Here is a 111758-nt window from a genome sequence, read left to right as displayed (position 1 = left end):
GGATCGGTCATCTCTGCTCGCGCCCTCGGAAGCAGGTGGACATGTAGTCGAATGTCCGGTTTGTCCTGCTTAAAATCCTGCGCCCGTACCTTCACGACGGCGTCCGTCGACTGTCACAGGCGCGTCACAGGGGCCGTCTTCCCGTACGTTCGCGCACGCGCCGCACCGCCAGGAGCAGTGCTCGGCGGTCTCAGAACCCCAGAAGGGACTGCTCGGCCCAGATGGTCTTGCCGACCGGGGCGTGCCGGGTGCCCCAGCGCTGGGCGAGCTGGGCGACCAGCAGCAGGCCGCGCCCTCCTTCGTCGAAGGTCCGGGCCCGCCGCATGTGCGGGGCCGTACTGCTCGTGTCGGAGACCTCGCAGATCAGGGTGCTGTCCTCGTGGATCAGCCGCAGCTGGATGGGCGGTTCGCCGTAGCGGATGGCATTGGTGACCAGCTCGCTGACCAGGAGCTCGGTGACGAAGGAGGCCTCCTCGAGCCCCCAGGCCGTCAGCTGGTCGGTGGTGCTCCGACGGGCCTGGGCGACGACGGCCGGGTCGGGGTTCAGGTCCCAGACGACGACCTTGTCCGAATGCAGGGCCCGGGTCCTGGCGACGAGCAGGGCGACGTCGTCATCGGGACGGTGGGTCAGCATGGCCGTCAGTACGCGGTCGCACACCGTCTCCAGCGTGGTGGCGGGACGGGTGAGAGCCGCGAACATGCTGTCCAGGGCCTCGTCGATGTCGTGCTCGCGGGCCTGCAGCAGGCCGTCGGTGTACAGGGCGAGGACGCTGCCCTCGGGAAGCTCGACCTCGACGGTCTCGAAGGGCAGGCCTCCCAGGCCCAGTGGCGGGCCGGCCGGGACGTCGAGGAGGTACACGGAGCCCTCCGGGGAGACCACGGCGGGCGGCGGGTGGCCGGCCCGGGCGACGGTGCATCGGCAGGTGACCGGGTCGTAGACCACGTACAGGCAGGTGGTGCCGATGCCCCCCGCGGTTTCCCCGACGCCGCCCCCGTCGGCCTCGTCGGCGGACAGGTGGATGATGAGGTCGTCGAGGTGGGTGAGCAGCTCGTCGGGCGGCAGGTCGACGTCGGCCAGGGTGCGGACCGCGGTGCGCAGCCGGCCCATGGTGGCGGCGGCGCGGATGCCGTGGCCGACGACATCGCCCACGACCAGGGCCACCCGTGCACCCGACAGCTGGATCACGTCGAACCAGTCGCCGCCCAGGCCGGCCGCGGTACCCGCGGGCAGATAGCGGGAGGCGATCTCCAGTGCGGCCTGGGTGGGCAGCGTGTGCGGCAGCAGGCTGCGCTGCAGCGTCATCGTCGAGGTGTGCTCCCGCGAGGATCCGCGCGCGTCGTGGATGCTGACGGCCGCCCTGGTCGCCAGCTCCTCGGCCAGCTGCAGGTCCTCCGGCAGGAACGGCTCACTGCGCCGGTGACGGCCGAAGACGGCCACGCCGAGGATGACACCGCCGGCCTGCAGCGGCACCACCATCACGGAGTGGGTCCCGTACTGGCTGATCCACGCGGCGGCCCTCTCGTCCTCGGCCACCCACTGGGCGAGTGCCGGGTCGGTCGGCCCGTGCACGGTGCCGCGCCCTGTGGCCAGACACTCGGCGGGCGGCGACAGCGCCGGATAGCTGGTCGTCCCGCCGACCGCGACCTGGGACTCCGGGTTTCCCTCGAGGACCGACCGCACAGCGGTACGGCACACGGTGACCGGCCCCGAGGCGGGGCCGGCGGACGGCTCGTCACCGCGCGGCGGAGGGTCCAGCAGGTCGATGAACGCGAAATCGGCCAGCCGGGGGACGGCGACGTCGGCCACCTCCTGCGCGGTGTGGGCGGTGTCCTGCGCGGTGCCGATGCGGGCGTCCGCGACGTCCGGCACGAGGATCCGCTGCCGGTCACCCTCGCCCGCCGTCCTCTCGTGCGCGGCCAAGGACACGGCGCGCACCCGGCCGTCCGGGTCACACAACGGGGCCAGCGAGGTCGCCCAGCCGTGCGGGGTGCCCGCGCGCGGGGAACGGACGAAGGAATCCACGTACTGCGCCTCACCGGTCTCCAGGACCAGGCGCATCCTCCCCTCCGTCTCGTCGCTCACGGGATCGGGCGCGATTTCCGGCAGCCGCAGCCCGCGCATCTCGTCTTCCGTGAGCGAGAGCGTGCGCTCCATGCCGGCGTTCGCCCGCACCAGCCGCAGGTCCGCATCGAAGATCGCCAGGAAGCAGGGGGACTGGGTGAACGCCCATTCCTTCAGCGGTTCGCCCCAGGGCGGGCCGGGCGCCCTCGTGACGGCGGACACCACGAGCCACCGGGCGGTCCCGTCGGTGGACGCCAGGCGGTGCGCGAGCAGTCCCACTTGCATCCGCCGGCCGTCGCGGTGCCGCAGCGCCACGGTGCCGCTCCACCGCTCCTGGCCGGCCGGGATCCGCGCCGAACCCTCTCCGAGGCCGTCGGCGAGGAGTTCGGCGGCGGGCACCCCCACGATCTCGGACGGCGTGTAGCCCAGCAGCCGACGGGCATCGTCACTCCACTCCGTCACGATGCCCTGCTCGCTGATGGTGGCCGTGGCCGTGTAGGCCGACTCGAGGGAGGCGTTCGTTTCCTCCGGCCGCTCACCAGGAAAGCTGGGAAGTTGCTCCATCGCCGCTCATCTCGCCCTCGCTAGTTCCTCTGCCGCTGTCCCACGGCAACCCCTGCACGGCCAGGCGCTCCACTGACAAGCATCATCCGGCAGGGCAAGGAGCACCAACGCAGTGCTGCCAAGGGGGGCGCTCAGCAGGCCGGCCCCGAGGGGAGGGCCGCAGCGACGCCCGGTGACGGGGCGGGGTGCGCGAGGACGAGGGCGAGGACCGCGTCTCCCGCCCGCCACAGCATCGCGCGGCGCCGTCCGCTGAGTGCGGGAGGTTCCAGGCCGGTGATCCGGACGCGGCGCGGAGCGTCACCGAAGATGCCGCTGCGGTCGGCCTTGACCGCGGCTTCCTTGAGCGCCCAGGCGCCGGCCAGGACATCGGGCCGGTCCGTGCCGATGAGGGAGAGTTCCGCCGGGGAGAAGGCGTGGTCCCCGACACGGCGGACCGTGGCCGCCGATTGCGTCTCGCACAGGTCCACTCCGACCGGTTCCGGTGCGAGGGCCGCGGCGACGTGCCCGGCGGTGTGGCTGATGGAGACGTTCACGGCCGGCAACGGATTGCCGCCCACGACGACGTACGGACTGCCGTCGGCACGAGGGAGGATCTCCACGTCGTCCGCGGGCGCGCCGAAGGCTTCGCCCACCAGGTGCTTGGCGAGCACACGGCCGGCCACCCATTCGGCCTGCCGCCAAGCCGGCAGCGCGTGGACCACGCGCCGCTCGGCCGGCGAGAGGTGCGGCGGGAGAACCCGTGAGGCGGGCGCCGTCTGCCACAGGCCGGAGCGGTGGGCCACGACGAGGCCGGCTCCGCACCATCGGTGGACGTGGCCCGGCGTGATCGGCGGGAAGGTGGTGTCCATGGCGGCGGGATCAGGCGGCCATGGCCCGGTCGAGGTGCCGCAGCTCGTGCTCCAGCGCGGTCACGGCGTGACGGATCTGGTCGGAGGTGTGGTCACAGGTGATGAAGAAGCGCAGCCGGGCCATCTCCTCGGGTACGGCCGGGTAGAGGATGGGATTGACGCTGATGCCCTGCTGGAACAGGGCCTCGGCGAGTCGCAGGGTCTTCAGGGAGTCCCCGACGATGCACGGGACGACCGGGGTGTCCTGACTGTCCCCGACGTCGATGCCCGCATCGCGCGCCAGGCGGACGAACAGCGCTGCGTTCTCCGCAAGGCGCGCCACGCGCTGCGGCTCGGCGCGCAGCAGTCGCAGCGCGGTCAGCGAGGCGGCGGTGTCGGCCGGGGTCATGCCGGCGCTGTAGACGAAGCCCGGAACGGTGTAGCGCAGGTACTCGACGACCGAGCGGCTCCCGGCGACGTAACCGCCGCAGCTCGCCAGCGCCTTGGACAGCGTGCCCGACCACAGGTCGACGGCCGTGCGGTCGGTGCCGCAGTACTCGCCGATGCCCCGCCCGGTCGCGCCGATCGTCCCGATGCTGTGCGCCTCGTCGATCATCAGCAGCGCACCGTGCCGGCGCTTGACCTCGACGAGGGCGGGCAGGTCGGCGATGTCGCCGTCCATGCTGTACACGCCCTCGACGACGACGAGGACCCGTCGGTACTCGTGGCGGACCTGGCCGAGGATCGCGTCGAGCGCGGCTGCGTCGTTGTGGGGGAACGGCCGCCGGGTCGCGCCGGAGAGCTTGCAGCCCTGCAGGATGCTGTCGTGGGCGAGGGAGTCGTGGACGACGAGGTCCCCGGGTCCGACGAGGTGTCCGATCACGGTCACGTTGGTGGCGTGCCCATTGGCCAGGGTGAGGGCTCCTTCGCATCCGAGCAGGTCGGCGAGTTCCGTCTCGAGCTCCAGGTGGAGCGGACGGCTCCCGGACAGCAGCCGGCTGGCGGACACCGACGTGCCGCAGCGTGCGATCGCCTCCTGGGCCGCCGCGGTCATCCGGGGGTGCGTGGCCATGCCCAGGTAGTTGTAGCTGGAGAACGATACGAGTTCCCGGCCATCGATGACGGTCGTGTCGGTGATGCCGCCCTCGTGGACGAGGAAGTACGGATTGCGCAGCCCCGTCCCGGCGAGCGCGGCGAGACGCTCGTCGTGGGCCGCGACCTCCGGGAAGCACTCGATCCGCGTCTGCTCCTGCGGCAGCGGGGCGGGGGCCGGGGCTGCCGAGGGCAGGCCGGCGGGCGGCAGGGGCCGGGCTTGGTGGTCCTGGTCGGCGCGCTGTACGGGGACGGCAGCCGGTGCGGCGTCGGCGGGGCCGCCCGCGATCAGCGCGGCGATCCTCCCGGCGGTCGGCCGGTCGGCAGCCCGCTCGTCGAACGTCCACCGCGGCCACTGCCGCTGGAGGGAGGCGAACAGATCGGTCAGCATGAGCGAGTCGAAGCCGAGATCGTCGATCAGCAGCTGGTCGCCCCGCAGATTGCTCACGGGGAACGCACTGATGCGGGCCACGTGCGCGAGCACGGCGTCGGTGACCTCGTCGATGCCACGGATCGGCGACGGTTCCTTGTCGGCCGGCGCGCGAACGGCGGGCGGGTCGGCGGGGGCCGGAACGGCCGGGTCGGGAACGGCCGGGGCAGCGGGCACGGGTGCGCGTACGGGAACTGCCGTGGCCGGGCCGGTGACCTGGGCGGCGGGGTGCTGCACGGGCAGCGGCCCGGTGAGGCGGCCGAGCAGCGTCACCTGCTGGCGGACCAGCTGGAGCAGTTCGTTCACCGGGTCGTGCACCGAGTCGCTCACCCGGTCGTTCGTCGTGGCATGCGTCGGGGCGTTCATCGAGCTCTCCTGGGGCGGTGCGGGCTGGGGCGGGAGGGTGGCGGCGGGGGTGTCCTGCGGCGCAGGGCGCATGCTCCGCACCCAGTACGACTGGGTGTCGAGCCTGGCCACCGGCAGGTCCAGCAGACGGCGGGCTTCCCCGGGAACCAGAGCGCGCGGGTCGACCGGGGCACCCAGGACCGAGAGCCGGGCGAGGGCCCGGACGAAGCCGCGTCCGCCGTCCGGTACGGCCTCTGCGGCGGGGACGGCGTGGACGTCGTCGTGGCCGCTGAGGTTGCGGCGGACCGAGGCGAGCAGCGAGTTCCCGCCGGTCACCTGGAGGAAGACGCGGGCCCCCTGCTCGTAGGCGGTCCGGACGGCATCGCCGAAGCGGACCGGCGCGGACGCGTGCCGGGACCACAGCTCGCGCAGCCGGTCGGCGTCGGTGCAGACCGCAGCGTCCACGGACGACACGAACGGCAGGGCGGGGCTGGCGAGGGGCCGGTCGGCGAGGTACGCGCCCAAGGCCTCGTCGGCGGCGGCGAACAGCGGCGAGTGGAAGGCGCCCGACACCTCGAGGGGCAGCGTGACGACCCCGGCCTCGGCACACGCGCGCCGCAGGACGGCGAGCCCCCGCAGGGAGCCGCTGACCACGAGCTGCCGCGGCTGGTTGAAGCAGGCGAGCCAGAGGTCGTCGATGCCGGCCATGAGCCGACGGCAGGTCGCCTCGTCGCCCTGCACGGCGAGCATCCCGCCCCGGGAGCCGGTCTCGGCCCGGCGGAGGGCTGCGCCCCGGTGGCCCAGCAGCCGGACGGTGGCCTCGTCGGTGAGGGCTCCGGCCGCTGCGGCCGCGGCGAATTCTCCGACACTGTGGCCCAGGGTGAGGTCGGGTGTGAGGCCGCAGTCGGCGAGGAGGTGAGTGGCGGCGATCTGGACGGTACCGAGCAGCGGCTGGCACACGTCGGTGGCCGCGAGCCGCTGCCTCAGCTCCTGGTCGTCGCCCCCGGCCTGGGCCTCGCCGTACAGCAGATCGGTGAGGTCGAAGTCGAGGTTCCGCCGGGCCACGGCGCCGAGGGCGTCGACGGTTGCCCGGAAGCCGGTGAACCTCTCGTAGAGGTCCTGCATCATGCCCGGCCGCTGACTTCCCTGCCCGGGGAAGAGGAAGGCGATACGGCGCTGCGCGGGCGGCAGGGGGGCGTCGGCGGCGAAGGCGCCGTCGCCGAGGTCGCCCCGGGCGCCGTCGGCGAGCTGGCGGCGGGCCTCGCGCAGCCGCCGGACGAGTTCGTCCGTGTCGGCGGCGACGATCGCGAGCCGGGCGGTCAGCGGCTCACGCGCACCCAGGGTGTGGGCCACGGCGGCCACCGGCGGGCCGTCCGCCGTGTCGAGTGCGTCGAGAACGTCGCCGATGTGCTCGTCCAGCAGCTCGGGGTTGCCGGCCGAGAGCAGGACGAGCTGGGGGCCGCCGGCTCCGGTCCGTTCGGCGGGGCGGTCGACGGCAGGGGCGGGCGCCTCCTCCAGGACCACGTGGACGTTCGTGCCGCCGAAACCGAACGAGCTGACGGCGGCACGCCGCGGGGTGCCCGTGGCCCGAAAGGGCCGTACGGTGTCGGCGAAGCGCAGGCCCGCCGAGGCGATGCCCAGCTCCGGATGGGGCGCGGTCTCCGGCTGCGGCACGATCGTGCGGTGGTGGACGACCAGGGCCGTCTTGATCAGCCCCGCAATGCCTGCCGCGGACAGCGAGTGCCCGATGAGGGCCTTGCCCGCCCCGAGGTAGCACAGTGCCGGGTCGTCGTCGGGGAACTCGGTGCGCAGTCGGCGCAGCGCCTCCACCTCGGCACGGTCTCCGACGGTGGTGCCGGTGCCGTGGGCCTCGATGAAGCCCACGGACGAGGGGGTTACCCCCGCGTCGTCGTAGGCCCGGTGCATGGCGCGCAGCTGGCCTTGGGGGGTGGGAGTCAGCGGTCCGGGGGACGCGCCGTCGTTGGCCGAGCCGATGCCCCTGATCACCGCGTAGACGCGGTCGCCGTCGGCGAGGGCGTCCGCGAGCGGCCGTATGACGACGGTGCCGGCGCCTTCGCCGAGGACGAAGCCGTCGGCCGCCTCGTCGAACGGGCGGCACACCCCGGTCGCGGACAGCGCGCGGAGCTTGGAGAAGCCGACCAGGCTGTCGGGGGTGAGGTTGAGGTACACGCCGCCGACGACGGCGATGCGGCAGGTGCCCCGGCCCAGGTGGGCGATCGCCTGGTCGAGGGCGACCAGTGAGCCCGAGCAGGCGGCGTCGACGGCGAAACTGGGGCCTCCGAGGTCGAACTGCCGGCTGACCGTGCCCGCCGCCATGTTGAGCAGGCTCCCGGGCAGCGTGAAGCTCTGGACGGTGCCGAGCCGGGCTGCCTCTTCCCTGGCGCCGTCGAGGCCGCCGGGGTGGTCCGCCGCGGGCGACTCGTCGGCCAGGGCGATGACCCGGAGGGGAGCCGCCATGAGGTCCTTGTAGTCGGACACCGATATGCCGAGGAAGACCCCGGTGTTCTCGCGGTCGAAGTCGCCACGGCCCAGCCCCGCGTCGTCGAGGGCCTCGCGGGTGACGTCGAGCATCAGCCGGTGCTGCGGGTCCATGGCCCGGGCGCGGGCGGGGGGCACCCCGTAGTGCGGGGCGGCGAAACGGTCCACGGCATCCAGGAAGGCGACCTGGTCGGTGTACGCGGCGTGGGGGGCCGACGGGTTGTCGGGGTCGTGGAAGGTGCCGTGGTTCCAGCGTTCCGCCGGGACGGCGGAGAACTGGCGTTCCCCGCTCAGCAGGAGCTTCCAGTAGGCGCGGATGTCGGGGGCGCCGGGGTAGCGGCAGCCGAGTCCGGTGATGGCGATGTCGGTCATGACGGGTCTTCTTCCTTTGCGTGGTGCCCCGGGCGGACGGCGACCAAGGCGGTGGGGACGGGCTCTGCACCGGGGGAGTCGGCGGTGCGAGGGGGTGGGGGCAGGTGAGGCCGCGAGGACGGCGGGGCACCCCTGCCGGCCGGGCGGGGAACGGACGCCGGATGCGGCACCTTGCGTCCGATCGGCCAGGGCGCCCACCAGTTCAGGCCTCCCGCCAGGCGCATGAGCGCCGGTACGAGGACGCCCCGCACGAGGGTGGCGTCGAGGAGGACGCCGAGGCCTGCGCCGATCCCGAAGAACTGCAGCAGCGAGACCTGGGAGGTGCCGAAGCTCAGGAGCGTGAACGCGAGGAGCGAACCGGCGGTCGTGACGATGCCGCCCGTGTGGGCTATGCCCGAGACGATGGAATCAGCGTTGTCCTGCCCGGCCTCGTGCGCCTCCTTGATGCGCGCGAGGACGAACACCTCGTAGTCCACCGAGAGCCCGAAGACGATGCAGAACAGCAGCACCGGCATGGTCGTACTGAGGGGGCCGGGCGTGAAATGGAGCAGGTGCCGGAGATGGCCGGTCTGGAAGACCCACACCATCGCCCCGAGGACGGCCGCGAGGCTCAGGGCGTTCAGCGCGATGGCCTTCAGCGGCAGCAGCAGGCTTCGCGTGAAGCCGAGCAGCAGGACGAACGTGGTGACGGTGATCAGGGAGAGCGCCAGCGGAAGCCGGCCTCCCACGGTGGCCTTGGCGTCGACCAGGACCGCGCTCGGTCCGCCGACGAGGACGTCGGTGCCCGCCGGGGCGGGAGTCGCGCGGACGGCGTGCACGAGCTGCTGGGCGGCGCGCGACTGCGGGTCCGCCTGCGGCACCACGGAGAGCCGGGCCGGACCGTCGCCGACGGGCTTGGCCACGGTTCCGGCGGAGCCGGGGGCCGCTGCCTTCTCTCCCTGCCGGAAACTGCCCTCGGGCCCCATGACGCGGGCGACCTGCGGGAGCGCGGACAGCCGGCGGGCGTAGTCCTCCCGGGCCGGCGAGGACGCCTTGCCCGTCATGACGACCGTGAGCGCGCTCGGGCCGTTCATGTCGAACGCACCGCGCACCAGGTCCCCGGTCTGACGGCTGGACGAGCTCACGGGCAGCGCCCGCTCGTCAGGGGTGGCGAAACCGGCGTGCGCGAACGGCCCGGCGAGCACCACGAGCAGCCCGATCACCGGCAGCGCCGCGATCAGCGGCCTGCGTACGACGATCTGCGCCAGCCCGCGCCAGAAGCGCGACTCCGAGCCGGCGTGGGCCCGGCGGCGCCACGGCACGGCCCAGGCGTTCACCCGCCTCCCGAGCAGCGCGAGCAGGGCCGGCAGCACCGTGACGGCGCTCACCGCAGCGATCGCCACCACGGCGATGCCCGCATACGCGAAGGAGCGCAGGAAGTACGGCGGGAACACCAGCAGCGTCGCGAGCGCGGCGGACACCGTGGCGGCACTGAAGAGGATCGTGTGGCCCGCGGTGCGCACGGTCCGTATGGCGGCGCTGCGCGAGCCGTGTCCGTCGGCGAGCTCCTCGCGGAACCGGGAGACGATCAGCAGTCCGTAGTCGATGCCCAGCCCGAGGCCGAGCGCGGTGGTGAGGTTCAGCGCGAACACGGACACGTCGGTGACGGCTCCGAGCAGGCTCAGGACCAGCAGCGTCCCGGCGATGGCCAGAACCCCGATCAGCAGGGGCAGCGCCGCGGCCACCACACTGCCGAACACCAGGACCAGCAGGATCAGGGTTCCCGGCAGCACGACGGACTCGGCCCGCTTCAGGTCGGACTCCGAGAGGTCCTGGAGCTCGGCGTCGATGAGCGCCGGTCCACCGACGTGCACCGTGAGGGGCGTCGTGGCAGCCGTCGGGGTGGTCAGCTCCTTGCTCAGCTGCCTGACCCGCGTTCCGAGCTGTTCGCCCTCGCCGTCCACGTGCGCGACGAGCATGGCCGCGTGGCCGTCCCGGCTGCGCAGCTCCGCCGCGTTGCCGGTCCAGTACGAGGTCACGGCGCTCACGTGCGGTTCGGCGCGGAGGCGTCCGGTCAGGGCCTCGCCGGCGCTCCGGGCTGCCGGGGCGTCGACGGAACCGGCGCGGGCCTGCGCGACGACGACCAGGTTGGGGGGCGCCCCCAGGTGCTCGGCCGCCACGCGGGCGGCGCGGCTGGACTCCGATCGCGGATCGTCGTACCCCTGCGTCTTCAGCCGGCCGGTCGCCTCTGCGCCGAACACGGCGGACAGCAGGAGAAACACGAGCGCGGCGAAGAGGACGAGCCGTGGGCGGCGGGTCACGAAGACCCCTGCGCGACGGGACATGAATGCCTCCGGTCGGTTGGTGTTTCGCTCCTGCTCTTGAGCAGGACGGTCGATTTCCACCGTGCCGGGAGGAGGGAGGGGGCCATAGCCCCGGCTATTCGTTACTTGACAGGCCGCTTCGTACGGGGCAGAAGAGTTCACCCCGGCACGGCGGCCGGCTTCTATCAAGACCGGTTCTGGGCGTCAAGTCACGTGTTCGAGTGGCGTGACGCGGGTTCTGCCTTCGGGTTTATTTGGAGTACGCCCTCACCGGGGAACTCCCGGAGACGGTTTACCCGCCTTTTCTTATCCCGAATGGAGAATCCTCATGTCTGAGCGTTTTTGGACCCGTCGTATCGTCCTGGCCGGAGCTTCCGTCGCGCTGGTCGGTGGTGGCATCGCACTGCCGGCGACCGCCATGGCCGCACCCGTCGCCGCTCCGCAGCAGGCCGTCACCCTCCTTCCCCAGGACAGCGCCGACGGAATCGGTACCGGCGGCGACGCCAACGCCGAGAACACCACGGTCGGCGGCGAGGCCAAGGGTGGCAACGCCAGCACCGGCGTCGGCAACTGCGAGGGCGGGTGCGAGGTCACCACCGGCAACGCCACCGGCGGTGACGCCAGCGCCGACGCCATCAACACCGGTGACGCCACCGCCGTCGGCGGCGACGGCACCGGCACGGGCGGCCAGGTGAACAAGCAGGACATCAAGCTGCAGCTGAAGGAAAACCTGAAGCAGAAGCTCGGCAAGTGAGGGCGGAGCACCGCCCCCGCACGACGGACGCCGGAGAGGCCCACAGCCTCTCCGGCGTCCGTTCCGTGCTGGTCCGGCTCGTCAGCCGTTGCCGCCCGTGGCCGTCGCGTCACCGGTCACGGCCGTTGCGTTGCCGGTGTTGAGGGCGTCGGCGCTGGCGTCACCGCCCGTCGCGGCACCCGTGGTGATGGTGCACCTGCCGATGCAGGTGCCGACACCGGAGTTGGCGTTGCCGCCGGTGGCGGTACCGCCCACCGTGGTGTTCGCGGCAGTGGCATCGCCGCTGACGGCGCTGGCGTCACCCCCCGTGCCCGTGTCGCTGTCACCCATGGCCCGCGTGCCCTGCCCGGCCGAGTTCACGGTCTCGGACGTGCCGCGCAGGACGTCACCGCTCACGGCGGTGTTGACGCTGTCCTGGCACAGGCCGCTGCACACGTTGAAGGCGCCGTCGCCCACGGCGGTGTTCGTGCTGGTGCCGCAGAGGCCCACGCACTCGTTGAACGCGCCGACCCCCACGGTCGTGTTGGTGCTGCCGTCGCAGAGCCCCCGGCACACGCCGGAGGAACCGTCGCCCACGGCCGTGTTGGCGCTGTCGTGGCAGATGCCCTCGCACACGCCGGAGGTGCCGTTGCCTGCGGCGGTGTTGGTGCTGTCGTGGCAGATCCCCCTGCACACGGACGGTGCGCCGTCCGTTGCGGCAGTGGTGATGCTGGCGTAGCCGTACTGGGGGAATGCCGGTGCGGCCATCGCGGTCGCCGGCAGGGCCACGACGCCGGTCAGTGCCACGGAAGCCGCGGCCAGCACGATACGACGGGTCCAGGAACGCTCATTCATCGGAATTCTCCGGGATTCTTGTGCGAGGTCTTCGCCTGGGGCCAAGCAGGCGGGCGCTGAGGCTGCCGGTCGGATACGCCCGGTGCTCTGCAGACGCCGGGGATCCCTGGGCTTATGCGAGGTTGACGTTAGCGTGTGGATCATGCTGCGAGCAGGATCTGGCGGGGCGCGGCGTGTTCCCGCCGCATCCCGGTATCAAGATCGCATTCCGGCGTCAAGTCACGTGTTCGAGTGGCGTGACGCGGGCTCTCCGACAGGGTTTATTTGAAGTGCGCCCTCACCGGGGAACGCCCCGGAGAGCGTGAAGCCGGAACGAATCTCCGGACTTTTCCGCGGGGCGGAATGCGACCCTTTTCATACCGAATGGAGAATTGCCATGTCTGAGCGTTTCTGGACCCGTCGTATCGTCCTGGCCGGAGCTTCCGTGGCGCTGATCGGCGGCGGTGTCGCGCTGCCGGCGACCGCGATGGCCGCGCCGACCGCAGCCCCGCAGCAGGCCGTCACGCTCCCCCAGGACAGCGCCGACGGCATCGGCGTCGGCGGCAACGCCAATGCCGGGAACACGACCGTCGGCGGTACCGCCCGCGGCGGCAACGCCGGCACCGGCGTCGTCGACTGTGCGGGCGGGTGCACGGTCACCACCGGTGCCGCCCGCGGTGGCAACGCCAGCGCAGACGCCGTCAACACCGGCGACGCCACCGCAGTGGGCGGCAACGGCACCGGCAACGGCGGGACCGTCACCACGCAGGACATCAAGCAGGAGGTCCTGCAGAACCTGAAGGCGAAGCTCGCCCGCTGAGGGCCGACACCCCACAGCCCCCCACACGGACGCCGGAGAGGTCCACAGCCTCTCCGACGTCCGCACGTCCGGTGGCTCAGCCGCCGTCCTGCATGGTCTCCAGTGCCTCTTTGGCCCGCTTCTCCATCTCCTCCCGGGGGACGTCCGCCACGTGCGTGGCGATGTTCCAGCGGTGGCCGAAGGGGTCTTCGAGCTGCCCGGTGCGGTCGCCGTAGAACTCGTCCTTGACCGGGGACACCTCCGTGGCGCCGCGGGAGAGGGCCTCCGCGAAGACGGCGTCGACGTCCTCGACGTACACGTGCAGGGTGATGGGCGTGCCGCCCACCGACTTCGGCGAGCGGAATCCGATCTCCGGGTACTCGTCGGCGAGCATGATGACCGAGTTGCCCAGCTCCAGCTCGGCGTGGCCGATCCTGCCGTCGGGGGCCGGCATCCTCATCCGCTCGGTCGCGCCGAGCACGGACACGTAGAAGTCGATCGCGGCTGCGGCCCCATCGGTACAGAGGTACGGCGTGACCCGCGGATACCCCTCGGGAATGGGTTTGACGGCCACCGGGCTCCCGCCCTTCCGAACCGTGGCGATCACGCCGACCGCCGTCTGCGCCCACTGATATCCCGATCCCGCAGGGCACGCTCCGGCGCCGCGCTGCACCTCCGCACCGGTTGCCCCGAAGGGCCCACGGCCGCGTCGCGTGGCACGCCGGCGGCGGGGAGCCGTGGAACGGGGTCAGCGGACCGCGACCACCACGTGGCTGTTGCCGAACTGCCAGACCGTTCCGACGTGCTCGAAGCCCGCCTCGCGCAGCAGTGCGAGGTGGTCGGTGAGGGTCAGGTCGTTGCCCTCGCACCGCGGGTGGGCGCGGCGGTCGCGGGCAGCGAGGAGGGGCGTCAGCTCGGGGTCGGTCCGCACTGCCGACCACCACGACTCCCAGTCCTCGTGCGCCAGGGCCTGCTGGCGCTCGGCGCGTCGCCGGCCGATGTCGACGGCGAGCTCGTGGACCTTGGGGGAGTCCGGTTCCAGGTGGTCGCCGTTGACGAGGACTCCGCCGGGCCGGATGCACCCGGCCAGCTCCTCGTACGTCCGCCGCAGGGTGCCCTCGCCGAGGTAGTGCAGGGCCGTCGTCGAGACGGCGGCGTCCACCGGGCGCTCCAGCGCGAGCCCGTCGAGCCAGCCCGGCTCCCCGATCGAGGCCTCGGCGAAGCGCAGGGCCGCTCCGTGGTGCGCCCGCCCGAGTTCCAGCAGCAGCGGATCGGCGTCGACGCCCACGACCTCGGCCGCGGGCATGCGCTCCGCCAGACGCGCCGCCAGCGACCCCGGTCCGCATCCCAGGTCGACGAGGAGGGGAGCCGCGCAGCCCGCCGTCACGCGCTCGACCACGTCGGAGATGACGGTGAACCGCTCCTCGCGGTCGACCGCGTAGCGCTGTTGCTGCCGTTCCCAGCGTTCCACCCATCGGCCGGCCGCCACCGTGTGCAGGTTCATGTTTCTGTCCGCTCGTGCCTCTGCCGTTCTCACGGCCCTGAACTCCACATGAAAATCATTGCAGATTGGCGAGGGTGGCGAGCAACGCCTCGATCTCCTCCACCGTGTTGTACAGGTGCAGGCTCACCCGCACGGATCCGTCCTTCACCCGGGCGCCCGCCTGGCAGTGTCCGTCGGACCGGACCATGAACCCGTGGCTGTAGAGGATGAACCCGAGATCGCGGGATTCGATCTCGCGGTGCCGGAACGCCACGATGCTCCGGCGCTTCTGGACCTCGGAGCCGGCCGCCAGGCTGGAGCGGCAGCCGAGCACCTCGTACGCGTCCAGCCGGCTCAGGCCGTCCGTCAGCCGCGCCGCCAGCGCCACCGTCCAGGCCTCGATCCGGTCCGTGCCGGCCGCGTCGAGCCAGTCGAGCGCGGCCGTCAGGCTTGCGATGCCGACGGTGTTCGGCGTGCCGGCCCAGCCGCCCGGCCGGAACTCCGGACCCCGTCGGCCACGGGCCCAGACCGCACCGGTGCCCGGCAGCGCCAGGGCCTTGTGGCCGGAGAACACCACGAAGTCCACGTCGAGTCCGGAGACGGAGAACGGCAGGTGGCCGATGCTCTGCGCGGCGTCGAGACAGATCGGGACGTCCGGCCCGACCACCCGGCGGATCCGGTGCACGTTCATGTCGGCGCCGTAGACGTGGTGCACATGGGTGGCCGCGACGAAACGGGTGCGGGGACCGGCCGAGGCGGCGAGCGCCGCCGGGTCGTAGTCGCCGGAGCCGTCCTGGTACGGCAGCTCCCGGACCCGGATCCGTACGCCCTGCCGGGCCAGCAGCTCCCGTACCTCCAGCCACGGCGCCAGGTTCGCCTCGTGGTCGGCGAACGGGACGACGATCTCGTCCCCGTCGGTGAGCCGGGCCGCCAGCCAGTCCCGGGCGACGGTCCGCAGCCCCTCGGAGGCGCCGCTCGTGAAGTGCACCGACGACCCGTCCGGCTCGGGGTCTCCCAGGAACTCCTTGACCCGGCCGCGGGCCCGCTCCACCGTGGCCGTCGTCGCATTGGCCCAGGGGTACGAGCCGCGGCCCGCGTTGGCGTTCGAGGTGGTGAGGTAGTGCTGCGCGGCGTCCAGTACGGCCTGCGGCTTCTGCGCGGTCGCCGCGCTGTCCAGGTAGGCCAGTCCCGGGTTCGCCACGATGATCGGGAACTGGGCGCGCAACGGACGCTGCCAGGAACGCAGTTCCTCGAGGGTGTCGGTGCCGGCATCGGCCATGTCAGTCACGCACCAGCGGCGCGCCCGCGTCACGCCACGCGATGATCCCTCCCGCGAGGCTGCGTACGTCGGGATGGCCCATCCGGGTCAGGAGGGCTGCATAGCGCGCCGACTGCTCGCCGACCGGGCACGCCAGGAGGACGGGCTGCCGCTTGCTGAACGGCATTCCGCCCCGTACGAGTTCGTCGAAGAGCTCGTCGACGATGTTGACAGATCCGTCGATGTGCAGCGCGGCGTAGGCGAAGGAGCTGCGCAGGTCGATCACCAGCGGGCGCTCGGCCGCGAGCCACTTCTGGGCGTCGGCCACCTCGATGACCTGCGCCGCCCGTACCTCGGTGTCCGTCAGAGCGGTCACGGAGTTCCGCGCGGGCGGGCGGCCCAGCAGCTCGGGGCGGCGCTGCTTGACGTAGCCGAGATAGCTCTCCACCCGGTCGCAGACGATGAACACCGCGCTCCGGCGGTCCGGGCCCGTCAACTCCGCGTCGACCGGCCCCAGATGGCGGACCGTTCCCTGGTAGGCGGCGCCGCCGGTGGGCCCGGCGAGGATCCCGCAGCGCCGGACCAGGGTGAGCATGCCGTCGATGGCGTCGTCGGCGCTGACCGACTCGATCGTGTCGTACGTGGCCGGGTCGAAGAGGCCGACCTCGTGGACCTCGTCGATGTTGCGGATGCCGGGGATGAAATCCGACTTCTCGCCCACCAGCCCGATCACCCGTACGGCCGGATCGTGGGCGCGCAGGGCCCGGGCCACGCCCGTGGAGGAACCCGCCGTGCCGACGCAGGCGAGGAACCAGTCCGGGGCCCGGCCGTCCAGGTCCGCCACGATCTCCGGCCCCGTACCCGTCTCGTGCGCCTCGGTGTTCAGCGCGTTGAAGTACTGATCGGTGTGCAGGTGGGCACTGCCGGACTGGTTCAGCCTCTGGTGGAAGAGGGTCAGCGGGTCCTCGGTGTCCGTCGGGTCCAGGCATTCGCTGCGGCCCGGCAGCTCCTCGATCTCGGCGCCCAGCAGCAGGAGCAGGTCCTTGACCTCGGGGATGCGCATCCGGTTGGTGACGCTCTTGAACGACAGCCCGTGCATGGCGGCGATGACGGCCAGCGCCTTGGCCGTGTTGCCGCTGGACAGCTCGACGACCGTCTCGCCGCGCTCCCGGGCTCCGGGCAGACCGGCTCGGGCCATGTTCCAGGCAGCGCGGTCCTTGACGGAGCCGAAGGGGTTGAGCATCTCGAGCTTCGCGTAGAGGTCGATGCGGCGCAGGCCGTGTACCGCCGGATCGATGCGGACCAGCGGGGTGTTGCCGATCGTCTCGGTGATGCTGTCGTACCTCATGCCCGTCCCCCCGAATCGGTGATCGGCCGGTACTCCTCGATCGGCCAGTACTCCTCGTCCAGACACCAGCGCCAAGCGGTTCCTTCCGGTCCCTCCCGGACGGCCACCTTGCGGCCCACCGGCTGCTGTTGTGCGCGGGTGGCGCTGAAGTCCATGCAGTAACCGGCCGTGTTGGCGAAGCCGAGCAGGTCGCCCGGCCTCGGCAGGCGCGGCAGGAACACCGTTCTGCGGGTGACCAGATCGGCTTCCAGGCAGAGGTTGCCCATGAGGTGGACGCCGACCGGCTCCTGCGGGCCGGCGGGTTCGCCGTCGCGGGGCACGAGCACGGGGTCCATGAGGATGCCGTGGTCCTCCAGGCTGACGTCGTTCGCGTTCATGGCGAGGCGTACGAACGCAGGGCCCGCGTCCCGGTGCCGTACCTCCAGGACCCGGGCCAGCGACAGCCCGCACTGGTCGGTGAGGGCCCGGCCCGGCTCCGTGTACAGGTCGTAGAGGCTCTCCAGCAGCAGGGTGCCCAGCGGGCGGCCCAGCGTGGGGGCGGGCTGGGACAGGAGCGCGTCGAGGTAGCCGGCCCCGGCGACCGGGCGGTGGGCGGGGTACAGGCTCAGCGCGCCGCGGAGCGTACCGCCCTCGGCGTGCAGACCGTACCCGTGGCCGCCCCAGGTGAGCGGCGGGCGCCGGCCCATCACGGCGGCGGCGAGCTCGCTCGTGTAGCGGTCCCACTGGGCGGCGTGGGCGAGGTAGCCGACGCCGAAGCCGCCGCCGATGTCGACGGCTCGCGGCTGGAACCCCCGTAATCGCAGGTCGTCCATGGCGCGCAGGCAGCCTTCGAGGGCGATGGCCTTCTCGTCCGGGCTCGTGGTGTCGAGGTGGTACGCGACGCCGACCGGATCGAGGGAGTCCCGGTGGCGTTCGAGGAGGTCCAGCAGCGGGCCCAGTGCCTTCACGGACGTACCGAACCGGCTCCTGCGCGACAGCATCCTGGGTCCCGAGGTCTCGAACTCGCAGAGGCGCAGCAGGACCTTCGGGCGGGGCAGGCCGTGGCGCCGGACGAGGCCCGCCAAGGCCTCCAGCTCACCGGGGCCGTCGGCGTTCACGGTGACCCCGGACCGCGCGGCCAGCCAGAGGAACGCCGGATCCTTGGGGCCGGTCGCCATGATGCGGTCCGCGGTGAAGCCGTCGCCGAGGGCGTGCCGGAGCTCGCCGAGGGAGGCCACGTCCACGGCGGCGTCCGCGGTGGTGAGCCGCCGGACGAGGGACCGGGACCGGTTGGCCTTGTGGGCGAAGAAGACCTGCCCGCCGAGGCGGTGGCGGCGGTAGACGGAGTGGAAGCCCTCGGCGTTCTCCGCGATCTGGTCGGGCAGGAGGACGCCCAGGGGCGAACCGAGGGCGTCCACGAGCATGTGCAGGAACGGGGCCGAGCCGAGCAGCGTGCCGAGCCGTGGTGCCAACCGCGGTTCCAGGTACAGGGGGCCGGTGTCCATCGCAGCTGCTCCTCCCGCGCTCCGATCGTACGGCGATTTGCCTTGCGGCCCTGTTCCTGCCCTTCTGATCGGGTTCGGACGCGTGATGGAGGGAGATGACCGAAACGCGACGGGCGTGCCGGTGCACTGCGTTGGCTCAGGTGGCACACGCGCCTCACGCAGCTCACGAGCCTCTGCGGGTTTCAGAGGGCGAGGTACATGAGGATCTCGTCGCGGTCGTCGCCCGGTGCGACCCGCAGACCGCCGGGCCAGCGCCCGATCTCGCGCCAGCCCAGACGGCCGTAGAACTCCTCGAGCCCCAGCCCGGCGCGGACGGCGATGTGCAACTGCTCCAGCCCCATCTCCTGCCGGGCGAGATCGCTGACCCGGTGCATCAGCGCCGTGCCGATGCCACGGCCGCGGAAGTCGGGGTGGGTCATGACGTGGTTGACGGCGCCGCAGTGCGCGACGAGGGGATGCGGGTCACGGCGCAGAACCAGCCACCCGGCGAGCCTCCCGCCGGCCGTGGCGATCAGCATCCGGGCGCGGCGCGGATCGAGCCCGCCGACGAGCAGGCCCAGGGCCGGGTCGGCCTGGCCGGTGCTCACCGGGGGCATGGGGAGCCCCCGGGGGATGACGGCGCCCCCGGCGTTGATCACCCGTACCCAGCAGTCGACGAGCTGGTCCCGGAGTTCGGCGGTCAGCTCCAGGGGGCGGGTGATCTGGGCGAAGTCGAGTGGTTGCTGCGCGGCCATGGAGCGCAGCTTGCCAGACACGGCCGTCGACGGGTGCCCCCGGCCGGGTGAGGGCGAACCGGCCGGGGCGGGGCGCGCCGTGGGCGCCGGCGGTCGGTCCGTCGCGGCCGGGGCCGTACGCCCGAAGCGGCGGGCGGTGGGTACCAGCGCCGCCGCGGCCGGGTGCACGGGCAGCATCAGGCCCCGGGCGCCGGAAACGGGCCTGTCGGCTGCACGGTGTGCGCATCCCTGGTTTTCCACTCAAGCGATCTGACGCAAATGTCCTTATTTATCACATCTTCGTCAGTGAAGCAGAACACTCTCCGCAACGTTTTGCGCATGGATCTCGGGTACCCGGGCAAGCGGCCGGACTGCCGGTGCAACCGGCAGGGGGATTCGAAAGAAGCGAAAGGCCATACGCAACGTGACCGGAGCACAACAGAGCATTCATGTGGGCGGAGAGTGGCGCGCAGCCCTGTCCGGCGCCACCCGCGAGATCATCGACCCCGCCGACGCGACCCCGTTCGCGGTCGTGGCGGAGGGCGGTGTCCAGGACACCGACGACGCCGTGGCCGCGGCACGAGCCGCGTTCGACGACGGTGCCTGGCCGCGCACGCCGGTCGGTGAGCGGGCCGCTCTGCTGCGGCGGGTCGCCACCCTGCTGGAGCGCGACCGCGAGCGGATCGGCGCGCTGGAGAGCCAGGACGCCGGCAAGACGCTGGAGGAGGGGCGCGTCGACGTCGACTGCGTCCGCGACGCCTTCCTCTACTTCGCCGACCTCGTGGCGAACGAGGACGGCGGACGGGTCGTCGACGCCGGTTCCGACGAGATCCGCAGTGTCGTCGTCCACGAGCCGGTCGGCGTCTGCGCCCTGATCACGCCGTGGAACTACCCGCTGCTCCAGGCCAGCTGGAAGATCGCGCCCGCGCTCGCCGCCGGCAACACGTTCGTGATCAAGCCCAGTGAGATCACCCCGCTGACCACGGTCGTGCTGATCGAACTGCTCCTGGAGGCCGGACTTCCGCTCGGCGCGGCCAACATCGTCACCGGCCCCGGCGGCACCGTCGGCGCCCGGCTCGCCGAGCACCCCGACGTCGACCTCGTCTCGTTCACGGGCGGTCTCGTCAGCGGTACGAAGGTCGCCAGGGCGGCCGCCGACAGCGTGAAGAAGGTCGCCCTCGAACTGGGCGGCAAGAACCCCAACGTCGTGTTCGCCGACGCGTGCTCGACGTCCGAGGGGTTCGACACCGCCGTGGACCAGGCGCTCAACGCCGCCTTCATCCACAGCGGCCAGGTCTGCTCGGCCGGCTCCCGCCTCATCGTCGAGGAGTCGCTGCGCGAGCGTTTCGTCGCCGAGCTCGCCCGCCGGGCCGAGCTGATCCGGCTGGGACGCGGCACCGATGCGGGCGTCGAGTGCGGTCCGCTCGTTTCCGCGGCCCAGTTGGCGAGGACAGAGGAATACGTGGCCTCCGCTCTCGCCGAGGGCGCGGTCCTGCGTGCGGGCGGCGTGCAGCCGGCCGGTCCCGGCTACTTCTTCCGGCCCACGGTCCTGGACCGGTGCCACCGCGGCATGCGGGTCGTGCGCGAAGAGGTCTTCGGCCCCGTCCTCACCGTCGAGACCTTCCGCACCGAGGAAGAGGCCGTCGCCCTCGCCAACGACACCGAGTACGGCCTCGCCGGAGCGGTGTGGAGCTCCGACGAACAGCGCGCCCGGCGGGTCGCCGCACGCCTGCGCCACGGCACCGTCTGGATCAACGACTTCCACCCCTACCTGCCCCAGGCGGAATGGGGCGGCTTCGGCAAGTCCGGCATCGGCCGCGAACTGGGCCCCGGCGGCTTTGCCGAGTACCGCGAGGCCAAGCACATCTACCAGAACCTCGCCCCGCGCCCCGTGCGCTGGTTCGCGGGCGCGACGGCGAAGGGCTGAGCATGAACGACCACCACGTGTACGACTACGTCGTCGTCGGCGGCGGCACCGCGGGTTCCGTGATCGCCTCCCGGCTGACCGAGGACCCCGACGTCAGCGTCGCCGTCATCGAGGGCGGCCCCAGCGACGTCGGCCGCGACGACGTCCTCACCCTGCGCCGCTGGATGGGCCTGCTCGGCGGCGAGCTGGACTACGACTACCCCACCACCGAGCAGCCCCGGGGCAACTCGCACATCCGCCACAGCCGTGCGCGGGTGCTGGGCGGCTGTTCCTCGCACAACACCCTCATCGCGTTCAAACCCCTTCCCTCCGACTGGGACGAGTGGGCGGAGGCAGGCGCCGAGGGCTGGGACGCGGCAGCCATGGATCCCTACTTCGCCCGGCTGCGCAACAACATCGTCCCCGTCGGGGAGGCGGACAGGAACGCGATCGCCCGGGACTTCGTCGACGCGGCGCAGACCGCGCTCGGTGTGCCGCGCGTCGAGGGCTTCAACAAGCGGCCCTTCCACGAGGGCGCCGGCTTCTTCGACCTCGCCTACCACCCGGAGAACAACAAGCGCTCGTCCGCCTCGGTCGCCTACCTGCACCCGTTCCTCGACCGGCCGAACCTGCACCTCGCCCTGGAGACCTGGGCGTTCCGGCTGGAGCTCGAGGGCAGCCGCGCCACCGGCGTGCACATCCGTACCAAGGAGGGCGCGGAACACGTCGTACGCGCCCGGCGCGAGGTCCTGGTGTGCGCCGGGGCCGTGGACACCCCGCGCCTGCTGCTGCACTCCGGCATCGGGCCGCGCGCCGACCTGGAAAAGCTCGGCATCCCCGTCGTGCACGACCTGCCGGGCGTCGGGGAGAACCTGCTCGACCACCCCGAGTCGGTCATCGTCTGGGAGACGCACGGCCCGATCCCGGAGAACTCCGCGATGGACTCCGACGCCGGCCTGTTCGTCCGCCGGGACCCGCAGTCCGAAGGCCCGGACCTGATGTTCCACTTCTACCAGATCCCCTTCACCGACAATCCGGAGCGCCTGGGCTACGAACGGCCCGCGCACGGCGTGTCGATGACCCCGAACATTCCCAAGCCGCGCAGCCGCGGCCGGCTCTACCTGACGAGCGCCGACCCCGAGGACAAGCCCGCGCTCGACTTCCGGTACTTCACCGACGAGGACGACTACGACGGCCGGACCCTCGTCGACGGGATCCGCATCGCCCGGCAGATCGCGGCGAGCGAACCGCTGGCCGGATGGCTCAAGCGCGAGGTGTGCCCGGGGCCCGAGGTGACCTCCGACGAGGAACTCAGCGCGTACGCACGCCACGTCGCGCACACCGTCTACCACCCGGCGGGCACCTGCCGGATGGGCGCCGTGGACGACGAACTCGCCGTCGTCGGGCCCGACCTGAGGATCCGGGGCCTCGACGGCATCCGGATCGCCGACGCGTCCGTATTCCCCACCATGACCGCCGTCAACCCGATGATCGGCGTGCTCATGGTCGGCGAGAAATGCGCCGACCTGCTGGGAGGAACCACCCGATGACAACGCAGCACACTCCGCACACCGCCCCGCCGCAGCCCGTCTTCTCCGTACGCGACCTGTGGAAGGTCTTCGGTCCGAAGGCCGGCCGTGTCCCCGCCGACAAGGAACTCGGGGCCCTCGACGCCGCCGGGCTGCGCGAGCGCACCGGCTGCACCGCCGCCGTCCGCGACGTCTCCTTCGACGTCCGCAAGGGCGAGGTCTTCGTCGTCATGGGCCTGTCGGGCTCGGGCAAGTCGACGCTCGTACGCTGCCTCACCCGGCTGATCGAGCCGACCTCGGGCACCATCTCCATCGACGGCGAGGACGTGCTCTCCATGGACACCGGCCGGCTCCGCGAGCTGCGCCGGCACCGGGCGGCGATGGTCTTCCAGCACTTCGGGCTGCTGCCCCACCGGACGGTGCTCGACAACATCGCCTACGGGCTGGAGATCCAGGGCGTGGGACGCGCCGAACGGCGTGAGCGGGCGGCGCAGTTTGTCACCAAGGTCGGCCTGGAGGGCATGGAGCAGCGCAGGCCGGGCCAGCTGTCCGGCGGCCAGCAGCAGCGCGTGGGCCTTGCCCGGGCGCTCGCCGTGGACCCCGAAGTCCTGCTGTTCGACGAGCCGTTCAGCGCGCTGGACCCGCTCATCCGCCGCGACATGCAGGAAGAGGTCGTCCGCCTGCACCGGGAGGAGGGCCGCACGATGGTCTTCATCACGCACGACCTGAGCGAGGCGCTGAAGCTCGGGGACCGCATCGCGCTGATGCGCGACGGCCGGATCGTGCAGCTCGGCACGCCGGAGGAGATCGTGGGCGCCCCCGCCGACGACTACGTCAGGGACTTCGTCCGGGACGTGCCGCGCGAGCAGGTGCTGACCGTCCGCTCGGCGATGCGCCCCGCCCTCGCCGCCGAGGCCGAATCCGGCCCCGCGCTCGCCCCGGGTGCCACCGTCCACGAGGCCATCGAGGCCGTCGTCCGTACGGGCGTGAACGCGCGGGTCGTCGAGGATGGCAGGTGCCTCGGTGTGGTCGACCACGTGGGACTCCTGGGTGTCGTTGCCGGGGTACCGGCCGCGACGGGGAAGGCGGTGGCCTGATGTATTCCCATACGACCTGGCCGCCGCCGTGCGGCACGACCGGCGCCGGCGCCGTGCCGGCCGACGCCGGGCGGTGGGGCCGATGACCGCCACCGTCACCCCCGCTGCTGCGAGCTCCACGACCACCGCCACCGACGCCGGGCCCGGTGTGCTGCGTGCGCTCGCGCGCCACCGCGGCCGGCTGGTCGGCGCCGGCGCGGCCCTCGCGCTCGTCCTCGGTTCCCTGCTCCTGGGCGCCGGGAACTGGCCGGCCTCGCTCTCGGTCGACCTGTCGGGACCGCTCGAGCGCACCAGCGACTGGATCATCGACAACCGGGACGGACACCCCCTCTTCCTCTACTTCCTCGGGCACGTCAGCAACGTCGTGGTCGTCTCCGTCCGCGCGGTGTACCTGCTGCTGCTCGCCCTCGGCTGGGCCGGCGTCACCGCCGCCGCCGGGCTGCTGGCCTGGCGCGTCGCGGGCGTCCGGCTCGCGCTGGCCTCCGTCGCCGCCTTCGCCGTGTGCGGACTGCTCGGCATGTGGGTGCCCGCCATGCAGACGCTCGCGCTCATGGTGGTCGCCGTCGCCGCGTCCGTGCTGCTCGGTGGCCTCCTCGGACTGGCCGGCGGCCTGTCGGACCGTATGCACCGGATCCTGCGGCCGGTGCTGGACACCATGCAGGTGCTGCCGGCCTTCGCGTACCTCCTGCCGGTCGTCCTGGTCTTCGGTATCGGCGTGCCCGCCGCCGTCCTCGCGACCGTCGTCTACGCGGCCCCGCCCATGGCCCGCCTCACCGCGCTGGGACTGCGCGGCGCGGACGCCGGGGTCGTGGAGGCCGCCACCTCCCTCGGCGCCACCGGCAGGCAGCGGCTGCTGACGGCCCGGCTGCCGCTGGCGCGCAAGGAGCTGCTGCTCGGCGTCAACCAGTCGATCATGATGGCGCTGGGCATGGCCGTGATCGCGTCCGTCATCGGCGCGGGCGGTCTCGGCGACCGCGTCTACCAGGCGCTGGCCTCCGTCGACGTCGGCGCCGCGCTCGCCGCCGGCGTGCCGATCGTGCTGCTCGCCATCGTCCTGGACCGGGTCACCGCCGCGGCGGGGGAGCGGATCGGCGCGGCTCCGGCCCGCCGGGCCGGGCTCGGCTGGGCCGTCGCCCTGGTGGCGACCGTCGCCGTCGCCGTCGCGGGGCGCCTGTCCGACCGGCTCTCCTGGCCCGACGCGTGGACGGTGGACATCGCCGAGCCCGTCAACGGGGCGGTCGACTGGATGACCGCCCACCTCTACTCCGGCGTGCCCGTCGTCGGCGGCACCGCCGACTGGGCGGGGCACTTCACCACGTGGGTGCTGAACCCCCTGCGCGACGGACTGCAGTGGCTGCCCTGGTGGGCGGTCCTGCTGGCCGTCGGCGCCCTCGCCCTGCTGATCGGCACCTGGCGCACCGCCGCGACCGCCGTCCTGGCGATGGCCGCGATCGGCGTGCTGGGCGTCTGGGACCCGGCGCTCGACACGCTGTCCCAGGTCCTGGCCGCCGTCGCCCTGACGCTGCTGCTCGGCTTCGCCCTGGGGGTCGCCGCGGCCCGCAGCACCCGTCTGGGGCGCGCGCTGCGTCCGGTGCTCGACGTCTTCCAGACGATGCCGCAGTTCGTGTACCTGATCCCCGTGGTCGCCCTGTTCGGTGTGGGCCGGGCCCCGGCGGTCGCGGCCGCCGTGGTCTACGCGCTGCCCGCGGTGGTGCGGATCACGACCCAGGGCGTGCGCGCGGTGGACCCGGCGGCTCTGGAGTCCTCGCGCTCGCTGGGCGCGACCGGGCGCCAGCAGCTGTTCCAGGTCCAGCTGCCGCTGGCCCGGCCCGCGCTGCTGCTGGCCGTCAACCAGGGCGTGGTGCTGGTCCTCGCGGTCGTCGTCATCGGCGGCCTCGTGGGCGGCGGGGCGCTCGGGTACGACGCGGTGTTCGGTCTCGCACAGGGCGACCTGGCGACCGGTCTGGTCGCCGGTGCGGCGATCGTCTGCCTCGGCCTGATGCTCGACCGCGTCACCCAGCCGACACAGCGCCGCGACCCCGCCGGAAAGGGGGCCTGACATGGCTCGCACACGCTTCGCACTCGGCGGCTGCGCACTCGCCGCCGCACTCGCCCTGACGGCCCTCACCGGCTGCGGCGCCGCCGACATGACCCGCCAGGCCTCCCCGTACGCCGACGCGAAGGGCTCGCGCACGGTGACGCTCTCCGTGCAGTCGTGGGTGGGCGCGCAGGCCAACGTCGCCGTCGCCCAGTACCTGCTGGAACACGAGCTCGGCTACCGGGTGGACACCGTCCAGATCGACGAGGTACCCGCCTGGGACGCGCTCAGCCAGGGCCGGGTGGACGCCATCCTGGAGGACTGGGGCCACCCGGAGCAGGAGAAGCGGTACGTCGACGACAAGGGGACGATCGAACCCGGCGGCGACCTCGGGGTCACCGGCCACATCGGCTGGTTCGTGCCGACGTACTTCGCCGAGGAACACCCGGACGTCACCGACTGGAAGAACCTCAACAAGTACGCCGACCAGTTCCGTACGGCGGAGAGCGGCGGCAAGGGCCAGCTGCTGGACGGCTCCCCGTCCTACGTGACGAACGACAAGGCCCTCGTGAACAACCTGGGCCTCGACTACCAGGTCGTCTTCGCGGGCTCGGAGGCGGCGCAGATCACCCAGATCAGGCAGTTCGCCAAGGAGAAGAAGCCGTTCCTGAGCTACTGGTACAAGCCGCAGTGGCTCTTCGAGAAGGTCCCGATGACGGAGGTGGAGCTGCCCGCCTACCAGGAGGGCTGTGACGCCGAGCCGGAGAAGGTGGCCTGCGCGTACCCGCACACGCCGCTGCAGAAGTTCCTCAACGCCCGCTTCGCCGATGGCGGAGGCGACGCCGCCGCCTTCCTGAAGAAGTTCCGGTGGACGACGCAGATGCAGAACGACGTCGCCCTGATGATCGCGGACCAGAAGCTGTCGCCGCAGGAGGCGGCGGGCCGCTGGGTGAAGGAGAACGAGGCCACCTGGCGGGCCTGGCTCCCGTCCTGACGCAGGTGCGCCCGGAGGGGGATCTCCGCGATTCCCCTCCGGGCACCCGACCTCCCTCCCGGGCTCAGCTGCGGACCGGGGTGAGTACCACGAAGTCCGCGTTCGCGGGGTCGAGGCAGACGGCGAGCCGGCCGACGCCCTCGGCATCGTCCGGCCCCATCTGCACGCTGCCGCCGTTCTCGATGACCCTGGCGACCGCTGCGTCGCAGTCGGCGACGGCGAAGACGGGGTGCCAGTACGGCCGTCCGCTCGTGAGGGTCAGGTTCTGCGCGGGCAGCTGCATGAGGCCGCCGTGCATGCGCTCCGCGGGAAGTCCGGCGGGAGTGATGAGGGTGTACGTGCCCCCGCCGCCGCCGGGCATGTCCATGTCGCTGAACTGCCAGCCGAAGACGCCGCCGTAGAACTCCTTGGCGGCCGCGGCGTCGCTCGTGTACAGCTCGGTCCAGCAGAGTGAGCCCGGCTCGTCCACGAGCTCGGCGCCCTTGTCCGTTCCGGGCTCCCAGACCGCGAACTGTCCCCCCAGCGGGTCGCTGTACTGCGCCATCCGGCCCCAGTCGTCGAGACCCCTCGGAGCCACCCGGACCGTGCCGCCCGCGCGCTCCACCGCCTGGGTGGCGGCATCCGCATCGGCGACGCGGTAGTAGATCATCCAGGCCGGGCGTGCGCCCTCCTCGGTGAGCCGGCCGAGCCCGGCGACGACCTTGCCGTCCTTCCGGAACATCCCGCCTTCCATGTCCTCCGCCTCGCCCATGGACTCGTAGTCCCACCCGAGGACGGCGCCGTAGAAGGCCGCGGCCGTCCGGACGTCGGGGGCGCCGAGGTCGAGCCAACAGGGGGAACCGGGCGCAAAGTCAGTGGTGATCATGCCCATGCCTTTCAGGGGTCCTGTACGACCTCAGGGTGGCACCGGACACCGGCCGTCGCCCGTCGGCCGGAGTGGCACGGCGTCCCGTCCGAGGCTCGGTGCAGGACGTGCTGGAGGCAGACACCCCGGACGCCCCGCGGTTTCTCGGGGCGGCACTCCTCCACGACCTCGCACTGCTCCCCTCGTACGCGGTGACCGACCGGGCCGTGCAGGTGCCGTTCAGGGGCAGGGCGGGCGCCGGGGACGGGCCGCCGGGCCGGTGGGCGCTGATCCTGCGCCGGGTCGGCCACTGCTCGGCGGCCACGGGGCTCCCGGCCGACGTGTTCCCGGGGCCCCGGCAACGAGCGGCGCGCCCCGGCGCCCATTCATGCATATCGCCTTGAATTCGCCTCGAGCCGCTCTCGGAATCAAATCCAGAGATACATCAGCAGCGTGATCGTCCGGCAACTGTCCTGCTAAATTGCCGGATTCATGAACTGTTGTTCGTGATAGGTATGAACGAATAGGCGAGGCAAAGGAACTGACTCGGCCTCATGCTCCCGTGACCTCATCGACCGTAAGGGAATTACCGTGCCGGCACACCAGAAGCTCTACCTTCGCCCGTCCGTGGTTCCTCAACCCCTGCTGCACCGCTGGTACGCGTGGCCCTATCTCCTGGCGCCCCACACCGGAGCCCTCAATCTGCGGGACCGTCTGCTGCCCATCGTGGACAGCTACTTGAAGGCACCTCACCTCCACGACGCGGTCATCGCGGACCCGCACCGCTACGGCGCGCCCTTCCTCGACCCCGACGGCGCCACCCTCGAGGAAGTCCGGGCGGCGCGCGAGAGCATGGTCAAGGAAGGCGGGGCCAAGCTCCAGCTCGCCGACGACATAGCCGAGCTCCGTGCCCTGCTGCGGGAGAAGGCCCTCGGCGGGCCGATGGAGCCTCTCTATCCCCTGGTCCCCGCCTCCCTGCGCGGGCGGGTCGAGCTGGTGTACGACACGGCCCATCGGCCCACCTTCCGCTTCTTCGAAGCGCTGATGTACAGCTCGCCCGCGCAGGAGCGCCACGGTCAGTGCGTCTCTCTCACCGCCGCCGCACCGAGCGCCCAGCCCTTCGTCTACAGCAGTCCCGTCCTGCCGCGCCCCGACCGCCTGGACATCGATCTGCCCTTCGACTCCCCGGTGTGGGACGAACTGTTCGCGGCGCGCCTCGACCCCGTCGACGTCCCGCAGCTCGCGCAACGCCTCGGGGTCTGCGACGCCGACCTCCCGGCGTTCACCGCGCTGTTCCACGACACGCCGCCGCCGCAGCACACCCCGCCCGCGCCCGGAGACGTCCGGGTGCGGTACTTCAACCACGCAACCGTGCTGATCGAGACCGGCACCACGTCCGTCCTCCTCGACCCCCTCATCGGCTACACCGGCGACGGTTACGAGCACTACACCCTCGAAGACCTCCCCCGGCACATCGACGCGGTCGTCATCAGCCACTTCCACTCCGACCACTTCTCGCTGGAGACCCTGCTCCAACTCCGCACCCGCATCGGCACGATCGTCGTTCCCCGCGCCTCCGGCGGATCGCTGCCCGATCCCAGCCTCAAGTCCATGCTCCAGGCCCTCGGCTTCTCCAACGTCCAGGAGCTGGCCGAACTCGAGACCCACCGCGTGGCCGACCAGGTCGACGTCACCGCCCTGCCCTTCGTGGGCGAGCACGCCGACCTCGACATCCGCACCAAGATGGTGCCCCTCGTCCGGGCCGGCGGCCGCAGGTTCCTCTTCGCTACCGACATCACGCCGCTCGAGCCCGCGCTGTTCGACAACATCCCCGGCCTCACCGAGACTCCCCTCGACGCGCTCTTCATCGGCCTCGAGTGCGTCGGAGCCCCTCTGAAGTGGCTGTACGGGCCGATGCTCGAAGGAAAGCTCTCCCGTGAGCACAACAACGGGCGCCGGCTCAAGGGCAGCAACGCGGCCCAGGCCGACGAGCTCGCCCAGCAGCTGGGCGCCCGTCACGTCTACGCCTACGCGATGGGCCTCGAGCCCTGGCTCAAGCACCTCACCGGCTCCGAATACGACCCCGAGGCCGAACAGGTGCAGCAGGCCGGCGTCCTCACCCGGCTGAGCGCCGAACGCGGCATCACGGCCGAGCTCCTGCGCGACCGGGCCGAGCGCATCTGGCCGGCCGTCGGCCCGGCGAAGCCGTAGGCCCGGGCGGCCGCCGTGGCGACCGGCGCACCGTCTTTCCACTCGAGTGTGAATAGAGGGCGCTTCGATCGGCGGCGGCTACGCTTTTCTAATCGAGAATTTACAGTAATTCGGCAGGGGGCGTTTGTTGATGAAGCATGGCGATCCGAAGACTCTGACTCTCCTTTTTGAGGAATGTGCCAGAAGGTTGCCGGATCATACGGCTCTGGAATTCGAAGGTGAATTTTTGAGCTACGGCGAGCTGAATCGCCGGGCAAACAGGCTGGCACACCACCTGCGGGACACCGGCGGTGTCCGCCCCGACGACCGGGTGGCGATCCTGGTCCGGCATCCCCCGGACGTGATCATCGCCATGCTGGCCGCCCTCAAGGCCGGCGGTGCCTACGTCCCCCTGGACCCCGACAACCCGCCCGCTGTGACCCAGCGGATCGTCGAGGCCGTGGCACCCAGGGCCATGGTGATCGAGTCGTCCGCGGCCGCCGGCGCGATGTTCTTCAACGGCGAGCTCTTCGTCCTGGACGTCATGGGCGGCGCCCTCGACACACCGGACTCCGACCCCGAGCCGGTGGCCACGCCGTCCGATCTCGCGTACGTGGTGTACACCTCGGGCACGACCGGGAACCCCAAGGGCGTGGCCGTCGAGCACCGCGCGATCGTCAACACCTTGGCGTGGCGCAATGCCTATTACGGGTTCGGTCCGGAAGACGTGACGCTGGCCATTCCGCGGCCGTCTTTCGACAGTGCGGTGGTGGACACCTTCTCGGCCCTCACCTCCGGTGTGCGTCTGCTCCTGCCGCGCCGGGACCGCATCACCGACCGGCATTACCTGACCGGTCTGATGGAGCACCGGGGCGTCACCCACTTCCTGATCACCCCCATGCTCTACAAGCGCCTCCTGGAAGGCATGGAAGCCCAGCGGGTGAAATCCCTGCGGTGCGTCACGATCGCCGGTGAACGGTTCACGACGAGTCTGACCCAGGAACATTTCGAGCGCGTTCCGCAGGTGCAGCTGTTCAACGAGTACGGACCCTCCGAGAACGCCGTCTGCTCCACGGTCCACCGCCTCGCGGCCTCCGACCAGCGCGTGCTCATGGGCAAGCCGATCGAGCACACCGAGGCGTTCGTCCTCGACGAGGACGGCGCGCCCGTGCCACCGGGCGGCATCGGGGAGCTCCACCTGGCCGGGGCGGGCCTGGCCCGGGGCTACCTGGGCGATCCCGAGCTGACCGCGGAGCGGTTCTTCACGCCGGCCTCGTCCGCCGCCGCCGGGAAGCGCGTCTACCGCACCGGGGACATCGTCCGGCTGCACGGCAACGGTGACCTCGAATTCATCGAGCGCCGGGACGGCCAGGTGAAGATCCGGGGCCGCCGGGTCGAGTTGGGCCACGTGGCCCAGGTCCTCTCGCAGGACGCCGCGGTCGGCCACGTCCACCTGCTGCGCCACGCCACCGACTCCGATACGCCCCTCCTGATCGCCTTCGTCCAGGGGCCCGGCGCCGACGAGATCGACCGGCTGCGCGCGATGGCGCAGGAGAACCTGCCGGAGTACATGGTCCCGTCGGCGATCATCCCGGTCGACACCGTGCCGCTCACCCGCCACGGCAAGGTCGACGACAAGGCCCTGGTGGCCCTGTACGCGGGCGCCGTCGGCCAGGGCGTGGACGGTCCGGAGCCGGCGACGGAGGTCGAGGCCGCGCTCCTCGAGATCTGGCAGGAGCTGTTCGCGCCCCTGCACATCGGCCTGGACGACGACTTCGTGGACCTCGGCGGCGACTCCCTCAGCGTGATGGACCTGCTCTCCCGCGTGGAGACGCAGATCGGGGTCCAGCTCGACGTCTCGGACCCCTACACGGACCGGACGGTCCGGAGCCTGGCCCTCAACATCGAGAACCGACAGAACGACAAGGTGGGTACAAAGTGAGCAGGCAAATCGGTACTGACTCCGTGTTCGGCGGTGTCGACTACGACGTGGTCATCGCGGGCGGCGGCCTGGCCGGGCTCTGCCTGGCCAAGCAGCTCAAGGACGCGCAGCCCGAGCTCTCCGTCCTCGTCTGCGAGCGCGAGCGCTCACCGATCCCGCTGTCCGCGCACAAGGTCGGCGAGTCCTCGGTCGAGGTGGGCGCGTACTACTTCCACCACGTCCTCGGTCTGTACGACTATCTGGAGGAGCAGCACCTCGAGAAGCTGGGGCTCCGGTACTTCTACGGCGGCGGCTCGGGCCTCCACGAGGAAGCCGAGTTCGGCGTCAACCGCTTCCTCCCGGCGAAGTCCTACCAGCTCAACCGCGGCTCCTTCGAGGAGCACCTGCGCGTGGTGGCGGCGGCTGCCGGGGCCGAGCTGACGCAGGGCGTCAAGGTGCTCGACATCGAGCTCGGCGAGCAGGACGCCCCGCACCGGGTGACGTACCAGGCCGTCGACGAAGAGGGCGCCCAGCCGGCCAGCGTCACCTGCCGATGGGTCGTCGACGCCACGGGCCGCCACCGGCTGCTGCAGCGCAAGCTCGACCTCACCAAGCGGTACCCCAAGCCCCACAACTCGGTCTGGTTCCGGCTCGAGGGCCGGCTCGACACCGACGAGGCGGTCGGCGCCGAGCACTCCGTCTGGCACGACCGCATCACCGAACCGCGCTGGCAGTCCACCAACCACTTCATGTTCGAGGGCGGCTGGGTGTGGGCCATCCCGCTGGCACCCAACCACACCAGCGTCGGCATCGTCGTGTCCGACGACCTCCACCCGGTCACCAAGTTCAACCGGATCGAGAAGGCCATCGACTTCGTCGCCGAGCGTGTTCCGGGCTTCGACCCCGCCATCCGCGAACTGCCGGTCCTCGACTTCCGCGTACTGAAGAACTACAGCCACTCCTCGCAGCAGGTCTTCTCGCAGGACCGCTGGGCGTGCGTCGGTGACGCCGCGGTGTTCGCCGACCCCTACTACTCCGTGGGGTCGAACCTGATCGGCTACGCCAACAGCTTCGTGACCGAGATGGTCGGCCGCGACGTGGAGGAGTCCTTCGACGAGGGCTTCGTGCGGTACGCCAACCGCTGGTTCCTCTCGCTCGCCGAGGGGCTCACCCTGAACATCCAGGGCTCCTACGCCTTCCACGACAACGCCGTGATCATGTCGCTGAAGACGATCTGGGACTACTACGTCGGATGGTCCTTCTCCGACCCGCAGTTCTACGGGAAGACCTTCCTGGACGAGTCGGCGAGCACGACGCTCAGCGCACTCGGCGCGCACGCGGTGGCGACCCAGGGCACCATCATGAACCTCTTCCAGGCCTGGGCGCGCAGCTACCGCGGCGTCTTCGCCTTCGACTACATCGACTACTACGACGACGTTCCCACGCTCGCCCGGCTCTTCGAGCAGAACCTGCCGGGTGACGAGGTACCCGCCTTCGGCACGGTGCTCACGAGCGTGCGCGACGGTCTGGACCGCATCGAGGAGCTGGCCCACGTCATCTTCTACCTCGCCCTCGAGGACGCTCTTCCCGAGCGCCTGGAAGAGATCCGCTCCCGGGGCTGGCTCAACGTGTCGGCGCTGAGCCTGGACCCGGAACGCTGGGAGCAGGACGGGCTGTTCGCGCCCAAGAGCCGGCCGCGGCTGGACGAGGTCAAGGTCCTGGAAGAGGAGATGCGGGCCCTGTACCGCACCTCGGCGCCCGCCGAACGGTAGACGGCAGACCACTCACCCGGGCGCGCGCACGGGTGAGTGGTCGAGCTCTGCCAGAGGCCCGCTGGAGTCTCAACTCAGCGGCGCTTGAAGGGTGTTGCGGGGCGTTCCCCGCTGTCGTAGCGTCGAGTGCATTGAATGCCTGGTACGTCGGAGTCAGCCGAGGTGGGCGACCTTCATGTCACCACCGCCGTAGCGGGGCCCGAAGAGCCGCCCACCCCCCCTCCGCCCCTTGTCCAGCAGCCGGTGCAACCGACTTGCGTGCGCCGGCCGGAAACCTCCCGAAGGGCTCATCGCGTTGCGTCACTCATCGACATCGGCCGATTCGATCTACCCGCGGCCCCTGGAGGCCTACGGATGGTCCCCTGAGCTCGACGACCACTTCTCCTCAGTTGCCGACGCCTCCTGGGTGCCCGGCCGGGTCATCCGGGTCGACCGGGGCCGTTGCGACGTCGTGATCGCCGACGGCGAGTCCGAGGTGACCGTCGTCCATGCCGACACCGGTCCGGTCGCGGACCCCGACCCGATGAAGATGCCCTGTACGGGCGACTGGGTGGCGGTCCAGGCCGGCGCGGCCGGCACGTACGTCCAGGCGGTCCTGCCGCGTCGTACGGCGATGGTCCGCTCCAGCGCCTCCCAGCGCTCCGAGGGCCAGGTGCTCGCCGCCAACGTCGACACCATCGGCGTCGTCGTGGCCCTGGACACGGAGCCGGACCTCGGCCGGATCGAGCGGTTCCTCGCCCTTGCCTGGGAGAGCGGAGCGCAGCCGGTGATGGTCCTCACCAAGTCCGACCTCGCGCAGGACGCGGACAGCGTCCGTGAGACGGTCGAGCAGGCCGCGCCCGGGGTGGACGTCCTGGTCGTCAGCGCCACCACCGACGACGGCATGGACGTCCTCGCGGCCGTTCTGACGGGGACGAGCGTCCTGGTCGGACAGTCGGGCGCGGGCAAGTCCACCATCGCCAACGTGCTGATGGGACGCTCGGTGATGGAGACCCAGCAGACCCGGAGCGACGGCAAGGGCCGCCACACCACGACCACCCGGGAGCTGATGCCCCTGCCGGGCGGCGGGGTGCTGATCGACACGCCCGGTATTCGCGGCGTGGGCCTGTACGACGCCTCCGACGGCCTGCAGCAGACGTTCTCCGAGATCGAGCAGCTCGCCGAGGAATGCCGGTTCCGGGACTGTGACCACGTCGCGGAACCCGGCTGTGCGGTACGCGAGGCCATCGAGGACGGCATGCTGCAGCAGCGCCGCCTCGACAGCTACCACAAGCTGCTCCGCGAGAACCAGTGGATCGCCTCGCGGAGCGATGCCCGCCTGCGCCAGGACCGCCTCAAGGCGCTGAAGACGCAGGGCAAGGAAGGCATGGCCAACATGATCGCGAAGCGCGGCTGACGCGAGGCGACGGCCTGGTCGGAACACCGGGCGGCCGCAGCTCGGCCGCCCGGTGTTCCGATCCGACAAGTGCATGGGCACCCTGTGGTGTCAGCGGTGACCCGCGTACCGGCTCGGCCACGGCCCTGCGGTGCGCGGTCCGTTCGCGTCCCACCTCGGTGACGGTGTGCCCGCACGTGCCCGATGCGGTGTTCGAACCCCATGGCGGCCCCGTCGCCTGTGGTGAACACCGCTTGGCCGACGGGCAGTTGTCTTCATTCGTCCCCCGAGCAAGGGAATGTGCCCATGACGTCCGACCCTGTGGTGCCCGCCACCACGATCCGCCCCCGACGCACGGGCGCCGCGCCGTCAGCGCGCGCCCACGCCAGGCTCGCGCTGACCGCGGCCGCCGTCGAGGGCCTGGCCAAGATCTCCGGCGGCCGCGCCCTGGAGGAACTGGTCGCCCTCACCGCGGCGTCGGCATTGGTGGTCGGCGCTGCGGAGCACACCGACGAGCCGGTGGTCGCCGTGTCCGGCCCGGCCGGGCCGGTGCTGGCCGGCATCGGGCGCGCCGCCGGGGCCACCGTCGGCGATCTGGTCCGGGCCGCCGACGCGGCACTGCGGTCGGCGCCCGTGGTCGCCGACGAGGAGGCGGCGCTCACCGGCGCGCTGCTGGTCGGCTCGGAGCGGGTCGGTGCCGGCCCCGCTGCCCGTGAGTCCCGGCCGGACGTCATCGAGCTGGGCCTGACCGAGCCCGGTGCGGACGGCATACGCGAACTCGTGGCCGAGGCCGGACCGGATCGCGCCGAGGCGTGGTTCCTGGACGTCCTGCTGCGGTCGGTGTCCCGTGTCCTGGCCGGATTCGTCGATCCGCACGGCCCGGCCGCGGCGCTGCCGTCGGCCGCTGCCGAGGATACGGCGGCGGCCCTCGTGCTCGGCCGACGCGGCTTCGAACCGCAGGGCGTCATCACGACGCTGACGGCGCCGATCGAGGAGGCGGTCCGCGCACACCCGGACCGTACGGCCGTCGTAGCCGGTGCCGAGACCCTCACGTACGGCGAGTTCTGGCAGGCCGCGCAGGCCGTGGCGGCTCGTCTGCACGCAACGGGCATCGGACGGGGACACCGGGTGGGTGTGCTCACCGGGAAGACGATCCACGCCGTGCCGGCGATCACCGGCACCCTGCTCGCGGGCGCGGCCTACGTGCCGCTCGACCCCAGGTCCCCGGCCTCGAGGCTGGCCGAGATCCTCGACGACGCCGCGTGCGCAGCCGTCCTGGCCGCGCCCGACCTGCTCACCGGGCTGCCCGTCGGGCTGACCGCCCCGGTGATCGACATCCAGGCCGCGGTCGCCGGCCCCGCCGCCGAGCCCGGGACCCTGCCCGGGCCGCTCCCGGACGACCTCGCGTACGTGGTGTACACCTCGGGGTCGACCGGCAGGCCCAAGGGCGTGGAGATCCGGCACCGTGCGATCGCGAGCTACGTGCACTGGAAGCGGCGCAACCACGGGCTGGACCTCGACACCAGGCTGCTGCAGCTGCCCTCGCTGGCCTTCGACAGCTCGATCGCCGACCTGTTCCCGGCGCTGGCCTCCGGCGGGCGCCTCGTCCTCGCGGACACGCACCAGCTGCTGCCCCGTCAGCTGGCCGAGCTGGCGCAGCAGCACCGCATCACCCACCTCACGAACGTCCCGAGCCTCTACCGGGTCCTGCTGGGCGAACTCCCGCGTGCCGCGGCCTCACTGCGCGCCGTGACGGTCGCCGGCGAGGCCACGACGCCCGATCTGGTGCGCCGCCACCACGAACTGCTGCCCGGAGTCCGGCTGATCAACGAGTACGGCCCGACGGAGAGCTCGGTGGGCGCGACCGCGTTCGACCACGGCACGGACGCCGGCCCCGGCCTCCCGATCGGGTGGCCCATCGCCAACACCGTCGCGACCGTCACCGGCGCCGACGGCCGGGCCCTGCCGATCGGATTCGTCGGAGAGCTCAGGCTGGCGGGACACGGCCTCGCGGACGGATACCGCAACCGGCCGGAGCTGACGGCGGGGGCCTTCGTGGCCGACACCGAGGCGCCCGGGGGACGCAGCTACCGTACGGGGGACCTCGTCTGGTGGCGTCCGGACGGAATGCTGGAGTTCACCGGGCGGGCCGACGACCAGGTGAAGATACGCGGCCACCGGGTGGAGCCCGGTGAGGTGGAGAGCGTGCTGGGCCTGCTGCCGGGAGTCCGCCAGGCGGCGGTCGCCGTGGTGAGCGGCCCCGACGGCGCCCCGGCGCTGGCGGCCTGGCTGGAAGCCGTGGACACCACGGTGGAGGAGATCAGGGCGCGGGCCAATGCCGCACTGCCGCCCGCGATGGTGCCGACCTCCCTCACGCTGATCGACGCGCTGCCGCGGATGGTGAGCGGCAAGATCGACCGGGGTGCCCTGGTGCGTCTCGCCGCGGCCGGCGCCGCCCCGGCACCGGCGTCCGCCCCGACGCGGACGGGAGCGGGAGGCGACGGGGTCGAGGCGAAGGTCGGAGCCGTCTTCGAGGAGGTCCTCGCCTCCGGCCCGGTCGATCTCGACGCGGACTTCTTCGACGAGGGCGGGCACAGCCTGCTCGCGATCTCCGTCATCGACGCCATCGAGAAGCAGCTGGGCGTGAGCGTCGACATGGGTGACTTCTTCCTCACCCCCACGGTCCGCGAGGTCTCCGCACTGGTACGGAGGGCCATGCAGGACCAGGAGGCGTAGCCGCGCCGCCACCACGCACTGTGCCCGGGGCTGGGGAGCCCCGGGCACAGTGCGTGGTGTTCCGGCTGTGCGGGTCGCCGGCTAGCCGATCAGGCGGGAGCCGACGGACCGGCGCATGGCACGGGACTTGCGCAGGTCGTGGGTGACGTTGACGCGCTTGAGCCAGCGGTCGGTGCCGTCGTAGCGCGCCTGGAAGGCGCTGCGGCTGTGCACCACCCGGTGGTTGTTCATGAAGACACAGCTGCCCGCCTCGAGGGGGCAGTCGGTCAGGCCGGCGTCGAGCAGCTTCGCCGCCGCCTCGAAGGCCCGTACGGCCTCGGGGTCCTCCTCGGGAGCCGACATGTGCGTCGCGTCGAAGCACAGCAGAGGGTGGGACCGGGAGCCGGTCAGCATGGGCACCAGGCCGAGCCCGTCGATGAGGCGCGCGATGTTCTCGAACACCAGCCGGTCCTCGTCGGTGCGCACCGTGTTGTTCTCCGGCAGGTGCGACTTGTCGGGAACGATGCGGAACCGGTTCTCGAACAGGACGTCGAGGACGTCCTGGGGCAGTACCGAGAAGTCCGCCTCCGCCACGGTCACCGGCACGGCGTCCGGATTGCGCAGCGCCGACAGGATGATGTAGTCGGCGCGGTAGGGGTGGAAGGCGTCCTCGGTGTGCAGGGTCAGCGGTGTCTTGCTGCCCGTGCCGAGCAGCTCGCGCTCGTACTGGCGGATCGGGAACACGTCGTTGACCAGGTGCCCGTCCTGCTGGGTGGCCCAGCCGAACGGTTCGCCGAGCAGCGAACCGTAGAGGAGGACGAGGATCTCCTCGGGCAGTTCGCGGTGGATCCGGGTCTCGTCCTTCCAGTGCGCGGGCGTGGGCCCGATGCGCTCGTCGTCCACGAGATGCCCGTTGACCGAGCAGAAACCGCGTGCCTGGTCGAGGGAGAAGGCACGCAGAAAGCGGCGGATCCGCACGGGCAGCCCGGCCGTGAGCAACGGGAGCTCCTGGAGCAGCCGTTCGTCGTCGGCCGCGCGGTACTGCTCGGCCAGACGCAGTGTCAGTTCGGACACCTGGCGGGCCTCGGCCGCGGTGAGCCGCAGCTCCGCCCCGGTCCGGGGCCTGATGGACGTCGTCATGGTTCATCTCCTCATGGGAAGGGCAACAGGTCGGGTCAGTCGTCGAACCGGAAGCCGCCGAAGGCCCGGTGTGCCGGGGCCGCTTCGGGGCCGGACTCCGCCGGGTCCCCGAGGAGGCGCGCCACTTCGTCACCGAGCCGCCGGACCATCCGCTCGGCGGTGTCCGCGGCGTAGCGCGCGGTGTCGTACTGGAGCAGCAGGCGCATGCCGTCCACGTGCTCGACGAACTGGAAGGACAGCTCGAACATGCCGACGCGCAGGGGTATCGGCCCGCCACGCAGGGCGATCCCGCCCGGCGCGCACGGCCCCGTGTCGATGCGGGGATACAGGGCCACCCACACGTCGAAGAAGGGCATCCGTCCGGGGGAGCGCGGGGGAGCGAGCGCCGCGACGAGCGTGTCGAAGGCGACCTCGCTGTGGTCCACCGCGTCCATCGTGCGCTGCGCGACCTGCCGGACGAAGTCGTCCGCCGAAGTCCCGTCCCGGACCTCCAACCGCAGGGGGACGGTGGCGATGTGGAAGCCGACCGCGTCGTCCGCACCGAGCCGGGCCCGCCGGTCCACGGGGGTCCCCAGACAGATGTCCGAGCTGCCCGTGATCGCGGCGAGGGTACGGGCGACGGCGGCGGCCAGCGGCACGAACGGGCCCGCGTGGTGCCGCCGGCCCAGCTGCGTGAGCTGTCGCAGCACATCCGGACCGATCTCCTGCACGGCGATGCCGGTGGCGCTGCCGGCCTGCTCCGTCCGCAGGCCGCGCACCGGGAGGGGCAGCGGCGCCGGAGGGGGCAGGAGCACGCGGCGCCAGTGGTCGAGCGCGGCCTCCTGACCGCTCGAGCGGTGAACGGGCCGGTCCCGGGGCGGCAGGGCGGCAGCCGGATCCGCGTAGGCCGCCACGAGTTGCGCGGCGAGGATCTCCAGGCTGCGTCCGTCGCACACGAGATGGTCCGCGAGCAGCAGGAGCGACCACCGGGCGTCGTCGCGCAGGAACAGCGTGGTCCGGGTGAGCGGGCCGGTCGACGGGGCGAACGGCATGGCGAGGCGCTCGTCGACCAAGGCGTCGAACCGGGTGTCGCCCCCGTCGGGCCCGCGCAGGTCGACGACCTCCAACGGCGGGACGTCGTCGGTGACCACCGCCCGCGGTTCGCCCTGGGCCTCGACGAAGACGGTCCGCAGCGCCGGGTGGTGCCGGGCCAGGCCGGCGAGCGCGGCCGCCAGCCTGTCGGCGTCCACGGCACCCTCGCCGTCCAGCAGACAGGGCACGGTGTAGGCCCCGGAGTCGCCGTCCCCCCGCTGCCGTTCAAGCCACAGCCAGCGGGTGGCTTCGGCGACTTCGGCCCCGGGCAGCTCGGTGTCGGGCCGGTGGCGCGCGGGGGCCGGCTCAGCGGGTTCCACGGCACCGGGGACGGGGCCGGCCAGCCGGGACGCGAGCAGCTCGGGCGTGGCGGCGTCGAAGACGTCCCGTACGCGGACCCGCACGCCGAAGGCCTCTTCCACGGCCACGGCGAGGGTCAGCGCGGACAGGCTGTGTCCGCCGGCGAGGAAGAAGTCGGTGTCCGGAGTGACGTCGTCCAGTTCGAGTGCCGTGGCGAACAGCTCGCACAGCCGCTGCGTCGGGTCGGGCTCGGTCGGGGCCGCCCCGTCCCTGAGCCTGAGGGCGGTGTCAGAAGTCATAGTGGCTGTCGCTCCAATCAGAGCCGGGTGTTGCGGACGGGCCGGGGGCCGGGGGCACGGCCGGTGACGGGGCGCCGGCGGGCGGTGCGTACTGGCCGGTGGCCAGGCCGCGCAGGACCGCGGCGACGTGATCGGCGTAGCCGCCGGCCTCCGACTCGTCGAGCAGGTTGTCGTCGTAGGTGAGGTCGAGGTGCAGGACGTCGCCCTTGACCCGTGCGTAGAGCCAGAGGTCACTGGTGGCGGGCAGATCGTCCACCAGCAGGTCCTCGACCACGTGGCTCTCGGGGCGCAGGCCTGCGTTCTCCCAGCTCACGCCCAGGTCGAGCAGCAGGCTGCGGCCCGGTGCCGCGCGCAGCGCCAGCCGCTGCGCAAGCACGTCGAACGGCAGCCGGGAGTGTTCGTACGCCTCGACGAGCCCGCTCTGGACCCGGGGCAGCAGCTCGCCCCCGGTCATCGCGTCGTCCAGAGTGACCCGGAGGGGAACCGCGTTGACCAGGTAGCCGATCAGCGCGTCGGCCTCGGGCCGGTGGCGGAGTCCCGCGGCGAAGCCGACGACGAGGTCGGTGGCCCGGGTGCGCTGGTGCACGGTGAGGGCGAACGCGGTGACCACCTGCGCGAACGGGGTCCCGGGGGCATCGCGGAGCACGGCCGCGGGAAGGGACCGGCGGACCAGTCCGGTCCGGCCCCGGCGGCTACGGCGGCGGGCCGGGTCCACGGGATCGGGCCCTTCCGCGACGCCGCGCAAGCGCTCCCGCCAGAACTCCACCTCGAGCTCCGCCTCGGGCCCGGCCAGCCACTCCTGCTCCTCGCGGACCCACTCCTGGTAGGTGTAGGGGAGCCGGGGAAGCCGGGGCGGCCGGCCCGCGACGGCCTGCTCGTACGCGGTGAACAGGTCGCGCAGCAGCACGTCGACGCTCGCGCCGTCGTAGATCAGATGGTGTGCGGTGACGGTGAGCAGATCACCGCCGACGGGCCCTGCGAGCAGCCGCACTTCGAACAGCGGCGCCTTCTCGAGGGCGAAGCCGACCCGTCGGGCGTCGTGCAGCGCGGCCGCAACCTCCGGACCCGAGGGGTCCGCACCGGGCAGGTCCACGACGACCAGCGGTGCGCCGTCCGGCAACCGGTCCAGCACGGTCAGCTCCGCGTCCGTTCCCCGGGGCAGGACCTGCGCGCGCAGCATGTCCTGGCGCTCGACGACGGCTTCGAGGGCGCTGCGGAGCGCTCCGGCATCGAGCCGGCGGCCCAGCCGTACGAGGTCGGAGATGATGAACGTGTCGGAGCCCGCCCACCGTGAGGTCAGCCAGACGCGGCGCTGTGCCCGGGAGAGCGGGAGGAACCCGCTCTCCGAGGACGCCCCCGCGGCCGGGCCCAGCTCCGCTGCGGCCTTCGCCGACTGCCCTTCCAGTGCCGTGGTGAGCGCGGCGACGGTCGGGAAGTCGAAGACGGTGCGCACCTTGACGTGCAGGGCGTGCGCGATGCGCGCGGCGGCCAGACTGTGGCCGCCCATCTCGAACAGGTTGGCGTCCGGGTCCGTGACGGGACGCTCCAGAACCTGCGTCCACACGTCGGCGACGTGCTGCTCGGCCGGGGTGAACGGCCGGGCGGCAGCAGGGGATTCCGCGGTGGCCAGGGCCTCGTCGGGCGCGGGCAGCGCCCGGCGGTCCAGCTTGCCGCCCGCGGCCACCGGCAGGGCGGGCAGGTACACGAAGGCGGCGGGCATCATGTAGGCGGGCAGCCGCTCCGCGAGGTGCCGGCGCAGCGCCGCCGGCTCCGCCTCCCCGACCACGTAGGCGACCAGCCGTGGTTCGGCGCCGGTCGTCGGGAGCACGGCGGCGTTGCGCAGGCCGGGGGCTTCGGCGAGGACCGCGGCCACCTCGTTCGGCTCGACCCGGTTGCCCCGGATCTTGAGCTGGTCGTCGACCCGGCCCAGGTACTCCAGGCGTCCGTCGGGCAGCCGGCGGGCCAGGTCGCCGGTGCGGTACATGCGTTCTCCCGGGCGTACCCGGCTGGTCACGAACCGGGCCGCGGTCAGCTCCGCGTCGCCGAGGTAGCCGCGGGCCAGGCCTGCTCCGCCGATGCAGATCTCGCCAGGAGCCCCCAGCGGCACGAGCATGCCCCGCTCGTCGAGCAGATCCACCCACTTGCCGGGCAGCGGGCGGCCGATCGAGGCGTCGCCGGAAGCGGTCCCGGACCATGTGCCGGGCGTGTCGGCGGCCCCTGTCGTGACCACTGGGTCCAATGTGGTGACCACACTGTCCTCGGCCGGGCCGTACTCGTTGAACAGCTCGGCGCCGGGAAGGACTTCGGCATGCCGGGCGGCGAGCGCCCGGGTGACCCGCTCCCCGCCGAGCACGACCTTGCGCACCTCGCGGAACGCCGGGCCGACCTCGTCGAGCAGCATCCGGTAGAGGCTCGGCACGAGCATCACGTGCCGGACCGGGTGCTGCTGCATGATCGCGGCCACATCCTCCGGCGTGAGCAGCTGCTCCCGGGTGACGATCACCATGGGCGCGCCCGAACCGAGCGCGCCGAACACGTCGGCGATGCCGGCGTCGGCGTGGATCGGATCGACCTGGAGGATCGCCCCGCCGGCGCCGAGGCCGTAGTGGTCGATCTGGAACCGGACGGAGTTGACTATGCCGCGGTGCTCCACCATGACGCCCTTGGGTGTTCCGGTGGAGCCGGAGGTGTACACGACGTACGCGAGGTCGGCGGGGCCGGCGGGCCGGAGCGGCCGTGGCTCGTCCCGGACCGCAGCGGCCTCGGTCGCGTCGCCGACGGTCACCGTGGGCAGGCCTTCGGCGACCGTGGTCCGCGTGAAGTCCGCCGAGGTGACGGCGGCGACCGCGCCGCTGTCGCGCAGCACTCGCGCGATCCGGGCCGGCGACTGCTGCGGATCGAGGGGAAGGAACGCCGAACCGGTCTTGAGGACGGCGAGCAACGCGACCGGCATCCACTCGGAGCGCTCGCACAGCACCGCGACCACGCGGTCGGGGCCGGTCGGCGCCAGCGCGGCGATCCGGGCGGCCAGTACATCGGCCCGGCGGTCCAGCTCGCGGTAGGTCAGGACACGGTCGCCGCAGGCGACGGCCGGGTCCTCGGGTGCGCGCTGCACCTGCGCGAGGACGAGGTCCAGGAGGGTGCCGGTGGACTGCGCGGCGGAGGGGATCTCCCCGGTACCGGCCGCGATGAGCGCGGCGCGCTGTGCCTCGGGCAGCAGGGGGGCCGTGCCGACGGGGGCCCCGGGGGCCTCGGCCAGAGCGGTCAGGAGGTGGTCCAACTGGCCGGCGAGCCGGTGCGCCGTCCCCGCGTCGAGTACGTCCTCGCGGTAGGTGATCGCCACCTCGATCGGACGGTCCGGGCCGGGTTCGCCGAAGCTGAAGGCGAGGTCGAACCCCTCCGCGCCGTTGTCCAGGCGGATGTGTTCGGCTGCCGGGCCCTCCTCGGTGCCCAGCGGGTCCGTACCGGAGACGGCGGCCTCGACCAGCACGTCGAAGAGCGGATTGCGTCCCGCGATGCGTTCGCGCCCCAGGGCCTCCACGAGGTCCTCGAAGGGGTACTCCTCATGGGCGCGGGCCTCCCGCGCGTGCGCCGCGACCGCCGCGACCACATCGGTGAAACCGAGCTCCGGACCGATCGGGGTGCGCAGGGCGACGGTGTTGACGAACAGCCCCACCGAGTCGGCGAGTTCGGGACGGTCCCGGCCCGAGACGACCGTGCCGAGCACGATGTCGTCCGCCCCGCTCCAGCGCATCAGAAGGACTCGGACGGCGGCCACCAACGCCGTGAACGAGGTGGTGCCGAGCTGCCGGCACAAGTCCTGCACGGACCGGGTCGTGCCTTCGCCGAGCGTCAGCCGGACCGTGCCCGCCGCCGAACTGCGCTCCGCCGGACGGTTGCGGTCGAGCGGCAGGTCGACGCGCGGCGCGCCGTCCAGGACGCGCCGCCAGAACGCGCTGCTCTGCGCGTCGTCCCCGCGGGCGTGCTGATCGAGCGCGTAGGCACCGTACTGCGTGGGATCCGGTACCTGGGCCGTGCCGTTCAGGAACCGCTGGAGGTCGCGCAGGATCACCGCGAACGACCAGCCGTCGCAGACGCTGTGGTGGACGGACAGCAGGAGCGTGCCGCCGGGGCGCCCGTCCTCGACGAGCCAGTGGGCACGCAGCAGGGGGCCCTCCGCCGGGTCGAACACGTGGCGCTGCTCCGCATCGGCGATGCGCCGCAGCAGGCCAGCGGTGCCCCCGGCGTCCGACCGGTGGACCTGCAGTGCGGGCCGGGCCCGCTCGGGAGCCAGGACGATCTGGCGCAGGCCGTCGGGGTCGGTGCGGAACACGGTGCGCAGGGCCTGGTGCCGGCGCACCGTCCGCTCCAGGGCGTCCGCCACGTCGGCCGCCTCGGGGGAGCCGGGCAGCCGGAAGGCCTCCACCATGTTGTACGGGCGCAGTTCCCCGCCCTCGTACTGCTCGAGGAACCACATCCGGCGCTGGGCGTTGCTCGCGGGGACGGGTTCCGGGGTCTCGGGCCACGGTGTCCGGGCGGCGGGGGCCGCGGGCCCGTCGGCCGCGGCGCGGCGCAGCAGCGCGCCGAGGCCTTCGGGCGTGCGGGCGGTGAACACGTCGCGGACGGTGATCGCGCCGCCGCCGGCAGCCGCGCCGAGCCGGCCCGCCAGGACGGCGGCGGTGAGGCTGTGGCCGCCCGCCGCGAAGAGGTCCTCGTCCGCGGCGCGCGGCGCGGTGCCGAGCACGTCGGCCCAGATCCGGGCGGCGGTGCGGTCGGCTTCGTCGTCGGGCTGCCAGACCTGTCCGTCCAGGCCGGCCACATGGGCCAGGATGGCCACGCGGTCGATCTTTCCGTGCAGGGTGACGGGCAGCTCGTCGAGCCGCAGGATGCGGCCGGGGACCATGTAGCCGGGCAGGCGCAGCTCCAGCCGGCTGCGCACGTCGGCCGGTTCGAGTCCCTGGTCCGAGGTGTAGACGGCCACGACGGTGGGCGGTCCCGAGGGAGCGGTGAAGGGAAGGACCGTGGCGGTGACGATGCCCGCGACGGAGCTGAGGGACGCCTCCACCTCGCCGAGCTCGACCCGGTTGCCGTGGATCTGGATCTGGTTGTCCCGGCGGCCCAGGAAGACCAGCTCGCCCCGGTGGTTCCAGCGGCCGAAGTCGCCGGTCCGGAACACCCGGACGCCGGGGTGCGCGGGGAGCTCGCAGAACCGCCCCGGGCCGGTCGGTTCGTCATCGGCGTAGCCACGGGCCACGCCGGGGCCGAGCACGTGGATCTCGCCGGGGACGCCGGGCGGTGCGTGGTCCCCGTGGGGGGTGAGCACCAGCACGCCGAAGCCCTCGGAGGGCCTGCCGACCGGGACGGTGGTCAACTCGGGGAAGGCCGAGCCGGGGCAGGTGAAGGTGGTGGCCTCGATGGTGGCCTCGGTGGGCCCGTAGAGGTTGCCGAAGGTGCCCACGCGCAGCCGGTCCGCCAGCCGGGGCAGGAGCCCCGCCGGGATCTCGTCGCCGCCCAGCAGACAGATGCGGACGTCTTCTGCGGCTCCTGCCGGCAGACCTTCGGCCATCACGGCGAGCAGGGAGGGGACGCAGTTGATGACGTTGACGCGCAGGCGTCGCGTCGCCGCCCAGAACTCAGCGGGCGAGAGCGTCTGGGGTGAGCCCATGACCACCACGCAGCCGCCCGCGGCGAGCGTCGTGAAGATCTGGTACGTCAGGGCGTCAGAGGTCACCGCGGACAGCAGGGCGCACCGGATCTCCTCGTCGAAACCGAGGAGCTGCCCCGAGGTGAGGGTCTTGTGGGCGAGCTGACGGTGGGTGAGCGCCACCGGGCGGGGCAGGCCGGTCGATCCGGACGTGAAGAAGAGGATGGCTTCGTCGTCGGGACCCGGTGCGGCTGCCGCCCCCGGACCGTCGGCGGTGGCGAGGGCCTTCGGGGACACCACCGGGATGGCCACCTGGCCGGGCAGTTCGTCCTCGGCGGAGATGGCGCAGACCGCTCCGCTCAGGCGCAGCTGACGGGCGACCCGCTCCGGCGGGTGCGAGGGGTCGAGGGGCACCATCGAGGCGCCGGCCCGCAGTACCGCCAGCACCGCGAGCACGAGTTCGGGGCTCTTCGGCAGCAGCAGTGCGACCCGGTCACCCGGCTTCACCCCGTGGTCGACGGTGAGCGACCGCGCGGCCCGCGACGACCGCAGCGCCAGCTCCCGGTGGCTCCACACCCCGTCGTGGTCGGACACCGCCTCGCGGTCCGGGAAGCGGTTCGCGGCGTCGTCGACGATGCCGGTGAGGGTCGCGTCGGCGAAGTCCGCCACGACGGGCAGGCCCGACCACCGCTCCAGTTCGGCGCGCTGTGCGGGACCGAGGACGTCCAGCTCCGTGACCGGCCGCCGAGGTGAGCGGCCGAGTTCCGCGAGAGCGGCCGCCGTGCAACGCAGCAGGGCTGCCGCGGCCACCGGCAGCTCGCCGTCCGCCTCGGCGGTCAGGGTCAGCCGGCCGTCGGCCCGACGCAGGGTCAGACACAGGCCGACCGGCTGCAGCAGCTTGCCGCCCGCCTCCTCGCACACGACGCCCAGCCGGCCGAGCGCACGGCCCACGGGCACACCGGCGAGCTCCAGACGGGAGGCGACCGCCTCCCGGTCGGGCCAGGCGAGGGGCAGGGCGGATTCGAGTTCGGCGTGCAGCGCCATCAGGAAGGCCGAGGCCGGTGCCTCGCGGTCGAGGGGTGCGCAGAGCGCGAGCTCGCGCGGCACCGCGTCCGTGCCGGTCCCTGCGCCCGCCCCGGGCGGCGAGGTGGGCACGGGCACGAGGATCACGTGCCCGGGTTCCTCGTCGAGCGCGGCCAGCGCGAGCCGGGTGGCCGCGACGGTCAGCAGCAGGAGGCCGGTCGCGTCGCCGCCCGTCAGGGCGTCCAGCCGCTCGGTGACTGCGGGTTCCAGGACGCATTCCGGCGTGTCTCCGTCCGGGGACACGACATCCAGGAAGGGAACTCCGCGGCCGGCCACCAGCCGGGCGAGCCAGGATTCACTCAGGGCATTGTCACTCAGCATTTTGTACGCTCACCCAATACCTTCGATGGTTCCGACGAACATGGTGTCCCCTTAAGATCCTGCGCAAGGTAAATAACCCTTGTCAATCACGAATCCGATGCCCGCGGTCGGCCATTGCCCTCTCTTCCGCCAATCGTTATGATTGCCGATCATCGGAGTCCGGCGCCACGGTGCGCTCATCAACCGACGGGATCTCGCATGCTCAAATCACAAAGGCTCGCCACGCTTCCGATCGATTCCTACGACTTGACCGAGGAACTTTCGGTCATCGATTCCAACGATGCCGGTGGCGAGTACGACGCATTTTCCTTCGGTCACTGGTCCGCGCATGTCCTCGCGAACTCCGGGGGAAGTGCCAAGGACACGGCCTTCCGGCCCTACGAGGGGCAGCTCGCCCTGACTGAGCTGGGCAGGAAGCTTCCCAACATCATGTCGCTCGTCACCGACAACTTCCCCCTCGAGAGGCTGCAGTGGGTCCGTATATTCGGCCTCAGTGACGGAATTCTCGCGCCCCATGTCGATTTTCTAGAATTCTCCGAGCCAGGTACGAGGCTTCAGATACCCCTGCGCACGGACGAGGATTCCCTGCATTCCGAGAACGACATCGTCTATCACCTCCGCCGTGGTGAGGTATGGAAAATCCACACCACGGTTCCGCACTCGGCCCGGAGCGTCTCACGACTCCCCAGGCTGTCTCTCTGCCTTGATTTCTCGGACGCCGAAGCCCCCATTGAAATCAAGAACACCATCCAGTCCGAGCTGCCCGTCCGAATCATTTCGCGTCCGCCGGTCACGGACGCCGACGTGGCCGAGCTGATGTCCTCCGCGGCCGATATGAACGCCACCGGCCTGCGCGCCTCCTTCCGGAAGTTCGCTGCGGTCCACTTCACCCGCCAGGCCGATGCGACGGCGGCGTTCGACTGGTTCGTCGAAGCCGCCGTGCGCACCGGGGACGACGCACTGGTCGAGAAGGCCGAGGCGTTCCGGACGTACTGCATCGAGAAGCGCGGCTACCGCGAGGCGTTCGAATGGTGAGGCACCAGGGACAGGGGCTGCGCCCCGTCGCCGGGCAGGGCCTTGCGGTCCAGCTTGCCGTTGGGTGAGACGGGCAGGCCGTCCACCAGCCACCAGCGAACCGGCACCATGTAGTCGGGCAGGACCGCGAGCAGCGCCCGGCGCAGTTCCGAGGCCGGCGGCGGAGCACCGGTGAGAGCAGCGTGCAGCTCCACCGCCCCGCCGGCCCGCACCACCGGGAACGCCGCGGCGTCCTTGACCCCGGAGAAGTCCGTGAGGCGCGCCTCCACCTCCCGCGGTTCCACGGCATTGCCCCGGATCTTGATCAGGTCGTCCATCCGGCCCAGCAACTGGAGCGTCTGGTCGGCCCGCCACACCCCCCGGTCCCGGGTGCGGTACAGCCGCTTGCCCGGGCGGAACGGATCCGGCACGAACGCGGTGCCGCTCAGCTCGGGATCGGTGTACCCCAGGGCTACCCCCGCACCGCCGATGTACACCTCCCCGACCTGCCCGTCGGGCACCGGCACACCGTGCTCGTCCAGCAGGTAGACGTAGGTGTTCCACACCAGTGACCCGACGGGCGGCCTCGGTTCGAGATTGCCGGCCGCCGCGTTCATCGAGTGGCTGGCCACCATGTGGTTCTCGGCCGGCCCGTAGTGGTTGTGCAGGGTGATCTCCGGCCGGCGCGTCAGCAGCCCCTCCAGGGCCTCCGTGCACCGGACCGTCTCGCCCGCGCTGATGATGTGGCGCAGGTCCGCGGCGTGCTCGAAGTTCGTCGGCAGCGCCATGACCACGTCGATGAGCGACTGCGGGAAGTCCACGACCTCGATGCGTTCGTCGATGACGTAGTCGATCAGATCCCGTGGATCGCGCCGCACATGGGGCTCCGGCACATGGAGGCAGCCGCCCGAGGCGAGCGTGTAGAACATCTCCTGGACCGACACATCGAAGGTCAGCGGGGCCACCTGCAGGACCCGCCGTCCGCGCCCGAGCCCGGAGCCGTCCACCTGCCAGGAGATGAAGTTCGCCAGGCAGCGGTGGGTCTGGACGATGCCCTTGGGGTTGCCGGTGGATCCGGAGGAGAAGATGACGTAAGCGGGATCCTCCGGCGCCGGCCGCCGGCGGACCGCCGCCGGCGCCGCGCCGCCCGCCGGGTCCGGTGCCACCAGACCCGCCAGGGCGGTCGCCCGCGTCCCCGAGGCACCGGTGTCCAGCGCCCCTGGATCGGCCAGGACCAGCAGTGCCGCGCTGCTCGCGCGCAGGATCTGCTCGATGCGCTCCGGCGGGTACGTCGTGTCCACCGGCAGATAGGCGGCTCCGGCCCGCAGCGTGCCCAGGACCGCCGCGGTGAAGTCGGCACCCGCCCGCCCGGCGATGAGCACCGTGTCACCGCGCGCTATGCCGAAGTCCCGCCCGAGCCGGTCCGCGACGGTGTCCGCGAGACGGTCGAGTTCCGCGTACGACACCTCCCGGCCCGGTTCGCGCACCGCGGGCGCCCCCGGGTGCGCGCCGACCTCGCGGTCGATGAGCTCCAGGACCGAGGACACGCCGATGTCCACCACCGGTCCGGCGTGCCCCGGGGGAGGGGACGCCGCGGTCATCGCCGTGCCCCCGGCCGCCCCTCCCAGGACCGGGTGACCGGCCCCGGCAGGAACGAGTAGGGGTCCTGCGGGTCGTCGGCGGTCGCCTCGATGGCGAGGTGGTGACCGACACCGAGGTCCCGTGCGAGCTCCTCGAACACCTCGACCATGACGAGGTCCTGCAGCGCCAGGCCCGTCGAGTCGTACACGGTGGTGACCGGGGACAGCTTCCGGTGGGCCTCCGGGTCCAGGAGGATCTCGGCGAGCGAGGGCCCGATCTCCTCGGGAGCGAGCTGCTGGCAGTCGCCCTCGGCCCGCGCCTGCGCCACGTGATCGGGGCAGACGACCGCCCTGCGCAGCAGCTCCAGCGGCAGCTCGGTCTTCCCCGGCATGTCGGAGCCGATGGCGTTGATGTGTACCCAGGGCTTGAGGTTGGTTCCCTGGATGACCGGGCCCGCGTACGGCGCGACCGAGGTGGCGGTGCACAGCACATCGGCCCGCTCCTCCACCTCCGCCAGCGGCGCGACCCGTACGGCCCCGGCAGGCAGCCGGGACCGGGCCGCGAAGGAGTTCTCCGCGCGCACGTCCTCGTCGCACACCAGGATCTCGGAGAAGGAGAAGACCCGGGACAGGGCGTGCAGTTGGGTCACGGCCTGCGCGCCGCAGCCCACGAGACCGAGGACCGCGGAGTCCGGGCGCGCCAGCACCCGGCTGGCCAGGGCGGACGCTGCGCCCGTACGGATGGCGGTGGCGAAGGTCCCGTCGATGACCGTCCGCAGGTGGCCGCTGTCGGCATCGAAGGCGCACAGGGTGGACAAAATGGTGGGCAGCTGGTTCTTGACCGGATTGTGCGGGTTGTAGCCGACCATCTTCATGGACACCGTGGCGCCGTGCCGGAGCGCGGGCATCCACTCCAGCAGCCCCAGATGGGGTGTCTCGATGAGGAATCCGTCCCGCTGCTTCATTTCCACCGGTGCGTCGCGGCCGGTGGCGAGAACGGTTTCCAGACGGGCGATCGTCAGATCGTAGAGTTGCCCCAGCCCCACCTTCGTGACGATGGTGGCGATGGCTTCGGCGTCGAGTATGCGTGTGCGGTCAGCTTGCAACGGTCTCTCCTGGCGCTCAGTGTTCGGACTGGTCCAAAGAAGGTGAAGGAACAGGGGATTTCGACGAGGCCGAGGGGCCGCGCCCGTGCCAGGACTCCCACAGTCCGGCGTACGCGCCCCCCGCCGAGACGAGCTCGTCATGAGCCCCCTGCTCGGTGATGCGGCCGGCCTCCATCACGACGACACGGTCCGCGTCGTGGGCGGTGTGCAGCCGGTGGGCGATGGCGATGACGGTCCGCCCGCGCAGTACGCCGGCGAGCGAACGCTCGAGGTCGCGGGCGGCTCGCGGGTCGAGCAGCGAGGTGGCCTCGTCGAGCACCAGGGTGTGCGGATCGGCCAGGACGAGCCGGGCCAGGGCCAGTTGCTGTGCCTGGCCGGGCGATACGGGGTTCTCGTCGGTGCCCAGCTCGGTGTCGAGGCCGTTCGGAAGGGCCTGGACCCACTCCTCGGCGGCCACCGCCGCCAGGGCCGCCGTCACCTGCTCGTCCGTGGCGTCCGGCGCGGCCAGTGCGACGTTCTCGCGCACGGTCCCGAGGAATACGTGGTGTTCCTGCGTGACCAGCGCGACGTTGCGGCGCAGCTCTTCCAACGGCAGTTCGTGGACCGGTACTCCGCCCAGCGTGACCGATCCGGTACGCGGCTCGTGGATCCCCGCGAGGATACGGCCGAGGGTCGACTTGCCGGCCCCCGAAGGGCCGACGATGGCGATGCGCTCACCGGATCCGACGCTGAGACTGACGTCCTCGATCACGTCGTGACCGGCCCGGTAGGCATAGGCGACGCCTTCCGCGGCCAGCCGGTCACCCTCGGGCCGCCGACCGGAGTCGCCCTCCGGTCCGGCCCCGGCCTCGATGCCGATCAGGCGGGCCAGCGAGGCGTCGCCGACCTGCAGCTCCTCGAGCCAGCCGAGGAGTTCGTCCAGCGGGTCGATCACGGCCCGGGTGTACAGCGTCGCGGCGGTCACCTCGCCGAGGCTCACCCAGCCCTCGATGTAGAAGAGCCCGCCGAACAGCAGCGTGGCGGCGACCGGCAGCACGTAGCCGAAGTCCATCAGCGGGAACCAGACGCTGCGCAGGAACAGCGTGCGCCGCTCCGCGCCATTCGCCCGCTCGACGTCCTCGTCCGTACGGCGGATGCGCGGGCCGGACCGGTCCAGCGCCTCCACGGTGCGGGCGCCGGTGACCGTCTCGGAGAGGCCCTGGGCGAGGTCGGAGTAGCCGGCCGCCTCGGCCAGGTAGGCATCCCGGGCGCGCGCCAGGTACCAGCGCGTCGACCAGACGATGAGCGGGACGGCGATGAGGCACGGCAGGACCATGATGGGGCTGGTCACGATCAGCGCCACCAGCGTCAGCACCACCGAGAGGCTGGCCACCAGGATCGACGGCGCCCCCATGCGCACGGCGTTGGACAGCGCATCCACGTCGCGGGTGCTGCGGGTCAGCAGATCGCCGGCCCCGGCCTTCTCCACCGTGTGCAGGGGCAGGGTCAGCACCCGCCGCACGAACCCCTCGCGGATGTCGGCCAGGACCAGCTCACCGAGCCGGGCCCCCTGCAGGCGGGCGGTACGGGTGAACACGCCCTGGAGCAGCAGGAGTCCGGCGATCGTCAGCACGGTGAAGTCCACCTGGCCGGTGGTGATGCCCTTCTCCACCTGCCCGACCAGCCGGCCCAGCAGGGCGGGCACGACCAGACCGCAGACCGTGGCGAGGACGAACCAGAGCACGGTGCGGGTCAGCAGGCCGGTATGGCTGCGCACCAGGCCCCGTACGTGACGGCGGACCGTCTTCGCGTCGGCTACCGGAAGACTCACTGGGCACTCCTCTGAGGGCGGCTGTCGGAAGGACTGGGGACGGTGACGATCACGTCTCCTCCCGCATGACAACGGCGGCGTACTGGGACGCACCGGTGGCGAGTTCACGGTGTGTGCCGGTCGCGACGACCTTGCCGTCCTCCACGTAGGCCACCTCGTCGGCCTGGTCGAGCAACAGCGGGCTGTTGCTCACGACCACGGTCGTGAGCTCCGCCCTGGACCTGTGGAGCCGTTCGGCGATCACCGATTCGGTGTGCGCGTCCACGGCACTGGTCGGATCCACCAGGACGAGGACCCCGGGCCGGGCCGCCAGCGCGCGCGCCAGCCGCAGCCGCTGCTGCTGGCCGCCCGAGAAGGCGGAGCCCCCTGCGGTGACGACGGTGGCCAGACCGTCCGGCAGGGCCTCGACGATGTCTTCCGCATTGGCGTTGTGCAGGGCCTGCGCGCGCACCTGGTCCGAGCGTCCGCCCAGATCCTCGGCCAGGACACCGGAGAAGAGGGTGTCCTCGTTGCGGGCCACGAGGATGAGTTCACGCACCTGTTCCAGCGGAAGCGAGTCCAGCGGCACACCACCGACGGTCACCTCACCCGGGGCGTAGCGCCCGAGCCGTTCGGCGATCTCGGCGCCCTCCTCCGGGGTGGAGGCGGCGATCACGGTCATCAGTCCCGGCCGGACCCGCAGCCCCGATTCCGCGTCGTACAGGTCGGGCGCCTCGGAGAGGTCGGCGCGTGCGATGTCGGAGGTGGCGTCGGGCTCGAGGGCCAGTACGCGCACGACGCGCTGCGCCGCGACATCGGCACCGACGAACGACTGCACCGCCGAAGTCGCCGTGCGCATCGGCAGCATGAGGAACGCGGCGTACCCGTAGGCTGCGACGAGTTCCCCGGCGGTGAGACCGCCACCGACGGCGAGGCGGGCGCCGATCCAGACGACCGCCACCACGAAGATCCCGGGGAGCAGCACCTCGGCGGCGGGCAGCACCGATTCGACCTTCGCCACGTGGACGCCCGCCTGCCGCAGCCGCTGGGAGTCCTTGCGGTAGCGCTCGCCGAACGCGGCTTCGCCGCCGATGCCGCGCAGTACGCGCAGACCGGACACGATGTCGCCGGCCCGGTTCGTCAAGTCGCCCTGCAGGTCGCGGTAGCTGCCGATGCGCTTGTGCAGCGGCCTGAGCAGCGGGCCCGTGCCCGCGAGCAGGACGGGGACGCCGATGAGGACGAGCAGGCCGAGGGTGACCGAGGTGGAGAGCAGCACCAGGGCGACGAGCACGACGGTGACCGCGCTGCCGATGCCGCGGGCGACGGCGCCGGGCAGGGCGCCGATGCGGGTGATGTCGGCCGTGCCGATGGCCACGACCTCGCCGGTGGAGATCCGCTTGGGCAGGGTCGCGCCCAGCCGTACCGCGTGCGCGGCCACGAGGCGGAACGTCAGGTAGTTGGCCTTGAGCCGGCCGATCGTGTCACAGCGGTGGCGCAGGACGCTGCCGGCGGTGGTCACCAGGGCGAGCCCGATGATGACGCCGGTCCAGACGAGCAGCCGGTCGGTGTCCTTCTCCGTCATGGCGTCGATGGCCCGGCCGATGGTGAAGGGGGTCAGGCCCATGCTGGCCATCCACAGGCAGCCCCACAACACCCCGAGGAACAGTGTGCTCGACTGCCTGCCGATCAGCCATCGAAGATAGCTCCGGGGCGACCGGAGGTCCGGATCCCCCAGCTCGGGCAGCGGATTGTTGCTTGGCAATGCGAATCCTTCGGGGTTGTCCCGTCCCGGAGGGGCCGGGGCGGTCGGGGGGACAGGAGGTACTGAGCGGTTCTGCCGTCGGGGGGACGCTCGGGAGGGCCGCCGGTCAGCTGTGCGGTGACAGCTGACCGAGGACGAACGCCCGCAGTTCGGCGGTCACGCGGAGGGGGTCGGCGAGGGGGTAGAAGTGGTCGCCGGGGAAGGTCCGTACGGTGCCGGTACCGGCGGACCAGGCGGGCCACTTGCGGATGTGGTCGTCCGTCACGCCTGCATCGTCCTGCCCCCGCCATGCGCCGAGCGGGCACGGCAGGAGAGCGTCCTCGCCAGGTGGCGTGTACGAGTCGCAGATGGCGTTGTCGCCGCGCAGGGGCCGCGCCACCGCCGCGGCCAGGCGGCTGTTGGCGCCCACGGCCGCGGGCACGACGCCTTCCGCAACCAGTTCGTCGACGAGCTGCCGGTCGGTCAGCCGAGGCGTGTCGGAGGGCTCGCCCTGGTCGTCCGGGGCCCGGGAGGCCGAGGCGACGAATCCGCTGGGCCACCGGCCGTACTCTCGGCCCAGGGCGCGGGCGAGCTCGTACCCCACCAGGGCTCCCATGCTGTGGCCGTACACGAAGTAGGGCAGGTCGAGCCGGGCGGCGACGGCCGGCGCCAGCTCGTCGAGCACCTGCGCCATGCCGGTCGCGGGCTCCTCGCGCCACCGGTTCTCGCGGCCCGGCAGCTGTACGGCCAGCAGTGCGATGTCGGGGCCGAGCAGTTCCTGCCAGGTGCGGAACTGAAAGGCGCCGGAACCCGCGTGGGGCAGGCACACGAGGAGAGCCTTCGCGGTGCGCGGCGGGTCCCACTCCACGAGGGGCCCCGGCTTCACAGCCGCCCCCGTATGTCGTCGGCGGGCGCGCCCGGCACCTCGGGCAGAACCGGTTCGGCAGTGGCCGGGCTAAGACGGACACGTGAATGTGGCACTGCTGAATGGAGGCACACTGTTTCCCCTGTCAGTCGAAGGTGGCGTTCAGCGGTCGCGAACGGTTCGTACTCGGCGACCGGAAATGACTTCAACGGAGGGCGCGGTACGAGAAGTCCGGAGCGGTCGTCATGCACTGACCCTCGAGTGAGACTCGACTCGAAATGCACAGCTCCCGGCCTCGTCGCCAACATTCCTATCACGGAGTGGACTTGGAATGTCAACAGACAGCCGGCGCACCCTCCATGTCATCGTCTTCGGGCCGACCCACCCGACGATTTATACCGTGAACCCGGTCGAGTCCGCCTTGAGCTCCGCTTTCGATCGGCTGGAAGTGAAATGGAAGAATCCCCGCCGCCGCATCGGCCCGTGATTCACTGGCGAGGAGTTTACGGGTTAGAGGTCAGTCGACCTGGAGCCTTGTCGGCGAGGGTGTTTCGGCGTAACGAGGCGTAACTCTGGCCGGTCGGCGTGCAAGGAGACCCCGATGCCGCTGAAGCAGGTGTCCAGAACCCCGCCCCTGACGGGGGTGTGGGATGAACGCGTGAAGGCGTCGTGGCGATACAGCGCAACGGGGCCGAAGGGGTGTGTGCATGACGCAGGAAAAGCGTGGCGTGGCCGTGGTCTCGGGTGCATCCTCGGGATTCGGCTGGAGAATTGCACAGGTGCTGAGCCGGCAGGGCTACTCCGTGGTGGGCCTGGCCCGCAGAGCGGACCGTCTGAAAGAGCTGGCGGAAGAGGACTCCACAGGAGCGATTCTGCCGGTGGTCGCCGATGTCCGTGACCGAGAAGGTCTGGCCATGGCCCTCGACGAGCTGCCTCCGGAATTCCGTGACATCTCGGTCCTCGTCAACAATGCTGGCCTCTCGCGAGGGTTCGACACCCTTCAGTCGGGCAATGGTGATTCCTGGCGCGAAATGATCGACACGAACATCTCCGGTCTGCTCAACCTCAGCGGTCTGGTGCTTCCCCGCCTCGTCTCGCGCGGGTCCGGGCACGTCGTGAACATCGGCTCGATCGCGGCGAGTTACCCCTACATGGGCGGGAACGTCTATGCCGCCACCAAGGCATTCGTCCACCAGCTGTCGCTGAACATGCGCGTCGACCTCCAGGGAACGGGCGTCAGAGTGAGCTGTGTGGCGCCCGGTATGGCGAAGACCGAGTTCGCCAAGGTCCGCTACGACGGGGACGAAGAGCGCGCCGACGCGCTCTACCAGGGCATCGAACCGCTCACCGCCGCCGACGTGGCCGAGGCGGTTGCCTGGTGTCTCTCGCAGCCCGCCCGGGTCAACGTCAACATGATCGAACTGATGTCGGCCGAGCAGCCCTTCGGGCTCGGCGTCGCCGGCAGCCCGACCGCCCGGCCGGGTGGTGCGGAGGGTGCGTGAGTCCGTGCAGACCGCCTCCCGGCGCCTGACCGCGACGGACGTGCTCGTTGCACGACCCGCCCGCCCCGAGGATGCGGAGCAGATCGCCTTGCTCTCCGCCCCGTTCGTCGAGCAGGGCCTGCTGGTGGCTCGCCCGCTGGCCGAACTGGCTGAATTGTCACAGGGCTTCGTCGTCGCCTGTGAAGGGGACCGAATGGTCGGCTGCGCAGGGGTGGCACCCTCCGGCAGCAGCCTGCTCGTCTACAACCTGTGCATCGCGGTCGACTGGCAGGGCAGGGGGATCGGCCGGCACCTGGTCGGTATTGCCGGGACCATCGGCAGAGAACTCGGATACGGCTCTCTGCTGGCCCTGACCCGGTACAGCGGGGAGTGGTTCGGGAAGCTGGGTTTCTCGGAAGTCCCGGCGAGCGAGATCCGTGACGAATGGCGCGCCCTCTTCCGTCCGGGCCGAAGATCCAGCCTTTACCAGTTGAGACTCATCTCCGAGCCGTCGGAGACCGAAGCACGTCCATGTGCCGACTCAAGCAGACCAAGGAGTGACACAGTTGATAATCTGCGGGTTGAAACTCACGCATGATGGTGCCGTCGCCCTGCTCGACGACGACCGTCTCGTGTTCAGTGTCGAGATGGAGAAGCTGGGGAACGGTCTGCGCTACAGCACCGTTGCCGACTTCAGCCTGATCCCCGGAATTCTCTCCGACTTCGGCTACAAGCCGGAGGACGTCGACCAGTGGGTCGTCGACGGCTGGGACGGAGACGTCTCCGGAACAGTGGCCCTCCTCGACCAGGGGCTGCCCACGGAGATCGTGGTCGGTCCCTACCGGGAATCGGCGGCGTGCCCGGCGCTCGATTCGCCCAGCGTCTCGGGCAAGTTCCCGATGGACGGCCGGACCTACGCGTACACCAGTTTCCCGCACGCTGCCGGGCACGTGGCGAGCGCTTACGCATCCAGCCCCTTCGCCCAGCGCGGCGAAGGCTCCTTCGTCCTGGTCTGGGACGGTGGACTCTTCCCCCGCCTCTACTGGGTGGACCCGCGCGACGGCGTGGAGAACCTGGGCGAACTCTTCCCCCTTCTCGGCCATGCGTACGCCATTGCGGGACACCACTTCGGGCCCTTCCGCAAGACCGTCCAGTCACCCACGGTCGACGACCTCTCGGTCGCCGGCAAGCTCATGGCGTACATCGCGCTGGGCCAGGTCGACGAGCGCGTCGTCACGGTGCTGCGGGAGGAGTTCCACCGCGTCTTCGAGAGCGACGAGCCGGCGGCCGTGGAGTACCGCGCGACGGTCGGCGGGTACGGCAGTCTCTTCGAGCCGTCCGTGCCTCCCGTGCACGAGTTCTTCTCCGCGGTCCGCACCCGCGTGTCGGAGAACGGGATCAGCGACGAGGACGTCCTGGCGAGCGTGCACGCCTTCTTCGAGGACCTCCTCGTCGAGCGGATCACCGCCAAGGTACGCGCCGCCAAGGGCGAAGGCCCCTGGAACCTGTGCTTCGCCGGCGGCTGCGCGCTCAACATCAAGTGGAACAGCGCGCTGCGCGAGGCGCCGGACTTCCGCGACGTGTGGGTCCCGCCGTTCCCCAACGACTCGGGCTCCGCCATCGGAGCGGCCGTTCTGGGCCGGGCGCAGCGCGACGGGCTGGCCCCGCTCACGTGGAACCCCCGGCTGGGCCCGGCGCTGACGCCGTCGCCCGAGCTGCCCGCCGGCTGGTCGGCGTCGGCGTGTGCTCCGGAGGAACTCGCCGCGATCCTCCACGAGTCCGGGGAGCCCGTGGTGGTCCTGCACGGACGAGCCGAACTCGGCCCCCGCGCACTCGGCGGCCGCAGCATCCTGGCGGCCCCGGTCAGCGCGTCGATGAAGGACGAGCTGAACCGGGTCAAGGACCGCGAACCCTACCGGCCCGTCGCCCCCATCTGCCTCGAGGCCGATGCACCGGGGATCTTCGCTCCCGGCACGCCGGACCCGCACATGCTCTTCGACCACGAGGTGCGGGCGGAATGGGTGGACCGCATCCCCGCGGTCATCCACCTCGACGGCACCGCGCGGCTCCAGACGGTCGGCCCGGAGGACGACGACCTGCTCTTCGCCGTCCTGTCGGCCTATCGACGGCTCAGCGGCGTCCCGGTGCTCTGCAACACCAGCGCCAACCTCAACGGGCACGGCTTCTTCCCCGACGTGGCTTCGGCCGCCGAGTGGGGCAGGGTCGCCCGGATCTGGAGCGACGGGACGCTGTACCAGCGCACCGACGGCTGAACCGGGGCGCGACCCCGGAGTCATGCCCCGACCCGGCCGGGCTTCAGGGCCGGGTCGGGCGGCGCAGGAGCAGGGTGACGAAGCCCAGCGTGCCCCGGTAGCCGTGGAGCCAGGCCTTGCGGTGTCCGGCCGCGGCCTCGAGCGCCCGGCCATGGTCGGGGTGCTCCGGGTTGTCGAGGGCCCAGCGGGAGAGCGACCCGGTCCAGGACCACTCGTAGTCGTCCCACTCCTGGAGGCTGCTGACGTGTCCGTGGACCGGCACCCAGCCGTCGGCCGTGATGCGGTCGACCGTCGTCGCGAGATCAGCGTAGTCGTCGGCGGCGAAACCGGCGTCGAGGGTCTTGCGGCCGGGTTCGCGTTCCCAGAAGCACTCGCCGATGAGAACGCTTCCGCCCGGGGCGAGGTGGCCGTCGACGGCCTTCAAGGTGGGGATCAGGCCGCCGAACGCGTGGGTGGCACCGATGCTGAGGACCAGGCCGTACCGGTGCGGCGAAGTGAACTCCGCGGCGTCCTGGGCGTGGAAGGCGATCCGGCCGCCGAGCCCCGCTTCGTCGACGGCGCGGCCGGCGGCGGCGATGGCCTCTGCGTCGTTGTCGACGCCGTCGGCGCGGAGGTCCGGGCGGGCGGCGTGCGCACGCATCAGCCAGGTGCCCGATCCGCACCCGAGGTCGAGCAGCCGGACGTCGCCGCTCGGCAGGGCCCGCTCGAGGAGCCTGTGCACGGACTCGTCGCTCAGCGGAGCGGCGACGGGGTGGCCGGTGTGGGCGAGGGAGCTGATCTGTCGGCGGTCCATGGCAGCATCCTGCCCCTCCCCTCGCCACAAAGCCCCCGACACGGTCGACCGGACAACCCGATCGTGTGCCGGGGCCCTGTCGTCCACCGGAACGCCGACGGCGCCCGCGCCACCGGTCGTGAGCGAGCCCGGTCGTGGTGCCCGTGGTCAGGACGCGATCGGGAGCTGCTCCAGGAACCGGGCCAGGGCCTCGGCGACCGGCCGGGGCCGATCGATGGGGAGCAGATGGCCGACGTCGTCGATGACGCACTCCTCGATACGATCCGCACGGGAACCTACTGCGTCTATGTCCCTGATCCGCGCGTTCCTCCCTCGTGGTCCACGTGATGGATGAACGGCTGCGGCCCTGACCGCTGCTTTGCGGCCGGTGTCCGAGCCAGGACTCCGGGGCGGGACTAGAAGAAGCCCAGCTTCTTGGGGGAGTAGCTGACCAGGAGGTTCTTCGTCTGCTGGTGGTACAGCCCTTACACCCACGCTGACCAGCGGAAAAGGAAGTTGGTGCGGATCCTTGGCGTGGGCTGGTCCGAAAATGGTCCGGATCTTAGTCCGGGCAGTCCTGGGCTGGAAGGGGCGGGGGTGGGGCTGGGACGTTCTAGGAATGATCGGGAGCGAGCTGGGCTATCGGGTGAGCCCACCGTGCTGGACATGAGCATGGTGCGGCCGTCGGATGTGCCCCGGGCCGGCTGCTCGCTCCACGTCCAAGCAGTAGCGTCCGGGGAACCGATCGTTGTGCAGGGCGAACCAGGTTCCTGAAATGCAGCGATGCCTTCACCGGCCGCTGTCGACGACTGCAGTGTTGCTGCCTATGTGACCAGCAGAGTCGTGCGCGCCCACGGGGCCCACTCACATGTAGGAGTCCATCGGCACTCGTCTACACGATGTTGGTGACCGGGGCCGCAGTGAGCAGGGAATGGATCAGCCGACCAGGCCGGGGATCCCACAGACGCAGGCGGGTGCCGTTTCCCCTGGCAAGCAGCTCCGCCTCGCCGTCCTGGTGCATTGGGAACGACCGTATTGCTCAGGGGGCTGTCGAGACGTTCTACGAGCTTTCAGCTCCGAAGATCCCACAGAGTGATCTGCGTTGTGGCGATCGGAACCAGGAAACGGCCTTCCGGCAACGGGACGGCGCACATGTCGGCTGGCTTACTCACCGCAGCTCTCTGGGGCCTCTGTCGCTTCGTCATCAGGCTGGAAAAGGCTGAGGAGATCCTGCACGGCCCAGTCCGGGAGAGTGATTGCCGTGGCGGATGGCAACCTGGCACTCCGCAGGAGAGAGCCTTCCTCGAAAACGGCTTCGGTGAGCCAGGAGAGGGTGTCGTCGTCGAGGAGGTCGGGGTGCCCGGCGGCCGTTTCGGCGAACTGTTCCACGTCGGGGAAAATGCTGGGCACGACCGTGGGTAGGTTTCCGTTGCTCGACGCACGGACAACCGCACGGCGGACCATAGTCTCGTACCAGCCGGATCCCCACCATTCGCCGATCGACTCGGTGTGGGAACCGTGCATGGAGAGCAGGCGCAGGGCGGCTTCCGGGCCGAGGTTCTCGTCGACCTGCTGCCGGAGGTCGATCTCCCGGTGGACGGACGTGAGGATCCGCGCCCATCCCCGATGCCACGGGCCCGCCGTGGCCGGAACTGCGGCCGCCTAACGTCCTTGCTGCCGACCCAGGTTCACGCGGCCGTCGGTGGGAAAGGGCGGCCACCTGTGGCAGGGCAAGAAGTCGGTCGGCGTGTACGAGCAGCCTGACCCAGTGCTGTGTGACGCCGACTGTCTCGCCACACGTATGGCGCTGAGGTTCCGAACGAACGTCGCGGAGGTTCAAGTACGCGCCGTGTCCGTATTCCTAAGATTCGACGGCAGAACGGAAACCCGGGCTGTTCCAGGACGGGTACACACCAAGGACAAGAAACGCGTGAAACAAGAGAAGTCCAGCCGGAAGGCCGTCATCGCAGGCACCGGCGCCGGCATGGACATCCCCAACGGGGTGATCGGCAATGGCCGGACCGGGCGCTCCCAGGCCCGTCGGAGCAAGGTGATCGTTTGCCGCCGGGCCACCTCGGTGTCCGTCAGCACCAGCAGCGCGCGCGGCCTGCGTGCGGACAGCCCCGCTCCACTGGAGCCCGCTCGCTGCTGATCAGCCGGTTCCACGCCTTTTGCGCGCCGAGCTCGGACTTCTCGGCCCCTTTAGTTCGTGCAAGCAATCAGCTCTTTGATCGTCGAGGAGCCTTTCCTGAAACCCGGTGGTCGGACAGTGCTGCCGTGGGAAGCGGAGACATGATGGGCAAGAGTCCTTATGACTATGTCGTGGTGGGAGCGGGGACGGCGGGGTGCGTGATTGCCTCCCGGCTTTCGGAACGCCCGGGCGTGCGAGTGTTGTTGCTGGAGGCGGGAGCCCGGGACGCAACCGAGGCGATGGCATCTCCTTGGGGGTTCCTGGGGTTTGACCCGTCATCCCTCTGGCTGGGCGCCTCGACCGTGCAGGCCGGTACAGGCAGGGCCGCTGACGTGCTGCGCGGTAAGGCGCTCGGCGGATCGTCGAGCATCAACGGCCTCTACCACCTGCGGGGGCACCGGTCCGGTTACGACGAATGGCCCGGCCTCGGTGCTCCGGGCTGGGGTTTCGACGATCTGCTGCCCTATTTCCGCCGCAGCGAGAGCACTCGCAGTCGTGATGCCTCCGTGCGGGGCACGGACGGGCCGGTCGCGGTCGCCCCGGTCCCGGAACCCCATCCCCTGGCCACGGCGGGCGTCGACGCCGCAGTGGAGGCTGGGTTCGCACGCGCCGATGACATCGGCAGCGGGCTGGAGACCGGGTTCGGGTGGAGTGACATGAATCTGCCCGGCGGCGCCCGCCAGAGCGCGGCCGACGCCTACATCCGTCCGTTCCTCGACCGGCCGAACCTGGACGTCGTCACGGACGCGACCGTGCAGCGGCTGCGCACCACCGCGGGCCGCTGCACCGGCGTCGAATACACCATCGGTGGGGAGCACCTGTCCATCGACAGCGCCGAGGTCATATTGACCGCGGGAGCCATCGGTTCCGCGCACCTCCTGATGCTGTCAGGGATCGGCCCGGCCCAACACCTTGAGGAACACGGTATCGACGTCGTCGCCGACCTGCCGGGAGTGGGATCCCGTCTGCAGGACCATCCGATGGCGGGCGTGGTGTACGAGGCCGACCAGCCCGTACCGTTCGTTCCTGCCAACCCGCCGGCCGAAATGATGGGCCTGCTGTTCAGCGATCCCGCCGCGGCCCGGCCGGACCTTCAGGTCTACATCGTCGCCGCACCGCTCCCGTCGGCTTGGGGCCGGCCGCCGGCCAACGGCTACTCCATAGCCTTCTCCGCGATGGCTCCGCACAGCAGCGGCACCGTGCGTCTGGCGGACGCCCATCCCGCCAGTGTTCCCGTCGTCGACCCTGGCTACCTGAGCGACGAACGTGACCTGGAGGTCATGCGCAAGGGCCTGGCAGTGGCACGCCGCATCGGCGAGGCAGACGCGTTCGCCGACTGGCGCAAGCAGGAAGCGGTGCCGGGCTCCGGGACGAGCGGCGAATCCGTGGACGAGTTCATTCGCAAGGCCACCGGCCCCTACTTCCACTTCACCGGCACCTGCCGCATGGGAACCGACGCCGATGCCGTCGTCGACCCTGCGAACCTTCGCGTGCACCGAATAGCCGGACTGCGGGTCGCCGATGCCTCGGTGATGCCGTCCATCCCCTCGGCCAATACCAACGCGACCGTTTACGCCATCGCCGAACGGGCCGCCGAACTGATCGACTGAGCCTTCTTCCGCGCCCACGGCGCTTCCACAACGCGCTTCATCCCCCCGTCGTCCGTCGAACGCGACCCCGACCGGCCTCATCACCCCTCCTCAGACAGGAGCACCACCATGTCCGAAACGCTTCAGACCACTGACGTCGTCACCTCCGACGCCGACCTGCTCGACCGCACCGCGACCGCCGTGCGCGCCGCCGGTGTGGCGCTGCGCGAGCGTTTCGGCGATGTGGTCCGTTACGAGACCCGTGACGAGCTGATGCGTGCGCTCGCCGTCAACGACGACACGGCCCTGGACATCCTGCGCCCCCGCCTCACGAGCCTGCGCCCGGAGGCCGGCTGGGTGGAGGACGAGCTGGACGGCGGGGCGCTGCCGCCCGGCGAGTGGTGGGTCGTGGACCCGGCCGAAGGCAACGTCAACCACCTGCACGCGCTGCCGGAGTGGGCGGTGACCGCGACCCTCGTGCGTGAGAACCAGCCGGTGCTCACCGCGGTCCACCTGCCGCTGACCGGCGAGACCTACACCGCGCTCACCGGCGCCGGCGCCTACCTCGACGGCCGGCCGCTGCGCGTCTCCCCGACCGCGGACCTCGGCCTGAGCATCGTGGCCACCAGCCAGGCCCGGCCGGACGAGGACGAGAGGGTCGTACGGCGCGTCGGCTCCTCGATCACCGCGATGCTCTTCGACGCGCTCGTCGTCCGCACCGCCGTGCCCGCGACCCTGCACCTCACGAACGTGGCCGCCGGCCGCATCGACGCCTTCTGGCAGTTCGCCGGCGCCCGAGCCGACCTGCTGCCCGGCGCGCTGCTCGTCACCGAGGCCGGCGGACGGATCTCCGACGCCGAGGGCCGCCCCTGGACCCCGCAGAGCGAGAGCTTCCTGGCCGCCGCGCCCGGCGTCCACGCCGAAGCCGTCGCCACGCTCTCCCGCTGACCCCGCACACCACAACCCGCACCCAACGCAAGGACCAGAACATCATGACCATGATCGCAGTTCTCGGAAACGGCCGCGTCGGCGGCAACCTGGCGAAAGCCCTCACCCTGGCAGGGCACGAGGTGACCGTCGCGGACCGCGCGCCGGGCGCCGCCGCCGATGCCGCCCGGGCGGCCCGGATCGTCATCAACGCCACCCCGGGCGCCGGCTCCCCGGAACGTCTCGCCGCCCTGCGCGAAGAGCTGCACGGCAAGATCCTCGTGGACGTCTCCAACGCCACCGTCGACGGACCGGACGGACTGCCCGCCGCCCTGATCTACCCCGGTTCAAGCCTCGCCGAGCAACTCCAGGCAGCGCTCCCCGAAACGCACGTCGTCAAGACGCTCAACACCATGCTCTTCCCGGTGATGACCGCCCCGGCCACGCTCACCCAGACGCCAACCGCCTTCCTCTCCGGCGAGGAACCGGAGGCCAAGCGGACCGTCCTTGAACTGCTCATCGACCTCGGCTGGCGCAAGGAATGGATCACCGACCTCGGCGGGATCCAGACCGCCCGCGCCACCGAGGCCGCGATACTGTTCGTACCGCACGTCATCCGGTCCATCGGATTCACCCCCTTCGCGATCTCGATCGCCCGCTGACCGTCGAGCCGCGCAACCTGCAGGTGACCGGAGCCGGCACCGGCACGGATGGGTTCCCGGTGGGACACGACCGCGACAGGATGATCTTGGCCGACACGGCTTGGCAGGCCGATCGGCATGGCCCGCAGGCCGGAAGACGCCCGGATTCGGCTGCGGCTCGGTGAGTGACCTACCCGGGCAACTACGAGGTCGCGCTCACGGTCCGTTCCGTCGACACCGGGGCTGTGCACTACGAACTCGGTGCCTCCGGGGCAGCACCTGCCTGGGCGTGGCCGACGCCCTCGGCCCACACGGCGAACTGCGCCCCGGCCACCAACCGTTACCTCCGGCGAAAGGTCCGACCGAGGCGGCGAAGACGTCCCCGGCACGAGCCCATGAGGGAGGACCGAGCGCGAGTGCGACCCCTGACGATCAGGCTGCGACCTGATAGTCAGGGGTCGCGTCGTTCATCTCGCCGAATCAGAAGCATCAGCTCTGCCTCCCGGCCGCTGCAATGCGATCCGTCTATAGGAAGATTGGCACGGTGTCCACATGGGTCATGGCGGCGTCCTGCGGAACACGACCACCACAGGACGGCGTTGAAGCATGAAGACGAGAGGATCGCAGAGGGATGCACGGTACTGGAGCGGAGGTCGACGGCGCGCGCGGGGTGTTCGCAGTGGACTCGACCGCCCCGGATTCCGCACCGCGGGGACTCGACGTTTTCCGGCGCGGGTGGCAGACGCAGGTCGGCGACGATGTCTTCCAACTGCCGGCCTTCAGCCCGGACACGATCGGTGACTTCCGGGTCAAGGGCAAGGTTGCCAAGGTGCACGGCGCGGCGATCGCCGATCTCCACGCCGCGTCGGCAACCCGGACCGCGGACGTCCCGGGCGGCGATCAGGATCTGGTTGCCATGTATGTCGTGCGGAGCGGCGCATGGACTCTGGGCGGCCCGTCCGGCTACGGCGACCAGACCGTGTCGGCCGGGCAGTTCCTCGTCCGGCACCTCGGGCGGCTGACGGCCTTCGAGACGACGGCGCACCTCACGGCGAAGTTCCTCGTCCTGCCCCCCGGCGAGCTCAAACCCCTGCTCGGGAACCGGGTCGTCACCGGGCCGGCGGACTCGGCCGAGGTGCGCTTGCTGACGGCCCTTGCAGACATGATCCACATGACCGTTGCCGACCTCGGCCCGGCCGGTGTGGCAGCTGCCCAAGGTACCCTGATCGAGCTGACCAAGGCGGTGGTGAAGGGCCGGTTCGACGACGTAGAGCCCCGGTTGGCTCCCGCGCTCACCCAGGCAGCCAAGGACCTTGCGGACCGTCGGCTCGCTGATCCCGAACTTTCTCCGGCGATGCTTGCGCGTGAACTCAACGTCTCCGTCCGCACGCTGCACCGGGCATTCGCCGCGGTGGGAGAGCAGGTGAGCACCTACATCCGCCACCGGCGACTGCATGAGGCCCGGCTCGCCCTTGTCTCGCCGTCAGGGCGCCTGAGCATTTCGGAACTCGCCGCACACTGGCAGTTCGCGGACGGCAGTCACTTCACCCGAGCCTTCAAGAAGCACTACGGTCAGACTCCCACCGAGTGCGCCCGCTCGACCGGACCGGCCTCGCTCTCGCCGAACCGGCACCCGCCGGGCCACGGGTCGGCCGACAGCGCGTGACCAGAGGGACGGCTGCAGTTCAGCGGATGCCGCCGACTCGTGTCCCAAGCAAGGCAGCGGGGCGCTGTGGGCGGCCTGGGCACCGGCTGGAGGCTCGACGACCTGCACCGCACGCGACCCGCCGACAACGAGGGCCGGGATGACTTGCCCGAACCGTAGGCTTCGCCTGTGACTGCGACGGCTATCGCTTCACGGCTGCCAAGGGCAGCACAGTGCTCCGCACCTCGTCCTGGGACGTCAACGGAGCCCTGCCCACCATCGGCGCCGAGTACGACGCCAGAGGCCTTGAGTATCGCCCCCTGGGGCAGCGTCATCAGAGGAAGGGCGCAGTCATGAACCCCGCCCAGCACGGAGCGGCCTTCGCAGCCGAGACCGCCGCCTTCGTCGCCACGGTCACGGGAGCCGACCCTCCACCCCGCTGCCGACCTGCCCCGGCTGGACTCTCCGGGACCTCACGCGGCACGTCGGCAGCGAGCACCGGTGGTTCAGTGAGCTGCTTCGCCGGCGCATCCAGCAGCCGCCGACCAGGTTCGCCCACTCGGCCTTGAGCGATTTCCAACTTCTTGGTCCGTGACTGGTCCGGGGGAAGGTTCCGAAGTGGTCCGGAGGGCACGTATGGCTGCCGTTTGATTACCTTCTGCGCTTGGAGTCAATGTTGCCTGGAGAGGCAATGCCCGCTCCAGGCAGCGGATTTCTGTTCTCTAGAAGAACCCAAGCTTCTTGGGGGAGTAGCTGACCAGGAGGTTCTTCGTCTGCTGATAGTGCTCCAGCATCATCTTGTGGGTCTCGCGGCCGATGCCCGACTGCTTGTATCCGCCGAAGGCCGCGTGCGCCGGGTAGGCGTGGTAGCAGTTCGTCCACACGCGGCCCGCCTGGATCGCGCGGCCCGCCCGGTACGCCGTGTTGATGTCGCGGGTCCAGACGCCGGCGCCCAGGCCGTACGCCGTGTCGTTGGCGATCCGGACCGCGTCGTCGAAGTCCTGGAAGGACGTCACGGACACCACCGGGCCGAAGATCTCCTCCTGGAAGATCCGCATCCGGTTGTCCCCCTCGAAGATGGTCGGCTCCACGTAGAAGCCGCCCGCCAGGTCACCGCCGTGGTCGATCCGCCGGCCCCCGGTGAGGACCTTCGCGCCTTCCTGCTGACCGATCTCCACGTACGAGAGGACCTTGCGCAGCTGCTCCTCGGACGCCTGCGCGCCGATCATCGTCTCCGTGTCCAACGGGTGTCCGGGCACGATCAGTTCGGTGCGCGCGACCGCCGCGTCGAGGAAGTCGCCGTAACGGCCCCGCTCGATCAGGGCGCGCGAGGGGCTCGTGCACACCTCGCCCTGGTTGAGGGCGAACATGCTGAACCCCTCCAGGGCCTTGTCGCGCAGGTCGTCATCGGTGGTCCAGATGTCGTCGAAGAAGAGGTTCGGGCTCTTGCCGCCGAGTTCGAGGGTGACCGGCTTGAGGTGCTCCGCCGCGTACTGCATGATCAGCCGCCCCGTGGACGTCTCCCCGGTGAACGCGATCTTCGCCACGCGCGGGCTGGACGCCAGCGGCTTGCCCGCCTCCTCGCCGAACCCGTTGACGATGTTCACCACACCCGGCGGCAGCAGGTCCGCCACCAGGCTCAGCCAGTAGTGCACCGAGGCCGGGGTCTGTTCGGCCGGCTTCAGCACCACGGTGTTCCCCGCCGCCAGCGCCGGAGCCAGCTTCCACACCGCCATCAGGATCGGGAAGTTCCACGGGATGATCTGCCCGACCACACCCAGCGGTTCGTGGAAGTGGTAGGCGACGGTGTCGTCGTCGAGCTGGCTCAGCGCGCCCTCCTGAGCGCGCAGCGCGCCCGCGAAATAGCGGAACTGGTCGATGGCCAGCGGCATGTCGGCGGCCAGGGTCTCCCGGACCGGCTTGCCGTTCTCCCAGGTCTCGGCGACCGCCAGGGCCTCCAGGTTCTGCTCCATCCGGTCCGCGATGCGCAGCAGGATCGTGGACCGCTCGGTGACCGAGGTGCGCCCCCAGGCGGGCGCCGCCGCGTGCGCCGCATCGAGGGCCCGCTCCACGTCCTCGGCCGTGCCGCGCGCGACCTCGGTGAACGGCCGGCCGTTGACGGGGGAGGGGTTGGCGAAGTACCCGCCGAGAGCGGGCTCGACGTACTCGCCGCCGATGAAGTGGGCGTAGCGCGACGCGTACGACATGAGCGCGCCTTCGGTACCGGGCGCAGCGTAACGGGCCATGGTGTCCTCCCCTTGCCGGGCGCCGGCCGCCGTCGGACAGCGCTCGGGAGGGAGGCTAGGAGCAAGCAGGTTGCGGATACGTTGCACGGCCCGGCCGCGCCGACCCCCGTCGGACGGGAGGTGGTCCGGCCCCGGCGCCTGGGCCGGGTCCCCCGGGGCCGAGTTCGCTGTCGAGGGCCCGTACGCGGGCCAGTGCGGCCGGGCGGCCCTCCGGCGGCAGGGTCGCGGCCAGCGCCCGCCACACCGCCGGATCGTCCGCGCCCCACGGGGCGCACACCCAGTCGGTCAGCAGCCCCACGTCCGCCCGGGCGATCACGGCGGCCCGTGCCTGGTCCTCGATCCGGCGCCGCAGCCGGACGATGCCCGGCGCGGTCGAGCCGGGGAGCAGCGGGCCCGCGTAGTGCCGGAGCGCAGCCGACACGGCGCCGGCCGCCAGGTGGCGGCTCACGACGCTGAAGTCCGCCTCCAGCGGCGCCGCCGTCCGGTAGGGCCGGGAGAGCGGGGCGCGGCCCCCCAACAGCCCGCGCAGCCGTGACATTTCGGCGCGCAGGGTCACCGGTGACACCGACTCGTCCTCGTACAGCCCGATCGCCAGCTCCTCGCCCGACAGCCCCTCGGGGTGGTGCGCGAGGAGCGCCATGATCTCGCTGTGCCGCCGCCCCAGGCGGATCCTCGTGCCGTCACCGCCGACCAGCAGTGCCTCGTCCCGGCCGAGGGCGCCGAGGGTGTCCGCGGCGGCCTTTGGGAACGGGTCGAGCAGTGCCAGCTGGGCCTCCGCGGCCCGGGCCACCGCCTGCACGAAGCCGAGGGAGTGTGGATGGGCCAGTCCGTCGCCGCCGGTGATGTCCACCGCGCCGAGCAGCCGGCCGGTACGGGGGTCGTGCACCGGGGCGGCCGCACACGTCCACGGGTGGACCCGACGGCTGAAGTGCTCGGCGCCGAAGACCTGGACCGGCTCCCCGACGGCGACCGCCGTGCCCGGTGCATTGGTCCCCATCGCCGTCTCGGCCCAGCGGGAGCCCGGTACGAAGCCGAGGCCCTCGGCCCGGCGCAGCGTGGCCGTCTCGCCCTCCACCCACAGCAGACTGCCCCGCGCGTCGCACACCGCCAGCAGATGGGCCCCGTGCGCCGCGAAGGCCCCCACGAGGTCCCGGAACACCGGCATCACCCGGGCCAGCGGGTGCTGCGCCCGGTACGACCGCAGCTCCGCCTCCGCCAGGTCCACCCGGGGCGCGCACTCCGGGCCGACCCGGGCCCTGGCGCACCGCCGCCAGGAGTTCGCGATCACCGCCCGGACCGGAGCCTCGACCCGCCCGTCCTGCGTGAACGCGGTGTGCGCCCGCCGCAGTACGCGCGTGCGCTCGGCGGGATCGGCCCCGCCCGGCAGCGCCACCGACGGATCGTCCATGTCACCCTCCCGTGGGGCCGCGCTTCCCGGAGCGCCCCATCGTCGTCCAGGCCCCGAGCCCCGACAAGCACCGTGTCGGCCACGCACTGCCGAAACGCCGCCAGGCCTGCCGGGCGGACCCGGGCCGAAGCCCCCGGCCCGGGCGGCCAGGTCCGTGGCGACCCGGTCGCGCACGGTAGCCGCCGGCCGGCGGGACCGGGCCCGGCGGGGGAGGCCCCGGGCGGCAGCCGTACGTACGGCGTCTTCGTCGGGAGCCCGGGGGCGGGAACGCGGGGTCGCGGTGGTGCGTTGAGGGGATAGTGGACGACGACAGGTGGAGGTGTCCGCAGATGTCCAAGCGCGGCAAGGTCGCGGTTGCCGGAGTCGCGGCAGCCATCGTGTTGTTCTGGACGGTCGGGTTCTGGGCAGGGCTGCTGGTTCTGATCGGGGTGCCGGCGGCCGCCTACCTGCTGCTGGACTCCTCCCAGCGGCGCCGTCTGCGGGGTATGTCCAAAAAGCAGCTCGGCCGCTGAGCGGGCGCGGCCGCGTGCGCCGAACTCCGTCCGTACCCGGGGTCGGCCCGGCGGGCCGGGCCCGGGCGGGGCGTCCGGGCCCCCGCCGCGTCGTGGCGGGCCCGGATCAGTAGTAGTCCCGCATCAGCGTCGTGGCCCAGTCCGGCTGGCGGAGGTCTCCGCGGGGCCCGAATTCGGCCAGGTAGGGCTTCAGGTCGAGCACCGGGGTGCCGTCCACCGCGTCCAGGCCCGCCACGTGCACGTCCAGGCCGTCCACCTTCAGGATCCGGCACCGGGAGACACCCAGCCGGTTCGGCCTGTTCTTGCCGCGCTGGGCGAAGATGCCGACCAGCGGCCAGTCCGGGTTGCCCCGGGGGTGCCGCGCGCCCGTCTCGATCTTCTCCACCGGGACGCGGTCGAAGTGGTAGACCACCTCGAGGTGCGAGAACTCCGCCAGCCCGTACAAGGCGTCCGGGCCGAACCGGCGGCCGTCCAGGCGGATCACGGCCGTCTCCCGTCCCCAGTCGTCGTCGACGACCTCCGCGCGGCCGCCCACCACCACGGCCACCGGCTCCGACTCCACCAGCACAGCGTCTCCTTCGGGTTCAGACCGGGCGTACCGCGATGCGGTCCAGCGCCGCCAGCAGCTCCGGCAGTTTCGGCAGACCGAGATCGGGATCCCCGTCGCGGGGGACCGCCAGCACCTCGCTCGCCTCCTCGTCCAGCAGCACGAATGCCGCGTCGTCCGTCCGGGCCACCAGCGACCAGCCGGGCCCGTCCACCCGCAGGGTCCGCGCCCCCTCGCCCGCGAAGGAGGACCGCACCCGTCCGGGCGGAGGCGGGCTCTGCGCGTACTCGACGGCCTCCTTGAGCGCCCGCGCGAGCCCGGGGTGCGCCGCGGCCGCCGCCCCGCCGTCCGTCGCGACGCGCTCGCGCCAGTCGGACCACTCCCGGGCGATCTGGTCCGCGCCCATGCGCCGCTGCACCGGTCCCCACGCCTCGGCGGAGGGCGGTGCCAGCGGCACCCGGCCGGTGCCGTCGGCGCCCTGCTCCGGATCGTGCGGATCCGGGATCCCCGGAGTCGCCACCGACAGGTCCAGCGGCCAGCCCGCCAGCGAGACCACGATCGTGCGCTCGTCCGGCGACAGGTCGTACTCCATGCCGCAGTCCCAGGAGGCGATCGCCATGGCCACGAGCGAGACGTCGTCCACGACGACGGTCCAGCGCGCGCCCTCCTCGTCCTGGCCCAGAACCAGCCCGTACCCCCGTGCCACGGGCTTCACGCCCAGCAGCGCGCAGGCCTCCGGGAAGTCATCGCCCAGGATGCTCGGAAACTGCGCGGGGGTCAGCAGCACGGCGGTCAGCACGTAGAGCGAACCGCCCTCCTCCTCGTCGGACACGTGGCCTCCCCGTCGCTCTCTCGTCGGCGCACCCTAACCAGCGGGTAACCCCCGCGTCGAGAGCCTGCGGGCGACGATTTCCAAGCCCGCTACCTGCACGTAGAGTTGGGGCCCCGCCACAGAAAGGGACACCCGGTGCAGCGTTACGACCGGCTGAGGGAGATCCTCCGTCTCGACCCCGACGAGGACTTCCTCACCATCTACCGGCTCACCGCCACCTACGAATTCCCCTGGGACTTCACCCGCGCGCTGGAGCTCGCCCTCTTCCGCACCTACGCCGTGCCCGCCATCGGCCGCCTGCTGGCCGAGACCGCCGAGTTCACCGACCGCCCGCAGAAACGCTACGACGACACCGCGCTGCTCCTCGACGCCGTCGTGGAGCACGGATTCGAGAGCGAGACCGCGCGCACCGCGATCCGCCGCGTCAACCAGATGCACCGCGCCTACGACATCGGCAACGAGGACATGCGGTACGTCCTGTGCACTTTCGTGGTGATTCCGGTGCGCTGGCTGGACGCCTACGGCTGGCGCCCGATGACCCACCACGAGCGCCGGGCCAGCGCGAACTACTACGCCGAACTCGGCCGGCACATGGGCATCACGGACATCCCGGGCTCCTACGAGGAGTTCGAGGAGACCCTGAACGCCTACGAAGAGGCCCACTTCGGCTGGGACGAGGGCGGCCGCAAGGTCGCCGACTCCACCATCGGTCTGATGGCCTCCTGGTACCCGGCGCCGCTCGCCCCCGCCGTGCGGGCACTGAGCCTCTCGCTCCTCGACGAGCCGCTGCTGTCGGCCTTCCGCTACGAGAGCCCCCGCCCGCAGGTCAAGGCGCTGTTCCGGGGCGCCCTGAAGCTGCGCGGCCGCGCCGTCCGGCTGCTGCCGCCGCGCAAGGCCCCCCACTACGCCCGGCAGAACCCGGAGATCAAGGGCTACCCCCACGGCTACGACGTGGGCGAGCTCGGCACGTTTCCCGTGCCCGGCTCGGGGGGATGCCCCGTGCCGCATCCCCGCCGGCCGGCCGGGGCTGAGGCCCAGCCTCCGACGTGATCCGGGGCACCTCCGCGGGCCCCGGGCGAGGTGCCGACGTACAAGACGTGTGTAAGGGGTGCGCTGGTCAGGCGCGGCGCAGCGCGAGCGCCAGGAAGCGGGCGTCCTCGTCGGCGTACGAGGTCATGTCCCAGCCCGCACCGGCCAGGAGCGGTCCGAGGTTGTGCTCGGCCCGCAGGTCGTCCGGCGTCAGCTCGCGGCCCTGCCGCGCCGCGAGGGCCGCTCGCCCGATCGGGTGGAACAGGGCGAGCCGGCCGCCGGGGCGGACGACGCGGGCGAGCTCGCGCAGGTTCGCCTCCGGGTCGGGAAGGTGCGCGATCAGCCCGGCGGCGAAGACGGCGTCCAGCACCCCGTCGCGCAGCGGCAGCCGGGCCACGTCCGCGAGCAGCAGCGCGCCCTCCGCGCCCCGGCCGGCCTGCCGCGCGGCGGCCAGCATCCGGGGGGTGAGGTCCGCGCCGAGCACCGTGCCGGCCGGTCCGACGGCGGCGCGCAGCGCCGAGAGCGCCCGCCCGGTCCCGCATCCCGCGTCGAGCACGCGGTCCCCGGGGTGCAGGCCGAACTCGGCCACGGCGGCCGTGAACGCGGGCCCGTCGTCCGGGAACTTCCGGTCCCAGTCGGCGGCGCGTGCCCCGAAGAACTCCTGCACGTGCGTGTGGTCTTCGCTCATGTGGACATGATCCCCCATGGGGGCTCCGCGCGGTGCGTGTGCAAGGTGGCACGTGGCGTGATCGGAGATGAACGTAGCTCTGTCATATTCCAGCAGTTCCAGCTGCTTTCGAAATGCGCCCCTTGTTCGCGCCCTCACCCGGACTAGCGTCCCGGGGCCATGGGACACCTCGACCACGCGGCCTATGGCTGGCTGACACCCGTACTGTCATATGTGATGGCATCCATCGGCGCCGCCCTCGGGCTGCGCTGCACCGTCCGCGCACTCGCCGCGACGACCGGATCCTCCCGCCGCAACTGGCTCCTCACCGCGGCCTCCGCCATCGGCACCGGCATCTGGACGATGCACTTCGTCGCGATGCTCGGCTTCAACGTCACCGGCACCGAGATCCACTACAACGTGCCGCTGACCGTCCTCAGCCTGCTCGTCGCCATGATCGTCGTGGGCGCCGGCGTCTTCGCCGTCGGCTACGGCAGGGACCGCGGCCGCGCCCTGGTCCTCGGCGGGCTCACCACCGGCCTCGGGGTCGCCAGCATGCACTACCTCGGCATGGCCGCCCTGCGCCTGCACGGCAGCATCTCGTACGACCCGCTCACGGTCGGGCTTTCCCTCGCCATCGCCGTCGTCGCGGCCACCGCTGCGCTGTGGGCCGCGCTCAACATCAAGGCGCCGGCCGCCGTCGCCGTCGCCTCGCTCGTCATGGGCGCCGCCGTCAGCAGCATGCACTACACCGGGATGATGGCGGTCGCCGTCCGCGTCGTCCCCTCGGACCACGCCCTGCCGGGCGCCACCGCGATGCAGTTCATCTTCCCGCTCGCGGTCGGGCTCGGCTCGTACCTCTTCATCACCTCCGCGTTCGTCGCGCTCTCCCCGACCGCCGACGAGCGCGCCGCCTCCGCCTCGGCCGCCCGGCACCTGGGCGGGCAGGCGCCCGGGCCCGCAGCGCCGGTGGCGCCGGCCGCGCCGGCCCGCTGAACCGCCGGGCCGGGCCTGATCGGCCCGCCCGTCCGTAACCCGGTCCGGCCCGGTCCGGCCCGACTCCCCGACTCGACCCCGCTGGACCGCACCCCGAACGAGGAGCCCATGCGCACACCCCGCAGACCACCGGAAGCAGCGGCGCCGCAGCTGCCCGCGCCCCCGGCGCGCGGCCGCCGGGCCCACGCCGGACCGCCCGCCGAGGAGCCGGCGGCGCAGCAGGACCCGCGGACCGGCCGTCCCGGCCCGGCGGCCGCCGAAGCCGACGGCGGATCCCGCCGGCTGCGGCTGCGCCCCGCCACCGTCCGCGCGAAGATCGTGTCGCTCCTGATGGTCCCGGTCGTCTCCCTGCTCGCCCTCTGGGGCTTCGCGACGGTCAGCACCGCCCAGGACATCGCCCGGCTCAGTCGCGTCCAGCGGGTCGACGAGCAGATACGCACCCCCGTCGCGGCCGCCGTCACCGAGCTCCAGGCCGAACGCCGCGCCGCCGTCCGCTACCTGGCCGACCCCGCCGCCGACCAGGGCGCCGCCCTGGAACAGCAGTCGCGGCGCACCGACGCCGCCGTCGCGCGGCTGCGGCTCGGTGACCGGCACACCGTGGCCGAGTCCGGCGACCACCGCACCGAAGTCGTCGTCCGGGTCGGAGCCTTCGTGGCCGCGGCGGAGGCCCTCGGCTCCACCCGCAAGGACATCGCGGACCGGCGAGCGACCCAGGACGCGGCGTACGAGACGTACACCCGCGTGGTGGACAGCGCCCTCTCCGTCCACGGCTCCCTCTCCGGCGGTCGGAAGCCCGAACTCGGCCCCGGTGCGCGCGTCCTGCTCGAATTCGCCCGCGCCGGGGAACTCCTCTCCCGCGAGGACGCCCTGATCGCCGCGCCCGGCCCGCGCACCGCCGAAGCGCTTCGGCGCCTCACCGGCGTCGTCGAGGCCCGCCGCGCCCTCACCGCGAATTCCGCCGACGACCTGCCCGCCGCCCAGCAGGCCGCCTGGCAGTCCGTGGCCAAGAGCGCCGCCTACGCCGAGCTGACCGCTGCCGAGGACCGGGCGCTCGCCGCGGGGACGGCCACGGGCACCGGGACGGCCGGTGGGCCGGCCGGTGGATCAGTCGGCGGGTCGGCCGGCGGGTCGGCCAAGGACGCGGCCCGCGGCGCGCCGGCCGGCTGGGACGCGGCGTACTCGAGCATCAGCACCTCCCTGCGCGAGATCGAGGCCGCCGCGCACACCGCAGCCGCCGACCGCACCGACCCCCTCGCCCAAGCCGGGCTCAGCGCCGCCGGAGCCGCCGTGCTGCTGGGCCTCGCGGCCGTCGCCGCCTCCCTCGTCATCTCCGTTCGCATCGGCCGCGCCCTCGTCGTGGAACTCGTCTCGCTGCGCAACACCGCCCTGGAGATCGCCCACCGCAAGCTCCCGCACGCCATGGACCGGCTGCGGGCCGGCCGGGACATCGACGTCGACGCCGAGACCCCGCCCCCACCGCCGGCCGACGACGAGATCACCCAGGTCGGCGAGGCGCTCGCCACCGTCCACCGGGCAGCGCTCAGCGCTGCCGTCGAGCGGGCCGAGCTCGCCAGCGGGGTGAGCGGCGTCTTCGTCAACCTCGCCCGCCGCAGCCAGGTCCTCGTGCACAAGCAGCTCACGCTGCTCGACTCGATGGAACGGCGCGCCGACGACCCCGGCGAACTCGGCGACCTCTTCCGCCTCGACCACCTCACGACGCGGATGCGCCGGCACGCCGAGAGCCTGATCATCCTGTCGGGCGCCGCTCCCGGGCGCGCCTGGCGGATGCCGGTCCCGCTGACCAACGTCGTACGGGCCGCCGTCTCCGAGATCGAGGACTACCCGCGCGTCGAGGTCCGCCAGCTGGCCGAGGCCGCCGTGGTCGGTGGCGCCGTCGCCGACCTCACGCACCTGCTCGCCGAACTCATCGAGAACGCCACCCAGTTCTCCCCGCCCCACACCAAGGTCCGCGTCAGTGGCGAGCCCGTCGGCGCCGGATACGTCCTGGAGGTCGAGGACCGCGGGCTCGGCATGGGCCGCGAGACCCTCCACGAGGCCAACCGGCGCATCGAACAGTCCGAGGCCCTCGACCTGTTCGACAGCGACCGGCTCGGGCTCTTCGTGGTCAGCCGCCTCGCGGCCCGGCACGGTGTGCGGGTGCACCTGCGCACGTCACCGTACGGGGGCACCACCGCCGTGGTGCTCCTGCCGAGCTCCCTGCTCCAGGGCGCCATCGAGACCGGCCCGTCGCCGGCGGCGGCCCCGGAACGCGACCAGCTGGTCGAGGCTCCGGTGGAACGGCAGGAGCCGGCACCGCCGCCGCCCGCGATCACCGTCGTACGGGAGGACGCCCGCCGCTCGGTGATACGGGAGGACGGGCGCGGCACCCCGCTCCCGGACCGCGGCCCCGTACGGGAGGAACCGCGCCCCGCCCCGGTGGCCTCGCTGCGGCCGCGGGGTCCCGGGGGCTCGGTAACCCGTACGCAGGCCGCACCGGTTCCGGCGCCGGCTTCGGATTCCGCCCCGGCCCCGGCCCCGGCGCCGGCGCCTGCGCCCGCTCCGGCCCCGCGGCGTGACGGGGTCTCCGCCTCCTTGCCCGACGCCCCGGTCACCGGACTGCCGCGCCGCGTACGCCAGGCCAGCCTCGTACCGCAGCTGCGCGAGACCCCCGCCCCGAAGGCCCCGGCCGGGGCGCGCCCGTCCGAGGAGCCGCCGGGGCGCAGCCCGGAGCAGGCCCGCGACCGGATGGCGGCCTACCGGGCCGGCTGGGTCCGCGGGGCCCAGGAGACCGGCGCCCGGGAGACCGGCGCCCACGCAGGCAGTGAAGGAGAAGTGTGATGATCGAGCACCAGAGATTCGATCCCGACGGCGTCCGCAGGTCCGGCGAACTGGACTGGCTGCTGGACGACCTGGTGGTCCGGGTCCGCGAGGTCCGGCATGCCGTGGTCCTGTCCAACGACGGCCTGGCGGTGGGCGCGTCCAGTGCGCTGAGCCGGGAGGACGCGGAGCACCTGGCCGCCGTGGCCTCCGGGTTCCACAGTCTGGCGAAGGGCGCGGGCCGGCATTTCCACGCAGGGGGCGTACGCCAGACGATGGTGGAGATGCACGAGGGGTTCCTCTTCGTCGCGGCCGCCGGGGACGGTTCCTGCCTCGCCGTCCTCAGCGCGGCGAGCGCCGACATCGGGCTGATCGCCTACGAGATGGCCCGGCTCGTGAAGCGGGTCGGGGAACACCTTTACACCCCGCCCCGGTTCGCGGCGCAGCCGCCGGCCGCCGGCTGAGAGCGGCGGTCCGGTACATGAACGGCCAGTGGTACGACGCCGACGCGGGCCCGCTCGTCCGCCCGTACGCCCTGACCGGCGGGCGTACGAAGCCGGGGCCGCACGGGGTCCGGTTCGACCTGATCGCGCTGGTCGTCATGGACAACGAGGGCGCTCTGGGCACGGATGCGGCGGCCGAGTCGCTGCTCGGCCCCGAACACCGGGCACTGCTCGGGCTCTGCCGGTCCGAGACCCAGTCCGTGGCGGAGCTCGCCGCGGACGCGGACCTGCCCGTGGGCGTGGTGCGGGTGCTGCTCGGGGACCTGTTGGAGGGCGGGCACGTCAAGGTCAGCCGGCCGGTGCCGCCGGCCCGGCTGCCGGACGAGCGGATTCTGCGTGAAGTCATCGAGGGATTGCGAGCGCTGTGATGGGACAACACCACGACGGACCCGGCGGACCGGCCCCGGTGCCCGGCCCGGACCAGGATCCGGAGGCCGACGGGGAACTGGCCGCGCTGGCGCTGAAGATACTCGTGGCGGGCGGGTTCGGGGTCGGCAAGACCACGCTGGTCGGGGCGGTCAGCGAGATCCGGCCGCTGCGGACGGAGGAACTGCTCAGCGAGGCGGGCGAACTGGTCGACGACACGGGCGGGGTGGCGCAGAAGACGACCACGACCGTGGCCATGGACTTCGGGCGGATCACCATCCGGTCCGGGCTGTCGCTCTACCTGTTCGGGACACCGGGGCAGGACCGGTTCTGGTTCATGTGGGACGAGCTCTCGCAGGGAGCCCTCGGCGCCGTGGTGCTGGCGGACACCCGCCGGCTGGAGGACTGCTTCCCGGCAGTGGACTACTTCGAGCACCGGCGCATCCCGTTCGTGGTGGCCGTCAACTGCTTCACGGACGCCCGGCGGTACGGGGCGCACGAGGTCTCGCGGGCACTGGACCTGGAGTCGGGGACGCCGGTGGTGCTGTGCGATGCGCGGGACAAGGATTCGGGCAAGGAGGTGCTGATCAGGCTGGTCGAGTACGCCGGGCGGGTGCACACCGCCCGGCTGCTCGACTCGGTGGAGCCGCAGGCCGATTCCGTGTGAGGCGGGCCTGCGGCGGGCGACGGGCGTGGCCGCCTCAGTGGGTGATGCCGGCAGCGGTGATCACCTTGTCGATGGTGACGCGGACGAGGAGTTCGCCGGGGACGGCATTGCGGCGGCCGAAGGCCTCGGCGCTCTCCTCGCCCATGTAACGGGCTCTGATCCGCGTCGCCCAGGGGAGCATCTCCTCCAAGTCCTCGCTGATCTCGGCGCGTCCCTGGAGGACGACGTAGGAGAACGGCGGACGTTCGTCGTCCAGGCAGAGCGCGACCCGTCCGTCGCGGAGCAGGTTGCGGCCCTTTGCCGTGTCCTTGCCGGTGGTGAACACGAAGGAATCGCCGTCGAGAACGAACCAGATGGGTGCGATGTGCGGACTGCCGTCCTCGCGGACGGTGGACAGCTTTCCGGTTCGGGTCCCGTACGAGACGAATGCCCGCCATTCCTCTTGAGTCATCTTCTTCGCCATGGGGACATCCTCCTTGCCCGAAAGGCGCTGGTGGGGAAGGCTGGCGTGCACTTACTACGAGGGGTGGGGCGCGGCCGGGCCGGCGGCGTCGACGGGGAGGGGCTCGAAATGGCACTGGACAAGCAGCTGGACTGGCTGCTCGACGACCTGACGCGCAGGGTCCAGCAGGTCAGGCATGCGGTGGTGCTGTCCAACGACGGGCTGGTGACGGGTGCGAGCGCGGGGCTGGCGCGGGAGGACGCGGAGCACCTGGCGGCGGTGGCGGCGGGGCTGCAGAGCCTGGCGAAGGGATCGGGCCGGCATTTCCGGGCCGGCGAGGTACGGCAGACGATGGTCGAGTACGACGACGGCGTCCTGTTCGTCATGGCGGCGGGCGCGGGGAGTTCGCTGTGCGTGCTCAGCGCCGCCGAGGCCGACATCGGTCAGGTCGCGTACGAGATGACGCTGCTGGTCAACCGGGTGGGAGAGCACTTGGGCGTGGCGGAGCGGCGGATCACCGGGGGCTGACGCCGTTCGGGCTTCCGGGAGTTATCCACAGGCCTCGCGGGTGTCGTGGCGCCGAGTTACGGTCTTCACACAGAGTAATCAGTACTCGTGGGGGAGGACCGTCATGAAGGTCGCGACGCAGTCGGGGCGCGTGCTGCCGGATGCAGGGGCGCCGGCCCTGCCGGAGGTACGGGCGCACGGGCCGGTGGTGGTACGCGCGGCTGTGCCGCCGGATGCTGCGGTGGGCGGTGCCCGGGCCGCCGGGGAACTGGGGCTGACCCGTACCGAGTTCGCCCGGGCCGTCCATCTGGGCATCGTGCGCGCCGGACCGCCGGCGCCGGGCGGGGCCGCGCGGTACACGCGGACGGAGCTGGACCGGATCCGCTCTGCGGACGGGTTTCCGGGCGCGCTGCGCCAGCGGGTCGAGACCGTGGCCGGAGCCGAGGCAGCGGGTGGGGTGCTGGGGACCAGCCCCGGCCGGTTCACCCGGCTCGCGCGCTGCGGGCACATCACCCCGGTCGGCTACCGGATCAACCGCTACCGGGTGGTGGTCTGGCTCTACCTGGCTGCGGAGCTGCGGGAGTTCGCCGCCCGGGAGGCGGGGATGCTGCGCGGGAGTGCACCCCCGGCGGACCGGGAGCTGATGGCGGCCAAGGCGGACCTGCGACCGCGGAAGTGGCGCGCGCGGCATGTGGGGCTGCTGCTGAGACGAACCGCCGACCCCTGGGAGCGGGCTGCGGTCCTGGCCTCCGTACTGCCGGAGGACGAACTGGGGGAGGCCGTGCCCGACCCGGCGGAGCGGATCGTCCTCGCCGCCCTCGCACCGCCCCCGCCGTACGGGCACCCGCAGATCCCGGCCGCCGCGGCCGTGGCGCTCCGGCTGTTACGGGCGGAGCCGCCGGACGAGATCCACTGGTACCGCACCAGCCTGGACTTCGCGCTGACCGGGGCGCGCGGTCAGTCGAAGTCGACGGGGGAGAGGGGGCCGACGTAGACCCAGGCCCCGGCCTCGCGGCTGAAGGCGCTGTCCTCGTGCAGGGAACCGGCGTGCCGGCCCTCGCGGTAGTACGCCCTGAACTCCACCGAGCCCTCCGTCTCGAACATCCCGCCGCGCTCTGTGGCGAGGATCTCGAGGCGCTCCCAGCGCTGGCCGGGATCCAGGTCGAGCCGGGCGGGCCGGGTGCTCGAGTGCCAGGAGCGCAGCAGGTAGGCGGTGTCGCCGACGGCGAACGCGCTGAAGCGGGAGCGCATCAGCAGCTCGGCGGTGGGCGCCTGCTGCGCACCGGAGTGGAAGCGGCCGCAGCACTCCGGGTAGGCGGCGGGCAGCCCGCAGGGGCAGGGGAGGGCCGGGGTGGGCATGGGTCTGCTCAGCTCTTCGGGGACGGGGCGGGCTGTCGGAAGGGGGCGGACTACTGCGGGGACACGGGCGGCTTGGCCGCGTTCTCGGCGTACGGGCGGAAGAGGCCTTCCTGCACCACGGAGACCAGCAGCCTGCCCTCCAGGTCGTAGATACGGCCCCGGGCCAGGCCCCGGCCGCCGTGGGCGATCGGCGACTCCTGGTCGTACAGGAACCACTCGTCCGCGCGGAACGGGCGGTGGAACCACATGGCGTGGTCCAGCGAGGCCATGTCGAACCCGCGCATGCCCCACAGGGGTTCCACGGGGATGCGCACGGCGTCGAGGAGGGTCATGTCACTGGCGTAGGTGAGGGCGCAGGTGTGCACCAGCGGGTCGTCGCCCAGCGGGCCGACCGCGCGCATCCACACCGCGCTGCGCGGATCGGCGTCCTTGAGCTCCTCGGGAGTCCAGCGGAGCCGGTCCGTGTACCGGATGTCGAACGGCTGGCGGCGGGCCATCCGTTCCAGTGCCTCGGGCAGCGCGCCCAAGTGCTCGCGGATCTCGTCCGCGACCTTCGGGAGCGTGTCCGGGTGGGGGAAGTCGAGTCGGGGAGGCAGCTGGTGCTCGATGCTGCCCTGCTCCGGATGATGGAAGGAGGCGGTGAGATTGAAGATCGTCTTGCCCTGCTGGACCGCGGTGACGCGGCGCGTGGTGAAGGACCGCCCGTCGCGCACCCGCTCCACCTGGTACACGATCGGCACGCCCGGGATGCCCGGGCGCAGGAAGTACGCGTGCAGTGAATGGACCGGGCGGTCGCTCTCGGTGGTGCGGCCGGCGGCCACCAGCGCCTGGCCGGCGACCTGCCCGCCGAAGACCCGCTGGAGGGACTCCTGGGGGCTGGCGCCGCGGAAGATGTTGACCTCGATCTGCTCCAGGTCGAGCAGATCGACCAGTCTCTCGGCCGGGTTCGTCATCAGAGGTTCTCCACTGTCGGGTCCGGGCGGCGCCGGCGGGAAACCGGCGCCGACGGGGCCGGTCGCTTGCGGGTGGGGGTCCTCCCGGACGGAGTCCAGGGGGAGGTCAGAGCGCGCCGAGCTCACCGACCGAGGTCAGCCGGATGATCGCACGGCCTTCCTCGTCGGAGGCCGCGAGGTCGACCTCGGCGCTGATGCCCCAGCCATGGTCCCCGTTCGGGTCCGCGAAGGTCTGGCGGACGCGCCACAGGCCGTGCGCCGGGTCCTCCTCGATCTGGAGCAGCTTCGGGCCGCGGGCGTCGGGACCGGTGCCCAGGTCGTCGTACTCGTCCCAGTACGCGTCCATGGCCTCGCCCCAGGCGTCCGCGTCCCAGCCGGCCTCGCCGTCCAGCTCGCCCAGCTGGTCGACGTGGTCCAGCGCGGCGAGCTCCACGCGGCGGAACATGGCGTTGCGGACCAGGACGCGGAAGGCGCGCGCGTTCGCGGTGACCGGCTTGACCTGGTCGGCCTTCTCCTGGGCCTGCTCCGCCGTCTCCACCTCCGGGTTCGCCAGCTGCTCCCACTCGTCGAGCAGGCTGGAGTCGACCTGGCGGACGAGCTCGCCCAGCCAGGCGATGAGGTCCTGGAGGTCCTCGGACTTGAGGTCGTCGGGGATGGTGTGGTCCAGCGCCTTGTACGCGCTCGCCAGGTAGCGCAGCACGATGCCCTCGGTGCGGGCGAGTTCGTAGAAGGAGGTGAACTCGGTGAAGGTCATCGCGCGCTCGTACATGTCGCGGATGATCGACTTCGGGGAGACCGGGTGGTCGCCGACCCACGGGTGGCTCTTGCGGTACACGTCGTAGGCGTGGAAGAGGAGCTCTTCGAGCGGCTTGGGATAGGTGACGTCCTGGAGACGCTCCATCCGCTCCTCATACTCGATCCCGTCGGCCTTCATCGCGCCCACGGCGATGCCGCGTTCCTTGTTCTGCTGGGCGGCGAGGATCTGGCGCGGGTCGTCCAGCGTGGACTCGACGACGGAGACCATGTCCAGCGCGTAGGACGGGGACTCGGGGTCCAGCAGGTCGAACGAGGCCAGGGCGAAGGTGGACAGCGGCTGGTTGAGCGCGAAGTCCTGCTGGAGGTCGACGGTGAGGCGGATGGTACGGCCCTCCGCGTCCGGGGTGTCGAGCTTCTCGACCACGCCGCCGTCCAGCAGCGAGCGGTAGATCGCGATGGCCCGGCGGATGTGCCGCAGCTGGGCCTTGCGCGGTTCGTGGTTGTCCTCGAGGAGGTGGCGCATCGCCTGGAAGGCATCGCCCGGGCGGGCGATGACCGACAGCAGCATGATGTTGGTGACCTTGAAGCGCGAGGTGAGCGGCTCCGGGTCGGCGGCGATGAGCTTCTCGAAGGTGGTGTCCGACCAGGCGACGAAGCCCTCGGGAGCCTTCTTGCGCACCACCTTGCGGCGCTTCTTCGGGTCGTCGCCCGCCTTCGCGAGGGCCTTCTCGTTCTCGATGACGTGCTCGGGCGCCTGGGCGACCACATAGCCCGCAGTGTCGAAGCCGGCCCGGCCCGCACGGCCGGCGATCTGGTGGAACTCGCGGGCGCGCAGCGTGCGGACCCGGTTGCCGTCGTACTTGGTGAGCGCCGTGAACAGCACCGTGCGGATGGGGACGTTGACGCCGACACCGAGGGTGTCGGTACCGCAGATCACCTTCAGCAGGCCGGCCTGGGCCAGCTTCTCGACCAGGCGCCGGTACTTGGGCAGCATGCCGGCGTGGTGGACGCCGATGCCGTGCCGGACGTAGCGGGAGAGGTTCTGCCCGAACTTGGTGGTGAAGCGGAAGTTGCCGATCAGGTCGGCGATCTTGTCCTTCTCCTCGCGGGTGCACATGTTGATGCTCATCAGCGACTGCGCCCGCTCGACGGCCTGGGCCTGCGTGAAGTGCACGATGTACACCGGGGCCTGCCGGGTCTCCAGCAGCTCGGTGATCGTGTCGGTGATCGGCGTGGTGACGTACTCGTACGACAGCGGGACGGGCCGGCTCGCGGAGCGGACCACCGACGTCGGCCGGCCGGTGCGCCGGGTGAGGTCCTCCTCGAACCGCTTCATGTCACCGAGCGTCGCCGACATCAGGATGAACTGCGCCTGCGGGAGCTCCAGCAGCGGGATCTGCCAGGCCCAGCCGCGGTCCGGCTCTGCATAGAAGTGGAACTCGTCCATGACGACCTGGCCGATGTCGGCGTACTTGCCGTCGCGCAGGGCGATGGAGGCCAGCACCTCGGCGGTGCAGCAGATCACCGGGGCGTCCGCGTTCACGGAGGCGTCGCCGGTCAGCATGCCGACGTTCTCGGTGCCGAAGAGCTTGCACAGGTCGAAGAACTTCTCCGACACCAGCGCCTTGATCGGGGCGGTGTAGAAGGTCACCTTGTCCTGGGCGAGGGCGGTGAAGTGCGCTCCCGCCGCGACGAGGCTCTTGCCGGAGCCGGTCGGGGTGGACAAGATCACGTTCGCCCCGGAGACGACCTCGATCAGCGCCTCCTCCTGCGCCGGGTACAGGGTGATGCCCTGATCCTCCGCCCACGAGGAGAAAGCCTCGAAGAGGGCGTCGGGGTCGGCGTTCGGCGGGAGCTGATCAATGAGGGTCACACCCCCCATCTTGCCTGGCTTCCCGCCGGAAGAGGGAACCGGCCGATACGGCGAAGATCACCGCCGGTACGCTGTGCCGTTGACCGGGCCCGAACGAAACCGTCAACAGGGCCCGACCACCACACGACTGGGGCGGGAAACGACCATGATGGGTCCGGCGCACTCACTGTCCGGGGCGGCAGCCTGGCTGGGGGTGGGAGCGGCGGCCGCGGCCGCCGGGCACCCGATGCCCTGGCCCGTTCTGGTCGTCGGGGCGCTCATCTGCGCCGGCGCGGCCCTCGCCCCCGACCTGGACCACAAGTCGGCGACGATCTCGCGCGCCTTCGGCCCGCTGTCCCGGGGCCTGTGCGAGGTGGTCGACAAGATCTCCTACGCCGTCTACAAGGCGACCCGCGCGCCGAAGGACGCCCGCCGCACCGGCGGTCACCGCACCCTGACGCACACCTGGCTGTGGGCCGTCCTGATCGGCGCCGGATCCTCCGCGCTGGCGGCCACCACCGACCGCTGGGGCGTGCTCGTCCTGCTGTTCGTCCACCTGGTCCTGGCCGTCGAGGGCCTGCTGTGGCGGGCCGCGCGGATGTCCAGCGACGTCCTCGTCTGGCTGCTGGGCGCCACCAGTGCCTGGATCCTGGCCGGCGTCCTCGACCAGCCCGGCAACGGCGCCGGATGGCTGTTCACCGGCCCCGGCCAGGAGTACCTCTGGCTCGGTCTGCCGATCCTGCTCGGCGCCCTGGTCCACGACATCGGCGACGCCCTGACCGTCTCCGGCTGCCCCATCCTGTGGCCCCTCCCGATCGCCGGGAAGCGCTGGTACCCCATCGGCCCGCCCAAGGGGATGCGCTTCCGGGCCGGCAGCTGGGTGGAGCTCAAGGTCCTCATGCCCGTGTTCATGCTGCTCGGCGGCATGGGCGGAGCCTCCGCCCTCGGCTTCATCTAGCCCGGCGGGCACGGCAAAGGCCCCGGGTCCCCCGCGCAGCAGCGGGGGGAGCGGGGCCTCGTACGACAGCGGTGCGGGCCGGTCAGCCGTGCCAGGAGCGCCACAGGGCCGCGTAGGCGCCGTCCGCCGCGACCAGCTCGTCGTGCGAGCCCAGTTCGCTGATCCGGCCGCCCTCGACCACCGCGATCACATCCGCGTCGTGCGCGGTGTGCAGCCGGTGGGCGATGGCGATGACCGTACGGCCGTCCAGCACCCGGGCCAGCGAACGCTCCAGATGCCGGGCGGCCCGCGGGTCCAGCAGCGAGGTGGCCTCGTCCAGGACCAGCGTGTGCGGGTCCGCCAGCACCAGCCGGGCCAGCGCGATCTGCTGCGCCTGCGCCGGGGTCAGCGCCGTACCGCCCGAACCCACCTCCGTGTCCAGACCGGTCTCCAGCGCCCGGGCCCAGCCGTCCGCGTCCACCGCGTCCAGGGCCGCCCACAGCTCGGCATCGGCCGCCCCGGTGCGCGCCAGCCGGAGGTTGTCCCGCAGCGAGCCCACGAACACGTGGTGCTCCTGGTTGACCAGCGCCACCTGCTCGCGCACCCGCTCCGCGGGCATCCGCGACAGCTGCGCCCCGCCGAGGGTCACCTCGCCGGTCCGCGGCGCGTAGATGCCCGCCAGCAGCCGGCCCAGCGTGGACTTGCCCGCCCCCGAAGGGCCGACCAGCGCCATCCGGGTGCCCGGCGGCACGGACATGGACACCTCGTGGAGTACGTCCACGCCCTCCCGGTAGCCGAAGCGCACCCCGTCGGCCCTGACGTCCCGCCCCGCCGGCGAGACGGCCGCGTCGCCCGCGTCCGGCTCGATCTCCCGTACGCCCACCAGGCGGGCGAGGGAGACCTGGGCGACCTGCAGCTCGTCGTACCAGCGCAGGATCAGGCCGATCGGGTCGACCATCATCTGGGCCAGCAGCGCGCCCGTGGTCAGCTGCCCCACCGACATCCAGCCCTGCAGCACGCAGTAGCCGCCGATCATCAGCACGGAGCCGAGGATCGTCACGAAGGTGAGGTTGACGACGGGGAAGAGGACCGTCCGCAGGAACAGCGTGTACCGCTCCCACGCCGTCCACTCCTTGATCCGCCGCTCCGACAGCGCGATGCGGGCCGGACCGAGGCGGTGTGCCTCGACCGTGCGGCCGGCGTCCACCGTCTCGGTGAGCGCGGCCGCGACCGCCGCGTACCCGGCCGCCTCCGACCGGTACGCCGAGGGCGCCCGCTTGAAGTACCAGCGGCAGCCGGTCACCAGCACCGGCAGCGCCACCAGCGCGGCCAGGGCCAGCGGCGGAGCGGTCACCGTGAGCGCCCCGAAGAGCAGCCCCACCCAGACCACGCCGATCGCCAGCTGGGGCACGGCCTCGCGCATCGCGTTGGCCAGCCGGTCGATGTCGGTGGTGATCCGCGACAGCAGGTCACCGGTGCCGGCCCGCTCCAGCACGCCCGGCGGCAGGCCAACGGACCGCACCAGGAAGTCCTCGCGCAGATCGGCCAGCATCTCCTCGCCGAGCATCGCGCCGCGCAGCCGGACCAGCCGGACGAAGAACGTCTGGACCACGAGGGCCAGCGCGAACAGCAGGGCCACGCGCCCCAGATGGAGCTCGCGCGCCCCCGCCGCCAGCTGGTCCACGACCCGGCCCAGCAGGTACGGGCCGACCATGGAGGCGATCACCGCGACCGCGTTGACCGTCACCAGCACCACGAAGGCCCGCCGGTGCCGCCGGAACAGGCCGCGCACATAGCCCCGTACGGTCGCCGTCGTGCCCACCGGCAGGGTGGCGGCCGATTCGGGGGCCGCCGGATCGTATTGCGGCGGCGCCAGGCCGATCATGCGGATTCCTCGATTTCTGTGAGTGCTTCCCGCCGGGTCAGTTCCATCCGGGCCACCCGCTGTTCCTCATCCGTCTCGCGGGTGACGACAGCCCGGTAGAGCGGTTCGCCGTGCAGCAGTTCGCGGTGCGTACCGGTCGCCGCGACCGCACCCTCGTGGATCAGGACCACCCGGTCGGCACGGTCCAGGAGCAGCGGGGAGGAGGCCAGCACCACCGTCGTGCGCCCGGCGCGCAGGGCCGCGATACCGTCCGCGATCCGCGCCTCGGTGTGTGAGTCGACCGCCGAGGTCGGCTCGTCCAGCACCAGCACCTCCGGGTCGGTGGCCAGGGACCGCGCCAGCGCGAGCCGCTGGCGCTGCCCGCCGGACAGGGACCGGCCGCGCTCGGTGATCCGCGCGTCCATCGGGTCGTCCACCCCGTCCGGCGCCGACTGCAGCAGCGCGTCCAGGACGTCCCCGCACTGGGCGGCGGCCAGCGCCGCCCCGGGCTCGACCGCTCCGGACCCCGGTACGGCGAACAGCTCGCGCAGGGTTCCGGACAGCAGCACCGGGTCCTTGTCCTGTACGAGGACCAGCGTGCGCGCGGTGTCCAGGGCGAGCTCGTCCAGCGCGACCCCGCCCAGCAGCACCGAGCCCCGGTCGGCGGCCGGCCCGTCGTCCGCCGGATGGCCGCCGAGGCGCTCGGCCAGGCGGCCCGCCAGGTCCGGGTCCCCGCACACCACGGCGGTGAACCGGCCCGCCGGGGCCAGGAGTCCGGTCGCGGGGTCGTACAGGTCCCCGCCCGGAGCCGGAGCCTGCGCAGTCCCGGCGGCCGGAGCCGCCGGCTCCGGGGCGTCCGTACGCGTCAGCGAGAGCACCCGGGCGGCCCGCTGGGCGGAGGGCCGGGAGAAGGAGTACGCCATGGCGATCTCCTCGAAGTGCCGCAGGGGGTAGAGCATCGTCGCCACCGCACTGAAGGCGGCCACGAGTTCGCCGACCGCCAGCCGGCCGTCCAGTACGAGCACGGAGCCGTACCAGACCACGGTGATCAGCAGCGCGCCCGGCAGCAGCACCTGGATCGCGGAGATCAGCGCCCACATCCGGGCGCTGCGCACGGCCGCCTTGCGGACCTCCTGCGAGGCCTCGCGGTAGCGGCCGAGGAACAACTCCTCGCCGCCGATGCCGCGCAGCACCCGCAGGCCCGCCACGGTGTCGGAGGCCAGCTCGGTCGCCTTCCCGGCCTTCTCGCGCTGGATGTCGGCGCGTTGGGTGGCGCGCGGCAGCAGCGGCAGCACGGACAGGGCGAGCACCGGGACGCCGATCGCGACGACCACACCGATCGAGGGTGCGTAGAACAGCAGCCCGACGCAGATGGCGACGACGGAGAAGGCGGCGGCGAGGAAGCGGGAGACCGCCTCGACGAACCAGCCGATCTTCTCCACGTCGCCCGTGGAGACGGCGACCACTTCGCCCGCCGCGACGCGCCGGGTCAGGGCGGAGCCCAGCTCGGCGGTCTTGCGGGCGAGCAGCTGCTGCACGCGCGCGGCGGCGGTGATCCAGTTGGTGACGGCGGTCCGGTGGAGCATCGCGTCGCCGACCGAGATGGCGACGCCGGTCAGCACCAGCAGCGCGCCGACCAGCAGCAGCCCGGCGCCGTCGCGCCGTACGACCGCGTCGACGCCCAGGCCCACCGCGTACGGCAGCCCGGCGATGCCGCAGAAGTGCACGAGGCCCCAGCACAGGCTCCTGGCCTGCCCGCCGAGTTGGCCCCGCCCCAGCCACACCAGGAAGCGCGGGCCGGAGCGAGCATCGGGTACCCCGGGGTCCGGATACGGAAGATCGCTGATCTGCATGACGCCTCATGACGGGTCGAGTGGTTCAAACCGTGCAAGGTTCGCCTTCCGGACCGGTCCCGGGCAATCGATTTTGCGTTGGCCAAGGCCTTACGTGGCGGGTTGTGCGGCCCTCGTGCGGCCCGCCCGGCCGGGTGTCGCCCCGTCAAGGACGGGTGGCCCGCTCCAGTTCCAGCAGCGCCGAGTAGTAGCTGCGGCCGGTGGCCCGGTCCATGCCCACCTCGCACATCCGGTTGGCCGACAGATGCGCGTCGTACGCGCGCGAGGTCACCTCCGCCGCCTCGCGCTCCGTCGCCGAGGCCGTCAGCTCCGGGTGCAGCATGCCCCGGTCGCCCGCGAAGGCACAGCAGCCCGCATCGTCCGGAACCACCACCTCCGTCGCGCACGCCTCGGCCACCGCCTGCAGCTGCGCCTCGTCGCCCAAGTGCCGCATCGAACACGTCGGGTGGAGCACGGCCGAGCCCACCGTGCGCCGGATCTCCAGGTGCGGGAGCAGCTCGTCCGCCGCCCACACGACCGAGTCGACGACCGTCAGCTCCGCGTGCAGCGCCCGGTTGTCGTCCGTCAGGAACGGGACCACCTCGTACGCGATGCCCAGCGTGCACGAGGACGCGTCGACCACCAGCGGCAGCCGCCCGCCGGCGGTCCAGCCCCAGGCGGCCTCCACGATCCGGTTGGCCATCACCCGGTTCCCGGCGTCGTAGCCCTTGGAGTGCCAGATCGTCGCGCAGCAGGTGCCCGCGACGTCGCCCGGGATCCACACCGGCTTCCCGGCCCGCTCCGACACCGCCACCACGGCCTCGGGCAGGGAAGGGCCGGGCCGGCCCTCGGGCCCGCCGAAGATCCGGTTCACGCAGGCCGGGTAGTACACGGCCGCCGCGCCCACCCGCCGGGTCCCGGGCAGCTTCCGTGCGGCCGCGCCGGGGATCTGCGGCAGCCACTGCGGAACCAGGTCGGGGCGTACGGCCTTGCGCGCGGCCCCGGTGACCGCCTCCAGGATCCGGTTCCCGACCCGGTCGGGCAGCCGGTCGACCAGTTCGTCGGCGGCGGCCACGGCCAGCCGGGCGGCGCCCTCCACGGCCTTGAACCGCGTCGCGGCGAGCGCGGCGGCGCGCTCCTCGCGCCGGCTGTGCCGCCGGTGGCGGAAGTCCCGCATCACGGCGCCCGTGTCGATGCCGACGGGGCAGGCCAGCTGGCAGGTCGAGTCACCTGCGCAGGTGTCCACGGCGTCGTAGCCGTAGGTCTCGAGCAGCCCGTCCAGCACGCGGGAGCCCGGCTGCTGGCGCATCATCTCCCGGCGCAGCACGATCCGTTGGCGGGGCGTGGTCGTCAGGTCCTCGCTGGGGCAGGTCGGTTCGCAGAAGCCGCACTCGATGCACGGGTCGGCCACCGCCTCCACCTGGGGAATCGTCTTCAGCCCGCGCAGATGGGCCGTCGGGTCGCGGTCGAGGAGGATGCGCGGGGCCAGCAGTCCGTCCGGATCGACGACCCGCTTGGTCCGCCACATCAGCTCGGTGGCCCGGGGCCCCCACTCCAGTTCGAGGAAGGGGGCCATGTTGCGGCCGGTGGAGTGCTCGGCCTTCAGCGAGCCGTCGAACCGCTCCACCGTCAGCCGGCAGAACGCCTCCATGAAGGCCCCGTACCGCTCGACGTCGGCGGGCTTCGCTGCGTCGAACGAGAGCAGAAAGTGCAGGTTGCCGTGGGCCGCGTGGCCGGCGACGGCCGCGTCGAAACCGTGCTCCGCCTGCAGCGCGAGGAGCGCCTCGCAGGCCTCGGCCAGCCGGGACGGCGGCACCGCGAAGTCCTCGGTGATCAGGGTGGTGCCGGGAGCGCGGGCCCCGCCGACCGCCGTGACGAAGGCCTTGCGGGCCTTCCAGTACCCGTTGATCGTCTTCGCGTCACGGGTGAACGCATTGGTGACCGAGGCCACGGGAGCGACCAGGTCCAGACCGGCGAGCACCCCGGCGGCGCGGCGCTCGTACTCCGCACGCCCCGCCTCGTCCGGAGCGCGGAACTCGACCAGCAGGGCGGTGGTGTCCTTCGGCAGGCCGGACCAGTCGGCGGGGACGCCTTCGACGCTGACCGAGGCGCGCAGCGTGTTGCCGTCCATCACCTCGACCGCGACGGCGCCCGCCTCGTTGAACAGCGGTACGGCGGCGGCCGCCGCGGGCAGCGAGGGAAAGAACAGCAGGGCGCTGGTGAGCGCGCGGTCCAGCGCCACGGTGTCGAAGACGACCTCGGCGATGAAGCCGAGCGTGCCCTCCGAGCCGACCATCAGGCCGCGCAGGATCTCGACGGGCGTGGTCCCGTCCAGGTACGCGTCGAGGCGGTAGCCGGTGGTGTTCTTGATCTCGTACTTGGCCCGGATCCGGGCGACGAGCTCCGGATCCGCCTCGATCTCCTGCTTGATCTCCATCAGCCCGCGGCACAGCGCCGGTTCCGCGTGCGCCAGCTCCTCGTCGGCCAGCGGATCGGCCGTGTCCACGACGGTGCCGCCGGGCAGTACGAAGGTGAGGGAGGAGAGCGTGCGGTACGAGTTCCGCGTGGTGCCCGCCGTCATGCCGGACGCGTTGTTGGCGACGACTCCGCCGAGGGTGCAGGCGACGGCGCTCGCCGGGTCCGGGCCGAGGACGCGGCCGTGCCGGGCGAGCGCGGCGTTGGCCCGCGCCACGGTGGTGCCGGGCCGGATCCGGGCCCGGCGGCCGTCCTCCAGCACCTCGATGCCGGCCCAGTGGCGGCGTACGTCGACCAGGATGTCCTCGCCCTGGGCCTGCCCGTTCAGCGAGGTCCCGGCGGCGCGGAAGACGATCTCGCGCCCGCGGCCGTGGGCGTACGAGAGGACCGCGGAGACGTCGTCGAGGTCCTCGGCGATCACCACCACCTGCGGGACGAACCGGTACGGCGAGGCGTCGGAGGCGTAGCGGACCAGGTCGGAGACCTTCCACAGCACCTTCCCGGCGCCCAGCAGCTGCGTCAGCTCGGTGCGCAGCGGCTCCGGGGTGCCGGCGGCCCGGTGCTCCGGGACCCGGTCGGGGGCGGGGCCGCTGATGTCGCGCGGGCGCAGTGCCCCGGGCCTCGGTTCCAGCAGCGGCATGCGCGACCCCTTGCCTACTCGTTCGGCCTAGCCCCGGGGACCCGTTCCCGGGCTCGGGGGCGGCCTTCTCAGCAGCTGCGCTCCATCGGGGCGTCCGTGAGAGCGTTCAGCAGGCCGCCGAGCACCTCGCGCTGCCCGGCGGTCAACGGAGCCAGGATCTCCTCTGCCGCGTCGGTTCGCGCGTTGCGCAGCCGGCGCAGCGTGGCGCGGCCCGTGTCGGTGAGCTCGATCCTTATGACGCGCCGGTTCGCCGGGTCGGGCGCGCGGCGCACGCATTCGGCGGCCTCCAGGCCGTCCACCAGAGTGGTTACGGCGCGGGGCACGACTTCCAGGCGGGCGGCGAGGTCCGCCATCCGGGGCGGCTCGTCGCCGTCGTAGTGCGAGACGAGGCGCAGCAGCCGGCTCTGGGCGGGGGTGATGCCGAGCGGCTCCAGGTGGCGCTTCTGGATCCGGTGCAGCCGGCGGGTCAGCCGCAGCAGCTGTTCGGCGAGGACGCCGTCTGTGCTGTCGGTTTCGGAAGCGGTGCTCATACTGGGAAACAGTACCAGGACCAGATTCATTGTGAGTATAGGTAACAATGAGCTATGCTCATGCGAGTCTCGTCAGAAGGAGGCCCATGCGCCCCGAAGAACCGAAGTGGACCCCATCGAAAGAAGCCCTCGACCCCAACCGCCCCGCCCCCGCGGAGCAGCCGCGTGAGCTGCGCCGGATCGTGGGCCTGTTCCGCCCCTATCGCGGCCGCCTCACCGTCGTGGGGCTGCTCGTCTGCGCCTCCTCGCTGGTCGGAGTGGCCTCGCCGTTCCTGCTGAAGGAGATCCTGGACGTCGCCATCCCCGAGGGGCGTACCGGGCTGCTCAGCCTGCTCGCGCTCGGCATGATCCTCACCGCCGTCGTCACCAGCGTGTTCGGCGTGCTCCAGACCCTGATCTCCACCACCGTCGGCCAGCGCGTCATGCACGACCTGCGGACCGCCGTGTACGCGCAGCTCCAGCGGATGCCGCTGGCCTTCTTCACCCGCACCCGGACCGGCGAGGTGCAGTCCCGCATAGCCAACGACATCGGCGGCATGCAGGCCACCGTCACCTCCACCGCGACCTCGCTCGTCTCCAACCTGACGGCCGTGATCGCCTCCGTCGTCGCGATGCTCGCGCTCGACTGGCGGCTCACCCTCGTCTCGCTGCTCCTGCTGCCGGTGTTCGTGTGGATCAGCCGGCGGGTCGGCCGCGAGCGCAAGAGGATCACGCTCCAGCGGCAGAAGCAGATGGCCGCCATGGCCGCCACGGTCACCGAGTCGCTGTCGGTGAGCGGCATCCTGCTCGGCCGCACGATGGGCCGCGCCGACTCGCTGACCCGGTCCTTCTCCGACGAGTCCGAGAAGCTCGTCGGCCTCGAGGTGCGCTCCAGCATGGCCGGGCGCTGGCGGATGTCCACCATCGGCATCGTCATGGCCGCCATGCCCGCGCTCATCTACTGGGCCGCCGGCGTAGCCTTGCAGTCGGGCGCCCCCTCGCTCTCGGTCGGCACCCTCGTCGCCTTCGTCACGCTCCAGCAGGGCCTGTTCCGGCCCGCCGTGAGCCTGCTGTCGACCGGTGTGCAGATCCAGACCTCGCTCGCCCTGTTCGCCCGGATCTTCGAGTACCTCGACCTGCCGGTGGACATCACGGAGCGCGCGGACGCGGTGCGCCTGGACCGGGCCCGGGGCGAGGTCCGGCTGGAGGACGTGCACTTCGCGTACGACGCCAAGCACGGGCCCACGCTGACGGGGATCGACATCACCGTCCCGGCCGGCGGCTCGCTCGCCGTGGTCGGCCCGACCGGCTCGGGCAAGAGCACCCTGAGCTACCTCGTGCCCCGGCTCTACGACGTGACCGGCGGCCGGGTCGCCCTGGACGGGGTGGACGTGCGCGACCTCGACTTCGATTCGCTGGCCCGCTCCATAGGCGTGGTCTCCCAGGAGACGTACCTCTTCCACGCCTCGGTCGCCGACAACCTGCGCTTCGCCAAGCCGGACGCCACCGACGAGGAGATCGCCGAGGCGGCTCGCGCGGCCCAGATCCACGACCACATCGAGTCCCTGCCCGACGGGTACGACACCCTGGTCGGCGAGCGCGGCTACCGCTTCTCCGGAGGCGAGAAGCAGCGCCTTGCCATCGCCCGCACCATCCTGCGCGACCCCCCGGTGCTGATCCTCGACGAGGCCACCAGTGCTCTCGACACCCGCACCGAGCATGCCGTGCAGCGGGCCATCGACAACCTGTCCCAGGGCCGCACCACGATCACGATCGCCCACCGGCTCTCCACCGTCCGCGACGCCGACCAGATCGTCGTCCTGGACAAGGGCCGTATCGCCGAGCGCGGTACGCACGAGGAGCTGCTGGAGGCGGACGGCCGGTACGCGGCCCTGGTCCGCCGCGACAGGGAAGCCGCGCTCACCCCGGAGACGGCAGCGGCCCGAGTGGTCCGGGAAGCGCCGGCTTCCAAGGCGACCAAGGCGGCCGAGACGGCCAAGGCGGGGGAGTCGGCCGGGTCGGCCGAGGGGGCCGCGCAGCCTGCACCGGTAAACGTGTGATCGTATGACGTATGTGCGGGCGTGATGCCCGACATGTGGCGCTTCGCGAGTTAGCGTGCCCGCATGCGTCATGAGTACCAGCCGCCACGGCGTCGTTCCCGGCTCACCCGCCGGGGCCGTCTGGCGCTCCTCCTCGGCATGCTGCTCGCCCTCGGTGCGGCCGCCCTCATTCCGCTGCTGCGGAGCGGGCAAACCCCCGAGAAGCCACGCCAGTTGGCCATTCCCGAGGGCTGGCGGGCACCCCAGGTGTACGCCGCGATCGACCGCGAGCTGAAGCTCCCGGCAGGCTCCGCCAAGGCTGCGGTCGCCACGGCCGGACTGGCCCTGCCCGCAGAGGCGAAGGGCAATCCGGAGGACTTCCTGTTCCCGGCGACGTACCCGGTGACCTCGCAGTCCACGCCGGCCACCCTGCTCGCGTACATGGTGCAGACGGCCAATCGGAAGCTCGCGACCACAGCCGTCGCCGACGGCGCCAGGGCGCACGGGATGACCCCGTATCAGACGGCCACCCTCGCCAGCATCGTCGAGGCGGAAGCCGAATCCCGCGCCGACCAGGGCAAAGTCGCCCGGGTGGTGCACAACCGGCTGGCACGGTCGATGCCGCTCCAGATGGATTCCACCATCAACTACGCGCTCAACCGCAGCACGGTGGACACCACGCTGAGCGAGACCCGGATCGACAGCCCCTTCAACACCTACGAGCGCCAAGGGCTCCCCCCGACGCCGATCGGCAGCCCGGGCCTGGAGGCGATCACAGCGGCCGTCGCGCCGACACCCGGCGACTGGCTGTTCTTCGTCACCGTCAAACCGGGGGACACCCGGTTCTCGGCGACGTACGAGGAGCACAAGAAGCACGTCGCGGAGTTCAACCGGATCCGGGCCGCAGCCGGCGCGGGCGCCGGCAGCACCGAGGGCGCCGGGCGGGCCCAGGCGGGCTCCCGCGCCGACCAGGCCGACTAGACGGAGCCGACGGCGACCGGTTCGCGGGCGCCTTCTGTGCCGTCGGCGCCTCGCGCCAGCAGGCGGCGGATCTCGCGGACCGCGGCGCCACCGGCGCGGTTGGCGCCGATCGTCGATGCCGACGGGCCGTAGCCGACCAGGTGGATCCGCTCGTCGCGGACCGCCCGGGTGCCCTCGACCCGGATGCCGCCGCCGGGCTCGCGCAGGTGCAAAGGAGCCAGGTGGTCGATGGCGGCCCGGAACCCGGTGGCCCACAGGATCACATCGGCCTCGACGTGCCGCCCGTCCGCCCAGGCGACACCCGTCGCCGTGATCTGCTCGAACACGGGCCGCCGGTCCAGCACCCCCGAGGCCAGCCCGGCCCGGACGGCCTCGTTCAGCGGGAGTCCGGTCACGCTGACCACGCTCTGCGGGGGCAGCCCCTGGCGTACCCGCTCGTCGACCATGGCCACCGCGGCCCGTCCCTCGGCCTCGCCGAAGCTCCCGTCGCGGAACACCGGGGGCCGCCGGGTCACCCAGGTGGTCTCCGCCGCCACCTCGGCGATCTCCAGCAGGTGCTGCACCGCCGAGGTGCCGCCGCCCACCACGACGACCCGGGCCCCGGCGAACTCCTGCGGGCCCGGGTAGTCCGCGGTGTGCAGCTGGCGGCCCCGGAAGGTTTCCTGGCCCGGGTAGCGCGGCCAGAACGGCCGGTCCCAGGTCCCCGTCGCGTTGATCAGGGCCCGCGCGGACCAGGTCCCGGCCGAGGACTCCACGCGCAGCCGACCGTCGGCGCCGTCCCGTACGGCCGTGACGTCCACGGGCCGCCGCACGCGCAGCCCGAACCGGTTCTCGTACGCGCCGAAGTACTCCGCGATCACGGCCGAGGACGGCCGCAGCGGGTCGGCGTCCGTCAGCTCCATCCCGGGCAGGGCGTGCATCCCGTGCACCTTGCCGTACGTCAGGGAGGGCCAGCGGAACTGCCAGGCGCCGCCGGGCCGCGGTGCATGGTCGAGCACCAGGTGATCGATCCCGGCCCGCGCCAGGTGGTACGCGCTGGACAGCCCTGCCTGCCCGGCACCCACGACCACCACGTCGACGTCCGCCGCACCCCGCATGATTTCGTTCACGGTTCTACCAACTCGCGTGCCCGGCGACATCTTCCCTGCCGGTCAGGCCCGGCCTAGCCGGCGGGCCGGCGGGACGGGACGAGAGCCAGGTGTAGGCCGTGTCCGCGTGGAACTCCGCCCGGCCGGAGCGGAAGAGCAGGCCGGCCGTCGCGAAGGCCGGGTCGTCGGCCGTGGCGGTCAGGTAGGGGATGGCCACGCAGTGCATGCCGGCCGCATGGGCTGCCCGGGCGCCGGGCGCCGCGTCCTCGAGGACCACGCAGTCAGCCGGGTCCGCGCCGAGGCGGCGGGCCGCCTCGAGGAACACGTCGGGGGCGGGCTTCCCGTGCGCCACCTCCTCGGCGGAGACCGCGGTGCTCAGCAGCGCGTCCAGGCCCGTCCCGGCCAGCACGGCGTCGATCGCCTCGCGCGAGGACCCGGAGGCCACCGCCATCGGGACACCCTCCGCGGACAGCCGCTCCACGAACTTCCGCATCTCGGGGAAAACCTCGGTCCCGGTCCGGGCCAGCTCCAGGTAGGCGGCGTTCTGCTCGGCCAGCAGCTGTTCCACCGGGGCCTGGATCCCGTACCGGTCCTTGAGGATCTCCAGCGTCTCCAGGGTGCCGATGCCGATGAAGCGGGAGTGCTGCTCCCAGGTGAAATCGGGGACGCCGTGCCGGGCCAGGGTGCGCCGCCCGGACTCGTAGTAGTTCGGCTCGCTGTCCACGAGGGTGCCGTCGAGATCGAATATGACGGAAATCATCCGCTCTGCCCGTCCTGCCGGTCGTGTGCCCGTCCCGGTCATCTTGTCAGGGTTTGCGCGCCGCCCGTCCCACGGACTCCACCAGCGGCAGCAGCCGGTGCGCCACGCGCTCGCGCAGCGCCACCTCCGTACGGGTGCGGACCACGCCCGGGAGCCGGATCAGCCGCTGGATCACGTCCTCCAGGTGCGCGTTGTCCCGGGCCGCCACACGGGTCAGCAGGTCCCCGCCGCCGGTGATCGAAAAGGCCTCGATGATCTCGGGTACGGCGGCCAGCGCCTCGCCGACCTCGTCCAGGTGCCCCTGCGTGACCTCGATGTGCACGAAGGCCAGCACGGGATGCCCGAGCGCCGCGGGGGAGAGCACGGGACCGGTCCCGGTGATCACCCCGGTGCGTTCCAGCCGGTCCAGCCGGGCCTGCAGGGTGCCGCGCGCGACCCCGAGGAGCCGGGCGTACTCGCGGACGCTGGTGCGCGGCTGCTCGATCAGCAGGCGCAGGATCCGGGTGTCGAGCTCGTCCACCGCCATGCCGCGACTGTACCAATGGCCCAGTGCAGTGCCCTTCCGGCCGACCGGTGCATCCGCAGGCAGCGATCCGCCGGAATCCCGTACGGGCACACGTCTAGGAGCGGAGACAGCGATGACGACCACGACCGGTCTGCACTGCCTGGTCACCGGTGCCACCGGCTACATCGGCGGCCGCCTGGTGCCCGAGCTGCTCGATGCCGGGCACCGCGTCCGGTGCCTGGCCCGGTCCCCCGAGAAGCTGCGCGACCACCCCTGGGCCGGGCGCACGGAGGTCGTCCGCGGCGACGCCACCGACGCCCGGTCCGTCGCGGCGGCCCTGCGCGGCATCGACGTCGCCTATTACCTCGTCCACGCACTCGGCGCCGGATCCGGATTCGAGGACCGTGACCGCACCGCCGCGCGCGTCTTCGCCGAACAGGCCCGCGCGGCCGGCGTCCGCCGCATCGTCTACCTGGGCGGGCTCACCCCCGCCGGAATCCCGGTCCGCGACCTGTCCCCGCACCTGCGCTCCCGCGCCGAGGTCGGCGAGATCCTCCTCGCCTCCGGCGTGCCGGCCACCGTCCTGCGCGCCGCCGTCATCATCGGCTCCGGCTCGGCCTCCTTCGAAATGCTGCGCTACCTGACCGAACGGCTGCCGGTCATGGTCACCCCCAGCTGGGTCGGCACCCGCGTCCAGCCCGTCGCCGTCCGCGACGTCCTGCGCTACCTCGTCGGCAGCGCCGTCATGCCGCCCGAGGTGAACCGGGCCTTCGACATCGGCGGCCCCGACGTGGTCACGTACGAGGAGATGATGCGCCGCTACGCCGTCGTGGCGCAGCTGCCGCCGCGGTTCATCCTGCGCGTCCCGATGCTGACGCCGCGGCTGTCCAGCCAGTGGATCGGCCTGGTCACCCCCGTACCGCCCGCGCTGGCCCGGCCGCTCGCCGAATCCCTGCGCCACGAGGTGGTGTGCGCCGAACACGACATCGCGCGGTACGTCCCCGATCCGCCCGGCGCCCCGATCGGACTCGACCAGGCCGTGTCCCTGGCCCTCCAGCGGGTGCGCGAGGCGAACGTGACCACCCGCTGGTCCTCCGCCGGGGTGCCGGGCGCCCCCAGCGACCCCCTGCCCACCGATCCCGACTGGGCGGGCGGCAGCCTCTACACCGACGAGCGCGAGCGCGCGGTCGATGCCTCGCCCGCCGCGCTGTGGCGGGTGATGGAGGGCATCGGAGGGGAGAACGGCTGGTACTCCTTCCCGCCGGCCTGGGCCGTACGGGGCTGGCTGGACCGGCTCGTCGGCGGGGTCGGCATCCGGCGCGGCCGCCGTGACGCGGCCCGGCTGCGCGTGGGGGACTCCCTGGACTTCTGGCGGGTGGAGGAGATCGAGCCCGGCCGCCTGCTGCGCCTGCGCGCCGAAATGCGGTTGCCGGGCCTCGCCTGGCTGGAGCTCCGCGCGGACCCGCCGCCGGCTGCGGAACCGGGAGCCGACGCCGTGCCGGGGCAGGGGGCCACGTACCGGCAGCGGGCGCTGTTCCATCCGCACGGGCTGCTCGGACACCTCTACTGGTGGAGCGTGTCGCCCTTCCACGCCCTCGTGTTCGGCGGCATGGCCCGCAACATCACCCGCACCGCACGCCGCCTGGATGACGAGGCCGCCGCATCCGGCGGAGCCCCAACGGGCGAAGGAGGGGACGACGAGCGTCCCCCCGGCCCCGATGCGGAGCGAGCGAAGCCATGAACGTCGCGGTGGTCCTGTACACCTCCGACCTGCGCCTGCACGACCATCCGCCGCTGCGCGCGGCCCTCTCCTCCTGCGACCGGGTGGTGCCGCTCTTCGTCCGCGACCGGGCCGTCGACGCGGCCGGCTTCGCCGCGCCCAACCGGCTCGCCTTCCTCGCCGACTGCCTGGCCGACCTCGACGCCGGACTGCGCGAGCGCGGCGGCCGCCTGGTGCTGCGTTCCGGCGACGCGGTCGCCGAGGTGTGCGCCCTCGTCCACGAGTGCGACGCCGACGAGGTCCACATGGCCGCCGGGGTCAGCGGGTACGCCCAGGCCCGCGAGGAACGGCTGCGCGCCGCCCTCGAAGCCGAGGGCGTACGGCTCTACGTGCACGAGGCGGTCATCACGGCCGTCGCCCCCGGGGCCGTGCTCCCCGCCGGCTCGGACCACTTCGCCGTCTTCACCCCGTACTTCCGCCGCTGGAGCGACCTGCCGCCCCGCGCCGTCGCCCCCGCCCCGCGCTCCGTCCGGGTGCCCGACGGCATCGGCTCCGACCCGCTGCCCCGGCGCGGGGCCGTCACCGGCGTCTCCCCGGGCCTCGCCCGCGGTGGCGAGCGCGAGGCCCGCGACCTCCTCAGGCGCTGGCTGCGCGCGGGGCTCTCCCGCTACGAGGACGCCCACGACGACCTGGCCGGCGACGCCACCTCCCGGCTCTCCCCGCACCTCCACTTCGGCACCCTCTCGCCCACCGAGGCCGTCCACCGGGCCCGCGCTGCCGCCGGTGGCCCCGGCGCCGCGGCCTTCGTCCGGCAGATCTGCTGGCGCGACTTCCACCACCAGGTGCTCGCGGCCCGCCCCGAGACCGCCGTACGGGACTACCGCGACCGCCGGGACCACTGGCGCACCGGGGCGGCCGCCGAGGAGGAGACCGAGGCCTGGAAGGAGGGCCGCACCGGCTACCCGGTGGTCGACGCAGCCATGCGCCAGCTGCGCCACGAGGGCTGGATGCACAACCGGGGCCGGCTGCTCACCGCCAGCTTCCTCACCAAGACCCTGTACGTGGACTGGCGGATCGGGGCCCGGTACTTCCTGGACCTCCTCGTGGACGGGGACCTCGCCGACAACCAGCTCAACTGGCAGTGGGTGGCCGGTACGGGCACCGACACCCGGCCCAACCGGGTCCTCAACCCCGTCCGCCAGGGCCTGCGTCACGACCCGGCCGGCCGCTACGTGCACCGCTGGGTGCCGGAGCTCGCCGGGCTGGACGCCCCGCAGGTGCACGAACCCTGGCGGCTGCCCGCGCCCGAGCGGGCCCGCTACGCCTACCCCGACCGGATCGTGGAACTCGCCGACGGGCTCGACCGGTTCCGGCGCGGACGCGGAGCCGCGTGAGCGCCCGGCGCCGGCCCCGGAGCCCTATCGTGAGCGGGTGGACCGCGTACCCCGGACACCACCGCAGCCCCGGCCCGCCGCCGCGCTGAGCACCGGCGCGGTCGCCCGCCGCCTCGGGGTCTCGCCGACCACGCTGCGCTCCTGGGAGCGCCGCTACGCGATCGGCCCGGCCCGCCGCGAGGCCGGCCGGCACCGCCGCTGGACCCCGCGGGACATCGCCCGGCTGGAGCTGATGTGCCGGCTCACCGCCGACGGGGTCCCGCCGGCCGAGGCGGCCCGGGCAGCCCTCGGCGGCGGCGACGAGCCCCCTGCCGGGGCAGCGGCACCCGCGCCGACCCCCGGCGGGACGGGCGCCCTTCCGCTCGGGGCGGTCCGCCCGGAGTGCCGGGGGCTCTCGCGGGCCGCCGTACGCCTGGACGCGCCGACCGTCGCGGAACTGCTGGAGGCGGCCCTGGCCGAGCACGGGCCGGTCACCGCCTGGGAGGAGGTCATCGCGCCGACCCTGCACGCCGTGGGCCGCAAATGGGCCACCGCCGGGGAGCGTTACGTCGAGGTCGAACACCTGCTGTCCTGGCAGATCTCCGCGGCGCTGCACCGGATCCGGCCCGCGCCCGAGCCGCCCCGGACCCCGCCCGTACTCCTCGCCTGCGTCCCCGGCGAGCAGCACAGCCTGCCGATCGAGGCCCTCACCGCGGTCCTCGGCCAACGGGGTCTGCCCGCCCGGATGTTCGGGGCCGCCCTGCCCGCCGAGGCCCTGCACGACGCCGTGCGGCGCACCGGACCGAGGGCCGTCGTGCTGTGGGCGCAGTCCCGTACGACCGCCGACCCGGCCCTGGCCCGGTCGGTGGCCGGCATCGAGTGGGGCCTGCGGGGTGCCCGCAGCCGTCCGGTGCTGCTGCTCGCCGGACCCGGCTGGAGCACGGAAGCGCCGGCCCCGCGCACCGAGCGGCTGTACGGGCTGCGCTCGGGCCTCGCGGTCATCGAGTCGCTCGCGCCGCCGCGGGCAGCGACCGGCGCAGCTGGTGCAGGGCCCTTCGCATATGGCTCTTGACGGTGCCCAGCGGCAGGCCGGTGCGGTCCGCGATCTGCGTCTGGGTCAGGTCCCCGTAGAAGGCGAGGCGCAGCACCCGCTGCTGTTCGAACGGCAGCCTGGCCAGCTCCCCGAGGACCAGTACCCGGTCCAGGACCTGCTCCGACTCCTGCCGCGGCAGGCTCCCGGGACGGTCGGCCCGACCGGGGGCGGCGCGTGCGGCGGCCGCGGCCGCCCGGGCCCGCCGGGTCCGCGCCTCCAGCGCGTCGGCCACCTTGTGCCGGGTGATGCCGGTGATCCAGGCGCCGAGGCCGCCCGGTCCGGGCCGGTAGCGGCGCCGGCCGTGCCAGGCGGCGAGGAACACCTGCTGGGTGACGTCCTCGGCCTCCCGCTCGTCGCCCAGGCAGCGGTGCGCGAGCGAGTGGACCAGAGGCCGCCAGCGCCGGTAGACCGTCTCCATGCAGCGCTCGTCGCCCGCTGCGAAGCCCGCTGCGATGCACTCGTCGCTTCCGTCCATGGCCCGAGCCTCGCCACCCACGCCCGGCCGGGGCCACTCGCAGCGTTTTCGCATCGATTCTGCGGGGCCGGAGGTTCAGCGCGTGTGCAGCCGGGGCCGGGGCAGATACGTCAGCGCCACCGCCGGCACCAGCGCGCCCGGCGGCATCAGCAGCCAGTTCACCGGCCGGCCGGCCCGCACCAGCAGCGCCCCCGCCAGCCCGCCGGCGAACGTCGCGAGGACGGCCACGGCCCTGCGTGCCCAGGCCGCCGTCCCCGTACCCGAGCGCGCTGTCCTGCCCCAGGGCCGAACCGCCGAGGAAGGAGGTCATGGAGCGGGTGACCAGCGTGGTCGGCAACCCCGGCAGGTTCACCCGCAGGCTCGTGACGTTGCGCATCCCCATCGACACGGCCAGGACCGCCGCCACCGCCATGTGCCGCCCGGTCGGTTCCCCGTAGCACGGCGCCAGGCCCCAGCCGGCGCCCGCCGCGACCAGGAGCAGCCCCGCCTCGATCGCCAGGCCGATCACCAGCCAGCGCCGCCCGAGGGCCTCCGAAGCCGCTTCCAGCCGGGCTCCGCACACCGCCCCGACGGCGAAGGCGGCCAGCGAGACCGCGGGCGCCAGAGCGAGCAGGTTCTCCTGCCGGGCGGTCCCGAACGCCAGGAACAGGACGTTCCCGGTCTGCATCGCCGTGAACACCGGGCCGAGCGCGAGCAGGCTGACCGCCTCGATCATTCCGGTCACGACCGTCAGCACGACCAACAGCACGAGCAACGGCGGCGGCAGCAACGGGTGCGCGCTCACGTCCATGACGCCCGACAGTGACATGCCGCCCGGATACCCCGGCGCCGACATGCCGGAGGGCTTATGGTCCGAAGAATGAGCGACCTGCTGCTGGTGAGGCACGGCGAGACGGAATGGAGCGCCACGGGGCGGCACACCGGGCGGACCGACGTGCCCCTGACCGCCGCCGGCGTCGAGGAGGCCTTCTCGCTGGCCCCCTACTTCCGCGGCCGGCACTTCGCGCTGGTGCTGACCAGCCCGCTGCGGCGGGCCGTCACCACGGCCCGACTCGCCGGACTGAGCGGCGGCGTCACCGACCCGGACCTGCACGAATGGGACTACGGCGGCTACGAGGGCGTCACCACGGCCGAGATCGAGCGGACCCGGCCGCACTGGTCCCTGTGGACCGACGGCGTCCCGCCCGGCGACCCGGAACACCCCGGCGAGAGCGCGGCCCAGGTCGGCGCCCGCGCGGACCGCGCCCTGGCCCGGGCGGCCGCGGTCCTCGCCGAGGACCGCGGCGACGCCGTCCTCGTCGCCCACGGCCACTTCCTGCGCGTCCTCACCGCCCGCTACCTGGGCCTGCCTCCGCAGGACGGCAGGCTCTTCCTGCTGCGCACCGGCACGGTCAGTGTCCTGTCTACCGAACACGGCCTCCCGGTGATCGCAGGCTGGAACACCCGCCCCTGAGGACCTGTCCCCAGGTCCCGCGGCCGTCCGCGTGGGATTCTGAAACCGTGCGAGCCCCTGGGGAACTCGAACGGGACCTCCGGACGGGCACCGGCCCGGTGCCGGCGGCCGCACGACGGGCCGTCCGGACCACGATCGCCGCCTGCGGCGGCTTCTACCTGTTCCTGTACGGACTCGACCGGCCCGTCAGCGCCACCTACGCACTCTTCGGCGCCGTCTCGCTGGCCGGCCTCTCCAGGATCCCCGGCACGGGACGGCAGCGGGCCGCCGTGATGGTCAGGCTGCTACCGGTGGCCTGTGTCCTGGTGACCCTGGGCACCTTCCTCGCCGTCCGGACCTGGAGCGCCGTCCTCGGCATGGCCGTCATCGGCTTCTGCGTGGCCTTCTCTGCGGCGGCAGGACCCCGGCCCGCGGGCGCCGCGGCCGGGCTGCAACTGCTGTACATCCTGCCGAGCTTCCCGCCGTACGCCCCGCACACCCTCGACGAGCGGCTCGGCGGCACCCTCACCGGCCTCCTGCTGCTGATCCTGGCCGAGGCGTGGGTGCTGCCCGACCCGCGGGTGCCGACGTACGCCGAGCGGGCCGCGGGCTCCGTGGCCGAGGCGGCCCGCTGCGCCGCCGCCCTGGAACGGCCGCCCTACGTCCTGACCGATTCCGCTTCCGACCGGGCCCGGGCGGCCGCCGAGGCACTGCGGTCCTCCCGGGTCCCGGAGGCGGAACGCCCCGCCGGGCCGGGCCTGCGCGAGCGGGCCCTGGCCCACACCGGGCTGGCCGCACGCACCCTGCTCTCCCGGCTCCGCAACCTGCCCCCACCGCCGGCCGGACGGGAGCCGAGACAGGCCGGACTCGACCTGCTGGGCGCGGTCCGCGAATCGGCGACCGGAACCTCCACACTGCTGCGCGACGGACGGCGGCCCGTTGTGGACTCGACGGAACTGCTCCGCCTGCGCGCCCGGAACTCGCGCACCCCCGCGGACCTGCCCGAGTCCCGCCGCCGGCAGGCCGCTCTCCTGGAGGTCGCAGACGCCGCGGTGGCGCTGCGCACGGCAGCGGAGATCGCCGTGGAGGGGAGGGGAGCGCACCCGGAGGGGGACGCGGCGGGCCGGTTCTGGTACGTCCGGCAGAACACCGTGCAGCTGTGGTGGCACCGGATCGCCGCTCACACCGGGCCGCGGTCCGTGCACTTCCAGAACGCCGTACGGATCGCGCTGGCCCTCGCGGTGGCCCGTACCGTGGCCGGACTCGACTCCCTTCCGCACGGGTTCTGGGCGATGCTCGCGGTCATCAGCCTCACCCGGACCACTGCCGTGCAGACCCGCGGAACCGTACGCACCGCGCTGATCGGCACCTGCCTGGGCGCGCTCGCCGCCGGTACGGTGCTCGCCCTGACCGGCGGGGAGACCCTGGTGTACGCGATCGTGCTCCCGCCGCTGATGCTGTTCACGTTCACCATCGGGCCCGTGCGGGGCGTGGGCTGGGCGCAGGCGCTGTTCACACTGGTCGTCGCCGTCGTCTTCGCCCAGCTGTCCGCGGTCACCTGGCAGCTGGCCGAGGTCCGCTTCCTCGACGTGACCATCGGGAGCGCGATCGGGATCGTGTGCGGGATCCTGGCCTGGCCGCGCGGGGCCCACGACGAACTCGGCCGGGCGGTGGCCGGGCTGCTGCGCGCCTGCGCGGACGACGTCGAGTCGACCACCGCCGTCGCCACGGCGCCCCGGGGGCTCGCACAGACCCCGCAGGACGCGGAGCACCGGGTCCGGATCACGCTGGTCATGGCCGAGTCCGCGTACGCCCAGTACCAGAGCGAGACGCAGCGCCCGGCCGGGCCGGGCCCGGACTGGCAGGCCACGGTGATGACCGGGCACCACGTGCTCTGGGGCGCCGGGAGGGTCCTGGGCAGCGTGGACGGGACGCCGCTCGCGCGCAGCGAGGCGGCGGAGCTCGGGGACTACGCCGCCCGCGTGGCGGCCGGACTGCGCCGGGCGGCGGGGGCGGCCGACGCCCCGCACAAGACCCGTGACAGCACCCGTTCGAGCGGGACCGGCACGCCGGGCGGTCCGGGGGCCGGGGGATCCGGTGTGCCGGCCGCGCCCGGGTCCGCCGAGGCGGCGCCGCCCGACGCGGGGCCCGTCTACTTCGCCACGACGGCCTGGCTCGACTCGCTGACGGCGGACCTCCGGATCATCGAGTCGGGCCGCGCCGCGGCGGCACCCCACGGGCCGGTGTGATCCCGAAGCCCGCCGTTTCCCGGCCGCGCGCCCGGGCAGGAACTCCACGGCGTCCGTCCGGGACCGGACGGGCGGCGGGAAGCGCGAACCGAGGACGAGGGCGAGGGACGCCGATGAGTGGCGGCAAGTCCGCGGCGGAGGTGTTCGACGAGGTCGGAGTACGGTACGAGGAGGTGTTCGGGCGGGTTCCCGGGCAGCTCGCCGCACTGGAATGGCTCACCGGCCGGCTCGCCCCCGGCGCCCGTGTGCTGGACGTGGGCAGCGGTACGGGCCGCCCGGCCGCCGAGGCGCTCGCGCGGGCGGGCTGCGCGGTGACCGGCATCGACGTCTCGGCGCACATGGTCGACCTCGCGCGCTCCCGGGTGCCGCAGGCGCGGTTCGAGCAGGCCGACGTCCGGACGTACGCGGCCGCGGCGGGCGGCTTCGACGCGGTGTGCTCCTTCTTCCCGCTGCTGGTGATGTCCCAGCGGGAGGTGGCGGCGACGCTGGAGCGGATGGCCTCGTGGGTGGTGCCCGGCGGGTACTTCGTGATGGCCACCGTGCCGGGCGACATCAGCGATCTCGACATCGTGTGGATGGGGCACCAGGTCACCGTCAGCAGCCTGTCCACGGCCGAGCACCTGCGGCTGCTGGGTGCGGCCGGGCTCGAGGTGCTGGAGCACCACACCGCGCTGTTCCGGCCCGGGGCCGAGGCCGCCGCGGGGTCCGCGGGAGCCGCCGAGGCGGCCGAGCCCGAGGAACACCTCTTCTGCTACGCCCGCCGCCCCGCCTGAGCCCCTGCTGGTCCGTTGGCCGCGGGTGGCCGAAATCCGGACCTCAGAACTGCGCCAATGGCCCAGTGATCCGGGGCTGAGTTGAGCCAGTGGGCCTTCGGATGCTTATCTGTGTCGTATCCATGTACTTACGGCGCCGCGCAGCGCCGGGCGGCAACGAGGCCGGTCCGGAGCGCGGTGCCTTCGTCGTGCCCGCCTGCCGCCCACCACCCCCGGGCGGCCGCCGGGACGGCGCGCACCACCTCGAGGGGGGCGGCACACCGCCGTGAAGAGAATGTTCGTGGCTCCGGATCCGGGGCGCCTGAGACTGAGGAACTCCCTGCGGGCCGTGCTCGGCGTCGGGCTCGCCGTCGCCGTGGCCGAGCTGTGCGGCCTCTCCCTCACCGCCTCCATCACCGGGGGACTCGCGGCCCTGCTCACCCTGTTCACCGTGCTCGACCCGACCGTGCGGGCCCAGCGCGTGACCAGCGCCCTGCTCCCCGTCGCCGGTTTCCCCGTCCTCGCGCTGGCCACCACCCTGCACGGGGTGCCGCTCGCCCGGGACGCCGCCTTCCTCGCGGTCGTGTTCGCCGGGGTCTACGCCCGCCGCTGGGGGCCGCGCGGGCACGCCCTCGGGATCTTCGGCTTCATGATGTTCTTCGTCACCCAGTTCCTGCACGCCGTCCCCGGCCAGCTGCCCGAGCTGTACGCCGCCGTCGGACTGGCGCTGCTCTCCGCCGGCGCGGTGCGGTTCCTGCTGTGGCCCATCGAGCGGCGCACCCCGCCGCCCGCCGCCCCGCCCGGCCTGCCCGGCACCGGGCTCGCCCGGCCGACCACGCGGCAGGCCTTCCAGGCCACCGCCGCCTGCGCCTTCGCCCTCGGTATCGGCCAGGCGCTCTCCGACGACCGCTGGTACTGGGCCGTCGGCACCGCCTGGTGGATCTTCGTCAACACGGCCTCCCGGGGCGAGACCCTCGTCCGCGGGTTCCGCCGGGTCCTCGGCACGGTCGTCGGCATCGCCGCCGGGCTGCTGATCGCCGTACCGCTGCACGGCGCGCCCGCCCCCACCGCCGCACTGGTCGCCGTGTGCGTCTTCGGGATCTTCTACACCGCGGCCCCCTCGTACTCCTGGATGATGTTCTTCGTCACCGTCATGGCCGGGCTGCTGTACGGGCTCCTCGGCGTCCTGCACCCCGGGCTGCTGGTCCTGCGCTTCCAGGAGACCGCGATCGGCGCGCTGGGCGCCGCCCTCGCCGTGGTGCTCGTCCTCCCGGTGACCACGCACGCCGCCAACGAAGCCTGGATCCAGCGGGCCCTGCACTGCGTACGGGCCTCCACCGCGGCCTCCCTCGACCGCTTGGCCGGGGACCCGGACGCCGATCCCGCCCCGCACGCTGCCGAACTCGAACTGCTGCTGGGCCGCGTACGGATGGCGCTCGCGCCCCTCGTCCACCCGCTGAGCCCGCTGCGCGCCCGCAAGGCCCGGGCCCGGCAGGTCCTCGGGCTGCTCGACGACTGCGCCCGGGAGGTGCGCGGCCTGGTGGCCGTCGCCGCCGATCCGCAGGCCTCGCACGACGCCCGACTGGCCGCGGCCTGCTGGCGGGTGGAGGCCGCCGTGGAGGCGCTGACCACTCCGCAGGCCACGACGGGACCCGCCGTTCCCAGCAGTCACCCCCGGCCCGCCGCCGCGGAACCGGCCCTCGCGCACCTGCACGGCTTGGAGCACGCCCTCGTGGCCCTCCACGCCCCGCTGCGCACCGACCCGCGCTCGCCCCTCGTCATCAGCGCCTGATACCGGCCGGACGACGGCCCGGCCGCCATAGGGCCGGGCCCTCGGTCCCGCATGATTTCCGAGGTCAGAGACCTGATGACGGCGGATCCTACGCCCTGTCAGCCCCGCTCCGCAGGGCAACGGCCCGAAGACCACTCAGTGGAGTGTTCCGGACGCGCGTGCCGTATGCCGCTGACCTGCGGCATGTACAACGGGTGATTGTTGATTGCACATTCATCCGGCACGTACAGGGTGGATCTGGTCGGACAGGGGGTAACCGCCCGGGATGGAAATACTTCAACAGCGCTCGACCACAGCCCAAGTGTGGGAAGCGGCCGAGGAGTTCATCCGACTCTTCCACCGGGAGAATCCGCAGGCCGGTGATCCCCGGGCCCGGCTCGCCGCCGTGCGGGCCGAGCTCGCGGAGAGCGGAAGCTACCGGCACACCCCGCAGGAGCTCGTCCACGGGGCCCGTGTCGCCTGGCGCAACAGTAACCGCTGCATAGGCAGGCTGTACTGGAACTCGCTGCGCGTGCGCGACCGTCGCGAGCTCACCGCGGCCGACGACATCGCCGCCGAGTGCTTCGAGCACCTGCGCGACGCGACCAACGGGGGCCGCGTCAGACCGACCATCACCGTCTTCGCCCCGGACACCCCGGACCGCCCGGGCCCGCTGATCTGGAGCGAACAGCTCGTCCGGTACGCCGGCTACGGCGACCACCACTCCGTGACCGTGGGCGATGCCCGCAACGCACCCCTCACCAGCGCGCTGCTCGCCCTCGGCTGGGCCGGGGGCGCCGGAACCCCCTTCGACCTGCTGCCGCTCGTGGTCCAGGGCGTCGACGACAAGCCCCGCTGGTTCGACACTCCCGCCGACGCCGTGCTGGAGGTCCCGATCGAGCACCCCGACGACGCGAGCTGGGCAGACTGGGGACTGCGCTGGCACGCGGTACCCGCCATCTCCAACATGTGCCTGGAGATCGGCGGCATCCACTACCCGGCCGCGCCGTTCAACGGCTGGTACATGGGAACCGAGATCGGCGCCCGCAACCTCGCGGACACCGACCGGTACAACCTCCTCCCCGCCGTCGCCCGGCGGCTGGGCCTGGACACCTCCAGCGACCGCTCGCTGTGGAAGGACCGCGCGCTCGTCGAGCTCAACCGGGCCGTTCTGCACTCCTACGACCGGGCGGGCGTCACCATCGCGGACCACCACACCGAATCGCGGCGCTTCCTGAGCCACATAGAGCGCGAGGAGCGCAAGGGGCGCGACGTGGGCGCCGACTGGTCGTGGATCGTGCCCCCGATCTCGGGATCCGCCACAGCGGTCTTCCACCGCACGTACGACGACCGGCCGAGCTCGACGGCGTACGTACACCACCCCGGCGCACAGGAACGCGCCCGAGGACGGGATCTGGTCTAGACCTTCTGTTACCGTCGGCTCCGCACGGATCGATCCGGAACGGTGGAGAGGGGCATCCCGTGGGCGACGCGGACGGTACCGAGGGCACGTACGAAAGAGCCCGGAGCGGCGGACACCGGGTCCACATCGGCTCGTTCACCTCGGCAGGCGGCCGCGGCATCACCACCGCGGCCGTGGACCCCGCGACCGGTGCGCTGACCCTGCTCTCCGTCACCGATGCGGTCGCGGACCCCTCGTACCTCACCGTCGACCGGGCCACCGGCGTGCTCTACGCCGTGAGCGAGACGGAGCAGGGTGCGGCCGCCGCCTTCCGGCCCAGCCCCGAGGGCCTCACCGCCTTCGGCCCGGCCGTCCGCGTCGGCGGCTCCGGACCGACCCATCT

Annotated in this window: 84 protein-coding genes and 1 pseudogene (1 of these 85 only partly in view); 44 read left to right on the top strand and 41 right to left on the bottom strand. The window is 72.3% G+C overall.

What is annotated here, in order from left to right; translation table 11 throughout:
- Positions 1–190 precede the first annotated feature (190 nt).
- The 4 genes from IF09_RS0117945 to IF09_RS0117930 all read right to left on the bottom strand — a co-directional run bounded on the left by IF09_RS0117945 (position 191) and on the right by IF09_RS0117930 (position 10515).
- Positions 191–2626 carry a SpoIIE family protein phosphatase gene (locus IF09_RS0117945; RefSeq protein WP_030296860.1) on the bottom strand — a complete coding sequence of 812 codons (2436 nt, stop codon included), beginning with the start codon at positions 2624–2626 and terminating at the stop codon, positions 191–193.
- Between the two features lie 131 nt (positions 2627–2757).
- Positions 2758–3474, bottom strand: a complete 717-nt coding sequence (locus IF09_RS0117940; RefSeq protein WP_030296858.1) for a 4'-phosphopantetheinyl transferase family protein — start codon at positions 3472–3474, stop codon at positions 2758–2760.
- 10 nt (positions 3475–3484) lie between these two features.
- Positions 3485–8191 carry a type I polyketide synthase gene (locus IF09_RS0117935; protein WP_037635247.1) on the bottom strand — a complete coding sequence of 1569 codons (4707 nt, stop codon included), beginning with the start codon at positions 8189–8191 and terminating at the stop codon, positions 3485–3487.
- Entirely contained in the window at positions 8188–10515 is a 2328-nt protein-coding gene (locus IF09_RS0117930) for an MMPL family transporter (protein WP_063607396.1), read from the bottom strand. The genes IF09_RS0117935 and IF09_RS0117930 overlap by 4 nt, the downstream gene beginning before the upstream one ends.
- A gap of 307 nt (positions 10516–10822) precedes the next feature.
- Between IF09_RS0117930 and IF09_RS0117925 the strand changes: the two genes are divergently transcribed.
- Positions 10823–11248: a hypothetical protein gene (locus tag IF09_RS0117925; protein WP_030296854.1), complete on the top strand. Its 426-nt coding sequence runs from the start codon at positions 10823–10825 to the stop codon at positions 11246–11248.
- Between the two features lie 81 nt (positions 11249–11329).
- Here the strand turns inward: IF09_RS0117925 and IF09_RS0117920 are convergent, their stop codons facing one another.
- The gene (locus IF09_RS0117920) at positions 11330–12082 is read right to left on the bottom strand and encodes a hypothetical protein (protein ID WP_158710001.1); all 753 of its coding nucleotides are present in this window, start codon (positions 12080–12082) and stop codon (positions 11330–11332) included.
- 376 nt (positions 12083–12458) lie between these two features.
- Between IF09_RS0117920 and IF09_RS0117915 the strand changes: the two genes are divergently transcribed.
- Positions 12459–12881 (top strand): hypothetical protein, encoded by a 423-nt coding sequence (locus tag IF09_RS0117915; RefSeq protein ID WP_158710000.1) that lies wholly within the window; start codon positions 12459–12461, stop codon positions 12879–12881.
- A 76-nt stretch (positions 12882–12957) separates the two neighbouring features.
- Here the strand turns inward: IF09_RS0117915 and IF09_RS0117910 are convergent, their stop codons facing one another.
- From IF09_RS0117910 to IF09_RS0117885, 6 genes are all read right to left on the bottom strand, one after another.
- The gene (locus tag IF09_RS0117910; protein ID WP_234321047.1) at positions 12958–13467 is read right to left on the bottom strand and encodes a VOC family protein; all 510 of its coding nucleotides are present in this window, start codon (positions 13465–13467) and stop codon (positions 12958–12960) included.
- A gap of 141 nt (positions 13468–13608) precedes the next feature.
- The gene (locus tag IF09_RS0117905) at positions 13609–14364 is read right to left on the bottom strand and encodes a class I SAM-dependent methyltransferase (RefSeq protein WP_030296847.1); all 756 of its coding nucleotides are present in this window, start codon (positions 14362–14364) and stop codon (positions 13609–13611) included.
- A 55-nt stretch (positions 14365–14419) separates the two neighbouring features.
- On the bottom strand, positions 14420–15622 hold the full coding sequence (locus tag IF09_RS0117900; protein ID WP_030296845.1) for an aminotransferase class V-fold PLP-dependent enzyme: 1203 nt from the start codon (positions 15620–15622) through the stop codon (positions 14420–14422).
- A gap of 1 nt (position 15623) precedes the next feature.
- Entirely contained in the window at positions 15624–16949 is a 1326-nt protein-coding gene (locus IF09_RS0117895) for a pyridoxal-phosphate dependent enzyme (RefSeq protein WP_030296844.1), read from the bottom strand.
- Positions 16946–18433 (bottom strand): diaminopimelate decarboxylase, encoded by a 1488-nt coding sequence (locus tag IF09_RS0117890; RefSeq protein WP_030296842.1) that lies wholly within the window; start codon positions 18431–18433, stop codon positions 16946–16948. The genes IF09_RS0117895 and IF09_RS0117890 overlap by 4 nt, the downstream gene beginning before the upstream one ends.
- 182 nt (positions 18434–18615) lie before the next feature.
- Positions 18616–19167 (bottom strand): GNAT family N-acetyltransferase, encoded by a 552-nt coding sequence (locus IF09_RS0117885; protein ID WP_030296837.1) that lies wholly within the window; start codon positions 19165–19167, stop codon positions 18616–18618.
- A gap of 403 nt (positions 19168–19570) precedes the next feature.
- Between IF09_RS0117885 and IF09_RS0117880 the strand changes: the two genes are divergently transcribed.
- The 5 genes from IF09_RS0117880 (at position 19571) to IF09_RS0117860 (ending at position 26710) form a co-directional block, all read left to right on the top strand.
- Positions 19571–21073, top strand: a complete 1503-nt coding sequence (locus IF09_RS0117880) for an aldehyde dehydrogenase family protein (protein WP_030296835.1) — start codon at positions 19571–19573, stop codon at positions 21071–21073.
- A 2-nt stretch (positions 21074–21075) separates the two neighbouring features.
- Positions 21076–22602, top strand: a complete 1527-nt coding sequence (locus tag IF09_RS0117875) for a GMC family oxidoreductase (RefSeq protein WP_030296834.1) — start codon at positions 21076–21078, stop codon at positions 22600–22602.
- Entirely contained in the window at positions 22599–23678 is a 1080-nt protein-coding gene (locus IF09_RS0117870; protein WP_037635244.1) for a quaternary amine ABC transporter ATP-binding protein, read from the top strand. Before IF09_RS0117875 ends, IF09_RS0117870 begins: the two co-directional genes overlap by 4 nt.
- An 82-nt stretch (positions 23679–23760) precedes the next feature.
- Positions 23761–25737, top strand: a complete 1977-nt coding sequence (locus tag IF09_RS0117865) for an ABC transporter permease subunit (protein WP_030296832.1) — start codon at positions 23761–23763, stop codon at positions 25735–25737.
- Position 25738: 1 nt separating this feature from the next.
- On the top strand, positions 25739–26710 hold the full coding sequence (locus IF09_RS0117860) for an ABC transporter substrate-binding protein (protein WP_030296831.1): 972 nt from the start codon (positions 25739–25741) through the stop codon (positions 26708–26710).
- 64 nt (positions 26711–26774) lie between these two features.
- Here the strand turns inward: IF09_RS0117860 and IF09_RS0117855 are convergent, their stop codons facing one another.
- A complete protein-coding gene (locus tag IF09_RS0117855) occupies positions 26775–27575 on the bottom strand; it encodes a VOC family protein (protein WP_030296829.1) in 801 nt (266 codons plus the stop codon).
- A 570-nt stretch (positions 27576–28145) separates the two neighbouring features.
- Between IF09_RS0117855 and IF09_RS0117845 the strand changes: the two genes are divergently transcribed.
- The 5 genes from IF09_RS0117845 (at position 28146) to IF09_RS0117825 (ending at position 37548) form a co-directional block, all read left to right on the top strand.
- Positions 28146–29765, top strand: coding sequence for an MBL fold metallo-hydrolase (locus IF09_RS0117845; RefSeq protein WP_078613318.1), 1620 nt, complete (start codon positions 28146–28148; stop codon positions 29763–29765).
- 130 nt (positions 29766–29895) lie between these two features.
- Complete coding sequence (locus tag IF09_RS0117840; protein ID WP_078613317.1) at positions 29896–31686, top strand: non-ribosomal peptide synthetase; 1791 nt, start codon at positions 29896–29898, stop codon at positions 31684–31686.
- Entirely contained in the window at positions 31683–33437 is a 1755-nt protein-coding gene (locus tag IF09_RS41820; protein WP_106975087.1) for an NAD(P)/FAD-dependent oxidoreductase, read from the top strand. Before IF09_RS0117840 ends, IF09_RS41820 begins: the two co-directional genes overlap by 4 nt.
- Positions 33438–33732: 295 nt before the next feature.
- On the top strand, positions 33733–34833 hold the full coding sequence (gene rsgA, locus IF09_RS0117830) for a ribosome small subunit-dependent GTPase A (RefSeq protein WP_030296821.1): 1101 nt from the start codon (positions 33733–33735) through the stop codon (positions 34831–34833).
- A gap of 285 nt (positions 34834–35118) precedes the next feature.
- Entirely contained in the window at positions 35119–37548 is a 2430-nt protein-coding gene (locus IF09_RS0117825) for a non-ribosomal peptide synthetase (RefSeq protein WP_051832608.1), read from the top strand.
- A gap of 81 nt (positions 37549–37629) precedes the next feature.
- On the opposite strand, the gene gntD is transcribed toward IF09_RS0117825, so the two are convergent.
- The 3 genes from gntD to IF09_RS0117810 are packed head-to-tail and all read right to left on the bottom strand — an operon-like array spanning position 37630 to position 47385.
- Positions 37630–38667 carry a guanitoxin biosynthesis L-enduracididine beta-hydroxylase GntD gene (gene gntD / locus IF09_RS0117820; protein WP_030296818.1) on the bottom strand — a complete coding sequence of 346 codons (1038 nt, stop codon included), beginning with the start codon at positions 38665–38667 and terminating at the stop codon, positions 37630–37632.
- 35 nt (positions 38668–38702) lie between these two features.
- The gene (locus IF09_RS0117815) at positions 38703–40337 is read right to left on the bottom strand and encodes a condensation domain-containing protein (protein WP_030296816.1); all 1635 of its coding nucleotides are present in this window, start codon (positions 40335–40337) and stop codon (positions 38703–38705) included.
- The gene (locus IF09_RS0117810; RefSeq protein ID WP_030296815.1) at positions 40327–47385 is read right to left on the bottom strand and encodes a non-ribosomal peptide synthetase; all 7059 of its coding nucleotides are present in this window, start codon (positions 47383–47385) and stop codon (positions 40327–40329) included. The genes IF09_RS0117815 and IF09_RS0117810 overlap by 11 nt, the downstream gene beginning before the upstream one ends.
- A 198-nt stretch (positions 47386–47583) precedes the next feature.
- On the opposite strand from IF09_RS0117810, the gene IF09_RS0117805 reads away from it, so the two are divergent.
- Positions 47584–48420 (top strand): putative nonproteinogenic amino acid hydroxylase, encoded by an 837-nt coding sequence (locus tag IF09_RS0117805; RefSeq protein ID WP_030296814.1) that lies wholly within the window; start codon positions 47584–47586, stop codon positions 48418–48420.
- On the opposite strand, the gene IF09_RS0117800 is transcribed toward IF09_RS0117805, so the two are convergent.
- The 5 genes from IF09_RS0117800 to IF09_RS40345 form a co-directional block, all read right to left on the bottom strand.
- Positions 48396–50000, bottom strand: coding sequence for an amino acid adenylation domain-containing protein (locus IF09_RS0117800; RefSeq protein WP_078613315.1), 1605 nt, complete (start codon positions 49998–50000; stop codon positions 48396–48398). The genes IF09_RS0117805 and IF09_RS0117800 overlap by 25 nt on opposite strands.
- Complete coding sequence (locus IF09_RS0117795) at positions 49997–51085, bottom strand: ornithine cyclodeaminase family protein (RefSeq protein WP_051832605.1); 1089 nt, start codon at positions 51083–51085, stop codon at positions 49997–49999. The genes IF09_RS0117800 and IF09_RS0117795 overlap by 4 nt, the downstream gene beginning before the upstream one ends.
- Positions 51086–51101: 16 nt before the next feature.
- Positions 51102–52895, bottom strand: coding sequence for an ABC transporter ATP-binding protein (locus IF09_RS0117790; RefSeq protein WP_037635242.1), 1794 nt, complete (start codon positions 52893–52895; stop codon positions 51102–51104).
- 49 nt (positions 52896–52944) lie between these two features.
- On the bottom strand, positions 52945–54636 hold the full coding sequence (locus tag IF09_RS0117785; RefSeq protein ID WP_030296808.1) for an ABC transporter transmembrane domain-containing protein: 1692 nt from the start codon (positions 54634–54636) through the stop codon (positions 52945–52947).
- A 106-nt stretch (positions 54637–54742) separates the two neighbouring features.
- Entirely contained in the window at positions 54743–55501 is a 759-nt protein-coding gene (locus tag IF09_RS40345; protein WP_051832603.1) for a thioesterase II family protein, read from the bottom strand.
- A gap of 310 nt (positions 55502–55811) precedes the next feature.
- Between IF09_RS40345 and IF09_RS45675 the strand changes: the two genes are divergently transcribed.
- The 4 genes from IF09_RS45675 (at position 55812) to IF09_RS0117765 (ending at position 59234) form a co-directional block, all read left to right on the top strand.
- A complete protein-coding gene (locus IF09_RS45675) occupies positions 55812–55967 on the top strand; it encodes a hypothetical protein (RefSeq protein ID WP_158709999.1) in 156 nt (51 codons plus the stop codon).
- 220 nt (positions 55968–56187) lie between these two features.
- On the top strand, positions 56188–56982 hold the full coding sequence (locus IF09_RS0117775; protein ID WP_030296805.1) for an SDR family NAD(P)-dependent oxidoreductase: 795 nt from the start codon (positions 56188–56190) through the stop codon (positions 56980–56982).
- 4 nt (positions 56983–56986) lie between these two features.
- Entirely contained in the window at positions 56987–57559 is a 573-nt protein-coding gene (locus IF09_RS41815) for a GNAT family N-acetyltransferase (protein WP_158709998.1), read from the top strand.
- Positions 57543–59234, top strand: coding sequence for a carbamoyltransferase N-terminal domain-containing protein (locus IF09_RS0117765; RefSeq protein ID WP_234321046.1), 1692 nt, complete (start codon positions 57543–57545; stop codon positions 59232–59234). Before IF09_RS41815 ends, IF09_RS0117765 begins: the two co-directional genes overlap by 17 nt.
- A 43-nt stretch (positions 59235–59277) precedes the next feature.
- Here the strand turns inward: IF09_RS0117765 and IF09_RS0117760 are convergent, their stop codons facing one another.
- Together IF09_RS0117760 and IF09_RS0117750 are read right to left on the bottom strand one after the other, a co-directional pair.
- Positions 59278–60027, bottom strand: a complete 750-nt coding sequence (locus IF09_RS0117760; protein ID WP_030296800.1) for an SAM-dependent methyltransferase — start codon at positions 60025–60027, stop codon at positions 59278–59280.
- A 1143-nt stretch (positions 60028–61170) separates the two neighbouring features.
- Positions 61171–61395, bottom strand: a complete 225-nt coding sequence (locus IF09_RS0117750) for a hypothetical protein (RefSeq protein ID WP_158709997.1) — start codon at positions 61393–61395, stop codon at positions 61171–61173.
- A 541-nt stretch (positions 61396–61936) separates the two neighbouring features.
- Between IF09_RS0117750 and IF09_RS0117745 the strand changes: the two genes are divergently transcribed.
- The 6 genes from IF09_RS0117745 to IF09_RS47065 all read left to right on the top strand — a co-directional run bounded on the left by IF09_RS0117745 (position 61937) and on the right by IF09_RS47065 (position 67594).
- Positions 61937–62158, top strand: coding sequence for a hypothetical protein (locus IF09_RS0117745; RefSeq protein WP_030296797.1), 222 nt, complete (start codon positions 61937–61939; stop codon positions 62156–62158).
- A 140-nt stretch (positions 62159–62298) separates the two neighbouring features.
- Positions 62299–63807, top strand: coding sequence for a GMC family oxidoreductase (locus IF09_RS0117740; protein ID WP_030296795.1), 1509 nt, complete (start codon positions 62299–62301; stop codon positions 63805–63807).
- A 108-nt stretch (positions 63808–63915) separates the two neighbouring features.
- Positions 63916–64734 (top strand): inositol monophosphatase family protein, encoded by an 819-nt coding sequence (locus IF09_RS0117735; RefSeq protein WP_030296793.1) that lies wholly within the window; start codon positions 63916–63918, stop codon positions 64732–64734.
- Between the two features lie 44 nt (positions 64735–64778).
- Positions 64779–65375, top strand: a complete 597-nt coding sequence (locus IF09_RS0117730; protein WP_030296792.1) for an NADPH-dependent F420 reductase — start codon at positions 64779–64781, stop codon at positions 65373–65375.
- 658 nt (positions 65376–66033) lie between these two features.
- On the top strand, positions 66034–67020 hold the full coding sequence (locus IF09_RS0117725; protein WP_030296791.1) for a helix-turn-helix domain-containing protein: 987 nt from the start codon (positions 66034–66036) through the stop codon (positions 67018–67020).
- Between the two features lie 418 nt (positions 67021–67438).
- The gene (locus tag IF09_RS47065; RefSeq protein WP_234321050.1) at positions 67439–67594 is read left to right on the top strand and encodes a maleylpyruvate isomerase N-terminal domain-containing protein; all 156 of its coding nucleotides are present in this window, start codon (positions 67439–67441) and stop codon (positions 67592–67594) included.
- A gap of 127 nt (positions 67595–67721) precedes the next feature.
- Here IF09_RS47065 and IF09_RS0117720 read toward each other — a convergent pair whose 3' ends face one another.
- Both IF09_RS0117720 and IF09_RS0117715 read right to left on the bottom strand, forming a co-directional pair.
- Positions 67722–69245 (bottom strand): aldehyde dehydrogenase family protein, encoded by a 1524-nt coding sequence (locus tag IF09_RS0117720; RefSeq protein WP_030296790.1) that lies wholly within the window; start codon positions 69243–69245, stop codon positions 67722–67724.
- A 55-nt stretch (positions 69246–69300) separates the two neighbouring features.
- On the bottom strand, positions 69301–70653 hold the full coding sequence (locus IF09_RS0117715) for a GAF domain-containing protein (protein ID WP_078613312.1): 1353 nt from the start codon (positions 70651–70653) through the stop codon (positions 69301–69303).
- A gap of 329 nt (positions 70654–70982) precedes the next feature.
- Here IF09_RS0117715 and IF09_RS0117710 point away from each other — a divergent pair, with 329 nt between their 5' ends.
- Positions 70983–71165, top strand: a complete 183-nt coding sequence (locus IF09_RS0117710; protein ID WP_030296788.1) for a hypothetical protein — start codon at positions 70983–70985, stop codon at positions 71163–71165.
- A 106-nt stretch (positions 71166–71271) separates the two neighbouring features.
- Here the strand turns inward: IF09_RS0117710 and IF09_RS0117705 are convergent, their stop codons facing one another.
- Positions 71272–71727: an SAM-dependent methyltransferase gene (locus tag IF09_RS0117705; RefSeq protein WP_030296786.1), complete on the bottom strand. Its 456-nt coding sequence runs from the start codon at positions 71725–71727 to the stop codon at positions 71272–71274.
- A 22-nt stretch (positions 71728–71749) separates the two neighbouring features.
- Positions 71750–72544 carry a hypothetical protein gene (locus IF09_RS0117700; RefSeq protein ID WP_030296785.1) on the bottom strand — a complete coding sequence of 265 codons (795 nt, stop codon included), beginning with the start codon at positions 72542–72544 and terminating at the stop codon, positions 71750–71752.
- Positions 72545–72679: 135 nt separating this feature from the next.
- On the opposite strand from IF09_RS0117700, the gene IF09_RS0117695 reads away from it, so the two are divergent.
- Positions 72680–73594 (top strand): oxygenase MpaB family protein, encoded by a 915-nt coding sequence (locus tag IF09_RS0117695; protein WP_030296784.1) that lies wholly within the window; start codon positions 72680–72682, stop codon positions 73592–73594.
- A gap of 67 nt (positions 73595–73661) precedes the next feature.
- On the opposite strand, the gene IF09_RS0117690 is transcribed toward IF09_RS0117695, so the two are convergent.
- Complete coding sequence (locus IF09_RS0117690) at positions 73662–74261, bottom strand: class I SAM-dependent methyltransferase (RefSeq protein ID WP_030296783.1); 600 nt, start codon at positions 74259–74261, stop codon at positions 73662–73664.
- A gap of 159 nt (positions 74262–74420) precedes the next feature.
- Here IF09_RS0117690 and IF09_RS0117685 point away from each other — a divergent pair, with 159 nt between their 5' ends.
- From IF09_RS0117685 to IF09_RS0117665, 5 genes are all read left to right on the top strand, one after another.
- A complete protein-coding gene (locus IF09_RS0117685) occupies positions 74421–75236 on the top strand; it encodes an MHYT domain-containing protein (protein WP_051832597.1) in 816 nt (271 codons plus the stop codon).
- Between the two features lie 108 nt (positions 75237–75344).
- Positions 75345–78074 carry a nitrate- and nitrite sensing domain-containing protein gene (locus IF09_RS0117680; RefSeq protein ID WP_030296781.1) on the top strand — a complete coding sequence of 910 codons (2730 nt, stop codon included), beginning with the start codon at positions 75345–75347 and terminating at the stop codon, positions 78072–78074.
- Positions 78074–78517 carry a roadblock/LC7 domain-containing protein gene (locus tag IF09_RS0117675; protein WP_030296777.1) on the top strand — a complete coding sequence of 148 codons (444 nt, stop codon included), beginning with the start codon at positions 78074–78076 and terminating at the stop codon, positions 78515–78517. Before IF09_RS0117680 ends, IF09_RS0117675 begins: the two co-directional genes overlap by 1 nt.
- Before the next feature lie 17 nt (positions 78518–78534).
- Positions 78535–78924 (top strand): DUF742 domain-containing protein, encoded by a 390-nt coding sequence (locus IF09_RS0117670; protein WP_030296775.1) that lies wholly within the window; start codon positions 78535–78537, stop codon positions 78922–78924.
- Positions 78921–79589, top strand: a complete 669-nt coding sequence (locus IF09_RS0117665; protein ID WP_418953056.1) for a GTP-binding protein — start codon at positions 78921–78923, stop codon at positions 79587–79589. Before IF09_RS0117670 ends, IF09_RS0117665 begins: the two co-directional genes overlap by 4 nt.
- A 34-nt stretch (positions 79590–79623) precedes the next feature.
- Here the strand turns inward: IF09_RS0117665 and IF09_RS0117660 are convergent, their stop codons facing one another.
- The gene (locus tag IF09_RS0117660; RefSeq protein WP_030296772.1) at positions 79624–80052 is read right to left on the bottom strand and encodes a PPOX class F420-dependent oxidoreductase; all 429 of its coding nucleotides are present in this window, start codon (positions 80050–80052) and stop codon (positions 79624–79626) included.
- A gap of 108 nt (positions 80053–80160) precedes the next feature.
- Between IF09_RS0117660 and IF09_RS0117655 the strand changes: the two genes are divergently transcribed.
- Both IF09_RS0117655 and IF09_RS0117650 read left to right on the top strand, forming a co-directional pair.
- Positions 80161–80559: a roadblock/LC7 domain-containing protein gene (locus IF09_RS0117655; RefSeq protein ID WP_030296771.1), complete on the top strand. Its 399-nt coding sequence runs from the start codon at positions 80161–80163 to the stop codon at positions 80557–80559.
- 103 nt (positions 80560–80662) lie between these two features.
- A complete protein-coding gene (locus tag IF09_RS0117650; protein WP_051832594.1) occupies positions 80663–81532 on the top strand; it encodes a DUF6397 family protein in 870 nt (289 codons plus the stop codon).
- On the opposite strand, the gene IF09_RS0117645 is transcribed toward IF09_RS0117650, so the two are convergent.
- The 3 genes from IF09_RS0117645 to IF09_RS0117635 form a co-directional block, all read right to left on the bottom strand.
- The gene (locus IF09_RS0117645; protein ID WP_030296767.1) at positions 81496–81897 is read right to left on the bottom strand and encodes a YchJ family protein; all 402 of its coding nucleotides are present in this window, start codon (positions 81895–81897) and stop codon (positions 81496–81498) included. The genes IF09_RS0117650 and IF09_RS0117645 overlap by 37 nt on opposite strands.
- A 50-nt stretch (positions 81898–81947) precedes the next feature.
- The gene (locus IF09_RS0117640; RefSeq protein WP_030296766.1) at positions 81948–82850 is read right to left on the bottom strand and encodes an acyl-CoA thioesterase; all 903 of its coding nucleotides are present in this window, start codon (positions 82848–82850) and stop codon (positions 81948–81950) included.
- 106 nt (positions 82851–82956) lie between these two features.
- Positions 82957–85479 carry a DEAD/DEAH box helicase gene (locus IF09_RS0117635; RefSeq protein WP_030296764.1) on the bottom strand — a complete coding sequence of 841 codons (2523 nt, stop codon included), beginning with the start codon at positions 85477–85479 and terminating at the stop codon, positions 82957–82959.
- A 145-nt stretch (positions 85480–85624) separates the two neighbouring features.
- Here IF09_RS0117635 and IF09_RS0117630 point away from each other — a divergent pair, with 145 nt between their 5' ends.
- On the top strand, positions 85625–86416 hold the full coding sequence (locus IF09_RS0117630; protein WP_030296763.1) for a metal-dependent hydrolase: 792 nt from the start codon (positions 85625–85627) through the stop codon (positions 86414–86416).
- An 82-nt stretch (positions 86417–86498) separates the two neighbouring features.
- Here the strand turns inward: IF09_RS0117630 and IF09_RS0117625 are convergent, their stop codons facing one another.
- The 4 genes from IF09_RS0117625 to IF09_RS0117610 form a co-directional block, all read right to left on the bottom strand.
- Positions 86499–88280, bottom strand: a complete 1782-nt coding sequence (locus tag IF09_RS0117625; RefSeq protein WP_030296761.1) for an ABC transporter ATP-binding protein — start codon at positions 88278–88280, stop codon at positions 86499–86501.
- A complete protein-coding gene (locus IF09_RS0117620; protein ID WP_030296760.1) occupies positions 88277–90112 on the bottom strand; it encodes an ABC transporter ATP-binding protein in 1836 nt (611 codons plus the stop codon). Before IF09_RS0117620 ends, IF09_RS0117625 begins: the two co-directional genes overlap by 4 nt.
- A gap of 145 nt (positions 90113–90257) precedes the next feature.
- Positions 90258–93206, bottom strand: a complete 2949-nt coding sequence (locus IF09_RS0117615) for an FAD-binding and (Fe-S)-binding domain-containing protein (RefSeq protein ID WP_030296758.1) — start codon at positions 93204–93206, stop codon at positions 90258–90260.
- A gap of 68 nt (positions 93207–93274) precedes the next feature.
- Positions 93275–93736 (bottom strand): MarR family winged helix-turn-helix transcriptional regulator, encoded by a 462-nt coding sequence (locus IF09_RS0117610; protein ID WP_030296754.1) that lies wholly within the window; start codon positions 93734–93736, stop codon positions 93275–93277.
- 86 nt (positions 93737–93822) lie between these two features.
- Here IF09_RS0117610 and IF09_RS0117605 point away from each other — a divergent pair, with 86 nt between their 5' ends.
- Positions 93823–95775, top strand: a complete 1953-nt coding sequence (locus tag IF09_RS0117605) for an ABC transporter ATP-binding protein (RefSeq protein ID WP_234321043.1) — start codon at positions 93823–93825, stop codon at positions 95773–95775.
- Positions 95776–95838: 63 nt separating this feature from the next.
- Complete coding sequence (mltG, locus tag IF09_RS0117600; protein WP_030296752.1) at positions 95839–96735, top strand: endolytic transglycosylase MltG; 897 nt, start codon at positions 95839–95841, stop codon at positions 96733–96735.
- On the opposite strand, the gene IF09_RS0117595 is transcribed toward mltG, so the two are convergent.
- The 3 genes from IF09_RS0117595 to IF09_RS0117585 are packed head-to-tail and all read right to left on the bottom strand — an operon-like array spanning position 96732 to position 99109.
- Positions 96732–97832: an FAD-dependent oxidoreductase gene (locus IF09_RS0117595; RefSeq protein WP_037635236.1), complete on the bottom strand. Its 1101-nt coding sequence runs from the start codon at positions 97830–97832 to the stop codon at positions 96732–96734. The two genes, mltG and IF09_RS0117595, sit on opposite strands and share 4 nt — an antisense overlap.
- A gap of 16 nt (positions 97833–97848) precedes the next feature.
- Positions 97849–98583 (bottom strand): HAD family hydrolase, encoded by a 735-nt coding sequence (locus IF09_RS0117590; RefSeq protein ID WP_037635233.1) that lies wholly within the window; start codon positions 98581–98583, stop codon positions 97849–97851.
- Between the two features lie 46 nt (positions 98584–98629).
- Positions 98630–99109 carry an Lrp/AsnC family transcriptional regulator gene (locus IF09_RS0117585; RefSeq protein ID WP_030296745.1) on the bottom strand — a complete coding sequence of 160 codons (480 nt, stop codon included), beginning with the start codon at positions 99107–99109 and terminating at the stop codon, positions 98630–98632.
- A 112-nt stretch (positions 99110–99221) separates the two neighbouring features.
- Between IF09_RS0117585 and IF09_RS0117580 the strand changes: the two genes are divergently transcribed.
- Genes IF09_RS0117580 through IF09_RS0117570 form a run of 3 tightly spaced genes read left to right on the top strand, consistent with a single transcriptional unit; the run spans position 99222 to position 103253 of the window.
- Positions 99222–100829 (top strand): SDR family oxidoreductase, encoded by a 1608-nt coding sequence (locus tag IF09_RS0117580; RefSeq protein WP_030296743.1) that lies wholly within the window; start codon positions 99222–99224, stop codon positions 100827–100829.
- Positions 100826–102202, top strand: coding sequence for a cryptochrome/photolyase family protein (locus IF09_RS0117575; RefSeq protein WP_030296741.1), 1377 nt, complete (start codon positions 100826–100828; stop codon positions 102200–102202). Before IF09_RS0117580 ends, IF09_RS0117575 begins: the two co-directional genes overlap by 4 nt.
- A 37-nt stretch (positions 102203–102239) precedes the next feature.
- Complete coding sequence (locus tag IF09_RS0117570; protein WP_051832592.1) at positions 102240–103253, top strand: MerR family transcriptional regulator; 1014 nt, start codon at positions 102240–102242, stop codon at positions 103251–103253.
- Here the strand turns inward: IF09_RS0117570 and IF09_RS0117565 are convergent.
- From IF09_RS0117565 to IF09_RS48495, 3 genes and pseudogenes are all read right to left on the bottom strand, one after another.
- A complete protein-coding gene (locus IF09_RS0117565; protein ID WP_051832591.1) occupies positions 103180–103749 on the bottom strand; it encodes an RNA polymerase sigma factor in 570 nt (189 codons plus the stop codon). The two genes, IF09_RS0117570 and IF09_RS0117565, sit on opposite strands and share 74 nt — an antisense overlap.
- Positions 103750–103824: 75 nt before the next feature.
- A complete protein-coding gene (locus IF09_RS45670; protein WP_158709996.1) occupies positions 103825–103977 on the bottom strand; it encodes a hypothetical protein in 153 nt (50 codons plus the stop codon).
- Between the two features lie 127 nt (positions 103978–104104).
- Positions 104105–104464, bottom strand: a pseudogene (locus IF09_RS48495) (DUF1275 family protein); the annotation flags it as partial.
- A gap of 144 nt (positions 104465–104608) precedes the next feature.
- On the opposite strand from IF09_RS48495, the gene IF09_RS0117545 reads away from it, so the two are divergent.
- The 6 genes from IF09_RS0117545 to IF09_RS0117520 form a co-directional block, all read left to right on the top strand.
- A complete protein-coding gene (locus IF09_RS0117545) occupies positions 104609–105202 on the top strand; it encodes a histidine phosphatase family protein (RefSeq protein WP_030296737.1) in 594 nt (197 codons plus the stop codon).
- A 47-nt stretch (positions 105203–105249) separates the two neighbouring features.
- A complete protein-coding gene (locus tag IF09_RS0117540) occupies positions 105250–107430 on the top strand; it encodes an FUSC family protein (RefSeq protein WP_051832589.1) in 2181 nt (726 codons plus the stop codon).
- 113 nt (positions 107431–107543) lie between these two features.
- Positions 107544–108203, top strand: coding sequence for a class I SAM-dependent methyltransferase (locus IF09_RS0117535; protein WP_030296734.1), 660 nt, complete (start codon positions 107544–107546; stop codon positions 108201–108203).
- A gap of 274 nt (positions 108204–108477) precedes the next feature.
- Entirely contained in the window at positions 108478–109974 is a 1497-nt protein-coding gene (locus IF09_RS0117530; RefSeq protein WP_030296730.1) for an FUSC family protein, read from the top strand.
- A 265-nt stretch (positions 109975–110239) separates the two neighbouring features.
- Complete coding sequence (locus tag IF09_RS0117525; protein ID WP_030296728.1) at positions 110240–111376, top strand: nitric oxide synthase oxygenase; 1137 nt, start codon at positions 110240–110242, stop codon at positions 111374–111376.
- 59 nt (positions 111377–111435) lie between these two features.
- On the top strand, positions 111436–111758 hold the start of the coding sequence (locus IF09_RS0117520; protein WP_051832587.1) for a lactonase family protein. Its footprint extends 763 nt past the window's final position; the window shows 323 of its 1086 coding nt (coding positions 1–323); its start codon is at positions 111436–111438; its stop codon lies off the right edge, out of view.

Origin of the sequence: Streptomyces katrae (assembly GCF_000717655.1) — a bacterium.
Lineage (GTDB): Bacteria > Actinomycetota > Actinomycetes > Streptomycetales > Streptomycetaceae > Streptomyces > Streptomyces katrae_B.
Note: the sequence above shows the minus strand (reverse complement) of the source record. Positions and strands in the feature narration are given on the sequence as shown.

Coding starts and splice junctions, on each gene's coding strand:
- IF09_RS0117640 (WP_030296766.1), bottom strand. CDS start 82,850: ATGACGAACCCGGCCGAGAGACTGGTCGATCTGCTCGACCTGGAGCAG.
- IF09_RS0117890 (WP_030296842.1), bottom strand. CDS start 18,433: ATGGACACCGGCCCCCTGTACCTGGAACCGCGGTTGGCACCACGGCTC.
- IF09_RS0117710 (WP_030296788.1), top strand. CDS start 70,983: ATGTCCAAGCGCGGCAAGGTCGCGGTTGCCGGAGTCGCGGCAGCCATC.
- IF09_RS0117595 (WP_037635236.1), bottom strand. CDS start 97,832: ATGCGGGGTGCGGCGGACGTCGACGTGGTGGTCGTGGGTGCCGGGCAG.
- IF09_RS0117730 (WP_030296792.1), top strand. CDS start 64,779: ATGACCATGATCGCAGTTCTCGGAAACGGCCGCGTCGGCGGCAACCTG.
- IF09_RS0117860 (WP_030296831.1), top strand. CDS start 25,739: ATGGCTCGCACACGCTTCGCACTCGGCGGCTGCGCACTCGCCGCCGCA.
- IF09_RS0117580 (WP_030296743.1), top strand. CDS start 99,222: ATGACGACCACGACCGGTCTGCACTGCCTGGTCACCGGTGCCACCGGC.
- IF09_RS0117735 (WP_030296793.1), top strand. CDS start 63,916: ATGTCCGAAACGCTTCAGACCACTGACGTCGTCACCTCCGACGCCGAC.
- IF09_RS0117900 (WP_030296845.1), bottom strand. CDS start 15,622: ATGGCCGATGCCGGCACCGACACCCTCGAGGAACTGCGTTCCTGGCAG.
- IF09_RS0117615 (WP_030296758.1), bottom strand. CDS start 93,206: ATGCCGCTGCTGGAACCGAGGCCCGGGGCACTGCGCCCGCGCGACATC.
- IF09_RS0117865 (WP_030296832.1), top strand. CDS start 23,761: ATGACCGCCACCGTCACCCCCGCTGCTGCGAGCTCCACGACCACCGCC.
- IF09_RS0117920 (WP_158710001.1), bottom strand. CDS start 12,082: ATGAATGAGCGTTCCTGGACCCGTCGTATCGTGCTGGCCGCGGCTTCC.
- IF09_RS0117670 (WP_030296775.1), top strand. CDS start 78,535: ATGAACGGCCAGTGGTACGACGCCGACGCGGGCCCGCTCGTCCGCCCG.
- mltG (WP_030296752.1), top strand. CDS start 95,839: ATGCGTCATGAGTACCAGCCGCCACGGCGTCGTTCCCGGCTCACCCGC.
- IF09_RS0117525 (WP_030296728.1), top strand. CDS start 110,240: ATGGAAATACTTCAACAGCGCTCGACCACAGCCCAAGTGTGGGAAGCG.
- IF09_RS0117655 (WP_030296771.1), top strand. CDS start 80,161: ATGGCACTGGACAAGCAGCTGGACTGGCTGCTCGACGACCTGACGCGC.
- IF09_RS0117760 (WP_030296800.1), bottom strand. CDS start 60,027: ATGGACCGCCGACAGATCAGCTCCCTCGCCCACACCGGCCACCCCGTC.
- IF09_RS0117915 (WP_158710000.1), top strand. CDS start 12,459: ATGTCTGAGCGTTTCTGGACCCGTCGTATCGTCCTGGCCGGAGCTTCC.
- IF09_RS0117825 (WP_051832608.1), top strand. CDS start 35,119: ATGACGTCCGACCCTGTGGTGCCCGCCACCACGATCCGCCCCCGACGC.
- IF09_RS0117545 (WP_030296737.1), top strand. CDS start 104,609: ATGAGCGACCTGCTGCTGGTGAGGCACGGCGAGACGGAATGGAGCGCC.
- IF09_RS0117810 (WP_030296815.1), bottom strand. CDS start 47,385: ATGCTGAGTGACAATGCCCTGAGTGAATCCTGGCTCGCCCGGCTGGTG.
- IF09_RS0117535 (WP_030296734.1), top strand. CDS start 107,544: ATGAGTGGCGGCAAGTCCGCGGCGGAGGTGTTCGACGAGGTCGGAGTA.
- IF09_RS0117815 (WP_030296816.1), bottom strand. CDS start 40,337: ATGACTTCTGACACCGCCCTCAGGCTCAGGGACGGGGCGGCCCCGACC.
- IF09_RS0117650 (WP_051832594.1), top strand. CDS start 80,663: ATGAAGGTCGCGACGCAGTCGGGGCGCGTGCTGCCGGATGCAGGGGCG.
- IF09_RS0117875 (WP_030296834.1), top strand. CDS start 21,076: ATGAACGACCACCACGTGTACGACTACGTCGTCGTCGGCGGCGGCACC.
- IF09_RS0117590 (WP_037635233.1), bottom strand. CDS start 98,583: ATGATTTCCGTCATATTCGATCTCGACGGCACCCTCGTGGACAGCGAG.
- IF09_RS0117805 (WP_030296814.1), top strand. CDS start 47,584: ATGCTCAAATCACAAAGGCTCGCCACGCTTCCGATCGATTCCTACGAC.
- IF09_RS0117930 (WP_063607396.1), bottom strand. CDS start 10,515: ATGTCCCGTCGCGCAGGGGTCTTCGTGACCCGCCGCCCACGGCTCGTC.
- IF09_RS0117565 (WP_051832591.1), bottom strand. CDS start 103,749: ATGGACGGAAGCGACGAGTGCATCGCAGCGGGCTTCGCAGCGGGCGAC.
- IF09_RS0117855 (WP_030296829.1), bottom strand. CDS start 27,575: ATGATCACCACTGACTTTGCGCCCGGTTCCCCCTGTTGGCTCGACCTC.
- IF09_RS0117945 (WP_030296860.1), bottom strand. CDS start 2,626: ATGGAGCAACTTCCCAGCTTTCCTGGTGAGCGGCCGGAGGAAACGAAC.
- IF09_RS0117905 (WP_030296847.1), bottom strand. CDS start 14,364: ATGAACCTGCACACGGTGGCGGCCGGCCGATGGGTGGAACGCTGGGAA.
- IF09_RS0117680 (WP_030296781.1), top strand. CDS start 75,345: ATGCGCACACCCCGCAGACCACCGGAAGCAGCGGCGCCGCAGCTGCCC.
- IF09_RS0117740 (WP_030296795.1), top strand. CDS start 62,299: ATGATGGGCAAGAGTCCTTATGACTATGTCGTGGTGGGAGCGGGGACG.
- IF09_RS0117800 (WP_078613315.1), bottom strand. CDS start 50,000: ATGACCGCGGCGTCCCCTCCCCCGGGGCACGCCGGACCGGTGGTGGAC.
- IF09_RS0117625 (WP_030296761.1), bottom strand. CDS start 88,280: ATGATCGGCCTGGCGCCGCCGCAATACGATCCGGCGGCCCCCGAATCG.
- IF09_RS0117690 (WP_030296783.1), bottom strand. CDS start 74,261: ATGAGCGAAGACCACACGCACGTGCAGGAGTTCTTCGGGGCACGCGCC.
- IF09_RS0117610 (WP_030296754.1), bottom strand. CDS start 93,736: ATGAGCACCGCTTCCGAAACCGACAGCACAGACGGCGTCCTCGCCGAA.
- gntD (WP_030296818.1), bottom strand. CDS start 38,667: ATGACGACGTCCATCAGGCCCCGGACCGGGGCGGAGCTGCGGCTCACC.
- IF09_RS0117715 (WP_078613312.1), bottom strand. CDS start 70,653: ATGGACGATCCGTCGGTGGCGCTGCCGGGCGGGGCCGATCCCGCCGAG.
- IF09_RS45675 (WP_158709999.1), top strand. CDS start 55,812: ATGTCAACAGACAGCCGGCGCACCCTCCATGTCATCGTCTTCGGGCCG.
- IF09_RS0117870 (WP_037635244.1), top strand. CDS start 22,599: ATGACAACGCAGCACACTCCGCACACCGCCCCGCCGCAGCCCGTCTTC.
- IF09_RS0117620 (WP_030296760.1), bottom strand. CDS start 90,112: ATGCAGATCAGCGATCTTCCGTATCCGGACCCCGGGGTACCCGATGCT.
- IF09_RS0117940 (WP_030296858.1), bottom strand. CDS start 3,474: ATGGACACCACCTTCCCGCCGATCACGCCGGGCCACGTCCACCGATGG.
- IF09_RS0117675 (WP_030296777.1), top strand. CDS start 78,074: ATGATCGAGCACCAGAGATTCGATCCCGACGGCGTCCGCAGGTCCGGC.
- IF09_RS0117645 (WP_030296767.1), bottom strand. CDS start 81,897: ATGCCCACCCCGGCCCTCCCCTGCCCCTGCGGGCTGCCCGCCGCCTAC.
- IF09_RS0117720 (WP_030296790.1), bottom strand. CDS start 69,245: ATGGCCCGTTACGCTGCGCCCGGTACCGAAGGCGCGCTCATGTCGTAC.
- IF09_RS0117605 (WP_234321043.1), top strand. CDS start 93,823: ATGCGCCCCGAAGAACCGAAGTGGACCCCATCGAAAGAAGCCCTCGAC.
- IF09_RS0117685 (WP_051832597.1), top strand. CDS start 74,421: ATGGGACACCTCGACCACGCGGCCTATGGCTGGCTGACACCCGTACTG.
- IF09_RS0117840 (WP_078613317.1), top strand. CDS start 29,896: ATGAAGCATGGCGATCCGAAGACTCTGACTCTCCTTTTTGAGGAATGT.
- IF09_RS0117585 (WP_030296745.1), bottom strand. CDS start 99,109: ATGGCGGTGGACGAGCTCGACACCCGGATCCTGCGCCTGCTGATCGAG.
- IF09_RS0117660 (WP_030296772.1), bottom strand. CDS start 80,052: ATGGCGAAGAAGATGACTCAAGAGGAATGGCGGGCATTCGTCTCGTAC.
- IF09_RS0117885 (WP_030296837.1), bottom strand. CDS start 19,167: ATGGCCGCGCAGCAACCACTCGACTTCGCCCAGATCACCCGCCCCCTG.
- IF09_RS0117530 (WP_030296730.1), top strand. CDS start 108,478: ATGTTCGTGGCTCCGGATCCGGGGCGCCTGAGACTGAGGAACTCCCTG.
- IF09_RS0117895 (WP_030296844.1), bottom strand. CDS start 16,949: ATGAGGTACGACAGCATCACCGAGACGATCGGCAACACCCCGCTGGTC.
- IF09_RS0117775 (WP_030296805.1), top strand. CDS start 56,188: ATGACGCAGGAAAAGCGTGGCGTGGCCGTGGTCTCGGGTGCATCCTCG.
- IF09_RS0117575 (WP_030296741.1), top strand. CDS start 100,826: ATGAACGTCGCGGTGGTCCTGTACACCTCCGACCTGCGCCTGCACGAC.
- IF09_RS0117925 (WP_030296854.1), top strand. CDS start 10,823: ATGTCTGAGCGTTTTTGGACCCGTCGTATCGTCCTGGCCGGAGCTTCC.
- IF09_RS0117935 (WP_037635247.1), bottom strand. CDS start 8,191: ATGACCGACATCGCCATCACCGGACTCGGCTGCCGCTACCCCGGCGCC.
- IF09_RS0117630 (WP_030296763.1), top strand. CDS start 85,625: ATGATGGGTCCGGCGCACTCACTGTCCGGGGCGGCAGCCTGGCTGGGG.